The organism is Cognatishimia sp. (assembly GCF_049116455.1).
Classification (GTDB): domain Bacteria; phylum Pseudomonadota; class Alphaproteobacteria; order Rhodobacterales; family Rhodobacteraceae; genus Cognatishimia.
In genome coordinates this window covers 559796-672470 of record NZ_JAGDYW010000003.1, presented here as the reverse complement: position 1 = coordinate 672470, position 112675 = coordinate 559796, and the positions used below count along the sequence as shown (strand labels likewise).

At 53.0% G+C, this 112675-nt stretch carries 119 protein-coding genes, 1 tRNA gene and 1 riboswitch (1 of these 121 only partly in view); of the genes, 66 read left to right on the top strand and 54 right to left on the bottom strand.

Annotated features, from left to right (window positions below; all coding sequences use genetic code 11):
• A protein-coding gene (locus JXQ85_RS08300; RefSeq protein WP_421748429.1) for an ATP-dependent helicase crosses the window boundary here: on the top strand, positions 1-2410 show its 3' portion. It extends 32 nt beyond the left edge of the window; only the last 2410 of its 2442 coding nucleotides appear in the window; its start codon lies off the left edge, out of view; it ends in the stop codon at positions 2408-2410.
• A gap of 186 nt (positions 2411-2596) precedes the next feature.
• On the opposite strand, the gene JXQ85_RS08295 is transcribed toward JXQ85_RS08300, so the two are convergent.
• The 6 genes from JXQ85_RS08295 to fsa all read right to left on the bottom strand — a co-directional run bounded on the left by JXQ85_RS08295 (position 2597) and on the right by fsa (position 10493).
• Complete coding sequence (locus JXQ85_RS08295) at positions 2597-4120, bottom strand: SpoVR family protein (RefSeq protein WP_421748428.1); 1524 nt, start codon at positions 4118-4120, stop codon at positions 2597-2599.
• Positions 4117-5439: a YeaH/YhbH family protein gene (locus JXQ85_RS08290; RefSeq protein ID WP_421748427.1), complete on the bottom strand. Its 1323-nt coding sequence runs from the start codon at positions 5437-5439 to the stop codon at positions 4117-4119. The genes JXQ85_RS08295 and JXQ85_RS08290 overlap by 4 nt, the downstream gene beginning before the upstream one ends.
• Positions 5440-5449: 10 nt before the next feature.
• Complete coding sequence (locus JXQ85_RS08285) at positions 5450-7384, bottom strand: PrkA family serine protein kinase (RefSeq protein ID WP_421748426.1); 1935 nt, start codon at positions 7382-7384, stop codon at positions 5450-5452.
• A 659-nt stretch (positions 7385-8043) separates the two neighbouring features.
• Positions 8044-8958, bottom strand: coding sequence for a tyrosine recombinase XerC (locus tag JXQ85_RS08280; protein WP_421748425.1), 915 nt, complete (start codon positions 8956-8958; stop codon positions 8044-8046).
• Positions 8955-9662 (bottom strand): DUF484 family protein, encoded by a 708-nt coding sequence (locus tag JXQ85_RS08275; RefSeq protein WP_421748424.1) that lies wholly within the window; start codon positions 9660-9662, stop codon positions 8955-8957. The genes JXQ85_RS08280 and JXQ85_RS08275 overlap by 4 nt, the downstream gene beginning before the upstream one ends.
• A gap of 177 nt (positions 9663-9839) precedes the next feature.
• Complete coding sequence (gene fsa, locus JXQ85_RS08270; protein ID WP_421748423.1) at positions 9840-10493, bottom strand: fructose-6-phosphate aldolase; 654 nt, start codon at positions 10491-10493, stop codon at positions 9840-9842.
• Positions 10494-10607: 114 nt separating this feature from the next.
• Here fsa and JXQ85_RS08265 point away from each other — a divergent pair, with 114 nt between their 5' ends.
• The 4 genes from JXQ85_RS08265 to JXQ85_RS08250 all read left to right on the top strand — a co-directional run bounded on the left by JXQ85_RS08265 (position 10608) and on the right by JXQ85_RS08250 (position 15593).
• The gene (locus tag JXQ85_RS08265; RefSeq protein ID WP_421748422.1) at positions 10608-12803 is read left to right on the top strand and encodes a primosomal protein N'; all 2196 of its coding nucleotides are present in this window, start codon (positions 10608-10610) and stop codon (positions 12801-12803) included.
• 84 nt (positions 12804-12887) lie between these two features.
• A complete protein-coding gene (locus JXQ85_RS08260; RefSeq protein ID WP_421748421.1) occupies positions 12888-14120 on the top strand; it encodes an MFS transporter in 1233 nt (410 codons plus the stop codon).
• A 63-nt stretch (positions 14121-14183) separates the two neighbouring features.
• Positions 14184-15053, top strand: coding sequence for a 50S ribosomal protein L11 methyltransferase (locus JXQ85_RS08255; RefSeq protein ID WP_421748420.1), 870 nt, complete (start codon positions 14184-14186; stop codon positions 15051-15053).
• Between the two features lie 192 nt (positions 15054-15245).
• Positions 15246-15593, top strand: a complete 348-nt coding sequence (locus JXQ85_RS08250; RefSeq protein WP_421748419.1) for a hypothetical protein — start codon at positions 15246-15248, stop codon at positions 15591-15593.
• 109 nt (positions 15594-15702) lie between these two features.
• Here JXQ85_RS08250 and JXQ85_RS08245 read toward each other — a convergent pair whose 3' ends face one another.
• Positions 15703-15894, bottom strand: coding sequence for a DUF1127 domain-containing protein (locus JXQ85_RS08245; RefSeq protein ID WP_421748418.1), 192 nt, complete (start codon positions 15892-15894; stop codon positions 15703-15705).
• Positions 15895-16165: 271 nt separating this feature from the next.
• On the opposite strand from JXQ85_RS08245, the gene ruvC reads away from it, so the two are divergent.
• From ruvC to JXQ85_RS08155, 18 genes are all read left to right on the top strand, one after another.
• Positions 16166-16672, top strand: coding sequence for a crossover junction endodeoxyribonuclease RuvC (ruvC, locus tag JXQ85_RS08240; RefSeq protein ID WP_421748417.1), 507 nt, complete (start codon positions 16166-16168; stop codon positions 16670-16672).
• Positions 16669-17355, top strand: coding sequence for a Holliday junction branch migration protein RuvA (gene ruvA / locus JXQ85_RS08235; RefSeq protein WP_421748416.1), 687 nt, complete (start codon positions 16669-16671; stop codon positions 17353-17355). The genes ruvC and ruvA overlap by 4 nt, the downstream gene beginning before the upstream one ends.
• A gap of 3 nt (positions 17356-17358) precedes the next feature.
• Positions 17359-18387, top strand: a complete 1029-nt coding sequence (ruvB, locus tag JXQ85_RS08230; RefSeq protein ID WP_421748415.1) for a Holliday junction branch migration DNA helicase RuvB — start codon at positions 17359-17361, stop codon at positions 18385-18387.
• A 109-nt stretch (positions 18388-18496) separates the two neighbouring features.
• Positions 18497-19135 carry a hypothetical protein gene (locus JXQ85_RS08225; protein ID WP_421748414.1) on the top strand — a complete coding sequence of 213 codons (639 nt, stop codon included), beginning with the start codon at positions 18497-18499 and terminating at the stop codon, positions 19133-19135.
• A 62-nt stretch (positions 19136-19197) separates the two neighbouring features.
• The gene (ybgC, locus tag JXQ85_RS08220) at positions 19198-19587 is read left to right on the top strand and encodes a tol-pal system-associated acyl-CoA thioesterase (protein ID WP_421748413.1); all 390 of its coding nucleotides are present in this window, start codon (positions 19198-19200) and stop codon (positions 19585-19587) included.
• A 120-nt stretch (positions 19588-19707) separates the two neighbouring features.
• Positions 19708-20382, top strand: coding sequence for a protein TolQ (gene tolQ / locus JXQ85_RS08215; protein WP_421748412.1), 675 nt, complete (start codon positions 19708-19710; stop codon positions 20380-20382).
• A 3-nt stretch (positions 20383-20385) separates the two neighbouring features.
• Entirely contained in the window at positions 20386-20853 is a 468-nt protein-coding gene (gene tolR / locus JXQ85_RS08210) for a protein TolR (protein WP_421748411.1), read from the top strand.
• 22 nt (positions 20854-20875) lie between these two features.
• Positions 20876-21976 carry an energy transducer TonB gene (locus JXQ85_RS08205; protein ID WP_421748410.1) on the top strand — a complete coding sequence of 367 codons (1101 nt, stop codon included), beginning with the start codon at positions 20876-20878 and terminating at the stop codon, positions 21974-21976.
• Complete coding sequence (gene tolB / locus JXQ85_RS08200) at positions 21973-23304, top strand: Tol-Pal system beta propeller repeat protein TolB (protein ID WP_421748409.1); 1332 nt, start codon at positions 21973-21975, stop codon at positions 23302-23304. The genes JXQ85_RS08205 and tolB overlap by 4 nt, the downstream gene beginning before the upstream one ends.
• A gap of 89 nt (positions 23305-23393) precedes the next feature.
• The gene (gene pal, locus JXQ85_RS08195; protein ID WP_421748408.1) at positions 23394-23909 is read left to right on the top strand and encodes a peptidoglycan-associated lipoprotein Pal; all 516 of its coding nucleotides are present in this window, start codon (positions 23394-23396) and stop codon (positions 23907-23909) included.
• A 12-nt stretch (positions 23910-23921) separates the two neighbouring features.
• Complete coding sequence (gene ybgF / locus JXQ85_RS08190; RefSeq protein ID WP_421748407.1) at positions 23922-24740, top strand: tol-pal system protein YbgF; 819 nt, start codon at positions 23922-23924, stop codon at positions 24738-24740.
• The gene (tilS, locus tag JXQ85_RS08185) at positions 24731-25963 is read left to right on the top strand and encodes a tRNA lysidine(34) synthetase TilS (protein ID WP_421748406.1); all 1233 of its coding nucleotides are present in this window, start codon (positions 24731-24733) and stop codon (positions 25961-25963) included. Before ybgF ends, tilS begins: the two co-directional genes overlap by 10 nt.
• 101 nt (positions 25964-26064) lie before the next feature.
• Positions 26065-27987 carry an ATP-dependent zinc metalloprotease FtsH gene (gene ftsH, locus JXQ85_RS08180; RefSeq protein WP_421748405.1) on the top strand — a complete coding sequence of 641 codons (1923 nt, stop codon included), beginning with the start codon at positions 26065-26067 and terminating at the stop codon, positions 27985-27987.
• A gap of 39 nt (positions 27988-28026) precedes the next feature.
• On the top strand, positions 28027-28815 hold the full coding sequence (locus JXQ85_RS08175) for a hypothetical protein (protein ID WP_421748404.1): 789 nt from the start codon (positions 28027-28029) through the stop codon (positions 28813-28815).
• Between the two features lie 314 nt (positions 28816-29129).
• Positions 29130-30806 (top strand): formate--tetrahydrofolate ligase, encoded by a 1677-nt coding sequence (locus tag JXQ85_RS08170; protein WP_421748403.1) that lies wholly within the window; start codon positions 29130-29132, stop codon positions 30804-30806.
• 53 nt (positions 30807-30859) lie between these two features.
• On the top strand, positions 30860-31165 hold the full coding sequence (locus JXQ85_RS08165; RefSeq protein ID WP_421748402.1) for a chorismate mutase: 306 nt from the start codon (positions 30860-30862) through the stop codon (positions 31163-31165).
• 27 nt (positions 31166-31192) lie between these two features.
• Entirely contained in the window at positions 31193-32092 is a 900-nt protein-coding gene (gene folD, locus JXQ85_RS08160; protein ID WP_421748401.1) for a bifunctional methylenetetrahydrofolate dehydrogenase/methenyltetrahydrofolate cyclohydrolase FolD, read from the top strand.
• Between the two features lie 170 nt (positions 32093-32262).
• Positions 32263-33108, top strand: a complete 846-nt coding sequence (locus JXQ85_RS08155) for a LytTR family DNA-binding domain-containing protein (protein ID WP_421748400.1) — start codon at positions 32263-32265, stop codon at positions 33106-33108.
• Here the strand turns inward: JXQ85_RS08155 and pdeM are convergent.
• The 8 genes from pdeM to JXQ85_RS08115 form a co-directional block, all read right to left on the bottom strand.
• Positions 33056-33730 (bottom strand): ligase-associated DNA damage response endonuclease PdeM, encoded by a 675-nt coding sequence (gene pdeM / locus JXQ85_RS08150; protein ID WP_421748399.1) that lies wholly within the window; start codon positions 33728-33730, stop codon positions 33056-33058. The two genes, JXQ85_RS08155 and pdeM, sit on opposite strands and share 53 nt — an antisense overlap.
• Positions 33731-33770: 40 nt before the next feature.
• Positions 33771-36176, bottom strand: a complete 2406-nt coding sequence (locus JXQ85_RS08145) for a ligase-associated DNA damage response DEXH box helicase (protein ID WP_421748398.1) — start codon at positions 36174-36176, stop codon at positions 33771-33773.
• A 9-nt stretch (positions 36177-36185) separates the two neighbouring features.
• Positions 36186-36476: an ArsR/SmtB family transcription factor gene (locus JXQ85_RS08140; protein ID WP_421749042.1), complete on the bottom strand. Its 291-nt coding sequence runs from the start codon at positions 36474-36476 to the stop codon at positions 36186-36188.
• Between the two features lie 126 nt (positions 36477-36602).
• Positions 36603-37355 carry a hypothetical protein gene (locus JXQ85_RS08135; protein WP_421748397.1) on the bottom strand — a complete coding sequence of 251 codons (753 nt, stop codon included), beginning with the start codon at positions 37353-37355 and terminating at the stop codon, positions 36603-36605.
• A gap of 37 nt (positions 37356-37392) precedes the next feature.
• On the bottom strand, positions 37393-38178 hold the full coding sequence (locus JXQ85_RS08130; RefSeq protein WP_421748396.1) for an alpha/beta fold hydrolase: 786 nt from the start codon (positions 38176-38178) through the stop codon (positions 37393-37395).
• A 9-nt stretch (positions 38179-38187) separates the two neighbouring features.
• On the bottom strand, positions 38188-39387 hold the full coding sequence (locus JXQ85_RS08125) for an endonuclease/exonuclease/phosphatase family protein (protein WP_421748395.1): 1200 nt from the start codon (positions 39385-39387) through the stop codon (positions 38188-38190).
• A gap of 112 nt (positions 39388-39499) precedes the next feature.
• Positions 39500-40330: an alpha/beta fold hydrolase gene (locus tag JXQ85_RS08120; RefSeq protein WP_421748394.1), complete on the bottom strand. Its 831-nt coding sequence runs from the start codon at positions 40328-40330 to the stop codon at positions 39500-39502.
• Positions 40330-41013 carry a haloacid dehalogenase type II gene (locus JXQ85_RS08115; protein ID WP_421748393.1) on the bottom strand — a complete coding sequence of 228 codons (684 nt, stop codon included), beginning with the start codon at positions 41011-41013 and terminating at the stop codon, positions 40330-40332. The genes JXQ85_RS08120 and JXQ85_RS08115 overlap by 1 nt, the downstream gene beginning before the upstream one ends.
• Positions 41014-41159: 146 nt before the next feature.
• On the opposite strand from JXQ85_RS08115, the gene JXQ85_RS08110 reads away from it, so the two are divergent.
• A complete protein-coding gene (locus JXQ85_RS08110) occupies positions 41160-41588 on the top strand; it encodes an FKBP-type peptidyl-prolyl cis-trans isomerase (RefSeq protein WP_421748392.1) in 429 nt (142 codons plus the stop codon).
• Between the two features lie 3 nt (positions 41589-41591).
• Here the strand turns inward: JXQ85_RS08110 and JXQ85_RS08105 are convergent, their stop codons facing one another.
• The gene (locus JXQ85_RS08105) at positions 41592-42509 is read right to left on the bottom strand and encodes a LysR family transcriptional regulator (RefSeq protein WP_421748391.1); all 918 of its coding nucleotides are present in this window, start codon (positions 42507-42509) and stop codon (positions 41592-41594) included.
• Between the two features lie 48 nt (positions 42510-42557).
• On the opposite strand from JXQ85_RS08105, the gene JXQ85_RS08100 reads away from it, so the two are divergent.
• Positions 42558-42881: a YciI family protein gene (locus JXQ85_RS08100; protein ID WP_421748390.1), complete on the top strand. Its 324-nt coding sequence runs from the start codon at positions 42558-42560 to the stop codon at positions 42879-42881.
• Positions 42882-42986: 105 nt separating this feature from the next.
• On the opposite strand, the gene JXQ85_RS08095 is transcribed toward JXQ85_RS08100, so the two are convergent.
• From JXQ85_RS08095 to fabA, 3 genes are read right to left on the bottom strand one after another with little or no spacing between them, the layout of a single operon-like run.
• Positions 42987-43778 carry an enoyl-ACP reductase FabI gene (locus JXQ85_RS08095; protein WP_421748389.1) on the bottom strand — a complete coding sequence of 264 codons (792 nt, stop codon included), beginning with the start codon at positions 43776-43778 and terminating at the stop codon, positions 42987-42989.
• 15 nt (positions 43779-43793) lie between these two features.
• Positions 43794-45023, bottom strand: a complete 1230-nt coding sequence (gene fabB, locus JXQ85_RS08090) for a beta-ketoacyl-ACP synthase I (RefSeq protein ID WP_421748388.1) — start codon at positions 45021-45023, stop codon at positions 43794-43796.
• 30 nt (positions 45024-45053) lie between these two features.
• Complete coding sequence (fabA, locus tag JXQ85_RS08085; protein WP_421748387.1) at positions 45054-45563, bottom strand: bifunctional 3-hydroxydecanoyl-ACP dehydratase/trans-2-decenoyl-ACP isomerase; 510 nt, start codon at positions 45561-45563, stop codon at positions 45054-45056.
• Positions 45564-45748: 185 nt separating this feature from the next.
• Here fabA and irr point away from each other — a divergent pair, with 185 nt between their 5' ends.
• Positions 45749-46165 carry a Fur family transcriptional regulator Irr gene (irr, locus tag JXQ85_RS08080; RefSeq protein WP_421748386.1) on the top strand — a complete coding sequence of 139 codons (417 nt, stop codon included), beginning with the start codon at positions 45749-45751 and terminating at the stop codon, positions 46163-46165.
• A gap of 20 nt (positions 46166-46185) precedes the next feature.
• Here the strand turns inward: irr and JXQ85_RS08075 are convergent, their stop codons facing one another.
• Both JXQ85_RS08075 and JXQ85_RS08070 read right to left on the bottom strand, forming a co-directional pair.
• A complete protein-coding gene (locus JXQ85_RS08075; RefSeq protein ID WP_421748385.1) occupies positions 46186-47349 on the bottom strand; it encodes a serine/threonine protein kinase in 1164 nt (387 codons plus the stop codon).
• A 28-nt stretch (positions 47350-47377) separates the two neighbouring features.
• Positions 47378-48247 (bottom strand): hypothetical protein, encoded by an 870-nt coding sequence (locus JXQ85_RS08070; protein ID WP_421748384.1) that lies wholly within the window; start codon positions 48245-48247, stop codon positions 47378-47380.
• A 114-nt stretch (positions 48248-48361) separates the two neighbouring features.
• On the opposite strand from JXQ85_RS08070, the gene miaB reads away from it, so the two are divergent.
• A complete protein-coding gene (gene miaB / locus JXQ85_RS08065) occupies positions 48362-49684 on the top strand; it encodes a tRNA (N6-isopentenyl adenosine(37)-C2)-methylthiotransferase MiaB (protein ID WP_421748383.1) in 1323 nt (440 codons plus the stop codon).
• Positions 49685-49692: 8 nt separating this feature from the next.
• On the opposite strand, the gene JXQ85_RS08060 is transcribed toward miaB, so the two are convergent.
• A complete protein-coding gene (locus JXQ85_RS08060) occupies positions 49693-50421 on the bottom strand; it encodes a class I SAM-dependent methyltransferase (RefSeq protein ID WP_421748382.1) in 729 nt (242 codons plus the stop codon).
• The gene (locus tag JXQ85_RS08055; protein WP_421748381.1) at positions 50414-50842 is read right to left on the bottom strand and encodes a DUF6326 family protein; all 429 of its coding nucleotides are present in this window, start codon (positions 50840-50842) and stop codon (positions 50414-50416) included. Before JXQ85_RS08055 ends, JXQ85_RS08060 begins: the two co-directional genes overlap by 8 nt.
• A 90-nt stretch (positions 50843-50932) precedes the next feature.
• On the opposite strand from JXQ85_RS08055, the gene JXQ85_RS08050 reads away from it, so the two are divergent.
• The 4 genes from JXQ85_RS08050 to JXQ85_RS08035 all read left to right on the top strand — a co-directional run bounded on the left by JXQ85_RS08050 (position 50933) and on the right by JXQ85_RS08035 (position 54088).
• Positions 50933-51835: a LysR family transcriptional regulator gene (locus JXQ85_RS08050; protein WP_421748380.1), complete on the top strand. Its 903-nt coding sequence runs from the start codon at positions 50933-50935 to the stop codon at positions 51833-51835.
• Between the two features lie 135 nt (positions 51836-51970).
• Positions 51971-52546 (top strand): OmpA family protein, encoded by a 576-nt coding sequence (locus JXQ85_RS08045; protein ID WP_421748379.1) that lies wholly within the window; start codon positions 51971-51973, stop codon positions 52544-52546.
• 12 nt (positions 52547-52558) lie between these two features.
• The gene (locus JXQ85_RS08040) at positions 52559-52876 is read left to right on the top strand and encodes a hypothetical protein (RefSeq protein ID WP_421748378.1); all 318 of its coding nucleotides are present in this window, start codon (positions 52559-52561) and stop codon (positions 52874-52876) included.
• Positions 52877-53038: 162 nt separating this feature from the next.
• Positions 53039-54088: a PhoH family protein gene (locus tag JXQ85_RS08035; protein ID WP_421748377.1), complete on the top strand. Its 1050-nt coding sequence runs from the start codon at positions 53039-53041 to the stop codon at positions 54086-54088.
• On the opposite strand, the gene JXQ85_RS08030 is transcribed toward JXQ85_RS08035, so the two are convergent.
• Positions 54063-54371 (bottom strand): Dabb family protein, encoded by a 309-nt coding sequence (locus JXQ85_RS08030; protein ID WP_421748376.1) that lies wholly within the window; start codon positions 54369-54371, stop codon positions 54063-54065. The two genes, JXQ85_RS08035 and JXQ85_RS08030, sit on opposite strands and share 26 nt — an antisense overlap.
• A 71-nt stretch (positions 54372-54442) precedes the next feature.
• On the opposite strand from JXQ85_RS08030, the gene ybeY reads away from it, so the two are divergent.
• The 7 genes from ybeY to cmk all read left to right on the top strand — a co-directional run bounded on the left by ybeY (position 54443) and on the right by cmk (position 61534).
• The gene (gene ybeY, locus JXQ85_RS08025; protein WP_421749041.1) at positions 54443-54940 is read left to right on the top strand and encodes an rRNA maturation RNase YbeY; all 498 of its coding nucleotides are present in this window, start codon (positions 54443-54445) and stop codon (positions 54938-54940) included.
• Between the two features lie 21 nt (positions 54941-54961).
• Positions 54962-55870 carry a transporter associated domain-containing protein gene (locus tag JXQ85_RS08020; protein ID WP_421748375.1) on the top strand — a complete coding sequence of 303 codons (909 nt, stop codon included), beginning with the start codon at positions 54962-54964 and terminating at the stop codon, positions 55868-55870.
• Positions 55857-57353 (top strand): apolipoprotein N-acyltransferase, encoded by a 1497-nt coding sequence (gene lnt, locus JXQ85_RS08015; RefSeq protein ID WP_421748374.1) that lies wholly within the window; start codon positions 55857-55859, stop codon positions 57351-57353. Before JXQ85_RS08020 ends, lnt begins: the two co-directional genes overlap by 14 nt.
• Before the next feature lie 36 nt (positions 57354-57389).
• Positions 57390-57438, top strand: a riboswitch (SAM-SAH riboswitch).
• 4 nt (positions 57439-57442) lie between these two features.
• Positions 57443-58624, top strand: coding sequence for a methionine adenosyltransferase (gene metK, locus JXQ85_RS08010; RefSeq protein ID WP_421748373.1), 1182 nt, complete (start codon positions 57443-57445; stop codon positions 58622-58624).
• A gap of 111 nt (positions 58625-58735) precedes the next feature.
• On the top strand, positions 58736-59482 hold the full coding sequence (gene trmB / locus JXQ85_RS08005; RefSeq protein WP_421748372.1) for a tRNA (guanosine(46)-N7)-methyltransferase TrmB: 747 nt from the start codon (positions 58736-58738) through the stop codon (positions 59480-59482).
• Between the two features lie 86 nt (positions 59483-59568).
• Positions 59569-60921, top strand: a complete 1353-nt coding sequence (aroA, locus tag JXQ85_RS08000; protein ID WP_421748371.1) for a 3-phosphoshikimate 1-carboxyvinyltransferase — start codon at positions 59569-59571, stop codon at positions 60919-60921.
• The gene (gene cmk / locus JXQ85_RS07995; RefSeq protein WP_421748370.1) at positions 60914-61534 is read left to right on the top strand and encodes a (d)CMP kinase; all 621 of its coding nucleotides are present in this window, start codon (positions 60914-60916) and stop codon (positions 61532-61534) included. Before aroA ends, cmk begins: the two co-directional genes overlap by 8 nt.
• 4 nt (positions 61535-61538) lie before the next feature.
• Here the strand turns inward: cmk and JXQ85_RS07990 are convergent, their stop codons facing one another.
• Both JXQ85_RS07990 and JXQ85_RS07985 read right to left on the bottom strand, forming a co-directional pair.
• Positions 61539-62024: a GNAT family N-acetyltransferase gene (locus tag JXQ85_RS07990; protein WP_421748369.1), complete on the bottom strand. Its 486-nt coding sequence runs from the start codon at positions 62022-62024 to the stop codon at positions 61539-61541.
• Between the two features lie 139 nt (positions 62025-62163).
• Positions 62164-62553 carry a hypothetical protein gene (locus tag JXQ85_RS07985; RefSeq protein WP_421748368.1) on the bottom strand — a complete coding sequence of 130 codons (390 nt, stop codon included), beginning with the start codon at positions 62551-62553 and terminating at the stop codon, positions 62164-62166.
• A 50-nt stretch (positions 62554-62603) separates the two neighbouring features.
• On the opposite strand from JXQ85_RS07985, the gene JXQ85_RS07980 reads away from it, so the two are divergent.
• The 7 genes from JXQ85_RS07980 (at position 62604) to trpB (ending at position 70206) form a co-directional block, all read left to right on the top strand.
• Positions 62604-63104, top strand: coding sequence for a winged helix-turn-helix transcriptional regulator (locus tag JXQ85_RS07980; protein ID WP_421748367.1), 501 nt, complete (start codon positions 62604-62606; stop codon positions 63102-63104).
• A gap of 234 nt (positions 63105-63338) precedes the next feature.
• Positions 63339-65018, top strand: a complete 1680-nt coding sequence (gene rpsA / locus JXQ85_RS07975) for a 30S ribosomal protein S1 (protein ID WP_421748366.1) — start codon at positions 63339-63341, stop codon at positions 65016-65018.
• A gap of 139 nt (positions 65019-65157) precedes the next feature.
• Positions 65158-67131: a DEAD/DEAH box helicase gene (locus tag JXQ85_RS07970; RefSeq protein ID WP_421748365.1), complete on the top strand. Its 1974-nt coding sequence runs from the start codon at positions 65158-65160 to the stop codon at positions 67129-67131.
• A 253-nt stretch (positions 67132-67384) separates the two neighbouring features.
• Positions 67385-67669, top strand: a complete 285-nt coding sequence (gene ihfB / locus JXQ85_RS07965) for an integration host factor subunit beta (RefSeq protein WP_058315462.1) — start codon at positions 67385-67387, stop codon at positions 67667-67669.
• Positions 67670-68020 carry a lipopolysaccharide assembly protein LapA domain-containing protein gene (locus JXQ85_RS07960; RefSeq protein WP_421748364.1) on the top strand — a complete coding sequence of 117 codons (351 nt, stop codon included), beginning with the start codon at positions 67670-67672 and terminating at the stop codon, positions 68018-68020. It abuts the gene before it with no gap.
• Positions 68021-68224: 204 nt separating this feature from the next.
• On the top strand, positions 68225-68884 hold the full coding sequence (locus JXQ85_RS07955; RefSeq protein ID WP_421748362.1) for a phosphoribosylanthranilate isomerase: 660 nt from the start codon (positions 68225-68227) through the stop codon (positions 68882-68884).
• A gap of 68 nt (positions 68885-68952) precedes the next feature.
• On the top strand, positions 68953-70206 hold the full coding sequence (trpB, locus tag JXQ85_RS07950; protein ID WP_421748360.1) for a tryptophan synthase subunit beta: 1254 nt from the start codon (positions 68953-68955) through the stop codon (positions 70204-70206).
• Positions 70207-70235: 29 nt separating this feature from the next.
• On the opposite strand, the gene JXQ85_RS07945 is transcribed toward trpB, so the two are convergent.
• Positions 70236-70646: a hypothetical protein gene (locus JXQ85_RS07945; RefSeq protein ID WP_421748359.1), complete on the bottom strand. Its 411-nt coding sequence runs from the start codon at positions 70644-70646 to the stop codon at positions 70236-70238.
• 261 nt (positions 70647-70907) lie between these two features.
• Between JXQ85_RS07945 and JXQ85_RS07940 the strand changes: the two genes are divergently transcribed.
• The 3 genes from JXQ85_RS07940 (at position 70908) to JXQ85_RS07930 (ending at position 72153) form a co-directional block, all read left to right on the top strand.
• Positions 70908-71267, top strand: coding sequence for a hypothetical protein (locus JXQ85_RS07940; RefSeq protein WP_421748357.1), 360 nt, complete (start codon positions 70908-70910; stop codon positions 71265-71267).
• A gap of 122 nt (positions 71268-71389) precedes the next feature.
• Positions 71390-71677, top strand: a complete 288-nt coding sequence (locus tag JXQ85_RS07935; protein ID WP_421748356.1) for a hypothetical protein — start codon at positions 71390-71392, stop codon at positions 71675-71677.
• Positions 71674-72153: a helix-turn-helix transcriptional regulator gene (locus JXQ85_RS07930; protein ID WP_421748355.1), complete on the top strand. Its 480-nt coding sequence runs from the start codon at positions 71674-71676 to the stop codon at positions 72151-72153. Before JXQ85_RS07935 ends, JXQ85_RS07930 begins: the two co-directional genes overlap by 4 nt.
• Here the strand turns inward: JXQ85_RS07930 and JXQ85_RS07925 are convergent.
• Together JXQ85_RS07925 and pth are read right to left on the bottom strand one after the other, a co-directional pair.
• Positions 72150-72521, bottom strand: a complete 372-nt coding sequence (locus JXQ85_RS07925) for a DUF2237 family protein (RefSeq protein ID WP_421748354.1) — start codon at positions 72519-72521, stop codon at positions 72150-72152. The two genes, JXQ85_RS07930 and JXQ85_RS07925, sit on opposite strands and share 4 nt — an antisense overlap.
• A gap of 9 nt (positions 72522-72530) precedes the next feature.
• On the bottom strand, positions 72531-73211 hold the full coding sequence (gene pth / locus JXQ85_RS07920; protein ID WP_421748353.1) for an aminoacyl-tRNA hydrolase: 681 nt from the start codon (positions 73209-73211) through the stop codon (positions 72531-72533).
• Between the two features lie 139 nt (positions 73212-73350).
• Between pth and JXQ85_RS07915 the strand changes: the two genes are divergently transcribed.
• Positions 73351-74022 carry an FkbM family methyltransferase gene (locus JXQ85_RS07915; RefSeq protein WP_421748352.1) on the top strand — a complete coding sequence of 224 codons (672 nt, stop codon included), beginning with the start codon at positions 73351-73353 and terminating at the stop codon, positions 74020-74022.
• Between the two features lie 91 nt (positions 74023-74113).
• Positions 74114-75193 carry a CobW family GTP-binding protein gene (locus JXQ85_RS07910; RefSeq protein ID WP_421748351.1) on the top strand — a complete coding sequence of 360 codons (1080 nt, stop codon included), beginning with the start codon at positions 74114-74116 and terminating at the stop codon, positions 75191-75193.
• Between the two features lie 28 nt (positions 75194-75221).
• On the opposite strand, the gene JXQ85_RS07905 is transcribed toward JXQ85_RS07910, so the two are convergent.
• A complete protein-coding gene (locus JXQ85_RS07905) occupies positions 75222-75941 on the bottom strand; it encodes a helix-turn-helix transcriptional regulator (RefSeq protein ID WP_421748349.1) in 720 nt (239 codons plus the stop codon).
• Between the two features lie 87 nt (positions 75942-76028).
• Between JXQ85_RS07905 and JXQ85_RS07900 the strand changes: the two genes are divergently transcribed.
• The gene (locus JXQ85_RS07900; protein WP_421748348.1) at positions 76029-76424 is read left to right on the top strand and encodes a RidA family protein; all 396 of its coding nucleotides are present in this window, start codon (positions 76029-76031) and stop codon (positions 76422-76424) included.
• A 132-nt stretch (positions 76425-76556) separates the two neighbouring features.
• Here JXQ85_RS07900 and JXQ85_RS07895 read toward each other — a convergent pair whose 3' ends face one another.
• From JXQ85_RS07895 to JXQ85_RS07880, 4 genes are all read right to left on the bottom strand, one after another.
• The gene (locus JXQ85_RS07895) at positions 76557-77216 is read right to left on the bottom strand and encodes a 50S ribosomal protein L25/general stress protein Ctc (protein WP_421748347.1); all 660 of its coding nucleotides are present in this window, start codon (positions 77214-77216) and stop codon (positions 76557-76559) included.
• A 139-nt stretch (positions 77217-77355) separates the two neighbouring features.
• Positions 77356-77967 (bottom strand): hypothetical protein, encoded by a 612-nt coding sequence (locus JXQ85_RS07890; protein WP_421748346.1) that lies wholly within the window; start codon positions 77965-77967, stop codon positions 77356-77358.
• Positions 77968-78042: 75 nt separating this feature from the next.
• Positions 78043-79209, bottom strand: coding sequence for an alpha-hydroxy acid oxidase (locus tag JXQ85_RS07885; RefSeq protein ID WP_421748345.1), 1167 nt, complete (start codon positions 79207-79209; stop codon positions 78043-78045).
• 72 nt (positions 79210-79281) lie between these two features.
• Positions 79282-79740, bottom strand: coding sequence for an Lrp/AsnC family transcriptional regulator (locus JXQ85_RS07880; protein ID WP_421748344.1), 459 nt, complete (start codon positions 79738-79740; stop codon positions 79282-79284).
• A 120-nt stretch (positions 79741-79860) separates the two neighbouring features.
• Between JXQ85_RS07880 and phhA the strand changes: the two genes are divergently transcribed.
• Together phhA and JXQ85_RS07870 are read left to right on the top strand one after the other, a co-directional pair.
• Complete coding sequence (gene phhA, locus JXQ85_RS07875) at positions 79861-80661, top strand: phenylalanine 4-monooxygenase (protein ID WP_421748343.1); 801 nt, start codon at positions 79861-79863, stop codon at positions 80659-80661.
• 2 nt (positions 80662-80663) lie between these two features.
• On the top strand, positions 80664-80984 hold the full coding sequence (locus JXQ85_RS07870; protein ID WP_421748342.1) for a 4a-hydroxytetrahydrobiopterin dehydratase: 321 nt from the start codon (positions 80664-80666) through the stop codon (positions 80982-80984).
• On the opposite strand, the gene JXQ85_RS07865 is transcribed toward JXQ85_RS07870, so the two are convergent.
• The 3 genes from JXQ85_RS07865 to JXQ85_RS07855 all read right to left on the bottom strand — a co-directional run bounded on the left by JXQ85_RS07865 (position 80985) and on the right by JXQ85_RS07855 (position 83005).
• Positions 80985-81722, bottom strand: coding sequence for a hypothetical protein (locus JXQ85_RS07865; RefSeq protein ID WP_421748341.1), 738 nt, complete (start codon positions 81720-81722; stop codon positions 80985-80987). It lies immediately after the preceding gene.
• 10 nt (positions 81723-81732) lie between these two features.
• Complete coding sequence (gene trpA, locus JXQ85_RS07860) at positions 81733-82524, bottom strand: tryptophan synthase subunit alpha (RefSeq protein ID WP_421748340.1); 792 nt, start codon at positions 82522-82524, stop codon at positions 81733-81735.
• Between the two features lie 61 nt (positions 82525-82585).
• Entirely contained in the window at positions 82586-83005 is a 420-nt protein-coding gene (locus JXQ85_RS07855) for a VOC family protein (protein WP_421748338.1), read from the bottom strand.
• 108 nt (positions 83006-83113) lie between these two features.
• Here JXQ85_RS07855 and ychF point away from each other — a divergent pair, with 108 nt between their 5' ends.
• The 3 genes from ychF to JXQ85_RS07840 all read left to right on the top strand — a co-directional run bounded on the left by ychF (position 83114) and on the right by JXQ85_RS07840 (position 85467).
• Positions 83114-84211: a redox-regulated ATPase YchF gene (ychF, locus tag JXQ85_RS07850; protein ID WP_421748337.1), complete on the top strand. Its 1098-nt coding sequence runs from the start codon at positions 83114-83116 to the stop codon at positions 84209-84211.
• Positions 84212-84347: 136 nt separating this feature from the next.
• Positions 84348-85265, top strand: coding sequence for a nucleoside hydrolase (locus JXQ85_RS07845; RefSeq protein WP_421748336.1), 918 nt, complete (start codon positions 84348-84350; stop codon positions 85263-85265).
• Between the two features lie 112 nt (positions 85266-85377).
• A tRNA-Ser gene (locus JXQ85_RS07840) sits at positions 85378-85467 on the top strand.
• A gap of 107 nt (positions 85468-85574) precedes the next feature.
• On the opposite strand, the gene JXQ85_RS07835 is transcribed toward JXQ85_RS07840, so the two are convergent.
• The gene (locus JXQ85_RS07835; protein WP_421748335.1) at positions 85575-87512 is read right to left on the bottom strand and encodes a calcium-binding protein; all 1938 of its coding nucleotides are present in this window, start codon (positions 87510-87512) and stop codon (positions 85575-85577) included.
• Positions 87513-87954: 442 nt separating this feature from the next.
• Between JXQ85_RS07835 and JXQ85_RS07830 the strand changes: the two genes are divergently transcribed.
• Both JXQ85_RS07830 and JXQ85_RS07825 read left to right on the top strand, forming a co-directional pair.
• Complete coding sequence (locus JXQ85_RS07830) at positions 87955-88902, top strand: GSCFA domain-containing protein (RefSeq protein WP_421748333.1); 948 nt, start codon at positions 87955-87957, stop codon at positions 88900-88902.
• Positions 88899-89681 (top strand): hypothetical protein, encoded by a 783-nt coding sequence (locus JXQ85_RS07825; RefSeq protein ID WP_421748331.1) that lies wholly within the window; start codon positions 88899-88901, stop codon positions 89679-89681. The genes JXQ85_RS07830 and JXQ85_RS07825 overlap by 4 nt, the downstream gene beginning before the upstream one ends.
• Before the next feature lie 46 nt (positions 89682-89727).
• On the opposite strand, the gene urtE is transcribed toward JXQ85_RS07825, so the two are convergent.
• From urtE to urtA, 5 genes are all read right to left on the bottom strand, one after another.
• Positions 89728-90426, bottom strand: coding sequence for an urea ABC transporter ATP-binding subunit UrtE (gene urtE, locus JXQ85_RS07820; RefSeq protein WP_421748329.1), 699 nt, complete (start codon positions 90424-90426; stop codon positions 89728-89730).
• Positions 90427-90429: 3 nt separating this feature from the next.
• Positions 90430-91170, bottom strand: a complete 741-nt coding sequence (urtD, locus tag JXQ85_RS07815) for an urea ABC transporter ATP-binding protein UrtD (RefSeq protein WP_421748328.1) — start codon at positions 91168-91170, stop codon at positions 90430-90432.
• Entirely contained in the window at positions 91167-92333 is a 1167-nt protein-coding gene (urtC, locus tag JXQ85_RS07810; protein WP_421748327.1) for an urea ABC transporter permease subunit UrtC, read from the bottom strand. Before urtC ends, urtD begins: the two co-directional genes overlap by 4 nt.
• A gap of 4 nt (positions 92334-92337) precedes the next feature.
• Positions 92338-94275: an urea ABC transporter permease subunit UrtB gene (gene urtB / locus JXQ85_RS07805; RefSeq protein WP_421748326.1), complete on the bottom strand. Its 1938-nt coding sequence runs from the start codon at positions 94273-94275 to the stop codon at positions 92338-92340.
• A 68-nt stretch (positions 94276-94343) separates the two neighbouring features.
• On the bottom strand, positions 94344-95624 hold the full coding sequence (urtA, locus tag JXQ85_RS07800) for an urea ABC transporter substrate-binding protein (RefSeq protein ID WP_421748325.1): 1281 nt from the start codon (positions 95622-95624) through the stop codon (positions 94344-94346).
• A gap of 424 nt (positions 95625-96048) precedes the next feature.
• Here urtA and JXQ85_RS07795 point away from each other — a divergent pair, with 424 nt between their 5' ends.
• Genes JXQ85_RS07795 through ureG form a run of 8 tightly spaced genes read left to right on the top strand, consistent with a single transcriptional unit; the run spans position 96049 to position 101114 of the window.
• On the top strand, positions 96049-96834 hold the full coding sequence (locus JXQ85_RS07795) for an urease accessory protein UreD (protein ID WP_421748324.1): 786 nt from the start codon (positions 96049-96051) through the stop codon (positions 96832-96834).
• A 3-nt stretch (positions 96835-96837) separates the two neighbouring features.
• Positions 96838-97140, top strand: a complete 303-nt coding sequence (locus JXQ85_RS07790; protein WP_122075017.1) for an urease subunit gamma — start codon at positions 96838-96840, stop codon at positions 97138-97140.
• Between the two features lie 11 nt (positions 97141-97151).
• Positions 97152-97340: a hypothetical protein gene (locus tag JXQ85_RS07785; protein ID WP_421748323.1), complete on the top strand. Its 189-nt coding sequence runs from the start codon at positions 97152-97154 to the stop codon at positions 97338-97340.
• A complete protein-coding gene (locus JXQ85_RS07780) occupies positions 97337-97642 on the top strand; it encodes an urease subunit beta (RefSeq protein WP_421748322.1) in 306 nt (101 codons plus the stop codon). Before JXQ85_RS07785 ends, JXQ85_RS07780 begins: the two co-directional genes overlap by 4 nt.
• Entirely contained in the window at positions 97642-99354 is a 1713-nt protein-coding gene (gene ureC / locus JXQ85_RS07775; RefSeq protein ID WP_421748321.1) for an urease subunit alpha, read from the top strand. Before JXQ85_RS07780 ends, ureC begins: the two co-directional genes overlap by 1 nt.
• 5 nt (positions 99355-99359) lie before the next feature.
• Positions 99360-99842 (top strand): urease accessory protein UreE, encoded by a 483-nt coding sequence (locus tag JXQ85_RS07770; RefSeq protein ID WP_421748320.1) that lies wholly within the window; start codon positions 99360-99362, stop codon positions 99840-99842.
• Positions 99799-100479: an urease accessory protein UreF gene (locus JXQ85_RS07765; protein ID WP_421748319.1), complete on the top strand. Its 681-nt coding sequence runs from the start codon at positions 99799-99801 to the stop codon at positions 100477-100479. The genes JXQ85_RS07770 and JXQ85_RS07765 overlap by 44 nt, the downstream gene beginning before the upstream one ends.
• On the top strand, positions 100476-101114 hold the full coding sequence (gene ureG, locus JXQ85_RS07760) for an urease accessory protein UreG (protein ID WP_421748318.1): 639 nt from the start codon (positions 100476-100478) through the stop codon (positions 101112-101114). Before JXQ85_RS07765 ends, ureG begins: the two co-directional genes overlap by 4 nt.
• 70 nt (positions 101115-101184) lie before the next feature.
• Here the strand turns inward: ureG and JXQ85_RS07755 are convergent, their stop codons facing one another.
• From JXQ85_RS07755 to JXQ85_RS07705, 11 genes are all read right to left on the bottom strand, one after another.
• The gene (locus JXQ85_RS07755; protein WP_421748317.1) at positions 101185-102687 is read right to left on the bottom strand and encodes a mannitol dehydrogenase family protein; all 1503 of its coding nucleotides are present in this window, start codon (positions 102685-102687) and stop codon (positions 101185-101187) included.
• The gene (locus tag JXQ85_RS07750) at positions 102675-103448 is read right to left on the bottom strand and encodes an L-iditol 2-dehydrogenase (protein WP_421749040.1); all 774 of its coding nucleotides are present in this window, start codon (positions 103446-103448) and stop codon (positions 102675-102677) included. The genes JXQ85_RS07755 and JXQ85_RS07750 overlap by 13 nt, the downstream gene beginning before the upstream one ends.
• Complete coding sequence (locus JXQ85_RS07745) at positions 103445-104449, bottom strand: ABC transporter ATP-binding protein (RefSeq protein ID WP_421748316.1); 1005 nt, start codon at positions 104447-104449, stop codon at positions 103445-103447. Before JXQ85_RS07745 ends, JXQ85_RS07750 begins: the two co-directional genes overlap by 4 nt.
• Before the next feature lie 9 nt (positions 104450-104458).
• On the bottom strand, positions 104459-105292 hold the full coding sequence (locus JXQ85_RS07740) for a carbohydrate ABC transporter permease (protein WP_421748315.1): 834 nt from the start codon (positions 105290-105292) through the stop codon (positions 104459-104461).
• Between the two features lie 12 nt (positions 105293-105304).
• Complete coding sequence (locus tag JXQ85_RS07735) at positions 105305-106243, bottom strand: carbohydrate ABC transporter permease (RefSeq protein WP_421748314.1); 939 nt, start codon at positions 106241-106243, stop codon at positions 105305-105307.
• Between the two features lie 158 nt (positions 106244-106401).
• Positions 106402-107652, bottom strand: coding sequence for an ABC transporter substrate-binding protein (locus tag JXQ85_RS07730; RefSeq protein WP_421749039.1), 1251 nt, complete (start codon positions 107650-107652; stop codon positions 106402-106404).
• Between the two features lie 151 nt (positions 107653-107803).
• Positions 107804-108835, bottom strand: coding sequence for a LacI family DNA-binding transcriptional regulator (locus JXQ85_RS07725; protein WP_421748313.1), 1032 nt, complete (start codon positions 108833-108835; stop codon positions 107804-107806).
• A 625-nt stretch (positions 108836-109460) separates the two neighbouring features.
• Entirely contained in the window at positions 109461-110552 is a 1092-nt protein-coding gene (locus JXQ85_RS07720) for a helix-turn-helix transcriptional regulator (RefSeq protein ID WP_421748312.1), read from the bottom strand.
• Between the two features lie 66 nt (positions 110553-110618).
• Positions 110619-111632, bottom strand: a complete 1014-nt coding sequence (locus JXQ85_RS07715; protein WP_421748311.1) for a hypothetical protein — start codon at positions 111630-111632, stop codon at positions 110619-110621.
• Between the two features lie 144 nt (positions 111633-111776).
• Positions 111777-112244: a hypothetical protein gene (locus JXQ85_RS07710; protein ID WP_421748310.1), complete on the bottom strand. Its 468-nt coding sequence runs from the start codon at positions 112242-112244 to the stop codon at positions 111777-111779.
• Positions 112245-112271: 27 nt separating this feature from the next.
• Positions 112272-112664, bottom strand: a complete 393-nt coding sequence (locus JXQ85_RS07705) for a hypothetical protein (protein ID WP_421748309.1) — start codon at positions 112662-112664, stop codon at positions 112272-112274.
• Between the last annotated feature and the right edge of the window lie 11 nt (positions 112665-112675).

The following is a 112675-nucleotide window of genomic DNA, read 5'->3' as shown; positions in this document are numbered from 1 at the left end:
AGGCGCTTCCCAGGGATCACTGACCTCTCGTGCGATGGCTGCGCGCCCATCGCCATACCTTGATGAGCTGAACCCAGCCCAACGGGAAGCGGTTAAGAAACTGGATGGGCCAGTATTGATGTTGGCGGGGGCAGGGACAGGTAAAACCAAGGCTCTCACATCTCGTATTGTCCACCTATTAAATACAGGTCGCGCCCAGCCGAATGAAATTTTGGCGGTGACCTTTACCAATAAAGCGGCCCGTGAAATGAAAAACCGGGTGGGTCGCATGCTTGGCCAGACGGTTGAAGGCATGCCTTGGCTTGGCACTTTCCATTCTATTTGTGTGAAGCTTCTGCGGCGGCATGCAGAGCTGGTTGGCTTGAAATCCAATTTCACTATTTTGGACACAGATGATCAAATTCGGCTTCTGAAACAACTGATCCAGGCCGCCAATATTGATGAAAAACGCTGGCCACCTCGCCAGTTGGCGTCATTGATTGATGCGTGGAAAAACAAGGCACTCACGCCTGAACGACTGCCGTCTTCGGATGCCGCTGCCTTTAACAATCGCGGTGGCGAGCTTTACGCACAGTACCAAACCCGGCTTCGAGAGCTGAATGCCGTCGATTTCGGTGATCTGCTTTTGCATGTTGTTGTGATTTTTCAAAACCATCCCGACATTTTGCAGCAATATCAGCGCTGGTTCCGTTTTGTCTTGGTGGACGAGTACCAAGATACCAACGTGGCGCAGTATTTGTGGCTGCGCCTTCTTGCCAAAGAACATAAAAACATCTGCTGTGTTGGGGATGATGACCAATCGATCTATGGCTGGCGCGGGGCCGAAGTGGGTAACATTCTGAAGTTCGAAAAAGACTTCCCAGGTGCGCATGTGGTGCGACTGGAGCAGAACTATCGCTCGACGCCTCATATTCTGGCTGCTGCCTCTGCCGTGATTTCTGGCAATGAAAACCGGTTGGGCAAAACGCTTTGGACAGAACAGGAAGAGGGCGAGAAGGTTCGCTTGATCGGTCATTGGGATGGCGAGGTCGAAGCGCGTTGGATCGGCGAGGAAGTCGAAGCGCTGCAAACTGGCACCCGCGGTATGAGACCCTATGGGTTGGAGGATATGGCCATCCTTGTGCGCGCCTCCCATCAGATGCGCGCCTTTGAAGACAGATTCCTGACCATCGGCTTGCCGTATCGCGTCATTGGTGGCCCGCGTTTTTATGAGCGCATGGAAATCCGCGATGCCATGGCCTATTTCCGCGTGGTCACCAGCCCCGAGGATGATCTGGCCTTTGAGCGGATTGTGAACACGCCGAAACGGGGCCTCGGCAATGTGGCTGTGCAAAAAATCCAAACCGCCGCGCGCGAAAACGGTGTGTCCCTCGTGGAAGGCGCACGTCTTCTACTGGATGCAAAAGGGATCGGTGGCAAAGGTGCAAAAGAGCTGCGCATTTTGGTCGACAATATTGATCGCTGGAGTGGGCTGGGCATTCAGCGTGAGGTGGAAATTCCGCTGAATGACGATGAAGTCATTGATGATGGCGCAACTCAATCCGCTATGCGCTTTGCGCCTTCCGCAGATGACATGCCGCATACGGAATTGGCCGAGATCATACTGGATGAATCAGGCTATACGTCCATGTGGCAGAACGACAAAACGCCTGAAGCACCGGGCCGCCTCGAGAACCTCAAGGAACTTGTCGGCCAACTGGCGAACTTCGACAATCTGCAGGGGTTCCTCGAACACGTTAGCCTTGTCATGGACAATGAAAATGACGATGCGGATGCTAAGATTTCCATCATGACGCTGCACGCAGCCAAGGGGCTAGAGTTCCCCGTGGTGTTCCTACCGGGCTGGGAAGATGGGCTATTCCCGTCGCAACGGTCAATGGATGAAAGTGGCCTTAAGGGGCTCGAGGAAGAACGGCGGCTTGCCTATGTGGGCATTACACGTGCCGAAGAGGTCTGCACCATCAGCTTTGCCAGCAACCGGCGGGTGTTTGGTCAATGGCAATCTCAGATGCCAAGCCGGTTTATTGATGAACTCTCAGAAGAGGATGTCGAGGTTCTCACAGCGCCGGGCATCTATGGCGGTGGCCATGCCGGCGCGGCGGGCGATTTTGGCAGTGGTATTCAGGATCGCATGCAATCGGCCAACACCTATAACTCACCCGGTTGGAAACGCATGCAAGATCGCGCTGGGCAACGGGGGCTAAGCCAACCGAAGGAAAGCAAAAATACAATTATCGACCTTGAAGCTGTCTCAAGCCATTCTGTTGGGGACCGCGTCTTTCACCAAAAGTTTGGCTATGGTGAGATCATGGAGATCGAAGGCGATAAGCTCGTAATTGAATTTGACAAGGCCGGTGAAAAAAAGGTCGTGGCCAAATTCGTAACTGCTTCAACTGATATCCCGTTCTAGCCGCCATCGCGCCTCCTTTGGTTCAGGTTGGGCATTAAACTAGGCGCAGCACATATTTTGATGCGCCCCGCATTTACGTTCTTCTTTGTCAAAATAGTCTGGGGGAGAGCGAACCGTGTTCGCTCGGGGTCAAAGCGACCCACAACCTTGTAAGCGGCAAAGCTCCGATGCAAAGGGGTATGCAGATCAAGCCGCGGTTGATGCATGCGAAATCCTTGAACTGCTTGCGCTGTCGCGTGCCGTCAGGCTGACGTCATAGCCCCAAAGGCGCTTAAGGTGCCTTAACACTTCATCACGGTTTTCCGGATCAAGATTGATCCCATCACGCACCGAATGGGTCAGTTTCAATTCGCGATCTCCAGAAAGATCTGCGTCATCGACCTGAATGTCAGGCTCCAGATAGGCCAGATCATACGACCGGGCCAACGCTGCGCGAATATTGCGATAGCCCTGCCGGTTGTGGATATTGCTGACCACTAGGTTCGGCTGTTTGGCGTCATCTGACAACATGAAGAGCTTGAATTTGCGCATCAGATGGGGCGAGAGGAACTGCAGGATAAAACTTTCATCTCGGTAGTTCGCCCAGGCATCTCGCATGACGCTTTTCCAATCGGGATTGCCCGCGATATCCGGGAACCATTCGCGATCTTCTTCGGTTGGATCTTCGCAAATTCTGCGAATGTCCTGCATCATCGCGAACCCAAGCGCATAGGGGTTCAAGCCACCATAGCGAGGATCGTCATACTCCGGCTGCAAAACCACATTGGTGTGGCTGTGCATCATCTCCATATAAGAGCCTTCGCTGATCAGGCCTTTCTCAAGCAAACGGTTGATGATGTAGTAATGTGTGAAGGTTGCGCAGCCCTCGTTCATGACCTTGGTCTGTTTCTGCGGATACATGTATTGCGCGATGTAACGCACGATCCGCAGCAACTCGCGCTGCCAGCTTTTCAACACTGGGCTGTGTTTTTCAAGGAAATACAGCAGGTTTTCTTGTGGCAGATTCATCTTACCGCGACGCTGCGATAATTCTCCATCCTCAGCAGTGGCATCGTTATCGCGATGCCCCATGTTGTCAGCCCAAAGTTCCAGAACACTTTGCTGACTTTCATAGCCATCCCGCTGCCGCTGCATCGCCTGAAGCTCTTCCTTGCTGGGGCGGGGAGGGCGCCCATAGCGAAAGACCCCTTGGCTTTGCAGGGCATGGGCCGCGTCCAAAATCTCCTCTACGGCTTCAACGCCATAACGTTCCTCGCAATTGGCGACGAAGTTTTTGGCAAAAGCCAAATAGTCATGAATGCCTGCCGCATCTGTCCATTGCTGGAAAAGGTAGTTGTTCTTAAAGAAATGGTTATGCCCAAAGGCCGCATGGGCCATCACCAAGGTCTGCATCGCCATGGTATTTTCTTCCATATTGTAGCTGATGCAGGGGTTTGAATTGATCACGATCTCATACGCCAGCCCCTGACGGCCCGCCCGGTAAAGCGCTTCATCCCGCGCAAACCGTTTGCCATAAGACCAATGCTGATACATCAATGGCATGCCAACAGCGCTATAGGCGTCCAGCATCTGCTCGGAACTGATGATCTCGATCTGATTTGGATAGACATCCAAGCCCAATTCATTCAGCGCGATTTCCTCGATGGCGTCATGGGCCTGACCAAGCAATTCAAACGTCCATTCAGGACCCTCAAATAAGAGTTTGCTCATAGGGCGCGCTCCTTTTTATTTGCTGCAAAGAGATCGCGGAAGATCGGATAGATATGTCCAGGCTCTGCCACGCGGCACATTTCAAACTGCGGGAAAGCTTGATCAACCTCGCGCAGGTTCTGCCAAAGGTCTGGGCCTTCTTCGTAATTGCTCAGTAGGTTGGTGTCGTTTTCACCAATGATTTCGACATAGGCGTAATATTGGCAATTCGGGATCAGCGCATCAAACAGCAGGTCTTTGCACTTCACACTGTCATTCCCAAAGTTTTCCCCGTCTGACGCCTGCGCACCGTAGATATTCCATTCATCCGTCGGGTAACGCTCGTCGATAATTTCGCGCATTTTAGTCAGGGCGGTGCTGACAATGGTACCGCCGGTTTCCTTCGCATAGAAAAACGTCTCTTCGTCCACTTCCTGCGCTTGGTGTGTGTGACGAATGAACACGATCTCCGTGTGCTCATAAGCGCGTTCAAGAAAGAGATGCAGCAGCATAAAGAAGCGTTTGGCGAGGTCTTTTTCGCGCTCTTGCATAGATCCCGAAACGTCCATCAGACAGAATACAACCGCCTGAGAGTTTCTGATCTTTTCTGGCACCGTTGTGTCAAAGCGCAGATCAATCGGATCAATATAGCCCACGAGCTTTCGCCGCCGATCCATGATCGCCAGCTTCTCGCGCAGCTCGATGATGCGTCCGGAATGATCCTCAGATTCATCCTCGATGCTCTCAAGGTTTTTCAGCTCTTCCTCAAGCGCCTCAAAGGCCGCCGAAGATGGGCGTTGCAAGGCAATGCGCCGTCCCAGCGAGTTACGCATGGTACGCACGAGATTCAGATTATTCGGAGTGCCTGCCGTTGTTAGACCCGCACGGCGTGTGCCCACGGTTTTCGTCTCTACTGTGTTCTTCTTCACCAGATCAGGCAGCTCTAAGCCTTCGAAAAGGATCTCTAGGTATTCATCTCGCGTCAGCGTGAAGGAAAACCCATCTTCGCCTTCGCCATCCTCGGACCCTTTCTTGCCAGATCCACCAGCGCCGCCCTTCGGGCGTGGAATGGTATCGCCGACCACAAAATCCTTGTTTCCGGGCAAAACGTGCTGGCGAAACCCACCGCGCGGAGAGCTGGCAAAGAAGGGCTCTTTGATGCCTCTTGCCGGGATGGTCACCTGTTCCTCAGCGCCGGGATCAGCCCCGGTCACAGATTTATCACGCACAGATTTATCGACCATCTTCTTGATGTTCTCGCGTGCGCGTCTCAGAAACCGTTGCCGGTTTCCGAGGCTTTTTCCCTTAGGGTTGGCGCGTCTGTCGATGAAATGATGCATCTGGTACCGCTCACCCCGCCTTGTTTACACGCATGTACCATTCAACAAGGCGACGGACCTGTCGCTCTGTATAGCCATGGGTTTTCATTCGTTGAACGAATTCCATGTGTTTGCTTTCGGTATCGCCATCTTTTTTGCTGCCAAAGCTGATGACGGGCAGCAGCTCCTCAACTTGGCTGAACATGTGCTTTTCGATCACATCGCGCAGCTTTTCATACGAATTCCACGGCGGATTTTGTCCAGTATTGGCGCGGTGACGCAGGGCGAACTTTACGACCTCGTTGCGGAAGTCTTTCGGGTTGGCGATGCCCACCGGTTTTTCGATCTTGGAAAGCTCTGCATCCAGAATTTCACGATTATAAAGCTGGCCTGTGTCCGGATCCTTATAATCCTGCTCTTCAATCCAAGCATCCGCGTAAGAGATATAGCGATCAAAGACGTTCTGGCCGTATTCCGTATAGCTTTCTAGGTAAGCCTTCTGGATCTCATTGCCGATGAATTCCTCATAGCGCGGTGCAAGCTCGGTTTTGATGAACTCTAGATATTGCGTTTCCGTTTCGGGTGGGAATTGCTCGCGTTTGATCATTTGCTCAAGGATGTACATCAGATGCACGGGGTCTGCGGCGACCTCCTGTGTGTCGTAGTTGAAGACATTGGACAGCACCTTAAATGCAAAGCGCGTTGAAATCCCGTTCATACCTTCATCGACACCAGCGGTGTCCTGATATTCTTGAACAGTTTTGGCTTTTGGATCCGTGTCTTTCAGGCTTTCACCATCATAAACGCGCATCTTGCTGTACAGATTAGAGTTTGCATGCGGCTTAAGGCGGCTGAGAACTGCAAAGCGTGACAGTATTTTCAACGTTTCAGGCGCACAAGGGGCTGCGTTCAGCTCTGAATTTTCCAGCAATTTATGGTAAATCTGCGCTTCATCGCTGACACGCAGGCAATATGGCACTTTAACGATGCTGACGCGATCGATGAAGGCTTCGTTGTTTTTGTTGTTCTTAAACTGTTGCCATTCGCTTTCGTTCGAGTGGGCCAGTATCAAGCCGCTAAATGGGATCGCGCCAAAGCTTTCGGTGCCCATATAGTTGCCTTCCTGCGTTGCCGTTAGCAACGGGTGCAGCATTTTGATAGGGGCTTTGAACATTTCGACAAATTCGAGGATGCCCTGGCTCGCGCGGTTCAAACCGCCCGAGAAGCTATAGGCATCAGGATTGTCTTGGCTGAAATGTTCAAGCATCCGAATGTCGACTTTACCCACAAGCGTCGAAATATCTTGGTTGTTCTCATCACCCGGTTCGACCTTAGCCACGCAGATGCGACGCAACCGCGAAGGGTAGACCTTTTGGACAGAGAATTTAGAAATGTCGCCGCCAAATTCATCCAGTCGGCGCACGGCCCAAGGGGACATCAGACCGGGTAGGCGGTGTTTGGCAATGCCATATTCATCAACCAGCAGTTCACCCATCTTCAATGGGTCAAACAGACCAAGCGGGCTTTCAAAGATTGGCGATAACGTGTCGCCAGCTTTCAGCACATAGACAGGCTGTTCTTCGATCAGACGCTTGAGGCGTTCAGCAAGAGAAGATTTGCCGCCACCCACAGGTCCAAGAAGGTATAGGATCTGTTTGCGTTCTTCCAAACCCTGCGCGGCATAGCGGAAGTATCCGACGATGCGTTCGACGGTATCCTCCATGCCGTAGAAATCTTTGAAGGCGGCATATTGTTTGATGGTGCGGTTTTGAAAGATCGGCCCCAGTCGTGCGTCTTTGGAGGTATCAACAAGCTCTTCGTCGCCGATGGCGTTTAACATGCGCTCTGCCACATTGGCGTACATGCTCGGGTCATCTTTGCACCCCAGCAAATAGTCCTGCAGCGACATCTCTTCATCGCCTGCGCCGGAGTACTGCTCTGCAAAAAGCTCGACGATATCCTTCATGTGATTGTTCCCCTCTGATTACAAAAACTAGCCCGGAGTCCTCCTCGGGTTTTGGTGACATGGCAGCCTGCACACGTGTTTATTTGCCGAACATTTGTGGCAACCGCAGACTGCGAGAGTGTTCAGGATGTGCTCGAGGTTGCCACTTAGGCCAGACCGTTTAGAGCCCCCGGAAAGCCGGGAAGTCATTGAACCCAAAAGGGTTTTCGGTCGTTGTTTATACCTTCAGGGTACACGAATTTTCCTGAACTTTCTATATGAATCTGTGGCACATCTTGTGATTTGCCAGAGATCATCAATAAATCGTGTTCTTTTTAAGCATTAACCAAAATCACTGGGATTTGGTTAATCGGTCCAAACGGTGCCTTTAAGAAGTCTCAAGGTGACCTTAGGGCAGTAACTGCGAAAACGGCGCATTTCGCCTGTATTGCAGCGCTTTTTGTAAATTACCGCATCTGGTTTTGGGAAGGTAAAAACCACTCAACGTGTGGTTGGAACGGCAGTTGAAAATGGATGAATTATTGTGAATTTTCTGTTCACATTAATAGGCTGAAAAAACCACATCGCTTTTCAATATTGAAACACTCGCGAAAAAACGTGAGCAGGATTGGCGGTTTCGCCACGCAATTTTGGTGTCCATCAATAGGGGGGGATTCGTTTTAGGCCTTCGGATGGGCTTTGTTGTAAACATCCATCAGGCGCGCCGTGTCGACGGCGGTATAGGCCTGCGTGGTAGACAGAGATGCGTGACCCAGCAGTTCTTGAATGGATCGCAAATCCCCGCTGGCTTCCAACAGATGGGTGGCAAAGCTATGCCGCATTGCATGTGGGGTAGCCGTTGCAGGAAGACCCAGCTGCATGCGTACGTTCTGCATGACCGATTGGATTTGCCGTGCACTCAGTCGCCGACCTCGCACACCGATAAAGAGCGGTCCATTGTCTTCCAGTGGATAGGGGCATTGGCGCAGGTATTCATCGACTGCACCACGTGCTGCGGGCAGGACAGGCACAATCCGTTCCTTGCCCCCTTTACCGATGATCCTCATGACTTCTGGCAGCGGAGCGTCGCAGCGGTTCAGGCCAAGTGCCTCCGAGATACGTAACCCACAGCCATAAAGAAGCGTGATCACTGCCGTGTCGCGCGCGCCAACCCATGCGTCTTTGGATTGGATCTCGACTGTATTGATCACAGCCTGCGCGGCGTCAGGCGCCAGCGGGCGCGGGAGTTTCTTTTGAAACTTTGGCGCTCGCGTGGACAAGACGGCAGTGGGGTCAAACCCTTCGCGCTCAGCAAGCCAGCGAAAGAAGCTTTTCACAGCAGAAAGTTTACGCGCCAAGGATCGCGCGGAAAGATCGCCGCTGCGCATCTGGGCCATCCAGGCGCGCATATCGCGGACCGTCAGTTTTGACAAAGGGGCCAGACCCTGCTGGCCGCCTTTATATTCTGTCATGAAAGCCAGAAACTCGCTGACATCGCTGAAATAGGCGGTCAGCGTGTTTTCGGATGCGCCTTTAAGGGCTTTTTGGGCCTGCAACCAGCCATCGCGGGCCTCGCTTGCCGCTGGCGAAATCACGCCAGCCAGCGCCGCATCGCGCGTTCAAAGACCCCTCCAAAGAAGGCCAGAAGGTCTGCCCCCTGTTGCGGGGTGAAATGATGTGGATCTTCAGCGCCCATCAAGAGCATGCCTGGCAGGCGGCCATCACCAAGGTCAAGGCGCAGGCAGGCCTCGGAGCGGATATAGGCGGCTTTATCGCCGAAAACCTCATGTGCGCCGGCTTCAATCTGGCGCAGAGTAACCTGACGCGCCGGCACATTGCGGCCCATGGTCAGATAGGTTTCGATAAAGCCGGGTTCTGCAACGGATAAAACATCACCCAATTTGCGAATGCTGGGGTCGTTGTCTTTCTGTTCTGTTTCCAAAACCAGACGCACCGCATCGACGCGAAGAATTTCAGCAACCTCTCCATCCAGATCTTTCAGAAAAATCTCAAATTCTGTTGGGTCCATCATGCGTAGGATGGCGCGGTGCACCTGATTGGTGCCCGCGAGGTTTTCATAGGCAGCAGCAATGACACTGCGGTGGGTGTCTTCTAAGCGGTCCAGACGTGCCTCGAGCCGTTCCATAGCAATGCCGCGTAGATCGACAATATTACCGCCCATGGATTTTTCATTTGCGGCAATCAGCGCATTCATCAGGTCATTGTCATCCAGAATCATTTCCGGAGTTGAAATGATCTTGTCGCGCAGTTGCTCTTCGATTTGTGCTGTCTTGGTCATGCTCGTGCCAATATCTTTTGCGGCAACCTTATCAGAAGGTTTTGCCGATATCTGCATTTTTTTGGGAAATGTGCGGTTAATCGCGGAAAGAGTTTGGGGGAGGGGCTTTGCCCCTCAGAAGGAAGGCTGTGCCTTCCTTCCTCACCCCAGAGTATTTTGGGAAAGATGAAAGCCGGATTAGAGGATTTTGATGTCCGCTGCAGCGATGTCTTTCAGGAAGGCATCAAGGCCTTTGTCGGTCAGCGGGTGGTTGACCATGTTTTTGATGACCGCTGGTGGGGCTGTGATCACGTCCGCACCAATGCGCGCGCTTTCCAGCACGTGGTTTGCAGAGCGGATGGATGCCGCAAGGATCTGGGTTTCAAAACCATAGTTGTCATAGACATTGCGGATGTCCGCGATCAGGTCCATGCCATCGAGGTTGATGTCATCCAGTCGACCGATGAATGGCGAGATGAATGTCGCGCCGGCTTTTGCCGCCAGAATCGCTTGGTTGGCAGAGAAGCAAAGGGTCACGTTCACCATGTGGCCAGCTTCTGAAAGAGTTTTACAAGCTTTCAGACCGTCCCAAGTCAGAGGCACTTTCACAGCGATGTTGTCTGCGATCTCAACCAGTTTGCGGCCTTCAGCAATCATGGTTTCAGCATCTGTTGCAGTCACTTCTGCAGAAACAGGGCCATCGACCAGATCACAGATTTCTTTGGTGACTTCTATAATGTCACGGCCAGATTTCTTGATCAGGGAAGGGTTTGTGGTCACGCCGTCCACCATGCCCAGATCATTTAGCTCGGCAATGGCGTCGATTTCAGCGGTATCAACGAAGAATTTCATGGGCAGGTCCTTTGATGGGTTGGCCTAAGGTCGCGCCTCGTTTACCTCATAAGGAGAGGTGCTGGAACCCCCTTTGAGGGCAAATTGTGAGCGCTAACATATTTCGAGGTGATTTTGGCAGAACCGGATTTCTATGATGAAGGCACCCTTGTTGGGGTGATGACCACGCAGCCTTTGGACCGTGTGCTGGATTACAAAGCGCCAGAGGGCGGTTGTTGGGCTGGGGCTTTCGTTGAAGTGCCGCTGGGACCGCGTAAGGTTCTTGGTGTTGTCTGGGGCAAGGGGCATGGCAATTGGGATCCCGCCAAGGTGCGCTCGGTTATTCGAGTCTTAGATGTGGCTCCGATGCGTGGGGAGATGCGCAGTTTTTTGGAACGCGCAGGGCAATACACGCTGACTCCCATGTCTCAAATGCTGCGTCTGGCGACGCGTGCGCCCGGACTGTCTGACCCGCCATCGATGCGCAAAGTCTATCGTTTGGGCGACGCCGAGGCTGACCGAATGACAGATGCACGCACGCGCGTATTAGACGCTTTGCGTGAATATGGCGGCTTGTCGTTTACCTTAAAAGAACTCTCTGAGATCGCGGGGGTGACCTCTTCGGTTGTGAAGGGCTTGGTGAAACTGGGGGCCGTTGCCGAAGAAAACACGCCGCGCGATCTGCCATTTCAACGCATGGATCCCGATTATGGGGCTAAAGAGTTAACTGCAGAGCAGGCCGAAGCCGCTGCTCAGATGATGGCGCAGATCAGACGCGAGGAATATGGTACGACTTTGCTGCGTGGCGTAACGGGGTCGGGTAAAACCGAAGTCTATCTAGAAGCCATTGCAGAATGTCTGCGTGTCGGGCGGCAGGCCTTGGTCCTGCTGCCTGAGATTGCATTGACGGCAGAGTTTTTTAACCGTGTCGAGGCGCGCTTTGGAGCAAAACCCGCCGAATGGCATTCAGGCGTGACCATGACCGAACGGCGCCGGATCTGGAAAATGGTCGGGCAAGGCGGCGCACAGATTGTGATTGGCGCGCGGTCTGCTTTGTTCCTTCCATTTCAGAATCTCGGCTTGATTGTTGTCGATGAAGAACACGACACATCTTATAAACAGGATGACGGCGTCCTTTATAACGCGCGCGATATGGCCGTGCTACGTGCCAGCCTTGTAGGGGCGAGCGTTGTGTTGGCTTCTGCCACGCCAAGTCTGGAAAGCTGGGCCAATGCCGATGCGGGTAAGTATACGCGGATCGAGTTGAATTCTCGCTACGGGCCAGCCGTGATGCCAGATATGCGCGCAATTGATATGCGCACCGAGGATCTGCCCAGCGGGACTTGGATCTCCCCGAGCTTGCGTCAACAGGTGCATGAGCGGATCGCCAAAGGGGAACAGTCACTTTTATTCATCAATCGGCGTGGCTATGCGCCGGTCACTGTCTGTCGTGCTTGTGGCCATCAGATTGGGTGCGATCATTGTGATGCGCGCATGGTTGAACACCGTTTTCTAAAACGCCTGCTCTGCCATCAATGTGGAGAGAGCAAACCGATGCCCGATGTCTGCCCAAGCTGCGAGGTGGAAGGTAAACTTGCCGCCGTCGGGCCGGGGGTGGAGCGGTTGGCAGAAGAGGCCAAAGAGGCTTTTCCTGATGCGCGGTTGGCGGTTTTGTCGTCTGATCTGTTTGGATCAGCGCGGGCACTGAAAGAAGGGATCAAAACCATCGCTGACGGCGGGGCGGATGTTATCATCGGCACGCAGCTTGTCGCCAAGGGGCATAACTTTCCACTACTGACATTGGTGGGCGTCATTGATGCCGACCTTGGTTTGCAGGGATCAGACCTGCGCGCAGCAGAACGGACCTTCCAATTGATCCGGCAGGTCGCGGGGCGCGCTGGGCGATCCGAACGTAAAGGGGTGGCGCTGCTGCAATCCCATCAGCCAGAGCATCCCGTGATCCGGGCCATTCTGGCCGGTGACGAAGAAGCCTTTTGGCAGGCCGAAGCGGGGGAACGGCGTCACGCGGGCGTGCCTCCTTATGGGCGGATGGCCGGGATCATTCTGTCGTCGACGGATGTGGCAGAAGCCTTTGACCTGGGGAATGCGTTGGCGCGCAATGATGGGGCGCTTCGGCAGATCGGAGCACAGGTTTTTGGCCCAGCACCGGCCCCAATTGCACGCGTGCGGGGACGTCATCGCGTGCGGCTTTTGGTGAAGGCGGACAAAGCTGCTCCTATTCAAGCTGCCATCGCAAAATGGATTGGGCAGTTTCAAATCAAAGGTGACATGCGTCTGTCTGTCGATATCGACCCGCAGTCCTTTTACTAACCTGCAAATATGCGCGGCGCTTTGTGCGCTGGTGATTGTTTGAAACTGCTCGCGTCTTCGACCTTTCGGGCGTAAAGGATCATCATGTTTGAAAAGATTGCTCTTAATAAAACCGGACATTTGCCACGGTGGCGCCAGCCGATTGTGCTGCTGTTTCTTATGGCGGCAGCAATGCCAATTGCCTTTTCCACGTGGTCGGCCCTGCTGAACAACTTTGTGATCGAAGTCGCTAATTTTGACGGCTCCGACATTGGCTTGCTGCATACGGTGCGCGAAATCCCGGGGTTCTTGGCCTTTGCGGTGATTTTCTTGATTATTTTCATCCGCGAGCAAGTGCTGGGTATGATCTCGCTTGTGCTTTTGGGGGTAGCAACTGCGCTGACAGCCTATTTCCCAAGCCTCGGTGGCATCTTGATGATCACTTTGCTCAGCTCGATTGGCTTTCACTATTATGAAACCGTGAACCAGAGCTTGCAGCTGCAGTGGCTTGATAAAAAACGTGCCCCAGTGGTTCTGGGGTGGCTGTCGGCCATGGGATCAGCCGCGACACTTGTCGTTTATCTCTGCATCATCATGACCTGGGAAAGCTTAGGATTAAGCTATAACACCGTCTTTATGATGTCCGGTGGCGCGACAGTCGTGATTGCTTTGATTGCCCTTTTTGCGTTCCCGCAGTTTGAAAGCCCAACACCACAAGTCAAAAAGATGGTGCTGAAGAAACGGTACTGGCTATACTATGCGCTACAATTCATGGCCGGCGCGCGTCGTCAGGTTTTTGTTGTGTTCGCGGGCTTCATGATGGTCGAAAAGTTTGGCTTTGAAGTACACGAACTGACCGGCCTCTATTTGATCAATCTGGTGGCCAATATGATCATTGGCCCAATGATTGGCGGTGTTGTCAGCCGATACGGAGAACAAAAGACTCTGTTGGTAGAATACATTGGTCTTGTCATTGTCTTCCTGGCTTACGGCGGTATTTATTTCTTTGGCTGGGGTGTCATGTTGGCCATGGTGCTCTATGTGATTGACCATTTACTGTTCTCTATGAAGCTGGCCTTAAAAACCTACTTCCAGAAAATCGCGGATCCCGAAGACATCGCGCCGACGGCAGCTGTTGCCTTTACCATCAACCATATCGCAGCGGTCTTCCTGCCAGTCCTCCTAGGCCTGTTGTGGCTCTATTCACCCGGAGCGGTTTTTGCGATGGCTGCAGCCATGGCTGGTGTGTCTTTTGGTTTGGCTTTGATGATCCCACGTCATCCGCAAAAGGGATACGAAACACGTCTTCAAGGCGTTGGTCCGGTGCCTGCAGAATAAGCCACCCTTGACCTTCACCATTGCGGTGCTTAGGCCGCAGGCCAGCGTGATAAGGATTTTACGATGCCCACATTTACTGCTCTGACCACATTGCAAGGCAAAGACCAAGCGGATCGCCTGGGCAAAGCCATGGAAAACCTCGAGCCTGTTCCAACGGGTGTTGGTGTCTTCGAAATCGAAGATGGATCAGGTCTGTGGGAAGTTGGTGCCTATTTCACCGAAGAACCAGATGCCGCGTCCTTGGCTTTGCTGGAAGCCGCCTTTGGCATCAAACCCTTTGCGGTGTCTGAACTACCCGAAACCGATTGGGTCGCCCACGTAAAGCGCGAGCTGGTTCCCGTTCAAGCTGGTCGCTTCTTTGTCTATGGCAGCCATGATGCAGATCAGGTGCCTGAGGATTGCGAACCCTTGTTGATCGAGGCCGCCATGGCCTTTGGCACCGGGCACCACGGAACCACATTGGGCTGCCTTAAGGCAGTTGATCGTCTCGCAGGTGAGGGCTTTGTGGGTTTGAACGTTGCGGATATTGGCTGTGGCACAGCTGTGCTGGGCATGGCGGCTGCACGCATTTGGCCAAATCCGGTCATGGCAAGCGATATCGATCAAGTCGCGGTTGATGTCGCGATCGCCAATGTGAAAGCCAACGATCTTGTAGATCGTGTGATCTGCGTTGAAGCGGCGGGCTTTGGTCATGATGATCTGCAAGCCAAAGCGCCATATGACTTGGTCTTTGCAAATATTCTGAAAGCCCCACTTGTAGGGCTGGCACCAGATATGGGGGTGAATATTGCTGCGAAGGGCTATGCGATCTTGTCGGGCATTCTAAACGAGCAGGCAGATGAGGTTGTAGCAGCTTACACGGATCGTGGCTTTTCCGTGCACACGCGCGAAGAAATCGGCGAGTGGACGACACTGACATTGCAGCGCACTTAAACTCGATTCGCACAATTTTAACCAAAACAGCGGCTTTCGGGCCGCTTTTTTTACGCCCTTTGCGTGGAATTAGGCCTCGAAAACGTTTGAATTGGGGCGCTTTCATGAAAAATGGCGACTCATGCCCTATTTTCGCCACAATTTAGAGGGATTGTAGCCTTGTTTGGTGGGGGCCAAACGAAGTGTGCTGCTATGGCTAATTCAAGCGATGAGTTTTCTTTGCGCCTGCGTCGTCTGAACGCGAAGCGTAAAAAGTCCCTGCGACGTTCCCGTTCCGCATTCATAGACAATGATGGCTACGTCATCGTGCGCGGTTATCGCGAAAAGCGTGGTATTCCATATACCGGGCTGATGATTTTGCTGGTTGGTTTCTTTGGCCTAAAGGGCGCGATGATGGCGCAAATGGGCGAGGGCACTTACGATGCCAAAATGGACGAACTGCGCACAAGCGGTACGACCGCGGCAACGCTTGGTGTCTGGACCCTGCAACCTGATCCAATTTCGAATTTGGTGGCAACACACCTTCGGGGCTATCTCTGAGCCCACTTGTTTTTCGCTAGAAACAAGAAAGCCGCGCCAGTTTTCACTGACGCGGCTTTTTCATGTCCGATCCTCAGGGGAGAGATTGAGGATCGAATAAAGGGATATCTTATGTGATGGAGTGGATATCACGGCGCAGCAGGCCGATGTCTTCCAGTTCACGATCTGTCAGTTTGGACAGAACGATGCGTGTCTTGCGGGCTTCAAACCAGTGCTGAACGCGCGCGAAGGCAGCGTTGAGGAACAGACCAATCTGGCCATTAGAAACGGTTTGTACGCGTGCAGTATCAAGAGCGGCCATAGTGGTAATCCTTCTGTTTGAGTTATGGTCGTTTTGCTTAACCGCGATTTAGGATGCGCATCGCGGTTCCACAATCGACAAGATGTCATTGCCGATCTGCGCTTTTTGCATGCCTCAATTTTGAGCAATGTGTCTGGAATTTGATCATCGCGATTTGGACGCATGATCTGGTTTGTTCACACCAAGTGGCCCCTAAATGTGCGAAGGTGCTTGGCGCGCGTTCTCGTTTTGTGCTAGGGCTTATGAAAAGGCCGAAAAGGCAGGAGCAGATATGCGCGTATTGGGGATTGATCCAGGTTTGCGCAACATGGGATGGGGAATCATCGATGTTGCCGGTAGCCGGATGAGCCATGTGGCAAATGGGATTTGTCATTCTAAGGGGCAGGAACTGGCACCACGGTTGCTTTCTTTGCATGAGCAACTGACAGATGTGTTGCACCGCTATCAGCCCGATCATGGCTCAATTGAACAGACCTTTGTCAACAAAGACGGGGTAGCCACGCTGAAATTGGGTCAGGCGCGCGGCATTGCCTTGCTGGTTCTGGCGCAGGCTGGATTGCAGATTGGCGAATATGCTCCGAACAAAGTCAAAAAGACGATCGTTGGCGTCGGACATGCGGAAAAACATCAGGTCGAACATATGGTAAAACTGCAATTGCCCGGTGTGCAGATTGCAGGCGCAGATGCGGCGGATGCTTTGGCCATTGCAATGTGTCACGCCCATTACGCACGCGCCAGCGGCAGTTTGGAAGCCGCCTTGAAGAAAGCAAACGCATGATTGGGAAGATAACAGGCCGGATTGAATACCGCACAACCGATCACGTTTTGATCGACGTGCGGGGCGTGGGCTACATCGTGTATTGCTCAGATCGTACTTTGATGGAGCTACCGGGCAACGGAGAAGCGGCGGCGCTTTTCACCGAAATGTTGGTGCGCGAAGACAACCTACAGCTCTTTGGTTTCACCACGTTGCTGGAAAAAGAATGGCACCGGCTGCTCATTTCTGTGCAGGGCATCGGGGCAAAGGCCTCGCTGGCTATTCTGGGTACATTGGGACCTGAAGGCGTGGGCCGTGCCATTGCATTAGGTGATATCAGCGCCATTAAAGCCGCCAAAGGCATTGGCCCGAAAACCGCTCAGCGGGTTGTGCACGAGCTTAAAGACAAAGCCCCGGCAGTCATGGCACTTGGAGGTTCTTTGGCTGAGGCACAAGGCGAAGCGCCGGCATTGGCTGATGTAATCGAAGAACCGGCGGTTCAGCCGGCGCCGCGCAGCAAAGCTCCAGCCGCAAGCGGGCAGGGGGCAGCAGCGCAGGCCGAAGCCTTGTCGGCCCTTTCAAATCTGGGGTACGGACCTGGGGATGCTGCTGCAGCTGTGGCAGAAGCCTCTGGTGCGGATCCAGAATTGAATACCGCTGGCTTGATCCGCGCTGCTTTGCAGCTTTTGGCACCGAAAGGGTAGAGCATGGATGCTCCTGATCCGACATTGCGACCAGAGCCGCGCCCTGAAGATGCTGATCGCGCCTTGCGCCCGCAGGGGTTGGGCGAATTTATTGGTCAGGCCGAGGCGCGCGCCAATCTGAAAGTCTTTATTGAATCCGCAAAACAGCGCGGTGAAGCGATGGACCACACCTTGTTTCATGGTCCTCCCGGCCTGGGTAAAACTACTTTGGCGCAGATTATGTCGCGTGAGTTGGGCGTGAATTTCCGCATGACCTCTGGGCCTGTTTTGGCCAAAGCGGGCGATCTGGCGGCGATCTTAACCAACCTTGAAGCGCGGGATGTGTTGTTCATCGATGAAATTCACCGCCTCAATCCGGTCGTGGAAGAAGTGCTTTATCCAGCGATGGAGGACTTTGAGCTGGACTTGGTCATCGGTGAGGGGCCTGCCGCGCGGACCGTTCGGATCGAGCTGCAGCCGTTTACTTTGGTCGGAGCCACGACACGACTTGGTCTTTTGACGACGCCACTGCGGGATCGTTTCGGTATCCCAACGCGGCTTCAGTTTTATACAGAAGATGAACTGAATGAGATCGTAACGCGGAACGCGAGGAAGTTGGGCGTTCAGCAAGAAGAGGGCGGCGCACGTGAGATTGCGCGTCGGTCTCGAGGGACACCTCGAATTGCGGGGCGTTTGCTACGGCGCGTTGTGGATTTCGCGCTTGTCGAAGGCGATGGGGTTATCACCAAAAAGCTGGCGGATGGCGCGTTGACCCGGTTGGGTGTTGATGGACTGGGCCTGGATGGGGCGGATCGGCGCTATTTGACCTTTATCGCCGAAAATTATGGCGGTGGACCGGTCGGTGTTGAAACGATTTCGGCGGCACTGAGTGAAAGCAGAGATGCCATTGAAGAAGTCATCGAACCGTTTTTGCTGCAGCAAGGTCTGATCCAGCGCACGCCACGTGGGCGCATGCTGGCCCGCAAAGCTTGGAAGCACTTAGGTTTGGTCGCGCCTGAGGCGGGGAAACCGCAGACAGATCTATTTGAGTAACACGCTGGATGCGTCCGGCGGGAGTATTTTTGCAAAGAAGAAGGTGTGGGCTTGCCGTTTTTACTGTGAAGCGGCATTAAGGCGCGATCTTTTTTCAGGCTAGAAAATCATGAGCGTTACCACTCCAGAAGCCATTCAAGAGTTTTTCACCCGCACAGACGGAAGCTACGCTTTCGCACGCTGGGGGCGGCCGATCGCGCCGATCGTTTTTGGTGTTGAGGACGAAACTCTGAGCACCGTGAAGGGCGCGATTGAGGCGGTTGTCACGCTGGCAGGCCACACGGTCGCTGAAACCGATCCCGAGCTCGGCAGCAACCTAATGGTGTTTTTCTTCAGGGACTGGAGCGAACTGCTGGAGGTTCCGGATCTGGATCGGTTGATCCCCGGGCTTCAGGATCTGGTCAAAAAGCTGGATGAGGCAGGGGCCAATCAGTACCGGGCGTTCCGGTTTGATGACCAGGCGGCAATTCAGGCAGCCTTTGTTTTTTTGAAAATGGATGCGGATCTTGCAAAGATCCCAGCAGAAACTTTAGCCCTGGGGCAGGCAGCGCAGGTCATTTTGATGTGGGGAGATCGTGCCTTCGCAAAGACTTCACCATTGGCGGTCATGCCAGAAAACGGCGCAACGATTTTGCGTCCTGATGTGGCCGGGATTATTGCTGCGGCCTATGATCGGATGATGCCACCATCTGCCGACGACGCGAGCCATGCCTACCGGATATTTGCGCGGCTTCAGGGGGCGGATTGAGGTCTTTGTTGAATTTTGACCAAAGACCTCGTACCGATCTGTAAACGAGAAAGGCAGGTCCGATGCAGCATAATTTCCCAATCCGCGTCTACTATGAAGACACCGATATGGCCGGGATTGTGTTTTATGCAAATTACCTAAAATACATCGAGCGCGCGCGCAGTGATTGGGTGCGTGGCAAAGGTATCAATCAAGCGGACCTCAAAGAAGAGGAAGGTCTGGTTTTTGCAGTCCGTCGCGTAGAAGCTGATTATTTAGCACCTGCCCATTTTGACGAAGAGCTGATCGTAGAAACGCGCCCAATCACAGTGACTGGCGCGCGGCTGGTGATGGAGCAGATTGTGAAACGCAATTGCGATCTGTTGTTTCAGGCTGTTGTGACGTTGGTTTGTATCAACGAAACCGGCCAACCGGTCCGTCTTCCGGCAAATATTCGCTTAATGCTGCATTAATTCAGGCAAATTCTTGTGAATGAGCCTGTTTGACGGGCTTTCCCCGTAGAAAACTTCATAAAATCACGCTAGTTTTCTGGCAAAAGGGCCACCAAAGGCCGTCAGAAAACGGGCAGACAAATGGAAGCAGCAATCGATTTTTCGATGTGGGGGTTGTTCGCGCGCGCCACATTGACCGTGAAACTTGTGATGGTGATGCTGATTGTCGCCTCCTTCTGGTCATGGTCAGTGATCGTGCAGAAGATCATCTCTTATCGGTCCGCGGGCCGGGAAGCGGCTGAATTTGATCGCGCCTTCTGGTCTGGGGAACCATTGGATGGGTTGTTTGATGAGATCGGTCCTGAACCCGCTGGGCGCTCGGCGCGTATTTTCGCTGCCGGTATGATGGAGTGGCGCCGCAGCCATCGCCAAGACGGCGGCTTGATCGCCAATGCGACCAGCCGGATTGATCGCTCGATGGATGTGGCCGTCGCGAAAGAAGCTGAGGAATTGCAAAAGGGTCTACCGGTCCTGGCAACCATCGGTTCGACCGCGCCATTTGTTGGTCTGTTTGGTACCGTTTGGGGCATTATGAACGCCTTTATCGAAATCGCGGAACAGCAGAATACAAACCTTGCCGTTGTGGCCCCAGGGATTGCTGAGGCTCTGCTGGCAACGGGTTTGGGGCTTCTCGCCGCGATCCCAGCTGTGATTTTTTACAATAAGCTTAGTGCTGACAGCGACCGCATCCTTGCGGGCTACGAGGCCTTTGCGGATGAGTTTGCAACCATCCTTAGCCGCCAGTTGGACAGCTGAGCGATGGGCGCAGGTGTCATCAAGAAAAACGGCGGTGGACGGCGCAGTCGTCGCACACGCAGCCAGCCTATGGCCGAAATCAACGTCACGCCTTTTGTCGACGTTATGTTGGTTCTGTTGATCATCTTCATGGTGGCCGCCCCACTTTTGACTGTGGGTGTGCCGGTTGAGTTGCCCAAGACAGCAGCAAATCCGTTGCCTGGTGAACAAGAAGAACCGCTGACCGTAACCCTGACAAGTGACGGGATTGTCATGATCCAAACCACGCCCACAACGGTAGAGGAGCTGGTGCCGAAACTGCGTGCAATCGCGGTGGAGCGGTCTTCTGACCGCGTATTCCTGCGCGCGGATGGCAGTATCCCTTACGAGAATGTGGTGCAGATAATGGGCGCGCTGAATGCTGGCGGGTTTTCCAATATCGGACTTGTGACAGACATCGGAGGCCCAGCACTTGATGGGCAGGACGGCTGAGGCTGAGACTTAGGATCGTCGTGTGAATAGTCGCTTAAATATCGGTCACTATGTTTCGGGCGGCAGCCATGCGCTGTTGATCGGATATGTGTTGTTCGGGGGCGTTTTCAGCTCTGAACCTGAACCACCGGTTGTGACCGGTGTGGATATCATTTCGACTGAACAATTTGAACGTATCTTAAACGCCGATGTGCCGCCGCAGACGGCTGATCAAGTCGAAACCCCGGTCGCGCCAGAGCTTTCAGAAGAACCCCCTGCGGTGATTGCCGATCCGGATCCAATTACGCCGCCTGCACAGCCAGAAGCAGTCGAGGCGCCAGAGCCAGAACCGGTTCCTGAAGTTGCCCAGCCTGTGACGCCGCCCGTTGATCTGACGGAAAACGTACCGGATATTACGCCTCCAGCAGAACCAGATGTTGCGCCAGAGCGCTCACCGCGTCCTATCGCGCGACCGGTCACGCGGATTGCGCCAGAGGCGATCGAAACTCCTGAGCCGGACGTTCAGATCTCTGACGTGGATCAGGCCCCAACCGCCTCGGCTGAAAGCAATGCAGATACGGTTGAGGCGCAAAAAGAAACCGCACGCGAAGAAGCGGCGCCCGAAATTCCAACCGAGCCAAAATCAGGAGCGGTGACTTCATCCATTCGACCAAAGGCGCGGCCAAGCCGGCCCGCAACGCCGACACGTCCAGAACCGAGTTCCGAACCTCAATCCGAGGACACGCAGACCGCAGATCGTGATAGTGGTGTGAATGATGCTTTGGCTGAAGCGCTAGCAGATACGCCTGCCACTCCATCCGGACCACCGCTGACATCCGGGGAAAAGGATGCATTGCGAGTCTCTGTTCAGTCCTGTTGGGTTGTCGATGTCGGCAGTCAGGCCGCAAATGTTACAGTGACGGTCGGAATGTCATTTGATCGTGACGGTCGCGTGGTAGGCGGATCTTTGCGGCAGCTAAGTGCTTCGGGTGGCGATGAAAATGCGGCTAAAGCGGCGTTTGAAGCGGCGCGACGCGCCATTCTGCGCTGTCAGCGCGGTGGCTATAATTTGCCGATAGAAAAATATGAACATTGGCGTGATGTCGAAATCACGTTTAATCCAGAGAAAATGAGGCGCAGATGACGAAATTACTCTTGGCTCTGGCGTTGGTTTTAACCAGCGTACATTTCACCCCGACAAGTGCAACCGCGCAGAACGGCCCGCTTCGGATAGAAATCACCGATGGTGTGATCGAGCCCTTGCCATATGCGGTACCCGATTTTGTCGCCGAAAGCTCTGGCGCCAGTCAGTTGGCACAGGATATCGCCCGCGTTGTGGCGGCAGACCTGTCAGGCACAGGGCTTTTCCGAGAAATTCCAAAAGAAGCCTTTATCAGCTCGATCACCAATTTCGCCTCGCCGGTGCAATTTGCAGACTGGAAAGCGATCAACGCACAGGCGCTGATTTCAGGTGCGGTCAGCGTGGATGGCTCTGGCAATATAGCTGTGAAATTCCGCGTCTACGATGTTTTCGCAGGTCAAGAACTGGGTAATGGGCTGCGTTTCCGTGGCACTGAAGAAGGCTGGCGCCGCATGGCGCATAAGGTGGCAGACGCTGTATATTCGCGCATCACTGGCGAAAGTGGTTATTTTGACAGCCGCGTTGTGTATGTGTCGGAAACCGGTCCAAAGAACGATCGTAAGAAACGCCTCGCGATCATGGATTATGACGGAGCAAACCTGAAATTCCTGACCGATAGCAATAATATCGTGCTAGCGCCGCGTTTTTCTCCATCAGGAGACCGGGTGCTCTACACCTCCTATGAAACCGGCTTTCCGCGGGTTTTCGTGCTGGATATTGGTTCGGTGACACGTCGCGTGCTTGAAGCACAGTCCGGCGATATGTCTTTTGCGCCACGCTTCTCGCCTGATGGGCAGGACGTTGTGTTTTCGGTGACCGATGGCGGCAACAGTGACATCTACCGCATGAATATTGCGACTGGCCAACGCACGCGTCTGACCTCGGCCCCATCGATTGAAACCGCGCCGAGTTACAACCCTGACGGATCAAAGATCGTTTTTGAAAGCGACCGTTCTGGCAGCCAGCAGCTTTATATTATGAGCGCCAAGGGCGGCGACGCACAGCGGATCAGCTTTGGGCAGGGACGCTATGGTACGCCGGTCTGGAGCCCGCGTGGCGATCTGATTGCCTTTACCAAGCAAAACAAAGGACGGTTCCACATCGGTGTGATGCGTACCGATGGATCCGAAGAGCGTCTGTTGACGGCAAGCTTTTTGGATGAAGGTCCAACATGGGCACCAAATGGCCGTGTGATCATGTTCACGCGTGAAACACAGGGCGCAAATGGATCCGCGTCGCTCTATTCTGTGGATGTGTCGGGACGCAACCTAAAGCCGGTTCGCACACAGGGCGGTGGGTCTGATCCAAGTTGGTCTCCGCTACAGCAGTAAGGCCAAAGCATAGAATATGATTCCACCACAACCTGTGGTAATAGCAAAGATAAATAATATCTAAGAGGCGACAACGTCGGGAGCACATCATGAAGAGTACACTAGGTAAATCCGCCCTTCTTCTGGCCTTTGTGGCTGTCAGCGCATGTACCAACCCCAATGGGTTAGGTGGCGGCTTCGGCGGCGGCGCAGGTGGTAGTGGGTCCGGTTTTGAACCGGGCAGTGCAAGCGACCCTTCCAGCCCAGCTTATTTTCAGCAAACCGTGGGGGACCGCGTACTATTCGAAGTGGACCAATCCACATTGACAGACCAGGGCCGCGCAACATTGACCGGCCAAGCCAACTGGCTGATCACCAACAACGATTATTTTGCTGTGATCGAAGGCCACGCAGATGAACAAGGCACCCGCGAATATAACCTCGCCCTTGGCGCGCGCCGGGCGAATGCAGTCCGCGAATTTCTTGTCAGCCAAGGCATCGCGAGCAACCGTCTAAAAACCGTGACCTTCGGTAAGGAACGTCCTATTGGGATTTGTTCTGCCGAGGCCTGCTATGCTGAGAACCGTCGCGCCGTGACTGTGATCTCGGCTGGTCTGTCAAGCTAAGGGAACCAGATCATGCGCGCTTTGACTTTGGTAGTTGCCCTCATGGGATCCGTGGCACCGCTGTCTGTGGTGGCGCAATCCTCTGAAGAAACGCTGGCGGATATCCGTCAGCAACTTTCGGTGCTTTATGTGGATGTACAACGTCTTAAGCGCGAGCTTTCGACCACTGGCGCGCCACAGGGTGGTGGTTCTGGTGGGTCAGTCCTTGCGCGCATTGATGCCATCGAGATGGAAATGCAGCGTCTGACGGGCAAAACAGAGCAGCTTGAATTCCGCATTGATGAAATTGTACGTGATGGCACCAATCGGATTGGCGATCTGGAATTTCGTCTGGTTGAGCTTGAAGGCGGTGACCTGAGCCAACTTGGCGAAACCTCAACACTAGGTGGTGAGTTTGGCGAATTAAACTCCGGGACTACCACAACGTCAAACGAAGACACCGAATTGGCCATAGGTGAAGAATCTGACTTTAATCACGCCTTAGCTGCCTTAGAGGGGCAGGATTTTGGCTCTGCAGCCGATCAATTTGCAGCCTTTAGCCAAACCTATCCGGGCAGTCCTTTGGAAGCCGAGGCACATCTGCGCCGCGGTGAAGCCCTCGAAGGGGCAGGCAGCATGCCTGATGCAGCACGCGCCTATTTGGAAAGCTATTCCGGGTATCCCCAAAGTCGCATCGCCCCAGAGGCCCTGTTCCGTTTGGGGGCAGCTCTCGCTAAACTCGGTCAAACCGATGAGGCCTGCGTGACTTTGAACGAAGTTGATCTACGCCATCCGGGCCACGAATTCGCCGGCGAAGCACAGCGCGAAATGCAGAGCTTAGGATGCAGCTAGGTCGTTCTGACACCGATCTGCTGACACTTTTAACATCCGAAATCACTCAAGCTGGCGCCACTCGGATCGGCATTGCCGTGTCCGGTGGTGGAGATTCCATGGCGCTTTTGCATTTGGCGGATGCGTTAGAGGATCGCTACCGCATTGAGGCCGTCACAGTTGATCACGGGCTGCGATCTGGATCTGCGGAAGAGGCCGAGTTTGTCCAAAAAACTTGCGCCAAACTGAACATTCGCCACGCCACGGCGCGATGGACCGGATGGAAAGGCGACGGCAATCTGCAAAACCGTGCGCGAGATGCGCGCTACGGGTTGATAGCCGAATGGGCAAAACGCCAGAGGCTTCATGTGGTGTTGCTCGGACATACCCAAGATGACGTGGCCGAAAATTTTTTGATCCGTCTGGGCCGCGAGGCTGGCGTTGATGGGCTTGCACAGATGGATTCGCGGTTCGAGCGCAATGGTGTTTTGTTTCTGAGACCCATGCTGGATGTGTCGCGTGAAGAATTGCGCCAATTCCTAAATCGTCATCGCCGTGAGTGGCGCGAAGATCCGTCCAATGAAAACGAGATGTTTCAGCGGGTGAGGGCACGGCGTGCGATGGAGGTTTTTGAAGGCATTGGAATTTCAGCCCAAAGCCTCGCACGTGTGTCGCAAAATATGCGTGATGCGCGCGAGATATTAGAAGATGATACGAGCACGTTGGCGCAGTCGATTGTGCATCAGGTCTCCGGCGATCTTTTGATCTCGCGAGAAGGATATTTAGACAGTCCAAAAGAGCTGCGTAGACGTTTGGTGGTGAAAGCGCTGGGATGGATCAGCCAGTTAGATTATGCCCCCCGGCGCGCACCGATCGAAGAGCTTGATACCGCGATTTCTGAAGGGCGGAACTTTTCGCTCGCTGGGTGTTTGATCACGGTCAGTAAAACCCGCATTCGGCTATCACGAGAATATAATGCGGTGCGCGAGTTGGTAGAGTATTCGCAAGGATGGGATCGTTGGCTTTTAGAGGGCGCTTGGGAAATGGGCATGCAGGTGCGTGCATTAGGTGAGCCGGGCCTGTTGCAACTAGATGATTGGCGGGAATCAGCCTTACCGCGCAAATCTTTGATGGCCACACCAAGCCTTTGGCATCAGGATCAACTGCTTGCAGCCCCTCTGGCTGTGCCGTCTGAGCATTGGAAAGCGCGGTTAAAATCACCTGATTTTCTGGATTGCGTCTGATCCTCTGGTATTATCGCATTGAACATGCTGGTTTGATGTCTATTTATGACGTGTGACAGCTGTGCTAGGACCGGCTGCAATCGACTTTGAGGAGAATTGCCTTGGGCAACGCGCGCAATATTGCATTCTGGATCGTGCTCATCCTGCTGATTTTGGCCCTGTTCAACTTGTTCAGTGGTAATAGCGGCAGCTTGCAGAGCCGCGACATCGCTTATTCTGAATTTGTAGACGCTGTGGAAGACGGCGCAGTAAGCAGTGTCACTTTGGATGGTGAACAAATCATTTACCGTGGCTCAGACGGCAGCGACTATGTGACTATTGCTCCTGATGACGCGCGTGTGACGGATTTGCTATTGGCGAATGACGTGAGCGTTCAGGCGAAATCGCAAGAGCAATCTGGTCTGCAGTCCTTTATTCTAAGCCTATTGCCCTTCCTGCTGCTGATCGGTGTGTGGATCTACTTCATGAACCGCATGCAAGGTGGCGGCAAAGGCGGCGCAATGGGTTTTGGTAAATCCAAAGCCAAAATGCTGACCGAAAAGCATGGCCGCGTGACCTTTGATGACGTGGCGGGTATCGACGAAGCCAAAGAAGAGCTGGAAGAGATCGTAGAATTCCTGCGCAACCCGCAGAAGTTCTCTCGTCTGGGCGGCAAAATCCCGAAGGGTGCGCTTCTTGTAGGCCCTCCAGGTACTGGTAAAACACTGCTAGCACGCGCAATTGCGGGCGAAGCGGGTGTGCCGTTCTTCACCATCTCTGGTTCTGACTTTGTCGAAATGTTCGTTGGTGTGGGTGCTTCCCGTGTCCGCGATATGTTTGAACAGGCCAAAAAGAACGCGCCCTGTATTGTGTTTATCGATGAAATCGACGCTGTGGGCCGTCACCGTGGCGCAGGCTACGGCGGTGGGAACGACGAGCGTGAGCAAACGTTGAACCAATTGCTGGTTGAGATGGACGGCTTTGAAGCCAACGAGGGTGTGATCATCCTTGCGGCAACCAACCGTAAAGACGTGCTTGATCCAGCGTTGCTGCGTCCAGGTCGTTTTGACCGTAACGTGACCGTTGGCAATCCAGACATCAAAGGTCGTGAGAAGATCTTGGGCGTGCATGCACGCAAAACCCCTCTGGGTCCTGACGTTGATCTGCGCATCATTGCGCGGGGTACGCCGGGCTTCTCAGGTGCGGATCTTGCTAACCTCGTAAACGAAGCTGCGCTGACTGCAGCACGTGTTGGACGCCGTTTCGTGACGATGGAAGATTTCGAATTTGCTAAAGACAAAATCATGATGGGTGCAGAGCGACGCAGCATGGTGATGACGCAAGAGCAAAAAGAAATGACCGCTTATCACGAGGCTGGCCACGCGATCGTTGGTATCACCTTGCCAAAATGTGATCCGGTCTACAAAGCGACAATCATTCCACGTGGCGGCGCACTTGGCATGGTCATGAGCCTTCCTGAAATGGATCGCCTGAACATGTTCAAAGAAGAGTGCCACCAGCGTCTGGCGATGGCGATGGCGGGTAAAGCGGCTGAGATCATCAAATACGGTGAAAACGAAGTCTCTAACGGACCTGCGGGCGACATCCAGCAAGCTTCTGGCTTGGCACGCGCTATGGTCATGCAATGGGGCATGTCTGACAAAGTCGGCAACATTGACTACCAAGAAGCGGCAGCTGGCTATCAAGCCAATGGCGGCGCCGGCGGGTTCTCTGTGTCTGCAGCCACAAAAGAAATGATCGAAACTGAAGTGAAACGCCTGATCGACGAAGGTTACCAGCGCGCATATGATATCTTGACCGAGAAAAGCGAAGAATTCGAGCGCCTTGCGGAAGGCCTGCTGGAATATGAAACGCTGACCGGCGAAGAGATCAACCGCGTAATCCGTGGCGAGCCACCACATGTGGATGACGATGAAGGCGGTACGCCAGAAAAAGATGAGAAACCATCTTTGACGGCGATTCCAAAAACCAAGCCACGCGACAAATCTGGCGATGGTGGCATGGAGCCTGAACCCACTGCATAAACGCAAACGGCAAAAACTAAAACGTGAACCTCGGCCCACTTGGCCGGGGTTTTTTCATTCTTAGATGTCTTAAAGTTGTTACCAATTGAGCTTTGCGGCCAATTAAGCAGACGGGCGCTAAGAAAAACCATGCTTTCCTATTCTCCATCGTTCCTTGCCACTCTTGCCATTCAGCGGGGGAGCATTCGAACCCTGTTATTGATCTGCCTTTTGCTGATCGTTGGTAATGTGATGTCCGCAGGGTGGGAGGTTGCGTTAAAATCTGAGTTTGGGGCGTTGGAGTTAGCCTCGTTTGTTTGCCTTTCAATTGCAGCTTTTATGGCGGCCTCGCTTTACAAGCGCGGTTTACTGAGGCTTTGGGCTGTCCCGTATGTATTTGCCTTTTTGGCCCTTAGAGAAATGGACTTTCAAGACTGGTGGTTTGATCCGGGCCTGCTCAGAGCCGAGATTTTCACTGCGGCAGTTCCGTTGTGGCATAAACTCGTATCCGCTGGCGCGATGGGGATCATTGCAACCACGCTCATCAGTTTTTTTTCGATAGGTGCGCGTCCGTTTTTCTCTGGTTTGCTACGGCATGAATTGTGGGCAGTTACATTGATCATCGGTGGAGGCATGGTTGCATCTGCACTCTTGTTAGACGGGTTCGAGCGTAATCTTGCGCTTTTCGACATTACCTTGTCTCCAACTGTCATGGGCGTCGCTTCTTATCTAGAAGAGGTGATGGAGTTTGGATTTGCCTTTTCATCGGTTGCGGCACTTGTTTTGTTTGCGCGTGGTGTAGCAGAGCGTGATTTGGTAAACGCTGGATCTGTTTCGTTTCTGCACTAGGCGGAAACGAATCTAAACTGCAGCCGCTTTTGGTCACGAATGCATTGCGAGATCATTGATCAAAAAAAACATCCCAAAAGCGACAGGCTCGCATCGAAATGGCGCGGAAATCGGCGTTTCAGGATTGTTAAATTTTAGATCCTGGCCTCAAATCACATATAGTTTTCTGCTTCATCGACGAAGTTTCCAATGGGCAACACAAGATATCATTTGCGACGCAAGTTCTGCGTGAAATGTCGGATTTGCGACTTGGCCGGGTGGAAACGCAGGGTAATCCTTAGGTAATCACGGCACACCCTAGGAGTTATGCGGTTATGGCCTACAAATCTGATATCGAAATTGCACGCGAAGCAAACAAGCGTCCTATCCAAGAGATCGGCGCAAAGATTGGCATGTCGGGTGATGACCTGCTGCCTTACGGTCACGACAAGGCGAAAGTGAGCCAAGAGTTCATCAACTCTGTCCAAGGCAAAGAAGACGGCAAGTTGATCCTGGTGACAGCGATCAACCCTACACCGGCTGGCGAAGGTAAAACTACAACCACCGTTGGTCTGGGTGACGGTCTGAACCGCATCGGCAAAAACGCGATGATCTGTATTCGCGAAGCATCCCTCGGCCCGAACTTCGGCATGAAGGGTGGCGCTGCAGGTGGTGGTTTGGCACAGGTTGTGCCTATGGAAGAGATGAACCTGCACTTCACAGGTGACTTCCACGCGATCACATCTGCGCACTCACTGCTCTCTGCAATGATCGACAACCACATCTACTGGGGCAACGAGCAGGAAATCGACATCCGCCGTGTTGCATGGCGTCGTGTTGTTGACATGAACGACCGCGCGTTGCGTCAGATCACAGCGTCTCTGGGTGGCGTATCTAACGGTTTCCCACGCGAAACTGGTTTTGACATCACTGTGGCCTCTGAAGTTATGGCGATCCTCTGCCTGGCAAACGATCTGCAAGACCTTGAGAAGCGTCTGGGTGACATCATCGTTGCTTACCGTCGTGACAAGACACCTGTTTACTGCCGCGACATCAAAGCAGCGGGCGCAATGACCGTTCTGCTGAAAGACGCGATGCAGCCAAACCTGGTGCAAACTCTGGAAAACAACCCAGCGTTTGTTCACGGTGGCCCATTCGCGAACATCGCGCACGGCTGTAACTCCGTCATCGCAACCAAGACTGCTCTGAAAGTGGCAGACTACGTTGTGACCGAAGCGGGCTTTGGCGCTGACCTTGGTGCCGAGAAGTTCATGAACATCAAATGCCGTAAAGCAGGCATCGCGCCTTCTGCGGTTGTTCTGGTTGCGACTGTGCGCGCAATGAAAATGAACGGTGGCGTTGCCAAAGCCGATCTGGGGGCGGAAAACGTTGATGCCGTGAACAACGGTTGTGCCAACCTTGGCCGTCACATCGAAAACGTGAAGTCCTTCGGCGTGCCTGTTGTGGTTGCTATCAACCACTTCGTCACTGACACTGACGCAGAGGTACAAGCGGTCAAAGACTACTGTGCAACACACGGTGTCGAGGCCATTCTGTCCCGTCACTGGGAACTGGGCTCTGAAGGCTCTGCACCTCTGGCGGAAAAAGTTGTGGAACTGGCCGATTCTGGCGCGGCGTCCTTCGCGCCGATCTACCCAGACGATATGCCGCTCTTTGAGAAAATCGAGACCATCGCCAAGCGCATTTACCGCGCCGACGAAGTTCTGGCTGACAAAAAGATCCGCAATCAACTGAAAGAATGGGAAGAAGCGGGCTACGGCAACCTGCCGGTCTGCATGGCGAAAACCCAATACTCTTTCTCCACTGATCCAAACCTGCGCGGCGCGCCAGTTGGTCACTCTGTGCCAGTACGTGAAGTACGCCTCTCCGCAGGTGCGGGCTTCATCGTGGTTGTCTGCGGTGAGATCATGACAATGCCGGGTCTGCCACGCAAACCAGCATCAGAATCGATCCACCTGAACGAAGAAGGCCAGATCGAAGGCTTGTTCTAAGCTTCTAGAAAAGTTACTGCGGTCCGAGAGCTTTCGGGCCGCAGGAGACGAAGATGACCACACCCCAAAAACCGCAAGATTGTTCATCCATGGCCGAGGTCCGTTTGGGCATCGATGCTTTGGACAAGCAACTGGTTCAACTCTTGCAGCTACGGGCAAGGTTCATCGACCGGGCAACCGAACTCAAGCAGGGGAATGGCTGGCCTGCCCGCATTCCTGAGCGTGTTGAAGAAGTTGTCATGAACGCAAGACGCGAAGCCGAGGTGCAGGGTCTGGACCCTGATTTGATCGAACAGCTTTGGCGTCAATTGATCGACTGGTCCATCGACCGCGAAGAAACCGGGTTGGGCCGTAAGTAAGTCGGCATCGCCTGCGAGGAGAGACTGATGACAGCAAGTATTATCGACGGCAAAGCCTTTGCGGCCTCCGTACGTGAAAAAGTCGCGGGCCATGTGGCGCGCTTGAAAGAAGAGCAGAACATCACACCAGGTTTGGCGGTTGTGTTGGTTGGGGAAGACCCTGCATCAGAAGTTTACGTGGCGGCCAAGCACAAGCAGACCGTTGAAGTTGGCATGGCGTCTTTTGAGCACAAACTGCCTGCGGATGTGTCTGAGGAAGACCTCTTTGCACTGATCGACAAGCTGAATGCAGATCCAACTGTACACGGCATTCTTTGCCAGTTCCCGGTGCCTGATCATCTGGACGAGCGTCGTGTGGTGGCTCGTATCGATCCAAACAAAGACGTCGATGGGCTGAGCGTAGTGAACGCAGGCCTTCTGGCGAGCGGCGAGAAGGGACTTGTGTCCTGTACGCCGCTTGGCTGCTTGATGCTGCTGCGCGACCAGATTGACAATATGTCTGGTAAAAACGCTGTGGTCATCGGTCGCTCCAACCTGTTTGGCAAGCCTATGGGGCAGCTGCTACTGCAGCAGAATTGCACAGTCACGATCGCTCACTCCCGCACGCAAGACCTGGCAGAAGTCTGTAGCCGCGCTGACATTCTGGTTGCAGCTGTTGGCCGCGCGGAAATGGTCAAAGGTGATTGGGTGAAACCTGGCGCCACAGTGATCGACGTAGGCATCACGCGTATCCCGCACCCCGACAAACCTGGCAAGACAAAGCTGCTGGGCGACGTCGACTTCGCCGAGGCGTCTGAGGTTGCTGGCGCGATCACACCGGTTCCAGGTGGTGTAGGCCCAATGACCATCGCCTGCCTCTTGGCCAACACCGTGACCGCATGTTGCCGTGCGCATGGTTTGGCAGAGCCAGATGGTTTGACTGCCTAAATCGTTTCAAAGATTGCAAACAGAGCGTTGGTGAGAAATCACCGGCGCTTTTCTTTTTTGGGGAATGCAATGCTGAATTTCCCAATTTATTTGACCCGAAATTAAGCTCTGATAGACACAGCACTATAGTGCTGTAATGTTATTACAAAAATTGGGGCCGTGCTGGGTCTATGATCGAGATTCTAAACGACACATTTAAGTCATTGTTTTCCAAGCTGACGCTATCGATAATCGCGATCGCGTCGGTAGGTTCCGTATTGGCCGGTCCATTTGGCACATTTGAGACCATGAGTTTTTGGACCCGCTGCGCCTATTGGCCTTTGGTGACGACCAGTTCTGTTTTGTTGGGATATTTGGCTTTTGCTTTGACACGCATGGTGTTTGGATATCAGGAAACCCTCAACAGTCGCGTTTTAACTGGATCTTTGGGCACCATATTTGTCACTACAGATGTGTTTCTACTATCGCGATTTTTCAATCCAGAGCGGGTGAATACGGTGCCCTATATTCAATTGATGGGCTGGGTTGGATTTGTCTTTTTTGCCGTTATCGTTTCGCGATTTATCTTTACCAATGCGGTTCAGGAAAAGATGGATGCCAGCGCGTTACATGCGATTCAAATCGATCTTTCGGGCAGTGACACACCAGTTGTAAGTTCTAGCCCAAGGTTGATGGCGCGTTTGCCAGATCGTTTTGACGGCGACGTTCTGCGGTTAAGTGCGAATGATCATTTCGTGCATGTCCTGACGCCATCCGGCGAGCATTCAATCCGCATGCGCCTTCGAGATGCGATTTCTGAAATGGATGGCGTTGCGGGCACATTGGTACATCGCTCTCATTGGGTAGCGCAAAAGGCAATGCTTCGTGTGATTAAAGAACAGGGCAAAGTGTTTTTACTACTGACCAACGGTGATCGGGTTCCGGTCAGTCGGAATTATCGTGCCGAGGTTGAGCGTTTGAGCCTTAGCGTTTCAACGACCGAGGCAAAGGAACGATCCGAGGCGTCTGTCCAGTAACAATGGCTCTGGCCTCTTGGCGCATGAGGTCGTTGAGCACTGCCTCGGTGCTGCGCAATCCACCCGTATAAGTGCCATAGGCAGGCATAATCACCCGATCTGCATCAAATAGGAACGCCGGCCGAGAGATGCCCCTTAGGCGCGTTTGAACCCGTACCTTGGGATGGTAATGCCCGGAAATTTCGCCGCTTTGACTGGGGTCTGCGATGTGGCGGAACGTCAGGGGCGGCTGCGGCAGTTCGGCAAGATGGCTGCCAGGCAATTCGACGGGGCCGGGATCGTGGTTGCCCTCGATCCAAACCCAGCGCCGCCCGGCCTGCAGGCGGTTGATCCAGTTGCTTTCGCTTTCCGGCATGGCGTCCAGCACATCGAGATCGTCAAAACTATCGCCCAAACAGACCACGATTTCCGCATTGGTGAACCGCAGGTCTTGTTCTAGCCGGATCAGCGTATCGCGCGTGTCATAGGGGGGAAGGGCGCTGCCGCCTCGCCGCAGGATGCGCTCGGATTTTCCCAAATGCAGGTCTGAAATGCAGAGCAGGTTTTTGTCACGCCACCACAGCGCGCCTGAACCCAAAGCGGTCAACTGCACACCTGCCAAAGAAAAATCTACGGTTTTCATGCGTTCATTGGTGACCTGATTCCGAGGTTATGACAAGCGTTTACGCAAGGCCCGCCGTTTCCATCAAAGCCGCTTCTTCTTCGGCCAGAAGCCGTTCTTCTGCGCTACCAGAAACAGAGACCTTGCCCACTTCCAATAACAGCGGTGCTGCCAGCGGTGTTACGTGATCGATGGTCACATGATCAATCCGTCCGCCCACACGATCCAGCATTTCATCAATGCGTGAAAAATCGACCATACCGCGCATGGCTTCGTCACGTGTGATCCGCATCAGCAAATGATCGGGGTCGTATTTATGCAGCGTGTCATAAAGGATGTCGCTGGAAAACGTCGCCTGCCGTCCAGATTTGCGCTGCCCCTGCGTGTTGCGTTCAATCAGCCCTGCGATGGTGGCAACCCCGCGGAATGTGCGCTTCATCAGGGCATTGCCCGCGAGCCAGCCGTCCAAACCGTCATGCAACGCGTCGCGCTCCAAAAGCGGCGCCGGGTCCTCAACCGCATCAAGCCCCCAGATTAAGGTGGCGTAGTCGGTGGAAACAAATCCCATAGGGGCGAGCCCCAGCTCTTCCATGCGTTTGGTCAACAAAAGCCCGAGCGTTTGCTGCGCATTGCGCCCAGCAAAACCATAGACACAAAGATGATTGCGCCCATTGTGCGGAAAGCTTTCGATCAGCAATCGACCGGGTTGCGGAAGTTGAGATATGTCTCGCTGTAACTCAAGCCAGCTCGCCGTATGATCCGGGAGATCGGGCCATTTTTTTTGCTGGAACAGTCGCAGGATGCGTTGCGAAAGCTGCGTTGATGTCGAAAATTTAGTTCCCCCAAACACAGCCACCTTGGGCTTTTTGCGCGCGTCTTTACTGACTTCAACTGTCATCTCACGCAGGCCTTCGTATTTCACGATTTTTCCACCGATGAGAAAGGTATCGCCTGGCAACAGGGATGCTGCAAAATACTCTTCGACCTCGCCAAGCGGCTTACCGCCCCGGCTACGTTTCATGCGCACCTTCAACAGATCACTGTCTTGGATGGTGCCTGTGTTCATGCGGATTTTCGCGGCTGTGCGTGGATCGCGTAACTGCCAAGACCCATCGGGCCGTTGTTGCAGGCGTTGCCATTGATCATAGGCCCGCAGGGCGTAGCCGCCGGTGGCGCAGAAATCGAGACAGGCGTCAAAATCTTCGCGCGCCATACCGGCGAAAGCCCCAACTGAAGACATCTCTGTATAAAGCGCATCTGCATGAAAAGGACCTGAAACAGCACGTAGCAGGATGTGCTGGCAAAGTACATCCAAGGGACCAGCACCACGGGTTTCCCCATCCAGATCGCGCGCCAACACGGCTTGCAACGCTGCGGTACACTCGACAACTTCAAAGCGGTTGGCAGGCACCAGTAGGGCCTTGGAGGGCGCGTTATATCGATGGTTGGCGCGTCCTATCCGCTGAACGAGGCGTTTCACGTTCTTGGGCGCACCGATCTGGATCACAAGGTCTACATCCCCCCAATCGATGCCCAAATCCAGACTGCCAGTACAGACAATAGCCCGCAGATCACCGCGTACCATGGCGGCTTCGACTTTCATCCGCTGTTCGCGATCAAGGCTGCCATGGTGGATGCCAATCGGTAGACCATCATCGTTCGCGAGCCAAAGCTTGTGAAAGAAAACCTCGGCCTGCGCACGGGTGTTGTGAAAGATCAGCGTGGTTTTGTGTTTTTTGATCTGCTCCAGCACGGCTGGGATCGCATAGGCCGCGCCACCACCCGACCAAGGCGGGGCTTCGTCGGTGGTGAGCATGGAAATATCAGGATCAGGGCCGGGGTCTGCATGCAGGATATCGCAAGGGTCGGGGTGGCGCGCCAAAAGCGCTGCTATGTCTTTTGGTTTATCGACGGTCGCCGACAGACCGACACGCCGCAGATCAGGACAAATCGCCTGCAGGCGGGCAAGGGCCAGCATCAGCTGATCGCCGCGTTTGCTTTCTGCCAGTGCGTGGATCTCATCCACCACCACCCGTTTGAGGCCCTTAAAGGTGCGCGCAGCATCTTCGTAGCTGGTCAAAAGCGCCAGACTTTCTGGCGTCGTCAGTAAAATATGCGGAGGATCTGCCCGTTGGCGTTTCTTTCTAAATTGCGAGGTATCGCCGGTCCGGTCTTCGATCCGAATATCAAGCCCGAGCTCTTCGACTGGACGCCGTAAGTTACGTTTGATATCAGCAGCAAGGGCTTTGAGAGGCGAAACATAAAGCGTGTGCATGCCTTCATGCGGGGCCTCGGCCAGATCAACCAAGGTTGGTAGGAAGCCCGCCAGTGTTTTACCGCCACCGGTAGGGGCAATCAGCATCAAAGCAGGGTCATCTGCGCGCTCCAGCATGGCTTCTTGATGCGGGTGAATGGACCAACCGTTGTTGGCAAACCACGCTTCGAAGGCCTCTGGAAGCTGCGTCATGTTTGGATGCTATGCCTCTGATGGCGCACAGAAAAGGTGGTACATCATGCCAATCACTTCGGCGGTGCGCGCATCGGTGAGGGAATAGTAGATGGTCTTGCCATCGCGCCGGGTGGAAACAAAGCCCTCGTCGCGCAAGCGGGCCAGCATCTGGCTGACGGCGGCTTGGCGCAGCTCTAGCAACCCTTCCAACTCGCTTACTGATTTTTCGCCGCCGCTGAGGTGGCACAGGATCATTAAGCGGCCACCATGGGCCAAGGTTTTCAAATAACTTGCGGCGGCTTCGGCATTCTGCGCCATTTCACTCGCGGGAATCTGAGGCTTCTGCGTCACTGATGTCTTCCTCACGTCTTCTTTTGAGGGATTAATTCAACCGGTTCTAACATGTTGCTTCAAGCGAGGCGACATCGGGCTTTGTAAAGCGCGTTACGATTGCGTTTTGATGGCAAGTTCCAGAGCGGATGCCGTTGCCAAACAGATTTGTGGCAAACAAAGCGGCGTCATATCTTCCGGTTGATCCTTCAGCGCAGCCACAAGGGCATGCAGCTGGATCAGACGCGCGTTTTCGGGCTGAATGCGCGCGAGCGATTGGCAAACTTGTTCGGCAGTTTCGCCAATTGACCCGATCTCAATGGCCTCGGTACGAAGCGGCAAGCGCAGGGCTTCCGCAAGTGCGGTTGCCACGCCAGCCTCGGTGGTAAGAAACAGGCCAACACTTGCTTCCTTGGCTGCATTCAGATGCTCTTTTAAAGCAGTATGATCTTGGTGTGGATGCTGGACCACTGCCAGACGTTTCTCACACAGGGTGAGGAACTGCCGCAGTCGTAGCGACAGGGCTGCGGCCTCGATTTGCGCGCCATCTGCAGCGTGTTGAATGAACTTGGAGTGTTCCGGCGCTTCCATCGCTTTGGCAAATGCTGCCGAAACCGACGGCACAAAACCCTCAGTCAGCAATCCATTGGCCAATCCAGCAGGATCGATCTGCACTTCCATCGAACTGCGGTGAATGAAAAATGCGCTGTCTTCAGGCAAGAGCCCAAGCTCGCCTTGGACCTTGGCAAGCGTGCCCTCCACCAACAAAACAGCGCGCACGGCAGCGCTGTCGCTGAAGAGGCGCGCGGCTTCTCCGGTTGGATAGGCTTTGGCAAAGAGGGGGCTATCAAAAACTGTTGCGGCCATTGGTGTGGGTCTCTCGCTAGGTCGATGCGGCGGCGGCTTAGACGTGGCCGATGCGTTTCAGATATTCGGTTAGCTTTTCAGCGACGGCTGTAGGTTGGTCAAGGGGTGACAGGTGGCCGGATTTGCGGATCAATGCAAAATCAGAACCGGGGATTAAACTGGCCGTTTCGTGTGTCATATCGTTGGGGACAAAGCGATCTTCGGCTCCGGCGATCCCAAGACACGGCAGGCGCAACCCACTGGTGGGCGTGTAAAAATCACTGCCCATCAGCGCTTCAAACGCCCCGGCCAATCCATCCGCTTGGGTGCTTTGGAAGATGCGTTGCGCTTCAAGATGTTGGCCAGAATTGAGCGCTGCACGGTGAAACCAGATTTGCATCATGCGTTCAGCCAGTTGATCAGCGTCTTTGGCACTAACCTCATCAATCATCGCCTGCCAATGCGGAGGATGCCCAATCTTGGCCGCCGTATTACACAGCACAAGACCGCGCACTTGATCCAGCCGCTTCACAGCCAATCCCTGCGCAATCATGCCACCAAGGCCAACGCCCATAACAACGCTGTCGCGGATGTTCATCTCGCTTAGAACGCTCTCCATATCCTTGATCATGCCACCCATAGAATAGGGCCGGGCAGGGCAATCTGAGGCCCCGTGCCCGCGCAGATCAATGCGGATCACATGCAGCGTTTCAGGCATCAGCGGCAGCAGTGCATCCCATAGATGCAGGTTGCCGCCAAATTCGTGCAGCAATACCAGCGGCGCGCCGATATTTGGCCCGCTGGTTTCAACGTTGAGGGCGATATCGCCCAACTGAAGTTTCATAGGTCAGTCTTAGCTCGTTTTATCAATCCGCATATGGGCAATGATCTGCCCGTGGTCGGATGCGAGCTTATTATACGGCGCTTCTGGGTGACTTCCATCGGTCAAATGGTCGTTGAAGACGCTGAAATATTCCATTTCACCAATTTTGGCCGCGTTGTCCGGGTGGAACTGCTGGCTCAGGTAAATCTGGTCGATGCTCTCATGCACGCCGCCAAAGGCCGTTGTGTAGACCATGTCGCGCAAGCTTTTGCGCACAAACAGTTTTTCGGCAGGCGTGAGTTGCAGCTTCAACATGTCAGCGCGGATTTGTGCATCCTCTTCGGGGCTATAACGATCCCGCGGCGTTTCGGCGTCATGGCGCAGCATCCAGGAATAATTCTTAAACGGCGCCTCGCCCGAGATGATTTCAGAGCTGACCGCATGTTCTCCATCGTTAAAATCGCCCGTCACCATGACGGGACGGCCCATTTCAAGCTCTGCCACAATGGCGCGACGCAGCACCCAGGCCTCTGCCATGCGGCGCACAGCGGCTCGCATCGCACCCAATGCGCGACCAACGGCATCGTAACTTGTCAGGTCAGCTTCAGGTGCATGATCGGCACCCTCGGGTGTGATCAGCTCGCCCAGTTTGGATTTGAGGTGGCAGTTAAAGACCGTGATGACTTGCCCGCCAACCGGGATGCGCACCTTTAGAATCGGGCGACTGATTTTTGTTATGGTGAAACTGCCAGCATCGCCGCCGCCCAATTCTTGGAAAGGGATGGACACTGGCTCTTCGAGCTCTTGGATGATTTCTGGCGCTTCAGCAAAACCAAACCGGCTGAGGATCGCAACGCCCGGACGGCGCTTGCCGGGCTCGCCGGTGTCATTGACGTTAGGCGCAAAAGCAAGTGCTGCGTCTTTATAGCCGTCAAACCCAAGCTTTTTGAAAATAGCTTTACGATGGTAACGTTTGTCGCGGCCGGGGATCACAGCGTCATTTAGCTCTGCTCCGCGACTGTCGGTTTCCGTGATGACATCCCTTAAAGCGTCTTCTTCGAAAATCTCCTGAAAGCCAACAATGTCGGCATCCATGGACAAGAGCTGATCGGCCATCCAATCGACCTTCCACGCATATTCCTCGGGCGTATAGCTTTGAAAACGGTAGTATTCTTTGTCAGCGCCAATAAGGTTTTTGACGTTAAAGGAGGCAATCGTGAAACGGGTCATTCGGCACCACTCAGCAAATAAAGTTACCCTAAGCTAGCGCAGTGCCGCGCGTTAACAAACCGGCTTTCTGCGCCTCATGCCGGTTTTTGTCTGGGGGGGATTTCCAGGCGCATTAAGTGTTCTGAAGTTTAGATACCCATGTGTTCAACGCTACACGCGATTCTGGTTCATCTAAGAACGGAATATGCCCTCGATCTTTTACCTCAGCCATAGTGGCGCTCGGCATGGCCTCGGCCATTTTTGCAAAGGTCTCTGCGCTTAGAATATTGGAGTGTTCGCCGCGGATCACGGTCACCGGTATATCTGAGAGCGCGGTGAAATAAGGCCAGAGGTCTGGGAATTCCTCAATGCGAGCTCCCAGAACCGCATCGCGCAATTTTGGATCGTAGGTCAGCGCCAATCCGTCTGAGGTCTGGCGATACAGTTTCTCAGCCTCTTCGCGCCACCGCGCCTCTGGAACGTCGTCAAACCCAACCATGGCTTTTGCGCGTTTCTCGGCGGCCTCACCGATGGTTTTCCAAGAGGGTGGACGGCCAAGATAGTCGTTGATGACTTCAAGACCACGTGGGTCGATCTCAGGCCCGATGTCATTAAAGGCGACACCCAGCAGGCGCTCTTTTGCAAAGGCTCCGATGGTCATAGCGCAGAGGCCCCCACGTGAGCTGCCGAGTACCGCGAATTGTTGGATGTCCAAATGATCCATCAGCTCCAAGGCGTCCATGCTTTCACGTGGAATATTGTAGGTAGTATGGTCTTCAGCCCAATCCGAACGCCCACGGCCCCGGTAATCCATTTTGATCAGGCGAATGCCGTCTAGATGCCCATCGATGTAGCTGAAATCATTGGAGTTTCGGCTAAGGCCTGACAGGCACAGAACGGGAATACCTGCGCCTTGATCTGTGTAATAAAGCGTCAATCCATCGGTGGTTTTGAAATTGGGCATCAGGGGTCCGTCAGCGTTGGAATATCTGTTAAATCGGACAATACGTGCTGCGGGCGGTGAAGCAAGCGATCAACCGGTTCCTGCGCGCGATTGACCCAGACGGTTTGAAACCCGAAACCAGTGGCTCCGGCGGCGTCCCATCCATTAGACGAAACAAATAACACTTGATCTGGCTGGCAGGAAAATCGTTTGAGGACCAGTTCATAGACACGCGCATCGGGTTTGAAGATCCCGACATCTTCGACGCTCAAACAGTCGTCCAACACATTGCCAATGCCTGCGCTGTCGATCGCCGCTTGTAGCATTTTGGGTTCACCGTTTGAAAGGATGGCCGTGTTCAACCCCTTTTCCTTCAGCGCTTGTAGCATCGCAGGCACTTCGGGATAGGCGGCCAGTTCCCAATATAGCTGCAACAATCGCGTGCGGATTTTTGGCTCCGTAAGCTTTGAGGCTTCCAATGCCCAATCCAGCCCATCCTGCGTAACTTGCCAGAAATCGGTATGCTCTTTGGTGATGGCCCTGAGCCAAGTGTATTGCAGCTGCTTGAGGCGCCAATCTGACGCCACTTTTTGCCAGGTGGTCTGCAGCGCTTCGTAGCCCGGTTCATCAGCCGCGCTTCGCGCGGCCGCGGCCACATCAAACAGCGTTCCATAGGCATCAAAAATACAGGTTGTGATGGTCATGAGCTCCCCTCCAAATCCCAGCTTGAGCCTTGGGCGGGCAAAGTCAATCATCCGGTTGGCAATGACGGAACGTCAGAGTAGGGTGCGAGCGCTTAGGCCCAGACAGACAGAACAAAACTGGGCGATATCCAAGGTTAGGACACCATATGACAGCTGCAAAATCGGGCGATACCGTTAGCATCCACTACACAGGCACTCTGGACGACGGGACCGTTTTTGACAGTTCAGAAGGCCGCGATCCGCTGGAATTCAAACTGGGCTCTGGCATGGTGATCAAGGGCTTTGATGACGGCGTATCTGGTATGGAAGTTGGTGAGAAGAAAACCGTGAATATCCCATGTGCTGACGCTTATGGTGAATCCCGCCCTGAAATGGTTCAGGATGTTCCACGCGAGCAAATCCCAGCTGAAATCCCACTTGAAGTCGGCCTGACGCTTCAGATGCAGTCGCCAGATGGCCATGTGTTGCCTGTTAAAGTAACAGCCTTTGACGACGCCACAGTAACGCTGGATGCAAACCACGATCTGGCTGGCAAAGATCTAACCTTTGCGCTGGAACTTGTGTCCATCAGCTAAGGGTTAACTCCAGGGAATGTCGGCAAGCCAGTCTTTGACGGCATTTACCGCCACAGAGCCAACTTGGCTACTGTGAGACATCAGCCAAACATCACGTTTTGGCAGTGGGGGCGTCCCGGTGGGGCGCACCAACTCTCGCAATCTTTGATCCATGGCGGCCACCCGGCGCGGCAAGATTGATTTCCCAACCCCTGTGGCAATGGCCTCAATTGCTGTTTCAGCATCTGCCACGCGCAAAGGGGAGGGTTCGTCTTTGCCCTGCGACAAGGCAGCATTCAGCCAAATCGCTTGCGGAAAACTTGCCTGACTTTCATCATAGATGATCCAGTTGGAGCGATCCGATTTATCACTATCGGCGCTGCCGTAACCAAAAACCGCGTAATGCAATTGCCCAATGCGACGAGTGGAGGTTTTCAGACCACCTGATTGCGGGCGCGCCAATCTGATTGCCAAATCTGCCTCGCGTTTGGTCAGGTCGATATTGCGGGTCTCGGGGATAAGCTCCAGAACCAATTCCGGGTGTCTGCGATGCAGCTTGTGCAATTCGGGAACCAGAATGCGATTGATGACCAATGGCACGGCACTTAGGCGAACAGTGCCAACCGTTGAAGCCTTGTTCCCTGCGAGTTCCAGAATGGTTGCGGCCTGTTGTTCCACCACTTCTGCATGATCCAGAACCAAAAGGCCGATGTCGGAAACCTCATATCCGGCGCTGCCGCCCTTCTGAACAAGTTTCACGCCCAGCTTTTCTTCCAAAGCTGCCACGCGCCTTGAGACAGTGGTTTCGCTGACGCCCACGCGACGACCGGCCTCTGCAAAAGAGCCTGTACGGTGCATCGCCAAAACATAACGAAGGTCGTTCCAATCAAAATCCTGCATTTTTGCAGTATTAAACGGCACAATTGCCGATGCAAGGTTCAAATTTGCTGTGCTATCAAGTCTCAGGGCGAGGCTTTGGGAGGACTTGTTATGAAATATGTGGTGCTATTTGAGGATAATCCAGAAACGGATGTCACAGTTCGCATGAGCTATCTGCCCCTGCATCTGAAATTCTTGGAACGGAACGCGCAAAAGATCGCTGCAGCGGGTGATCTCTCTGACGCTGATGACAATGGCGCCGGTGGTATGTGGGTTATGAATGCTGAGGATGAAGATGAAGTACAGCGTTACGTTCGCGAAGATCCGTTTTGGCCGACAGGTCTGCGTAAATCTTTCCGTATTATGAAATGGAGCCAGGTTGATATCGTGAACCTGAACCGCCCCGTGGCCGAAGCGTCGCCAGTCATGGCGTGAACGTCCTTTCTTAAAACGAAATTCGTGTTCATACTCCCTGTGAAACACATAAGGCCCAGCAAATGCTGGGCCTCTTTTTTGTTTTTTCTGTAAGGGCTTAAAGGCTTACAGGTTTTCTTGCTGAGGCATACCTAAGACATGGAAGCCACCATCCACGCGAATAATTTCACCGGTGGTGCATGCGCCTGCGTCTGAAGCCAAATAAACGGCAGTACCGCCAACTGCTTCCAGCGTAGCGTTCGAACGCATCGGCGCGTTTTCATCGGTGTGCTTATAGGTTTTGCGCGCACCACCAATGGCCGCACCAGCAAGCGTTTTCATCGGGCCAGGTGAAATTGCGTTCACGCGAATACCATCTGGGCCAAGATCATTTGCTAAGTACCGTGTCGTGCTTTCCAATGCGGCTTTCGCAACACCCATGACGTTGTAATTTGGCGTCACGCGGTTTGAGCCACCATAGGTCAATGTCAGCAGGGTGCCGCCATTATCCTTCATCATTGGGTACGCACGGCGTGCGACTTCGATGTAGGAATAGCAGGAAATATCCATCGAGTTTTTGAAGTTCGCGCGGCTTGTTTCAAGGAAACGGCCTGTCAGCTCGTTCTTGTCTGAAAAGGCAATCGCATGAACCACAAAATCGATGCTGTCCCAACGCTCGCCCAATTGCGCAAACGCCGTGTCCAGAGAAGCGTCATCTGTGACATCTACATCAACCATGAAATCGCTGCCAACCGAGGCGGCCAGCGGTGCGAGCCGTTTGCCAAAACCCTCGCCTTGATAGGTGAAGGCCAGTTCAGCACCGGCCTCGGCCATAGCTTTGGCAATGCCCCATGCGATGGAACGTTCGTTTGCGACACCCATGATGAGGCCTCGTTTTCCTTGTAGCTGACCAGACATTACAGTCTTCCTTGCTTAACCGTTATATTTCGACATGATCATGGACCCGTTGGTGCCGCCAAAGCCAAAGCTGTTGGTCATAACACTATCAAGGCCCGCGTTCTCCACCAGATCCGTAGCGATCTCACCTGGCAAAATGCCATCGGCTAAGGTTTCCACGTTGATCGATGGCGTGATGAAGTCATTGTCCAGCATCAGAAGGCAAAAGATCGCTTCCATAGCACCCGCAGCACCCTGACCGTGACCGGTCATAGATTTGGTGGAGCTGATCGGAGGCACAGAGCCTTCGCCAAAGACGCGGCGGACTGCTTCGACTTCGCCCACGTCACCCACTGGTGTGGATGTGCCATGCGCGTTGATATAGCTGACCTTGCGACCCTCTGGCAGGGTCTGCAGCGCAAGACGCATCGCGCGTTCGCCACCTTCACCGGATGGCGCCACCATATCGTGACCATCAGAGGTCGCGGCAAAGCCGGTAACTTCCGCATAGATCTTGGCGCCACGTGCGAGTGCATGATCCAGATCTTCCAACACAACAATACCACCACCGCCGGTGATCACAAAACCATCGCGGTCTTGATCAAAGGCGCGTGAGGCCTTGGTTGGGTCGTCGTTTTTCTTAGAAGACATCGCTCCCATAGCGTCAAAGAGACAAGACAGCGTCCAGTCCAGCTCTTCGCCGCCGCCGGCAAACATCACGTCCTGTTTGCCCATCATGATTTGCTCTGCGGCGTTGCCGATACAGTGCAGGGATGTCGAGCAAGCCGAGGTGATCGAATAGTTGATGCCTTTGATCTTAAACGCAGTCGCAAGGTTCGCTGAAATGGTCGAGCTCATGCACTTAGGAACAGCGAAAGGCCCAATGCGCTTGGTTGCGCCGGTTTTGGCGACGGTTTGGTGTGCGGTCAGCATCGCAGAGGTGGACGGGCCGCCGGAACCAGCCACCAGGCCGGTGCGTTCGTTCACAACTTGATCGTCATTCAGCCCAGCGTCGGCAATTGCTTGGCTCATGGCGATATGGGCGTATGCCGCGCCGTCGCCCATGAAACGCAGGGTGCGTTTGTCGATGTGATCAGCGGTGTTGATTTTCAACGTGCCTGCGATTTGGCTGCGAAACCCGTGTTCCACCATTTCAGGGCTGGTTTCGATGCCAGATTTGCCGGCCTTCAAGCTGGCAATGACTTCTTCTGCGTTATTGCCGATTGAGCTGACAATGCCCAAACCGGTGATGACGACTCGACGCATGAGCGTACTCCTTAGTGATAGCCGGGGGGCTTAAGCTTCGGACAGGGCGACCTTCATGTCTTTAACTTCATAGGCGATTTCGCCGTCGATCTTCACGATGCCATCCGCAACCCCCATGGTCAGGCGACGGGTTTGGATCGCTTTGGTAAAGTCGATTTCATAGGTCAGCAGTTTGCTTTCGGGGCGCACCATACCTTTGAGTTTCACTTCGCCTACGCCAAGCGCATAGCCGCGACCCTGCCAGCCGCGCCAGCCAAGGTTGAAACCTGTCAGTTGCCACAGGCCATCCAGACCAAGGCAGCCTGGCATGATTGGGTTGCCTGGGAAATGGCATTCAAAGAACCAAAGGTCAGGCGTGATGTCGAATTCCGCCAACACATGACCTTTGCCATGCGCGCCGCCATCACCGGAAATGTCTGTGATACGGTCCATCATCAACATCGGAGGCGCAGGCAATTGCGCATTTCCGGGGCCGAAAAGCTCGCCGCGTGCGCATTTCAGAAGACCCTCTTTGTCGAAGCTGGTTGGAAAATCGGCCATGCAGGCATGCCCCCTTGTTTTTTTCTGTCGTTATCTTCCTGTACCATTGGGATTACTGGGGGTGCAAGGGCGAGGCGACGTCACGGAAGCTTCAAGTCGAGCATTTATACTGCAAATGATTTTCAATTGAATTCAGCTAAGTGAATCCCTAGACTTAAAGGATCAAAATGACAGGCATAGGCACCATGACCACAGATCAGGTCCGCATTGGCACTGAATGGCTCGTAAAGGGCGGCGTCCGCCCAACACGTCAGCGCGTTGCACTGGCGTCGATGCTGGTTGGCGATGGTCAGGATCGGCACGTGACGGCGGAAAGCCTTTATGCCGATGTGCAAGACCACGGCGACAGCGTGTCATTGGCGACGGTCTATAACACCCTGCGGGCCTTCTGTGATGCGGGTATTATGCAAGAGATCACGGTGGATGGCTCCAAAAGCTATTTTGACACCAATATCTCAGATCACCCGCATTTCTTCTGGGAAGATGAGCGCGCATTGACGGATGCGCCTGCGGATCAGCTGAAAATCCTGTCCCTGCCAGATGCGCCTGAGGGTGCAGAGATTTCCAAGGTAGATGTGGTCATTCGGTTAAGACGGAAGTGATCTGCACTGAGATTTGGCCTTTAGAACGGAATTTCATCATCCAAATCTGTGCTTGAAATTGAGTACTTGTCGATCGCCTCTAAACGTCCATAAAGATTGTCTAAAATGATTTTCCGCTTTTCCAGAGTGGATTGTTTGAGCAGATCAATGAATTTCTTGGTCTCTTCAACGTAAATGTTCTTGTTTTTCCAATATTGATAGGCCCCATGAACAAATGCTGAGGCAACTTTTCCGGGATCCGAATAATACTCTTCCAGCATTGATTTCCGATAAGTGCTATCTAGAAATGCAATTAGTTGCTCGGAGTCACGGTTGAATTCGGCATCTCGTTCGATTGACGCAAAATATGTCGACAAGGTGTTTGCAAATTCTCTGTAAATCTCGATCTCATCTACTGAGAAGTTGAGTTCCGCTAGCTTACTTTTTGAAAGTGTATCATCAAGCGCGCGAAATGATTTAGCTCTTTTACTCCGAGAACGCTCACACATAGATTTCAATAACTTGGTGTATCCAAAACTTGATTGTTTGACACCTTTCAGGGCGAACTCAAAAAGCTTGCCGATGAAGTAAACTTCTGTTTGGTGATCGTAAACACCTCTTTCAAATTCTGGCGGCGTTTCACACCACCAGTTTAAGGAAATGCTTTTACTGTCATCAAAGCCTTTCTGCGATGTGTGTTTTCCAAAACCAAAGTCTATAATTTTCGGTATGGCGCCAATCGTTACCAATACATTTGCCGGTCGTATATCCCGGTGTAAAATGCTCTCGGCTTCTAAATGAACAAAAGCATCAATTACTCTTTCAAAAAGTAATTCAGCGTGTTCTGGATGTTCCTTTAAGTACTCGTTGATGTCGTATCCATCAACATACTCCATTAGGATGTAGGCAGTATCTTTCTCAGAATAGTCATAAAAATTGAATACTCTAACAATATAAGGATGGTTCAGTTGAAAAAGAATTTTTGCTTCTGTTTTGAACCGCTCGAATAACTCGTTGAAAAAGACAGGGTCAGAAGCTTTTTCTATTACTGGTTTGTATTTTTTTGCAACGACTTTAAGGTCCATTTCTTCGTCCTGAAGAAGGACCGTTTCACCACATGCCCCTGGAGAAAGGACTTTTTCACATCGAAAACGTTTTGGACGATTAAACTCAGCATGTTCTGGAAGTACAATGGGTTTTGTCAATTTTCAAAGCTCGATAACAAATTACAACTTAAAACCACTGCCCCGGTTCCATCAGCCCTAGATCCAGTAACTGCCGAGAATGCCACTCAAACGGCACAGAATTGTGCCACTTAAAGCTTGGGATATCAAAGGTACTCCCCGGATTGGTTTTTAACGCCTTCGCAGTGCGGAAGGAGCAAACCGAAGCCGTTAGATTGTTGTGCCACTGACAGCTAAAGGTGTTCATCTCTTCATCCGTCAGGGTGAAATCAGGGCGCATTTCAACCTCTTCGGTGGCTTTAAAGATCGAAATGCGGTCGATCTTGCGGCGCACCTGCGGGATGTGTTCTTCGAACCGCCAGCGCAGACCGCCGTAGAAATTCAATTGCCGGTCTTTGGGGTGGTCGTGATTATCCGGGTCTTGGCGGCCTAAGGCGTAGTATCCGGTTTTATCCAGCAGTGCGTTTTCTATTGAGACCGCGTTTTGGTGTTCCCGAAGATCATCCGCATAAAGATCGACCACATAGGTCAACATGGAGCTGCGGCGCTCTTCCGTGTGGAAGGCCAGCATTTCACCAATCGTGCGGGTTTCGCAAAATGGGAACAGTAGATATTCAGCGTTAAAACAGTAATAAAGCCAGACGCCGGGTGCGTGTTTGGCGACCTTATTGACCATATCGATCATCGGTTGCCCACTGGTGTGTTCACAATCCACACGGATCACATCCTCAGAAACGTCATAGGCCATTTTAAAGCTCTTGGGCATAAAGGCGATCACCTGATCAAACCCCAGATCCACGTGGTGGCGCAGGGTGGTGTTGATCTCGACCTCGTCCTCGACAAAGATCAGGGCCAAAGGACCTTTAGATATCAGGGCCTTACCCTTGGCCAATAGATCATCAAACGACGTGAAACGCATAGTGCTCTTTGTTTTTCTGCTCTTCGTTGTGGCTAAATTCGGTTAATTTGACGTGCATTGCAAGCCACAGTGAACCTGATATACGGAAGCGCCTTAAATCCGCGAGTATCTAACATGTCCGACCCTAAGAAATTATTCATCAAGACCTATGGCTGTCAGATGAATGTCTATGACAGTGAGCGCATGGCAGAAGCCATGGGCGGGGCAGGCTATGAGACCACGGATAATGCAGATGAAGCGGATATGATCCTGCTGAACACCTGCCACATTCGCGAAAAGGCCGCCGAAAAGGTTTATTCCGAACTGGGCCGCATGAAGGCGTTGAAGGCTGATAAACCTAATCTGAAGATCGGCGTGGCGGGCTGCGTCGCGCAGGCGGAAGGCGCGGAAATTATGCGCCGCCAGCCAGCTGTTGATTTGGTGGTTGGTCCGCAGGCCTATCACCGTCTTCCAGAGATGGAAGAACAAACCCGTTCAGGTAAAAAAGCGCTGGATACAGATTTTCCTGAAGAGGATAAGTTTGAAAAGCTGAAAGGGCGCACCAAAGCCAAACGCGCGCCGGCTGCTTTTTTGACAGTTCAAGAAGGTTGCGACAAGTTTTGCGCCTTTTGCGTTGTGCCTTACACGCGTGGGGCAGAAGTCTCGCGGCCAGCTTCTCGTGTGATTACGGAAGCGCAGGAACTGGTAGAACGCGGCGTTCGCGAAATCACGCTGTTGGGTCAGAATGTGAATGCTTATCATGGCGATGGTCTAAAGGGCGGGACCTGGTCCTTGGCCGATCTGATCTGGGAGCTCGACAAAATTGACGGGCTGGAGCGCATTCGCTTTACCACCAGCCACCCGAATGACATGCAGGATGATCTTATTGCCGCCCATGGCGAATGCAAAAAGCTGATGCCGTATCTACACCTGCCAGTACAATCTGGCAGCGATAAGATCCTTAAACGCATGAACCGTAGCCATACGGCCGAAAGCTATCTGCGCGTGATTGAACGCATTCGCGCTGCACGCCCTGATATCTTGCTGTCTGGTGACTTCATCGTCGGCTTCCCTGAAGAAACTGAAGAGGATTTCCAAGCCACTTTGGATTTGATCAAAGAAGTCAAATACGGGCAGGCATATTCCTTTAAATACTCCACGCGCCCAGGAACCCCAGCCGCAGAGCGTCCCTTGGTGGATGACGCTGAAGCCAACGAACGCCTGCAACGATTGCAGGCTTTGCTGTCCACACAGCAAAAAGAGCTGCAGGACGCTATGGTCGGGCGTGAGGTTTCGGTCTTGTTTGAAAAAGAAGGCCGACTCGAGGATCAGATGGTTGGTAAATCCGATTATCTGCACGCTGTGCATGTGGCTGGATCGGGCGCCGCGATCGGTGACATCCGAAAGGTTAAGATCATCGAAAGCAAGACCAATTCATTGATGGGTGTGGCTGTTTAAACCAATATTCATTGTGGCTTAAACGCTGAGTAGCCGCAGCTTAACTTCGACATGGCCGTGTGTTGTGGCAGGTTGATAGCTTCTACTCTCTCAAAGCCTGAGGTCATTAACCAGTTCATCGCCGTTTTCGGTGAGGCGCGATGGGTGCGCCACATCAATTGGATCAATGCGCCTGCAACGCTATTGCGGGTGATGCAGATAAGCAATTGCCCTCCTGGGCGCAGCACACGCAACATTTCCCTCAAGGCGTTAGTTGGTTCGCACAGGTGTTCAACAACATGCCCACAGACAATCAGGTCACGACTATTGTCTGCAAAAGGCAGTCTGCAGGCATCAGCTTGTTGTAAGCGCAGCGATGAACATTCATTGCGCAAACGCTCCTCAGCGATTTCAAGCATTGAGCGTGAAATATCGACACCGGTTAGTTCAACATCCCGCCCCAAGTGACGCAAGAGAGCCGAGGACATCTCACCTGTACCGATACCGATATCCAGTATTTTCAAAGGTTTTGCGGTTCCCAGATACTGAGCAGCTTTGGTGAGGTGTTCATAAGCCTCGGCCAGCCCCAATCGTTGGGTTTTTCGTGTCCATGATGGGGCCTCACGATCATAAAGTTCTGTAAGCCGGTGATCATCCCACGAATGACGTCTGAGGCTGATTTCCCAACTGCCAAAGCGCAGCGCACCAATGTCGAACCACGTCCTTGGCGTGCTGAAGTGTGGAACGGGATCATACATGACGTATCGCCTTCTTGGACGCGGTTTCAGAAATTTTCCAGCGTGAAGCGATCCAAAAAATCAGACCAAATGTGAAGATTTCAACCGTTGCGAAAACAAAATCATCTGGGTCGTTGGGCTGTCCCAAGAACACGCCTATGGTGGCCAGGACCGGGAAAATCATGTTTAGGATACGCGCAGTGCGCTCTGACAAGGCGAAGGAAGCCGGAATTGCCAACAGATAAAGTACGACACCGAATGAGCCTGCAAATAGGACCTCTTCGGTAATCGGATTTCCATTCAGATACCCTGACGAAATTTCGGCGATGGCGCTTGCGGTTGTCAGTTCGTGGATATCTCGGAACAGAATGTTGAATGTTGCGAAAATCCAAAGTGTCGCAAGCAGCGATCCTTTGGAGTGTTGGGCATGGGGCGACAGCATCGGGGCTCCTAAATGAGTTTCGCCTCACTTTGATTTCATCTATATCGGAATGGAATTCTGTATTTTTAAATAAATGGTATACAAAAATAGATGAATTGGGGTGATATTTCATACGACTGGAACCATGTGCGTGCGTTTTTGGCTGTGGTCGAAGAGGGATCTTTGTCTGGCGCTGCTCGTAAGCTGAAACTGACCCAGCCTACGCTCAGCCGTCAAATTGGGGGATTTGAAGAAGAATTGGGTTTGACGTTGTTCCTGCGCGGAACCCGCCGCATGGAATTGACCGAAGCGGGTACTGCTCTGTTGGAAGATGTCCGTCAAATGACTGAGGCAGCAACCCGAATTGCTTTGGTTGCAAACGGGCAGTCAGACTCCATTTCGGGCACCGTTCGAATATCCTGCAGCGATGCAATGGCCGCCTATATCATGCCTGGCATCATCGCGGTCATTCGCGACCGATACCCTGATATCCACGTTGATCTCAGGGCCAGCAATGATGTCAGTGATCTATTGCGACGTGAGGCAGATATTGCTGTCCGCCATATCAGACCTGAACAACCAGAATTGATCGCCAAAAAACTCGGCAACCTGTCGCCGTTTCTGTACGGCACCAAAACCTATTTGAACACGATTGGCCCGGTCGAGTCCCCGGCCGATCTCTCAAAGGCTAATTTCGTGGGATATGAAAGTGCAGAAAGGTTTATTCCACAGTTCAAAGCGCTGGGTATGTCCGTTGATGCGACAAACTTTAAAATCACCACGATGGATGGCGTGTCGTATTTCGAACTGGCACGACGAGGATTGGGCATCGCTATTCTGCCGAAGGAATATGCCGAAAGGTTTGCTGAATTCCAGTGCGTTTTGCCTCAGGTTCCTCTTGGCGAGATGCCGGTTTGGCTGACCACTCATAGGGATTTGCACACAAATATGCGTATACGACTTGTTTATGATGTGTTGAGTGAAGAGTTGTTGCAACAAAGCTCACAATCCTAGTTGTGACCACCATATCTAGTATTATTCCTTCACATGAGCCAAAAATTTGCTAGACTACCCGCATTACAAGGCATCAAAGAGCCCGTGCCGCGTCGTCGTACGTGGGGGGAAGCGGGGCAGATAGAGGGTATGATCGTGGCAGTTACACTGAAAGCATCCGCGCGCAAGTTGATGGGAGGGGCCCTAATTGCGGCCATGTCCATTACAGCCACCGCCGGAACCGCCATTTCTCAAGGCACCAAACAAGTGCGCGCGCAGGAATACATTCCTGGTATTTGGGTTGACCCGGATGGGTGTCAGCACTGGGTCATGGACGATGGTGCAGAGGGCTATATGAGCCCGGTTCTCACCCGTCAGGGCCTGCCGGTGTGTAGTGAAGGCAACCTGTGCGGCGAGTTGAGCTCAGACCAATTCTTTAAATCCGGCAGCGCAGGGCTTAGCGCCTCTGGTCGGGCAAAGATCAAGCAGTTCTTCGCAAGCGCAAATGCACAGTATTACATCGTCATGGGCCACACAGATAACCGTGGCAGTGACGAAGCAAATATGTCGCTAAGTCTGCGTCGCGCAGCAGCGGTGGCCAAAGTTGGCCAATCTGCAGGCGCGCAGATTGCGGACGTGCGGGCCTATGGTGAACGCATGCCACGCGCCAGCAACCGTTCTTCAGCCGGCCGGGCAGAAAACCGCCGCGTTGAAATCATGTGTATCGAATAAGGGGGACAGGGCATGAAACTTGTTAAACTCTGTGTTGCTCTGACCACAATGTCCGCATTGGCGGGCTGCTTCGGCGAAGAGCGCAGTGGTCCTGAAATCACTGACAAAACTGTTGATGGCGGCTATGATGCTAAGCCTCTGACGGATCTGGTTGCAGGTATTTGGGTCGATCCAAATGGATGCCACCACTGGATCATCGATGATGGCAACGAAGGTTACATGGATGCGCGCCTAGATCGCTACGGCAAGCCGGTTTGTGCACCAATTGCACCGCCAAGCCATGCGACTGGCAACTACAAAAAGGGCACGATCTTTAACGATCCAGCCTAATTTAAGTCTTTGAACTTAAATAATTATCGATTTGGCCGCACGTGTAATTCGTGCGGCCAATTTTTATGACGCTTACGTGAAATTTACCAGTGAATCACTTGCGTTACCGTCCACAACTTGTCACGCTGAGACTCAGGAACACCGAGTCTTAAGGAGACCTACTTGGCCACCAGCGCCCTGACCCCACCGCCAAAGAATGAAACCGTGAAAGAAGTCTTGATCGAGTTTCCCGACAATCGTTTGCTCATTGATCTCTGCGGAGAATACGATCGGAACTTGGCGGATATAGAGCAGAAACTTAGTGTTCAAATCATCCGACGCGGCAATCAACTTGCGATTCATGGCGATACTGGTGCCCAGCTGGAAGCCTATGAAGTTCTTCAGGCGCTGTATCAGCGACTGGAAAGCGGCAAAGAGGTTGAAAGCGGCGATATTGATCGCGAGATTCGGATGGGTAACGCTGAACGTGGCGTCGGTGCGCGCGACGGCGACCAGCTTGAGATGTTCAAGGGCGGCGCGGTTGAGATCAAGACCAAGAAAAAACACGTAGAGCCGCGCACGGATGCGCAGAAAGCCTATGTGCAAAGCCTATTCCAAAATGAACTCGCCTTTGGCATCGGGCCTGCGGGGACCGGTAAAACCTACCTGGCTGTGGCCGCGGGTGTCAGCATGTTCATTTCAGGTGAAGTGGACCGAATTATCCTCTCACGTCCTGCGGTGGAAGCGGGTGAAAAACTCGGCTATTTGCCGGGCGATATGAAGGATAAAGTAGATCCTTATATGCAGCCGCTTTATGACGCTTTGAATGACTTTTTGCCCGGCAAAATGCTCGCCAAGTTGATCGAAGAGAAAAAGATCGAAATTGCACCGCTGGCCTTTATGCGAGGCCGTACTCTGGCGAATGCCTTTGTTGTCTTGGATGAGGCGCAGAACGCAAGCACCATGCAGATGAAGATGTTCCTGACTCGCTTAGGTGAGGGCAGCCGCATGGCCATCACGGGTGACCGATCCCAGATCGATTTGCCGCGTGGTGTGCAATCCGGTTTAAAAGATGCGGAACGTCTGCTGAGAGGCACAAAAGGCATCAGTTTCAACTACTTCACAGCCGACGATGTTGTGCGTCACCCGTTGGTGGCTGCAATCATCAAGGCCTATGACGCGGATTCAGAACGCGCATTGGCAGAACCTAGACGTCCAAGTCATAAACAATAATACCATCTCCGCCGCCTTCACAGAGGCGGCTGAGTTGCGCGCCTAACTCTTGATGTGTTGGATGGATGGCATAGGCAGTCAAAGACTCAGCATCTTTGAAGCGAATGACAAAACCTGCGTCATAGGAATGGGATTTTTGTTCAAAATCAAGGTTCGGCCCGTGATCAAATGCCAGCACGCCATCTAGGTTCAGACTGAACTCTCGTAAGGCCTCGATGGCAGCGACTTGCACCGCTTTTGGTGTGTGGTCCTGAAAGTTGCAAAAAACACAGTGCAGTATCATCTTCCAATTCCTTAACAATTGGCCGGTCAATTTTGCTGTTCACCCTAGGGCTTTCAGGCTATGGCGAAAAGATGGAGATAGATCTGATCATCGAAGATGCCCGGTGGGCGGCTGAAAGCCTTCAAGGCTTGGCTGAAAAAGCCGGGGCGGGCGTGCGGTTGGAATTGGAGCTCGCGGCAGATTTGGAAGTCTGCGTTATGGCCTGCAATGATGTCTGGATCGCTGAACTGAACGCGGAATTTCGTGAAAAGCCAACGCCGACAAATGTCTTAAGTTGGCCATCAGAGGAGCGCGGTGCCGAAGACGAAGGTGCTCATCCGGTTAAGCCAGAAGGCCCAGATTCAGAACTTGGCGACATTGCGATTTCTTATGAAACCTGTGCACGTGAAGCCATAGAGGCAGGCAAAACATTTGACGATCACGTGACCCATCTGTTGGTGCATGGCATTTTGCACCTGTTGGGCTATGATCACATCCGTGACCAAGATGCCACTTTGATGGAAGCATTAGAGTCAAAGATACTTGGCAAAATGGGTATATCAGACCCATATAGTGAGACACCGGGGTAAAACCCCACTTGGAAAGGTACAATGGGCGACAGCACCGACGGGTCCTCTAGCGCAGCGCAAAGCGCGCAGGCTGAGAGCCAGATACAAAGTAACTCCGGCGGATTTCTCCGTCGATTAATGGAAGCGATCAGCCCTGCGGATGCAGGGGGTGATGTCCAAAACCTTCAGCTTGAATATGAGCCGACCCAATCGCTGGGTCCAACTCCGGGCATGATCAACCTGCGGCGTATGCGGGTTGAAGATGTGGCCGTGCCAAAGGTTGATATTAAGGCGCTTGCGGCAACAATGAGCCATGGCGAAGTGGTGGATGCGTTCCGTGAAAGCGGTTTTTCGCGATTGCCAGTCTATGACGGCACTCTGGATACGCCAGTTGGATTTTTGCACCTCAAAGATATGGCCCTAAAATATGGGTTTAATGGCGCAAGCGGTGATTTTGATCTGCAGGCCATGTTACGGCCTCTGTTGTTTGTGCCGCCGTCGATGCCGATCGGGGTTTTGTTGGCCAAAATGCAAACCGAGCGTCGGCACATGGCATTGGTGATTGACGAATACGGCGGCGTGGATGGGCTTGTGACCATCGAAGATCTGATCGAACAGGTGGTTGGTGAGATCGAAGACGAACACGATCAAGCCGAAGTCGCGCTTTGGACCGAAGAGGCTCCGGGCTGTTTCATCGCCTTTGCCAAAACGCCATTGGATGAATTCGAAAGCGAAATTGGCCGCTCGCTGACTGCTGATGAAGACATCGATGAAGAAGACATCGATACGTTAGGTGGCTTGGTCTTTATGCTGGCTGGCCGCGTCCCAACACGCGGGGAGTTGGTGGTGCATCCAGATGGTACGGAATTCGAAGTCATCGATGCAGATGCCCGTCGGATCAAACGACTGCGGGTCATTCTGACCGAAGCGCAGCAGCATGTGGCTGAATAATATCGAAACACATTGGCAAAGCTGGCCGCGTTTAGCGCGGGTGGCTTTGGCTGTTCTATTGGGTCTTGTGGCGAGCTTGGGGCAGGCGCCTTTTGGCCTACCACTGGCGTCATTGGTAGGCTTTGTTGCAGGGTTCGCCTTGCTGACATTTTCGCAATCGCCATCAAAGGCCTTTCGTGTGGGATGGCAATTTGGGCTCGGGTATTTCGCCCTCACCATGCAGTGGCTGGTCTCTCCCTTCTTAGTTGAGGCGGAAAGCCATGCTTGGATGGCCCCTTTTGCGGTCTTTTTCATGGCTGCAGGATTGGCGCTGTTTTGGGGTGCGGCCTTTGCAGCGGCGCGCCGGATCAATCCCTTTGCTTTGGTTGTAACGATGCCTTTGATGGAACTGCTGCGCGCCTATTTGTTTAGCGGTTTTCCATGGGGTATGCCTGCCTATGGCACCGTTGATCGTGTGCTTGGGCAAGGGGCGGCCCATGTTGGATCACACGGCCTAAACTTTGTCTTTCTTTTGATCGCCGCATGTACCTTCATTGCATTGCTTGGCGGGCCACGCCGCGCTCTGGCTAGCATTGGGGCTGTTTTGGGAGTGGCGTTGCTTTGGCCATTGCCTGACGCGTCAACGGTAACCGAGCCAAGCATTGGCACCATCCGTTTGATCCAGCCAAATGCGCCTCAGCGCCAAAAGTGGGATCCAGATTTCATGCCGATCATATTTGATCGCGCACTGGCGCTTACGGCGTCTGAAGGGTCCCCTGATCTAATTGTCTGGCCTGAAACCAGCCTGCCGTCGATCCTTTCACGGGGCGAGCCGTCCATTCAGGAAATCTCGAAGGCCGCAGGGGATGCGCCGGTTTTCTTTGGGGCAAACAGATTAGAAAATCTGATGTTTTTTAATGCGGCTGTGCTGATGGACGGGCAGGGCGTTTTAGGACAAACCTATGACAAGCACCACCTGGTGCCATTTGGTGAATACATTCCATTCGGCGAGCTGCTGTCGCGATTTGGCATTCATGGAATGGCGGCATCACAAGGGCAGGGGTTCACCGCCGGAGTGGGTCCAAAGCTTATCGATCTAGGTCCCTTGGGACGCGCATTACCATTGATTTGTTATGAGGCTGTGTTTCCACAAGATGTGTTCGCCGCACCCGAGCGGCCAGATTTTTTGCTACAGATCACCAATGACGCGTGGTTTGGCACGTTTTCGGGCCCACACCAGCATCTGGTGCAATCACGTATGCGTTCAATCGAACATGGGCTGCCCATGGTGCGCGCGGCCAATACTGGTATCTCTGCGCTGATTGATGAAAAGGGTCGTGTTTTGAACGCCTTGCCTTTGAATGAAGCAGGGTTTCTGGATGTGGAGCTGCCGAGGCCAGCGCCGGCGACGCTCTATAGCAACACTGGCGATATACCAATTGGATTGATCTTGACCTGCGCTCTGCTTGGCCTTTGGATAAGAAGACATCGCAATAGCAATTGACCTCATGGGGTAGGCACCCTAAGTGGGTCACATTGCTGTCTGTCACAACGGCTTCCTGGCGTGGCGGATGAAATCGAATGGAGCACTTCATGGCCAGACAGAATTACGTTTTCACTTCCGAGTCCGTCTCGGAGGGCCATCCTGATAAAGTTTGTGACCGCATTTCCGATGCCGTTTTGGATGCATTCCTCGCTGAGGAACCTGAGGCGCGCGTGGCGGCTGAAACCTTTGCCACCACCGATCGTGTCGTGATCGGCGGAGAGGTCGGACTGTCTGATCAGGACAAGCTGAAAGACTACATGGGTAAGATCGATGAGATCGCCCGCGCTTGTATCAAGGACATCGGATACGAGCAGGACAAGTTCCACCACGAAACCGTGGAAATTACGAACCTGTTGCACGAACAATCCGCGCATATTGCGCAGGGTGTAGATGCATCCGCAGATAAAGAAGAAGGTGCTGGCGATCAGGGCATCATGTTTGGTTACGCAACCAATGAAACGCCTGATCTGATGCCTGCCCCAATCCAATATGCACATGCGATCCTGCGGCGATTGGCTGAGGTGCGTAAATCTGGTGAACAGGCCGTGCTTGGGCCGGATGCCAAATCCCAGCTGTCTGTGCGCTATGAAAATGGCAAACCCGTTGGCGTTTCTTCTTTGGTGCTGTCGACACAGCACCTTGATGAGAACCTCACAAGCGAAGACATTCGCGCCATCGTGGCACCTTACATTGAACAGTCCTTGCCGGAAGGCTGGCTGACCGATGAAACCGAATGGCACGTGAACCCAACCGGAAAATTCGTGATCGGTGGTCCTGATGGGGATGCGGGTCTGACAGGCCGTAAGATTATCGTCGACACCTATGGTGGGGCGGCGCCTCATGGTGGTGGTGCGTTTTCAGGCAAAGACCCAACCAAGGTTGACCGCTCTGCAGCTTATGCGGCGCGCTATTTGGCGAAAAACGTTGTGGCCTCTGGCATGGCAGAAAAATGCACCATCCAGCTGTCTTACGCGATTGGTGTCTCTAAACCGCTATCGATCTACGCTGACAGCTATGGCACAGGCCAAGTTGCGGATCGCGAGATCGAAGCCGCTGTTGCGCAGGTCATGGACCTCACTCCACGTGGTATTCGAGAGCATCTTGAGATGAACAAACCGATCTATCAGCGCACAGCTGCTTATGGCCACTTTGGACGCAAACCAGATGCAGATGGTGGTTTCAGCTGGGAGCGCACCAATCTCGTGGATGCGCTTAAATCAGCGGTTTAATCCAACAAATTTTCTAGCAAAGCGCGGTCCATCGGGCCGCGCTTTCGCTTTGCTGGACTTGACCCGCCAGTCCCCATGCGGCACATGGGCGCGACTTGAACGAGGCCCATCATGTCTGACGACCCAAAACACAGCGATAATTCCCAATCCGGCGCGCATCCATCTGGCGCGCCTTGGCGCAATTTCTACGGCCGTTTCAAAGGCAAGGGTCTGCGAAAGTCCCAAGAAGCCTATCTGGATGAGGACCTGGCCAAACTGTCACCGGGTGCTGTGGATTGGGATGTGAACCCGGACCGGAAAAATCTCGATCTGGAAGGTTTGTTTGGGGACAAAGATGTCTGGCTCGAAGTTGGCTTTGGCGGCGGCGAGCATATGGTGCATCAGGCCGTGAACAATCCGGATGTGGGTTTCATTGGTTGTGAGCCCTACATCAACGGGGTGGCCATGCTGTTGGGTAAGATCCGCGATGCGGAAGCAGAAAACATCAAGGTCCATCCAGGGGATGCTCGCGACATGTTTGACGTGTTGCCGGACCAGTCGATTTCTAAGGCCTTTTTGCTATATCCTGATCCGTGGCCAAAAAAACGCCACCACCGTCGTCGCTTTGTAACGCAAGAGCATCTGGAGCCTCTGGCGAAAGTCCTGAAGCCCGGCGCGATTTTTCGTGTTGCGACCGATATCGAAGACTATGTGCGTCAGACTTTAGAAGAAGTTCCAAAGGCAGGTTTCGAGTGGCTTGCAGAACGCCCAGATGACTGGCGACAGTCCTGGGATGATTGGATTTCGACCCGCTACGAACAGAAAGCTCTGCGCGAAGGTCGCACGCCGCATTATCTGACTTTCCGTCGATTGGGATAAACCAATTGGGCAGGGTGCGTTGCCCCATGGACCTTGCCGACCTTCTGCGCTAACAGCCTTGTGACGATACTTTGAGGATTGCGCATATGTCTGGCCACGGCACCCCCATTCCAATGACTTCACGCCCTTGTGGCCCGCTAAAAGGTGAGGCCAATGTACCGGGCGATAAGTCGATTTCGCACCGTTCTTTGATCCTTGGCGCGCTATCGGTTGGCGAGACCCACATCACTGGTCTGTTGGAAGGCGAGGATGTGCTGGACACCGCGAAAGCTATGCGTGCCTTTGGGGCAGAGGTTATAGAACACGGCGGCGGTGAATGGACCGTGCACGGCGTGGGCGTCGGCGGCTTTGCAGAGCCTGAGAATGTGATTGATTGCGGTAACTCCGGCACTGGCGTGCGCCTAATCATGGGTTGCATGGCGACTACCGGAATTTCTGCGACTTTCACGGGTGATGCTTCTTTGAACAAACGCCCCATGGCGCGGGTTACAGATCCAATTGCGCTGTTTGGCGCGCAATCCGTGGGTCGCTCTGGGGGCCGTCTGCCGATGACCATCGTGGGAGCGGCTGAGCCGGTGCCTGTGCGCTACGAAGTGCCAATGCCGTCTGCCCAAGTGAAATCTGCGGTCTTGTTTGCAGGGCTGAATGTGCCGGGCAAAACCGTGGTGATTGAAAAAGAAGCCACGCGCGATCACACCGAACGCATGTTGCAAGGCTTTGGCGCGGAGCTCACGGTTGAGGAAACCGATGAAGGTCGTGTGATTACTCTGACGGGTCAGCCTGAACTCAAAGCGCAGAACATCGTTGTGCCGCGGGATCCGTCTTCTGCTGCATTCCCAGTTTGTGCGGCCGTCATCACGCCAGGCTCTGATGTGCTGGTGCCAAACATTGGCCTCAACCCAACCCGTGCGGGTCTTTTCACAACGCTGAAAGAAATGGGTGCGGATCTGACATTTGAAAACGAACGCGAAGAGGGCGGCGAACCAGTCGCTGACCTGCGCGCGAAGTTCTCTCCTGACTTAAAAGGTATCGAAGTTGATCCGGCGCGTGCCGCCAGCATGATTGATGAATACCCAGTCTTGTCAGTCGTTGCCTCCTTTGCTGCTGGTTATACCGTGATGAAGGGTGTCAAAGAACTGCGCGTGAAGGAATCTGACCGGATTGACGCCATGGCCAAAGGCCTGCGTTTGAATGGCGTTGAGGTGGACGAGGGCGAAGACTGGTGGGTTGTCAAAGGTTTGGGTCACGGCAACGTGCCGGGCGGCGCGACTTGTGAGAGCGTCTTGGATCACCGTATTGCCATGAGTTTTATGGTCATGGGCATGGCCGCACAAAAGCCCGTCAGCGTGGATGATGGCGGCCCAATCGCGACCTCTTTCCCGATCTTTGAAAGCCTGATGGGCAATCTGGGTGCACAACTGGTGCGAAACAATGGCTGAGACACGCGTTACCATCGCGATAGACGGCCCGGCGGCGGCAGGTAAGGGCACAATCTCTAAGGCAGTGGCCAAGGAGTTGGGGTTCGCCCATCTGGATACTGGGCTGCTCTATCGCGCGGTTGGGGCGAAAGTTCTTGCTGGGGCTGAGGCGGTAGAGGCGGCGAGGTCTTTGACAGCCGATGATCTACAAGCGGGCACTCTGCGTACGCCGGAAGTTGCACAGGCTGCGTCTAAAGTTGCTGTGATCGCAGAGGTCCGCGCCGCATTGGTAGACTTCCAGCGCGCCTTCGCGCGGCGTCTGGGCGGAGCCGTTTTGGATGGCCGCGATATTGGCACCGTGATTTGCCCCAATGCAGAAGTGAAGCTGTTTGTGACCGCCTCTGCCAAGGTGCGCGCAGAGCGGCGCTATCTAGAACTGTCCACAGGCGGTCATGAGGTTTCCCGCGATGAGGTTCTCGCGGATGTCAAAGCGCGGGACGAGCGTGACATGAACCGCGCCGAAGCGCCGTTGAAGCCCGCGGAGGATGCGGTTTTGATTGACACGTCGGAACTGGACATCGACGCGGCTGTGGCGATGGCGTTGCGGGCGATCTTGGATAAAACAGGTCTCTAACCGGTTAACCCAGCGCTCGCGTGATACGGCGATAGGGGACGTCTCCTTTGAAAAAGCGTTCTCCTTCAGGCGTATAGCCGTTGCCTTCATAAAACGGCAGCGCACTTTCGCGGGCGTCAAACCAGAAGGTTTTCGCACCGGTGGCTGTGGCTTCTGTCAGAAGATGATCGAGCATTTGGGTGCCAAAGCCTTTTCCCTGAAAGGTGGGGTCCGTGGCGAATTTGCGAAGACGAATGCCGGGGGCTTCTTTGAATAGAGAAGCCACGCAGACGAGGTCTCCGTCGATGAAGCCTCCGAAGTGGGAGGCTTGTTCGTCGCCTTCGACTATGGATTGCTCAATGGGATGGTCCGGCCACAGCACCTTTTGGCGCAATGGCAAAGTTGCTCTGGGAGCGATGGATTGGATTGAAAAAGTCATCGCTTTTGTTTCCAAAACTATTGTGATCAGGCCAGCCACTTTAGTGCCAATGGATGGAGGGTCAATTGGCACAACAGAATTCTTATGTCTGCAGGCGAGCTCTACTTTTTGTCAAACAAAACAGGTCGGAATCTTGTAACTAGAATGGCAATCCAAATAGAGCACCAAATGCCTCGCATTTTTGGGAAATTTAACTGTGTAGTGCCCGACACTACTTAAAGATCGGGGAGACCGCCAAGTCGGGAAAGACCGCAGAAGCGATAAGTGCAACCGCGATGCCGCCAATGATATAAAATGGACCCGGTCGTTTCTTTCGAGCGCCCGTCAAATGTAGAAGAATTGCTCCCCCAAGATTTGAGGCGATGCCCATCACGACTACACCGACAGGGAAGGTCGCACTCATGCTCGGGATGATCCCAAAACTATACCCCACCAAAATCGCAATCACGCTCCAGCCGTATAGCCGGATATAGTTGATGCCAATTGCGTTCACCCCGGTGAGCTTTTCAAGTTTTTCAGATGGAAGGAAAACAAATGGCAGACCGATCATCAGCCCAGTGTAAGCGATTTTAAAAATTAGGATGAGAGTGAGAATCGACATTTCCGTGTTCCTTTGGTGATATGTAGCGATATTAGATAGGCTAAGTTCATATGTCAGACTCAGATAGTCCAAATATACCGTCAGCGCAAGTTGCCGATGTGAAATCACGCGCACCGGTCGGGGCCGATGACTGTGGAATGGTGCAAGCCGCAAAGGTGTTGGGCGATAAATGGACGCTTTGCATCCTTCGTGAGGCTTTTTATGGCGTGAAACGCTTTGATGATATGTTGGCGGATCTGGAACTGCCAAAAGCTGCACTCTCAGGCCGACTTGCGACTTTGGTGGAAGAGGGACTTTTGGAAAAAAGCATGTATCAAGAACCGGGGCACAGAAAACGTGCGGCTTATGTTTTGACGCAGAAGGGGCGGGACGCTGCTCCGATCTTGGTTGCTTTGATGAATTGGGGGCAGGCACACGTGCTAAAGGCTCCTGGTGCAACGCATTTGGTTACGAAGTCCGCTGGTAAGCCCGTTAAGCAAGCCTTTGTTTTGGAGGGACAAGAAACCGTGGCGCGTGATGATCTGAGCTTGAAAGTGGATTTGGAGGGCTAAATGCCCTCAAAGCCTTGCAAACAAGCCCATTCCCGCCTATACGCGCCCTTGTCTGACGACCGTTAAGAGTCGCAAATCTGGTGAGCAGGGCCTAAGGGAAACCTTCGGCCCTTGTTGTTTGTTTGTTTTCACCAATGTTTGCAACGCTTTACCTGCGGTACCAGAGCAACGAAATCAAGACCGGCGGAGACAACCGTTCGGCCAGAAAACATTGTTAAAGGAAACTGAGACCACATGGCTCAAGCTACATCTATGGAAGAATTCGAAGCCCTATTGCAGGAAAGCTTCGAAATGGACACCCCTGAAGAGGGTTCCGTTGTTAAAGGCAAGATCATCGCAATCGAAGCGGGTCAGGCCATTATCGACGTAGGCTACAAAATGGAAGGCCGCGTTGATCTTAAAGAATTCGCAAACCCTGGCGAAGCTCCTGAAGTTTCTGTTGGCGACGAGGTAGAAGTCTACCTGCGTGCCGCTGAAAACGCGCGTGGCGAAGCGGTTATCTCTCGTGAGATGGCTCGTCGCGAAGAAGCATGGGATCGCCTGGAAAAAGCATACGCAGACGATGCACGCGTTGAAGGCGCGATCTTCGGCCGCGTTAAAGGTGGCTTCACTGTTGATCTGGGCGGCGCGGTTGCGTTCTTGCCTGGTTCCCAAGTTGACGTACGTCCAGTACGCGACGCGGGCCCTCTGATGGGTCTGAAGCAGCCATTCCAAATCCTGAAAATGGACCGTCGTCGTGGCAACATCGTTGTTTCCCGTCGTGCGATCCTGGAAGAGTCCCGCGCAGAACAGCGTGCTGAGGTTATCGGCAAGCTGGCTGAAGGCGATGCGGTTGACGGTGTTGTTAAGAACATCACTGAATACGGTGCATTCGTTGACCTCGGCGGCGTTGACGGCCTGCTGCACGTCACCGACATGGCATGGCGTCGTGTGAACCACCCATCTGAGATCCTGACAATCGGTGAAACCGTTAAGGTTCAGGTCATCAAGATCAACAAAGAAACACACCGTATCTCCTTGGGTATGAAACAGCTGATGGAAGATCCATGGGATCTGGTTGCTGCGAAATACGCTCTGGAATCTGTACACACTGGTCGCGTTACCAACATCACCGACTACGGTGCATTTGTTGAGCTGGAAGCCGGCGTTGAAGGTCTGGTGCACGTTTCTGAAATGTCTTGGACCAAGAAGAACGTACACCCAGGCAAGATCGTTTCAACTTCTCAGGAAGTCGAAGTCATGGTTCTGGAAATCGATGGTGCCAAGCGCCGCGTTTCCCTTGGTCTCAAGCAGACCATGCGCAACCCATGGGAAGTATTCGCTGAATCTCACCCAGAGAACACCGAAGTCGAAGGCGAAGTTAAGAACATCACCGAATTCGGTCTGTTCATCGGCCTGCCAGGCGACATCGACGGCATGGTTCACCTGTCCGACATCTCTTGGGACGAGCGCGGCGAAGACGCGATCCAGAACTACCGCAAAGGCGACATCGTCAAAGCGGTTGTGTCCGAAGTTGACGTTGAAAAAGAGCGTATCTCTCTCTCCATCAAAGCGCTGGGCGGCGACAAGTTCGCTGAAGCGGTTGGCGGCGTGAAGCGTGGCTCTATCGTGACTGTTGAAGTGACTGCGATCGAAGATGGCGGCATCGAAGTGGAATACGAAGGCATGAAGTCCTTCATCCGCCGCTCCGATCTGGCACGTGATCGTGCGGACCAACGTCCAGAGCGCTTCAATGTTGGCGACAAAGTTGACGTACGCGTCACCAATGTTGACAGCAAGACACGCCGTCTGGGTCTGTCCGTTAAGGCACGCGAAATCGCGGAAGAAAAAGAAGCAGTACAACAGTACGGTTCTTCTGACTCCGGCGCGTCCCTGGGCGACATCCTGGGCGCAGCTCTGAAGGGCGACGAATAATCGCTAAGCCTTAGGGCTAAAGCAAACATTGGCCTCGCCCACTGGGCGGGGCCTTTCTTATTGAGGATCTAGTGTCGGTGGTCGGCGAATGATCTTCCTACGTATCGCGTAGACACCCTACACAAAGAGAAGACTTATTGTGAAACAAACCCTGCAAGACGCGCTCGATGATCGCGGCTATGAAACCCTGACGCCTGTTCAACAGGCGGCGATCAGCGATGAATATGCGGGTAAAGACCTGTTGGTTTCTGCACAAACCGGGTCCGGTAAAACCATTGGCTTTGGTCTGGCGATCGCGCCGACACTGCTAGAGGATGCTGAGAAATTTGAACGCGCTGGCGCGCCGCTTGCTTTGGTCATTGCACCAACGCGCGAGTTGGCATTGCAAGTAAAACGCGAGCTAGCGTGGCTTTATGCCAAAGCTGGCGCAATTCTGGCCTCCACCGTGGGTGGCATGGACATCCGTACAGAGCGCCGCAATCTGGACCGTGGCACCCATATCGTTGTGGCAACGCCGGGTCGTCTGCGCGATCACATCGAAAAGGGCGTGATTGATCTGTCCGAGATTAAAGCTGTCGTGCTTGATGAAGCGGACGAAATGCTCGACCTCGGGTTCCGCGAAGATCTGGAATACATCTTGGGTGAATGCCCAGAAGAGCGCCAAACTCTGCTGTTCTCAGCCACCGTGCCAAAAATGATCACAGCGTTGGCGAAGAACTACCAAAAAGACGCGATCCGCGTTGTTGTGAAATCCGAAAATAAGCAGCACGCCGATATTGAATACCGTGCGATGAATGTTGTGGATCGTGACGTCGAAAATGCCGTCATCAACTCGCTGCTGTATTATGATGCGCCAAACGCGATTGTCTTTGGCAACACCCGCGCGACTGTGAACCGTCTAACAACACGTCTGTCCAACCGTGGTTTCCGCGTGGTTTGCCTGTCAGGTGAGCTGACCCAAGCGGAACGCACAAACGCATTGCAGGCGATGCGCGATGGTCGTGCCAATGTCTGTGTGGCGACCGATGTTGCGGCGCGCGGCATCGACCTTCCAAACCTTGATCTGGTTGTGCATGCTGAATTGCCGGGCAGCCATGAAACGCTGCTGCACCGTTCGGGTCGAACCGGTAGGGCAGGGCGCAAAGGCACCAGCACGTTGATCGTGACCAAACGCACAGCCAGCAAAGCAAACCGCATTCTGAAGATGGCAAAGCTTGAGGCCACTTGGGGCGGTGCTCCGACAGCTGAAGAAGTCTCTGCACGCGAAGAAGAGCGCATGTTGGCGGATGAAGCTTGGTCCACACCTGTGAATGAAAGCGAACGCGAAAGCGTTGATGCGCTGTCAAATGCGTTTTCCGCCGAACAGCTTGCGGCTGCGTACCTGCGACTGCGCCGCACTGCACGCTCTGCACCAGAAGAGCTGAACGCCTTTACCGAAACCAAACCACGCCGCAAAGAAGATTTCGGTAAGTCTGTTTGGTTCTCAGTCTCTGGCGGTCGTGCTGCTGGCGCCGAAGTGCGCCGCTTGCTGCCGATGCTGTGCAAAGCCGGTAATCTGACCAAAGACGATCTGGGCGCGATCCGGATTCAGGAAAAAGAGTCCTATGTGCAGATCCTAGAATCCAGCGCAGACAGTTTCCTTGCAGCGATTGGCCCTGACCATAAAGTCGAAGACGCCAAGATCACTAAGGTGGAAGGCGAGCCTAACCTCGAACGTGCCGAACGTTCAGAGCGCCCGCAGCGCAGCTTTAACAAAGACCGTGGTCCACGCGGTGATCGCAATTTCAAAGACCGCGACTTTAAAGATCGTGGCCCGCGTCGTGACGGCCCACCTAAGTTCAAAAAGCCTGGTCGCGATCGTGATTTTGAAAAATCAGACAGCAAACCGTCTGGCAAGCCACACCGCAAAGGTGGTGACAAGCCTTATAAGCCACGCGACGAAGAGGCATGGTCAGATCGCTCGTCTAAGTCAGGCAAGCCGTCTGGTCACAAGCCAAAAGGCCCACCTCCACCAAAAGGCAAATCCAACAGCAAAAAGAATAAGGCACGCGCTGCAGAGCGCGCTGTAAACAAGGGTAAAGGCGGCGACGCCCGTCCAAAGCGTCGCGGTTAACACCCATTAGGGGACGCGAATCAACAATAACTTTCTGCGCCGCAGCAATGTTTGCGCGCGCAGAAGGTTAGGTCTGTAATCGGCGTAGCTTTGCTCAAATACGTCTAACCTTAGGTGTTTTTGCAGGAAATCAGAGGGAAATCAGAGGTTTGCCGGGTTTGAAATCCAGTTAATGTTTCCGTTCTGTGGCAATTTGCCTATAGTCATCCCCGATGCACGCATAAAAAAACAAATCCCTGGGGAGTGGACATCGATGATCCGATCGGAACTTATTCAAAAAATCGCCGACGAAAATCCGCATCTTTATCAGCGCGACGTTGAGCGTATTGTAAATACCATTTTTGATGAAATTACCGAGGCGATGTCTCGGGGTGACCGCGTCGAGTTGCGCGGCTTTGGGGCCTTTTCGGTCAAACAACGTGACGCACGTGTGGGCCGTAATCCGCGCACCGGTGAATCTGTCGCAGTTGAAGAAAAACATGTTCCGTTCTTTAAGACAGGAAAGCTCCTTCGGGATCGTCTAAACGGGAAAGCCTAAATGCGCTACATTCGCTATGCATTCTTAGCCACGCTGGGCGTGGTGCTGATTTCTGTTGCTTTGGCCAATCGTGGCTCGGTGACATTAAACCTGCTGCCAGAGCCTTTGGCGCAGCTGCTTGGTTTGCATTATTCGATTTCTCTGCCGCTCTTTGTTGTCATTCTGGGCAGCATTATAGCGGGCCTGCTGATCGGCTTTATCTGGGAGTGGATGCGCGAGTATAAAATCCGCGCAGCTGCCGGTCGTGCTGAGCGTGAGCTGGCCCAGACCAAACGCGAAGTGCGCCGTTTGAAAGGCAAGAGTGAAGAAGACAAAGACGAGGTTCTAGCGCTTTTGGATGAAGCGAGTTGAGCTTGAATTCAGTTTGATGAAGCGCCTCGGTTTTTCCGGGGCGTTTTTGTTTTAAGGGCTGGCTCTGACCGCGGATGGGGGAGAATCCCTCGCCCATTGGGGGCGGTCAGAGGCTGCCCGGGCTATCGTCTGGGCGGAACTTTAGCTTTTACGATCTTTGCTCTCTCGATATGAGTATGAAAAGTCTGCTTGTTGGGGATTACTATGAAAACACGCGTCAAAATCTGCGGCCTCAAAGAACCGGCCCATATCCAGATCGCCGCCGATGCAGGCGCGAGCTACGTCGGCTTTGTTTTCTTTGAAAAGTCCCCGCGCCATGTCAACATTACTCAAGCGCGCGATCTTGCTCTTGAGACTCCAGATGGGCTTGCCAAAGTCGCATTGACGGTGAATGCAGACAACGCCTTTCTTGATCAGCTTTTAGAGCAGGTGCCGATCGATATTCTGCAGCTTCATGGTAAAGAAACGCCAGAACGTGTGGCCGAAGTCAAAGCCCGCACGGGTCTGCCTGTGATGAAAGCCATCGGGATTGCGACTGAGGAAGACGCCAAGCAGATCGACCTTTACGGCGAAGTTGCCGATCAATTGCTGGTCGATGCCAAAGCACCGAAAGACGCCGAACTGCCGGGTGGCAATGGTCTGGCCTTTGATTGGAAACTGGTGAAACGCAAGTTTTGGCCAAAGCCGTGGATGTTGGCTGGTGGGTTGACGCCTGAAAACGTCGCTTTGGCCGTTCAAATCACAGGCGCAAAACAGGTCGATATTTCTTCCGGTGTAGAAAGTGCGCCGGGTCTAAAAGACCCGGACCTGATCCGCGCCTTCATCAAAGCGGCCCAAGAAGAGCCTGCGCCTAAACTTTCATAGGTTTTCCCATGGAAGTTTCCGATCAATCGCCCTAAGACATTTGGGAACGATGAGTAAATGAGGCATCCATGGCCAACGATCTTTTCAACAGCTTCATGAATGGTCCCGACGACAAGGGCCGTTTCGGTGATTTCGGCGGGCGTTTTGTGTCAGAAACCCTGATGCCGCTGATCTTGGACCTTGAGGCGGAATACGAAAAGGCCAAAGACGACCCGACCTTCTGGGCCGAGATGGATGACCTGTGGAAGCATTATGTGGGTCGTCCGAGCCCGCTCTACTTTGCGCCTCGCATGACTGAAGAACTTGGCGGCGCCAAGATTTACCTCAAGCGTGACGAGCTGAACCACACAGGCGCGCATAAGATCAATAACGTTTTGGGTCAGATCATTCTGGCAAAACGCATGGGCAAGACCCGCATTATTGCGGAAACCGGCGCAGGTCAGCATGGCGTTGCAACGGCAACGGTTTGTGCGAAATTCGGTCTGAAATGCGTGGTCTACATGGGCGCACATGACGTGGAACGCCAAGCGCCAAACGTTTTCCGTATGCGCTTGCTGGGCGCAGAGGTTGTGCCTGTAACCTCTGGCCGTGGTACGTTGAAAGACGCGATGAACGACGCCCTACGCGACTGGGTAACCAATGTTGCGGACACATTCTACTGCATCGGCACTGTCGCGGGTCCGCACCCATATCCGGCCATGGTGCGTGATTTCCAAGCGATCATCGGTAAAGAAGTGCGTTGGCAGCTGGCTGAGCAAGAAGGCGAAGGCCGCCTACCTGATACTGTGATTGCAGCGATTGGTGGCGGTTCCAATGCCATGGGACTCTTCTTCCCATTCTTGGATGATGAAAGCGTCAATATCGTCGGGGTTGAAGCCGGCGGTAAAGGCGTGAACCAGAAAATGGAACACTGTGCGTCGCTAACTGGTGGTCGTCCGGGTGTTCTGCACGGCAATCGCACCTATCTGTTGCAGGATGACGATGGCCAGATCCTCGAAGGTTTCTCGATCTCAGCTGGGCTGGATTACCCAGGTATTGGCCCAGAGCACGCATGGCTGCATGAAATCGGCCGCGCACAATATGTGTCGATTACCGACAAAGAAGCGCTGGAAGCCTTCCAATTCGCATGTCGCACCGAAGGCATCATTCCCGCGTTGGAACCAAGCCACGCGCTTGCGCATGTGATGAAACTGGCACCAACTCTACCAAAGGATCATATCCTAGTCATGAACATGTGTGGGCGCGGCGACAAAGACATCTTTACTGTCGCACGGCATCTTGGGTTTGACATGTCTGGCCCTGAGGGCCGCGTTTTCGAATAAGAATTGAGGCGGGCAGAGGCCCGCCTTTTTCATAAGAGCTTGTTCTTAATGGCTGAGCGACTGCCGATCTCGCGCGCCATGGTTTGAAACTCTAGAAAATTTGGGCAAGCCTTCGGGGACACATGTGCATGGTCATCCTTTTTACCCTTGGCATTAGTGAAGCATCGCCCCGCCATTTTGCAGGTTCCGCAATTTCCTAGCAGTTTGTGCGCGCGCATTTCAGGTGTTTGTAGGCGCTGCGGGCTGAGCCCAAAAAGCTTTGCCATCGACGTCATTTGATAAACCGCACGTGTGCGTACACCCAGTTTACTTGCCAAGATGTTCAGCCGATCCATCATTTCGTCGGGAGGGCTGTTTTCAAGTGCGGCTTTAAAAAGCGCGCCGCAATTCGCCCAAAAAGAGCTGGGCTGTGAATAAGATTTTTTCGCTACTACTCGCATAATGTGCCTCGATATAATTCCGATTCTCAAATGCGCGTTTCCTATCTTTAAGTATCACATTGATTGTTGGCAAAATTAGGGCCAACGCCGCAAAAACCTGATTTCAATGCAAAGAGGCCATAAACCTATGTTTATGCGCCTGTAACCGAGGTTGATCCGCGTCGAAATAAACCTCGGCTCAATAGATAACTTGCAGCCGCCGCGTCATCTCAATTCCACCGCAGACACATGGATCTGCTCTACACAAAACGGAGATGCACAATGAAACGTCTACTGACCACCACCACTGCAATCACACTAGGCCTTACATCATGGGCCTATGCGCAAAGCTTTACTGACGCGATTGTCGCTGACCTTGAAGGGCAGGGCTACACAGATATCGAAGTCGAAACAGACGGCGGTGAAACCACCATCGAAGCTGTGCTGGGCGATACGGAATATGAATTCACCTATGACACCGCCACCCAAGAGCTGCTGAGCACTGAAGAAGAGGCGGCTGACAGCGATGATGACGGCGAAGAAGATGAGGACGATGACCTCGAAGAAGACGACGACGATGCAGAAGACGAGGATGACGATGAGGACGAAGATGATGAGGACGATGATCAAGACGACAACTGATCGATTTTAACGAAGGATTGCAGGGCGAACCTTGAATTCCCCAGTCTAGTCCTGTTTATCCTCAGGCTGGTCCGCGCTGCATCCCCGACAGGCGCAGGCCAGCCGCTGTGATTGGAGACGCCATGCGACATCGACACATATTGGTTGCCGCGCTTTGTATAGGGCTCGCAACACCTGTCTTTGCGGCGCCGCAAGACAATCCGCATGTGGCCAAAATCATTTCGCTGCTGAAAGCTGAAGGCTATGAAAAGTTCGAAATCGAACGCACGTGGCTTGGCCGCATTCAAATCGAGGCCTACAAAGGCCAACACGAACGTGAAATCGTGATTAATCGGGGCACAGGTGAGGTCCTGCGCGACTACATCGAAGAAAGTGATGAATACTTCTTTCTGAATGGAGTGGACGATTGACCGGACGCCCCTTGTTGATTGCGCTGACCGCATTGCAGGTCATCTGCGCGCTGTTCTTTATTTCAGAAATCATCTTGACGATTCTTGGCACGCGCTCGGCTCCGATCAGCTGGGCCATGCGCGAGATGATGGAAATCGGGGCCGCAGTGGGCCTGCTGCTTGGGACAAGTTTTGCCATACTGGCATTGCGTTCTGCAGAACAAAAACAAGCCAAGGCCGAGGAAAGCCTGCGCCAGGTGCAATCGGCCTTTCGTGATCACTTGACCGAAAAATTTGATGCTTGGGGTCTGACCAACGCCGAACGCGATGTGGCGCTCTTTTCTATGAAAGGTCTGTCAGTAGCGGAAATTGCTTCTGTGCGTGAGACATCAGAAGGCACCGTGAAAGCGCAAAGCAATGCGATCTATCGCAAAGCAGGGGTCAGTGGCCGAACCCAGCTGCTAAGCCTTTTCATTGAAGATTTGATGCAGGATTAATCCGAAGCGTGTTCTTCTAAAATACGCAAAGGAATGATCTCAAGCGCGCGACCATGTGTGGCCGCAAGATGCACCTTTGGGGCGCAGCCCTCGTCATGAGCCTGCAAAAAGCGCGACGCACACAGGCACCAGCTGTCACCCGGTTTTAGCCCCACAAATCCAAAGTCAGGCCGAGGCGTCGAAAGGTCATTTCCAACGTATTTCGAATAGGCAAGGAATTCGGCGGTCATCACTGCGCATACAGTATGGCTGCCGGTATCTGCATCACATGTGTTGCAATGCCCATCGCGAAAGAAACCCGTCACCGGATCGGTGGAGCAGGGCTGAATTGGGTCCCCAAGAACGTTGATTTCAGGGTCTTTCTGCATGGCGTTTCCTTAGCGAAATTTATCCATCAGTTTTTGCATCTGCGTCCGGTCGTCCTGCAGCTCTGGCTTGGCTGCTTCTGCAGGCTTACTGGCGGGCTTGGGTTTGCTGGTTGACGAACGAGGCGGGGCAACACGCAGCGCCACCGCATTCATAAATTTCCCAGCATCGCCAGCCGCCAAATGAGGCGCGCCATCAGAAATACCACGGATCAGGTCATCCAGCCAATCTTGATCCGCTTTGGAAAAATCACGTAGCACATAACCTGCAACAGCATCCTTGTGGCCAGGATGACCAATACCAAGCCGTACACGGTCATAATGCGGCCCCAGATGCTGGTGAATGGAGCGCAGGCCATTGTGTCCCGCATGGCCTCCACCGGATTTCACGCGGCACTTGCCCGGGGCCAGATCCAGCTCATCATGAAAAACCGTCACATCGGTGTTCTCTAGCTTGTAGAACCGCATGGTTTCTCCAACGGATTGGCCTGACAGGTTCATGAAGGTTTCAGGCTTAAGCAAAACAACCTTTTCGCTGCCGAATTTGCCTTCGCTGACCTGGCCCTGAAACTTCTTGCGCCACGGCGCAAACCCGTGATCCTCCGCCAGGCGATCCAGCGCCATAAAGCCGATATTGTGGCGGTTGCCTTCATACTTTGATCCCGGATTCCCGAGGCCGACAAATAGTTTCATCTTTTCAGTCCTTTGCCGGTGGTCGTACCGGCCTATGCGTTGCGAAGAACCTAAGCTGAACCATGCGGTTTTTCAATCTTCATTGAAGGTTGCATGCGCTGGCAAGAGGATTCACAATGCCGTTAAATTTGAGGCGCTTATGAGTATTTACACGTTAAACGATATTGAACTGGAGCTCCCTGACTGGCTTGAGGACACTCCGATTGCACGCAAGATTGCAAAAGGGGAATACGAGGGGGCAGAAAGCCATGCGGCCCGCATGCGCATCAAACCCGGTATGCCCGTTTTAGAAATTGGGGCGGGGTTGGGTTATGTCAGTTCGATTTGCGGAAAAATCGCTGGGCCTGAAAATGTGGTTAGCGTTGAGGCCAACCCGCGGATGCTTGACCCGCTGATGGCAAACCTGCGCCGCAATAGCTGTGATGGTTTGCGCGTGATGCATGGCGCGGTCGTGGGCAACGGCCATCACGATGACGAAGTCAATTTTCGCGCAGGCAATCTGTTTTGGGGAGGTGCGACCTTGCCCAAGGGGGCCTCTCGCGAGGATATGATTTCCGTGCCAGCGTTGCGCATTCGGCCTTTGTTGCGCGCAATTCGACCGCGGTTTGTGATGCTTGACGTTGAAGGTGCTGAGGCAGATTTGTTTAAAAAGCCTTGGCCGCCATTTGTGAAATTTGTGGTGATGGAGCTGCATCCGAAAAAATACGATAAGGCTGTGATCAAAGAAATCGTGGATTGCATGTCGGCCTCTGGGTTGACGTATGACCCACTGACCTCTCATGCGCGCACCTTGGGCTTTATGCGGGTCTGATTTTTGCCAGTGGTTCACATAGCTGGATTGAGTGACGTTATTTTATAACGTAAACGCTAGTCATAAGATCCATCCCATATCGGAGGCTCCATTGGACGCACGCATTCCAGTCACTTTGCTCACCGGTTTTCTTGGTGCCGGAAAGACAACGCTCTTAAATCAGCTGCTCACCGATGAAGCCGGGGAGCGGATTGCGGTTATCGTGAATGAATTCGGTGAGGTCGGGCTGGATCACGATCTGATGGAAACATCAACGGATGACGTGGTGCTTTTGTCGTCTGGTTGCTTGTGTTGCACGGTTCGAGGTGAGCTGTCAGAGACTATAACCAATCTGTTGTCACGTCGTACATCGGGCGAGTTTGACTTCAGCCGTATCGTCATTGAAACCACGGGGCTCGCTGATCCTGGGCCGATCTTGCAAACCATGTTGGTTGAACGTGCGGTGTCAGATGCCACCCGCGTGGATGGCGTGGTGACCGTTGTGGATGCAGCCAATGGTCCAGCGACACTGGATGCACAGTTTGAAGCAGTATCACAGGTTGCTATGGCTGATCTGGTGATCATGAGCAAAACTGACCTTGTGGATTACGATCAGGTGATGGTTTTGGAAACACGGCTGCGCGGTTTGAACGCAACCGCGCGTATTCATCCTGCGGTGCGCGGCAAAGATATGGCGGAACAGATTTGGGGGCTCAGCGGGTTAAAACGCAATGTTCCTGCGACAACCGCATTGTCATGGGTTGGTACCGTTCCAGCAGTGCCTGTCGCGACTCAAGCTGAGCCGCAATCCTTGGGGAATCTGTCGGGGTTTGGTGCAATGCTGAAAGGCACTGCGCCATTGTCATCCCATGATGCACGGATTGAAACGGCGTCGATTGTGATTGATCGACCGGTGAGCGACGAAGGCTTTGATGATTGGCTAAATGATCTTGTGCGCCGTCGGGGGCCAAACCTTTTACGCGTCAAAGGCATTGTGTTTCTGGACGGCATTCCAAACCCATTTGTTTTTCATGGCGTCCAGAATGTCTTTGATCCGCCTGTCATCGTAAAGGACTGGCCCGAAGGCGATCAGACCTCTCGTGTGGTGATCATCGCGCGTGATATTCCCAAATCAGAACTACAGGCGGGGCTTGATGAATTGGCCGCGCATGTTGTGACGCTGCCAACCTAGGTTTGTGGGCATAACTTCAAACGAAGTTTCACAGCTGCAGCTCACTATAGGGGCAGACATCGTCTTCAAACGGAACATGTCTGCGTCGAAATCGACTGTCAGGGATCACTTGCGGTGAGCTGATGCGATCCATGCGGAAATGGCGGAAACCTTCGCGCATCGGATCCCAACCAACGAGATACCACAAGGGCGGCAGGATCAACATGGCTTGGGGCTCTACTTCGCGCGTGGTTTGGCGATCTTTAGCATCGCGATAGCCAAATCGCAGATGCTGCCGTCCAAGAAACGCGGCTTCAAACTCGGACAAGAGCTCTGGGTCCATGGTTCCCATATCAGACAGATCTTGCAGCGGGGACAATTGCCCGATGTGCAAACAGTCTAGGAATGCGCGCAAATCGCGGACCTTATCTGCGGGTAGGGATTTTTCGATTTTAGCAAGCCCGGCATCCGCCAATTCTGAAAAGGGCAGGTTCCCGGCTGCGCGCATCGCAGCGACGCTGATAAGCAGCGCGAAAACCTCTGGCACGGATAGTTTTGCAGTGGTCTGCATCGATTGCGGGTCAAGCTGCAGCCCGCCGCCGCGCCCAACATCAGAATGAATGACATAGCCCTCATCCCTTAAAGCGCTGATGTCGCGCAAAACGGTCCTGCGGGATGCGCCGACCTCATCGGCTAGCGCATCAATGGTCGAGGTTCCGTTGCGGCGCAACGTGCGCACGATGGTGTCATGTCTGAGTCGAATGTTCATTAAGGCACTGTATCACAAATGGTGACAATATTTGGCACTGTTTTGGTCTACACCGATTCCAGCAATGTTTAACAAGGAGATAACGATATGGAACGGACAGCAGTGAACCCTTGGGATTGGTCACTCAAGCTGGGTTACAATCAGGCAGAGACCATCGATGGTGCCACCCGTCAGGTTATTTGTGCGGGTCAGACGTCGGTGGATGAAAATGGAGCGCCACAGCATCCCGGCGATATGCGGGCACAGATTGGCTTGGCTTTGGACAATCTGGAAAAGGTAATCAAAGAGGCAGGCATGGATCTGAGCAATGTGATCAAGCTGGGGATCTATGCGACAGATGTGGATGAAGCTTTAAAGAATTTCGATCTGATGGGCATGCGCTTTGGACCACATCAGGTGGCCCCACCTATGACATTGCTGGGTGTGACGCGTCTTGCGATTCCCGGCTTGATGTTCGAAATCGAGGCGACAGCCGCAGCCTAGTCTGCGGCCTATCTGGCTTTCAATTGACATGCTGGGCGATTAGCCGAGCCAGCAAGTCCTAATTTCAAATAAAAAACGCGGTTCCCGAAAGAACCGCGTTTCAAACTTTGCACAGAATGCGCGAGCCTAGGATTACTCCTCAGCTGCTGCCTCTTCTGCTGGTGCTTCCGCCGCTTCTGCTTCGGTTGCTTCACCGTCTGCATCGTCGTCTTCAGAACGCAGTGCGGATGGTGCAGACAGGTTGCCGATTACGAAGTCACGGTCGATGGTTGGCTTCGCGCCTTCTGGCAGCTCAACACCGGAGATTGTGAATGTGTCGCCAACGTTGGCGCCAGCCATGTCCACAATGATTTTCTCTGGGATGTTGCCTGCAGTTACGTTCAGCTCAACTTCGTTACGTACAACAGTCAGAACGCCACCTTTTTTGATGCCTGGCGCTTCTTCTTCGTTGATGAACTCAACCGGGATAAACAGGCTGATTTTGGAAGTACGCTTCAGACGCAGCAGGTCGAGGTGCGTTGGCAGGTCTTTAACAACGTGACGCTGCACGTTACGGCAGATAACACGAACGTCTTCTTGGCCTTCGATCTTCAGGTTGAAGAGAGTGCTCAGGAATTGACCGTCTTTCAGTTTCTTCAGCAGAACGTTGAAAGGAATTTGAATTGCCTGTGGTTCAGCGTCGCCGCCATATACAACACCAGGTACCATGCCATCGCGACGTGCTTGACGAGCGGCGCCCTTGCCTGTCCCCGTACGGATTTCGACGTTAAGATCAGGGATCTGTCCAGCCATAATAATTCTCCAAAAGTTAGGGCGGGGTTCCTCCAAGGCTGTAACCCCGCGTGAAGCCCGGCCCATAACGCAGATTCGCTATGCTGGAAAGGTAAAATCGCACTTTTAGGGTGGATTCTGCTGGTCTTTTGTCAGCCCCTTAGTCAGGCACCGGATTTAAGTGCCCATCAGCCTGCAAAATTCTGTCATATAACTCGAATTCTGATGCGCGCACTTCGCGCAGTTTTGCCTCAACTTCTGGCGATAAAGGCGTCGGCGCTTGTGGAGAGACATTCTTGATTGGGAAGGTCAGCGATTTCTGAAACCGTTCTTCGAGCCAGTTGCGCACAACTTTTTGACTTTCATAGGCGAACAAATGTTCGATCGGCTGTTTGCCGTCGACCATTGTAAGGAACCCATATTGGCTTCCAATGGCGGCAAAAGAGGGTTCAGGGTCTTGCATGGTCGCCAATACAAATTGGTCAAAGCTCACATCTTGGATGTGATTTTTCCGTTTGGGGTCAGTGCGGTAACGATACCAGCTGCGGATTTGTTCGATGGGATCCCGCATGATCGCCATACGTTGTGGCTGCAGGTTATAGAACTCGTTCAGAAAGGGCATCATGCGACGCTGAAACTGGCCCGCCGTCATATGTTTGCGGCGCTTGGCAAAGACAATGTCAGCCTCACCGCGTAGGGCGATTTCATAGGCCGTGGTCCCCGTCTTAGGGACGGCTAGAAATGCGAGGTTTTGTTTAAAGTAAATCTGCAAAAGGGCTGCCCGGCGCTACGTGTTTTCAGGGAATATCACCTGCAGCGACAAACATGTCAAAGCTGAAAGCGGGCACTAGGCCGCCCAGTTTCCTTCAAAATCCTTTGGGATCATCAGGATATCGCGATCCACATTCGCCACCGAGGTGCGACCGGACAGTGCCATAGAAATATCAAACTCCTTTTGCATGACCTCAAGACACTGGGTGACACCAGCCTCACCCATGGCGCCAAGGCCATAGATGTAGGCGCGCCCGATGTAGGTGCCTTTGGCGCCCATGGCGATAGCCTTGAGCATGTCCTGACCCGAGCGAATACCGCTGTCCAGGTGCACTTCGATCTTATCGCCGACTGCATCCATGATGGCAGGCAAGGCGCGAATAGATGATAGGGCACCATCCAGCTGGCGGCCTCCGTGGTTGGAAACAATGATGGCGTCAGCCCCAACGTTCAGGGCTTCCAAAGCGTCGCGTGGATCAATGATACCTTTGATGATCAAAGGCCCATCCCACATCTCACGAAACTCCCGAATGCGGTCCCAATTCAGCGCCTGATCAAATTGCGACGAGGTCCATGTCGACAATGACGAGGGGTCGCTGACCCCTTTGGCGTGCCCCACGATATTACCGAAAAAACGCCGTTTGGTGCCTAGCATTTGAAGGCCCCATGGCACTTTGGTCGCGAGGTTCACCATATTGGCAAGGGTCGGCTTTGGTGGCGCAGAGAGGCCGTTTTTTACATCCTTGTGTCGTTGCCCAAGCATTTGCAGATCAACAGTAATCACCGCTGCTGAACATTTTGCAGCCTTGGCGCGGTCAAAGAGGCGTCGCATGAAGTCATCATCTTTCAAGGTGTAGACCTGCATCCAGAATGGCTTCTGCGTGTTTTCGGCCACATCCTCGATCGAACAGATCGACATCGTGGAAAGCGTATAGGGCACACCAAACTTTTCTGCTGCCCGTGCGGCCTTGATTTCACCATCTGCAGATTGCATGCCCGTCAATCCAACAGGTGCCAGTGCGACAGGTAAAGAAACATCTTGCCCGATCATCTGCGACGCTGTGGAGCGCCCTGTCATGTCAACCGCAACACGTTGGCGCAGCCGCAGCAAATCAAAATCTGATGTGTTCTCGCGAAAAGTCTGTTCTGTGTAGCTTCCTGACTCCGCATAGTCATAGAACATCTTTGGCACGCGCCGTTTGTAGATGCGTTTCAGATCATTGACATTGGTGATGACAGGCATGAAATACCCCATATTGGTAATTTGACTTTACCAATATCGTCAAAATTTGATGTGTCAAGCACTGATTCCGCGTCAAACTGGCAGCGCGCTGCTGGATTTAGTCCGTCTGAGCACAAAATTCGTATGAGACGACCGTACGATCCCCAAACGCAGAACTCGTTTCATGATGAAGGCTTCCAACTCTTCTGGACCTTCTGCTACCACCTTCAGCATGTAATCGTTTGATCCTGTAATCGAGCAGCATTCCGTGATGTGATCTTCGGTTTGTACAAACCGATCAAAGGCGTCGATAGTGGCCTCTGTATGGTCCAACAAAGACACGTGCATATAGGCCTGGGCATGCAGGCCAAGCAGGCGTGGGTTTAGGATCGCCGCATAGCGATCTATCAACCCGCTCTCTTCTAGACGTTTTACTCGGCGCCAGCAGGGGGAGGTTGATAGGCTCACTTGTTCAGCGAGGGCTTGAAGGCTGATTTTGCCATCTTTCTGCAAGACGCGAAGGATTTCCTTGTCTTTCTCTTCCAAAATCACCGAAAAATTCCTAAATTTGGTTAATTTTTGGTAATGTTTACCGATAAAAATCAGAATCCCAAGTGATTTGGCAAGAATTTTCCCGTCCAAAGGCAAAATATGAGGGGGAGGAGCGACAAGATGCCAAAATCTACCAAATATATTGCTAAAATTCCCAACGCAGACGGGTATATTTCCTACAGTGCCGAGGAAGACGCCGTATGGCGTGATCTTTACAGAGCGCAGGAAAACGCAGTGCAGGCCCACATGGCGCAGCCTTATCTGCAGGGGTTGGAAAAGCTTGCGATGCCAAAGGACAAGGTCCCGCAATGCCCGGAGATTTCCGCCGTTCTGCTGCGTGAAACCGGATGGAAAGTCGAACCCGTTCCTGCGTTGATCGGATTTGATAAGTTTTACAGCATGCTGGCGGATCGCACATTTCCAGCCGCCAGCTTTATCCGCTCGCGTGAGGATTTCGACTACATCGAAGAGCCTGACATTTTTCATGAAATCTTTGGCCATACGCCACTTTTGACAGATGCGCGATTTGCCGAGTTTTCTCATGCGATTGGACGGGCAGGGCAGAAGGCCGAGAAAACAGACTTCAGTTGGCTCATTCGTCTGTATTGGTTCACGATCGAGTTTGGCCTGACGCGCGAAAACGGTAAGCTCAAGGCGCTTGGGTCTGGTCTGGCATCCTCAAAAACGGAGTTGCCCCATGCGGTCCTGTCCGGGGACCCGGTGATCCGGCCCTTTAATATCCTAGACATCCTGCGCACGCCGTATCGCATCGACATTCATCAACCGGTTTATTTTGTGATCGATGATATGGACGAGTTGTTTGCCGCCGCCGACCGTGATCTGATGGTCGATATCAAGGCCGCGCAAGGGAAGGGCCTGTTTGCCCCAACCTATCCACCTGTTGAAAAGAAAGCATCATAACTATGACGACTGCAACTGAATGTGTGCCTTGCTCGGAAGGCACGGGCGTTTTGGATCAAGCCCAGATCAATGACGGGCTGACAAATCTTTTAGGTTGGGCTCAACGGGATCAGACGATCTTTAAACGCTATGAGTTCAAGGGCTTTGCTAAGGCCACTCAGATGGCGAACCTTGTAGCCTGGCATTCCGACAAGATGGGGCATCACGCCGATATCAGCTTTGGCTGGGGCTATTGCGAAGTGGTTTACACGAGCCATGAGGCCGGCGGTCTGACAGAGAACGATTTCCTCTGCGCGATCCGTTTGGAGGCGCTGATCTCCTAATCAGATTTCAGCCAGATCTTTGGATTGATTTTCAACACTACGAAAGGCAAGCGCTAGTGCGGACATTGTTAGCAAGGTCGTAAGGAACCCAGTCAACTTTCCGAAAAAGCCAACAACGACAATGAATATAGAACTGTCCAATGTCGTTCCGACAGCGTGGGCTAGGTTCGGCGTCGCAAATATCAAACTTGCAAAGTGGACGGATCCAAAAAGGATTGGCCCGTAGGTCATTCTCCAAAACGTTAGAAAAAAAGTGCTTTTGCCTCGAGACAGCGCGCATTTCCAACTGTGATCTTTGTTCGCAATGATTGCGGGTAGTGCTGTGCCAACAATCGACGCAAAACAGGCAAATACGAAAAATGATGCCAACATTAGGCAAGATACATAAATGAAGCGCGCCCCTTCAGTTGCGCTTTGGAAAATGCTGCTGCTGCCAACAACGTTGTTTAGCAACAGAATGAAGAAAATAGCGGATGGGAGAAATAACAATCCATATTTCAAGAAGAACACAGGCTTCCATTGCATCGCTGCTGTGCTTGTTTGCTTGTAAAATGAATTTAGCCCCCAAGTTTGACCGGTCACACAAGCGTAGGTGAAGTAGTGAGCTAATAACGCAGTAACAACGAATTTGGGGCCAGTGCCTACGTCTACAAACGCTTCAACGCCAGCCAAGGTCGCTGCGACGAACGCGAGAAATGGAAGTGAACGAAGGAAGATTTGGAGAGATTGTTTGTACATGGTAAAGCTATCAGGCCCGATGCGCGCCGTCCGCTAGGGACTTTACGAAGTCCAATACTTCCGCCACTGGCTTACCCGCAGCGATCTGACTGACAATGGCAGAACCAACAACCGTGCCATCGGCGATGGAAGCGATTTCTTCGGCTTTTTCAGGGGTGCGCACCCCAAAGCCAACAATCACTGGCAGGTCGGTGCTTGCTTTGATACGTGCCACTTCAGGTCCAACATTGGTTGCCTCAGCAGCCGCCGCACCAGTGATGCCTGTGATCGACACATAGTAGACAAACCCAGATGTATTCTGCAGCACCTTCGGCAGGCGTTTGTCATCCGTGGTTGGCGTCGCAAGGCGGATGAAGTTCAGACCCGCAGCTTGCGCTGGAATACATAGCTCTTCGTCTTCTTCTGGCGGTAGGTCCACGACAATCAAACCGTCAATGCCAGCTTCTTTGGCATCGACTAAAAACTTATCAACGCCACGGTTATAGATCGGGTTGTAATACCCCATCAGAACGATTGGCGTTGTGTCATCCTCTTTGCGGAACTCGCGTGCCAGCTCGAGGGTCTTTTCCAGTGTCATGCCCACTTCAAGCGCGCGCTGACCGGCCAGCTGAATTGTCGCGCCATCCGCCATTGGGTCGGTGAAGGGCAGACCCAGCTCGATCACATCAACGCCTGCACCTGGCAGACCTTTGACGATCTCTAGCGAGGTTTCATAGTTTGGATCACCGGCCATCACATAAGACACAAAGGCCTTTTTTCCTGCGGCTTTTAGTTCAGCAAATTTGGCGTCGATACGAGTCATGATAGCCCCTTAGAAGTCTTGATAGGGGTTTGCCGGTTTTGTTTGGGAAAAGCAATGCCAACTAGCTGTTAGGGGTCTCTCCGCCGACCATGATCATCCATGGAGTGCCGAACTTGTCGTTACACATGCCAAAACCTTCGGTGAAAAAGGTTGCCTCAAAAGGCATAACGACCAGACCGCCTTCAGACAGTTTGGCGAATGTCGATTGGGCCTCGGCGAGGGTTTTGGTAACGTGGGACACTGCAAAACCAGCCTGCGGGATTTTTGGAGAGCCTTCGGGGTTGTCACTGCACATTAAGACCGTGTCACCGACGTTTATTTGTGCATGCATCATGCGGTCATCGGTTGCGGGCAGACCAACATCCGGCGGCGCTTCGGAATAGGGCATCTTCATCACGCTATCCGCGCCAAAAACTTTGGCGTAAAAATCGACCGCATCAGAGCACGTACCGTCAAAGAAAATATATGGGGTAAAAGACATGGGACCTCCTATTTTACTTGGGTAAAATGACCATGCTGAAGGTAACACAGCTTGCGCCACGTCCAAACCTTGCATATGAGCAGGTCGAATTTGTAACAGGAGACCAGAATGGGCTTTAAAGTTGGGATCGTTGGGCTGCCGAACGTCGGTAAATCCACCACGTTTAACGCACTGACCAAAACTGCGGCCGCACAGGCTGCGAACTTCCCGTTCTGTACCATCGAGCCAAACGTTGGTGACGTGGCGGTTCCTGATGATCGTCTGGACAAACTGGCAGCGATTGCCAGTTCCAAGCAGATCATCCCAACCCGTATGACCTTTGTGGACATCGCTGGTCTGGTCAAAGGGGCATCCAAAGGCGAAGGCCTTGGCAACCAGTTCCTTGCCAACATCCGCGAAACAGACGCGATTGCCCACGTGCTGCGCTGCTTTGACGATGATGACGTGACTCACGTGGATGATCGTGTTGATCCGGTGGCAGACGCGGAAACCATCGAAACCGAGCTGATGCTGGCCGATCTGGAAAGCATCGAGAAACGCCGTCAGGGCCTGGTGCGCAAGATCAAAGGCAACGACAAAGAAGCCAAAGAACAGGACCGTCTGCTGGCTTTGGCGCAGGAAGCGATCGAAAACGATCGTCCAGCGCGCACGGTTGAAATCGATGCCGAAGACGAAAAAACCTGGAAAAGCCTGCAGCTCTTGTCCACCAAGCCTGTGCTTTACGTCTGTAACGTCGGTGAATCTGAAGCTGCAGAAGGCAATACACACTCTGCTGCTGTGGCCGAAATGGCTGCCAAACAAGGCAACACCCATGTGATCATCTCAGCCCAGATTGAGGAAGAGATCAGCCAGCTCGATGCGGAAGAAGCAGAAATGTTCCTCAGCGAAATGGGTCTGGAAGAGGCGGGTCTGGACCGCCTGATCCGTGCAGGTCATGACCTGCTGCAACTTGAAACCTATTTCACTGTTGGCCCCAAAGAAGCGCGCGCTTGGACTATCAAAAAGGGCACTGCCGCACCTCAAGCGGCGGGCGTGATCCATGGTGATTTCGAACGCGGCTTCATCCGCGCCGAAACCATTGCTTACAATGACTACCTCGAATTCAAGGGTGAGCAGGGTGCCAAAGAAGCGGGCAAGATGCGCGCTGAAGGCAAGGGCTATATTGTGCAGGACGGCGACGTGATGCACTTCTTGTTCAATACCTGATCCCGTTTTCGGGAAAATTTGAAACTGCTCCTCGCAAGTGCGATTCACCTCGCGCTTGCGTTGTCATTTCTGTTTCGCAATAACGGGCGATCCTTCTTAGTTTATGAAGGGGCAGAGATTCAGAGGAATAATATAAATGACAAAACTGATTATTGATACCGATCCGGGCGTTGATGACGCGATGGCAATTTTCTATGCCGCTGCCGCCTCTGAAATCGAGCTGCTGGGTCTGACAACCATCTTTGGCAACGTGACCGTCGAAATGGCAACACGGAATGCTTTGCGCCTGGTCGAAGCTGCCGGTCTGGATATTCCAGTGGCTGCTGGTGCCAACACGCCGCTCGCTTTGCCGCCATTTAAACCGTCCTTCCATGTGCATGGCGATGAAGGCTTTGGCGACATCCCGGCTGTCTCGCCGAATGGGGCGGCGATTGACGAATCTGCGGCTGATTTCCTCTGCCGTATGGCGCGTGAGCACAAAGGCGAGCTAGTTGTGTGCCCCATTGGCCCACTGACCAACATTGCCCTGGCCATCCAGCAGGATCCTGATTTTATCGCCAATGTGAAACGCATTGTTTTGATGGGTGGTAGTTATCGTGAAGGCGGCAATATCACGCCCCATGCCGAAGCCAATATCTACCACGATCCGCACGCTGCCGAAGTTGTCTTTGCCAGTGGGGCAGCTGTGGAAATGGTTGGTCTAGATGTGACCCACCGTATTCTCTGCACGGCTGAGGACTTTACCGAAATGGCGGCAACAGCGCCAACACTTGGCGGCATGTTACAGGACATGAGCCATTTCTATCTGGAGTTCTACAAATCCGTCGGCAAACTCGATGGCTGCTCACTACACGATCCGGCTGCGGTCATCGCCTGCACACACCCAGAATGGTTTACCGCTGAGAAAGTCGGCATCGAAGTCTCCTGCGACGGGGACACCTCGGGTGCGACGATTGCCTCCAAAGACGGACGCGTGCCGACGGCGGTTTATACAGCGGTTGAGGCTCAAAAGGTCAAATCGCTCTTCATGGAACGCATCGCACAGCTTTCCTGATCCGACAGATACAAGAGGGTGCCAGAGGGCGCCCTTTTTCTTTGTGAAGACCTTCAAAAAAGTGACAAAAACTGCTTGTCCTCCACCGGGCTAATCATTACTACCAGTTCTCGGAGACGTGGCCGAGTGGTCGAAGGCGCTCCCCTGCTAAGGGAGTATACGTTAACGCGTATCGAGGGTTCGAATCCCTTCGTCTCCGCCATCATTTCATTTTCCTTTTTTATCTCAGGGGCTTGATTTGAGTTTCCGCGAACGAAGCAAATGTGTTCGCCGAGTTTCGAACCACCGTGGCGGTTCAATTGATTCAACTCAGATGAATAGGAAGTCATCTTGGCTCAAAGCCGACAGTTGGGTGTTTTGCAAGCTAAGGCTATCTCCATCACCAAAATCAAACAGGGTATCGTTTCCAGATTGCATGGCCAGATCAAGAACATCATTGAAATTCTCAACTCCTTCAACGCTCAATTGGATCGTGTCACTTTGTGACTGCCCCCACCAATAGTCATAGCCGTCTTCAAAGTCGCTTATTGTGTCAGCGCCATCGCCGGTTCTGAAGATAAAGGTATCTTGATCGTACCCACCAGTGAGGATGTCATCTTCAGCTCCGCCCGCAAGCGTATCGCGGCCTAAGCCACCATTCAGCGTATCCGCGCCGTTGCCTCCGATAAGCACATTGCCGGAGTTATCACCCGTAAGAACATCACCATACGCAGTGCCCGTGAGGTTTTCGATGGACCACAAAGTATCGCCGTCTGCATCGCCTCCAGCTGCGCTCGCTCGTGACCACCAACCATCCGTACTCTGATTACCTAAAGTGATCGAAACAGCTGCAGGAGACGTGGCGTAGTCAGCCGTGTCTTGTCCCAATCCTCCGACCAATTGATCCGCGCCTGAACCTCCTGACAAGACATTGTCACCTGCACCTCCACTAAGATAATCATCTCCAGCTTCGCCGTGCAGATGGTCATTCCCCGTGCCCCCCCAAAGCATGTCCAATCCATCGCTGCCACCAAGACTGTCGTTTCCAGCACGGCCAATCAAACGATCGTCGCCAGCGTTCGCTGTTAGAACATCGGATCGCTCGCTGCCATAAATCTGATCGTCAAAAGCAGACCCCACAAAGCTCTCAATACTCACGAAAAAATCGCCTTCAGCCTCACCTGTGTTTAGCAATGGGTTTAGCAGATCAATGTGTAGCTCTGTATTTGCATCAGCGAAGCTAGCTTCATCAAACCCGGCACCGCCATAGAGGGTATCAGCGCCAACGCCACCGATGAGGATGTCGTCTCCGTCTCTGCCATAGAGAGTATCGTCCCCCCAAGCCCCTCTGATTATGTTGTTACCGCTGTTTCCTGTAATCTTGTTGTCTGCAGCATTTCCAGTCGCTGCCAGGTCGCTATTCCCGGTAAGAGTTAAACTCTCTAAAAATTGGCTGTGCGTACGAAGCGAAAAATCGATTGAGGCATAGACATGATCCAGCCCGTGACCTTCGAATTCAAAGACCTGATCATCGACATCGTTCACAAAAAATATGTCATCTTCTGAAGTTCCGACCATTTGATCAACAGCATCTGTGCCATGAACGTATGAACCTGAAGGTATGGATCGCCAAAAAAGCTCTTCCACTAAGGCCTCCGCCCAAGTGGTACTGAAGCTATCAGAATAATGTAGGCCATCAGAAAATTGCTCATTTGGAGCAACCAGAAATTCTGAAGCCACGTCGTCAGGATCAAGAGTAGCCACCCAATCGTGCTCGTTTGATAATTGACGCAAGACGTCTTGCATTGGCTGCCAATTGAGCCGTGTGGATGCGGTTGGGGCGTTGTCAGACAGATTGGATATAATAACCGGAGCATTTTCGGCACCAATCGCATTCGGTCCAAATTCGTCGATCAAGGCCTGCTTTAGTCCCTGGTGAAGATCAAAGAAATCTTGCGCATAGTCCTCAACTCGGGAAAATTCGTAGGTGTCTGCCTCTCCTTGCAACCAAATGACACCTCCGAAGCGGCTGTTCGGATTTTCGTGTAGGGCATCAATTGTGCGCTGGGTCATCAATGCTGGCAATTCGGTTGGCGTATCCCAGTCCAAATTGTCGTTTCTGGACCGTGTCAAAGGCGCACCGCCAGCATACGCGCGGACTAGTTCATAGTTCCCCGCGCCGTATCGTTCATTAAGTGCCGTTTCGATTTCACTCGAAAGTCGAGATGCGTTGCTTTGCCCTGCTAGGACAATAATTGTTTTTCCCATATCTGGCCTCCGAAGCACGTTCGCAGAAAGCCAAATATTTCTTAAGTTTCATTTAGGTTTGCCAAGCAAAACCTTGGAAAGTTTGTAAAATAAATTGAGAATTTTTTTGGTTAAACGAACTAAGTGCTAAATGGCATGTCGACTCTGCATCATTTGTCAAACCTGAGTTTTCGTAGTTGAGCGATCTTCGCTTCACTCAGTTTTTGAACGCAAACACAGCCCTAAAAGTACCAGAAACCTTCATGTTTGTGCCAAATTAAGAACAAGTTCGCCGCGTTTAACTTGCTGGACCCTAATGTCTTTCATTCGAACCATTCTAGCAAAGCGATAGTAAGCCGTGTATTCAGACCTTCCTGCCCAGTCATTTTGGCGTAACTGTCGGGAAAGTAGTGATTTTCTTGCAGATTGTATCTATCAGCCAAAGTTCTCACTGAAACCTGGAATGAAGGTTGCGACCGCCGGAAGCTGCTTCGCTCAAAACATTGGCCGTTACATCCGGAGGTCTGAATTAGACCTGATAGAAACTGAGCCCACTCCCAAGCTCATGCCTGCCAATGTCGCTAAAAAATATGGCTATGGTCTTTATTCCGCACGCTACGGCAACATCTATACCCCGCGTCAATTACTACAATTATTGCAAGACGCAGAAGTGGGACATCTTCGTAAGGCCGCTTTTTGGGAAACGGATCAACGGTGGTTTGACGGTCTGCGACCGAACACAGAGCCTGAAGGTTTTGAAAGTATCGCAGAGTTAAAGAAAATGCGTTTGGATCATCTATTGCGCGTCAGAAACATCTTTCGCGACGCAGATGTTTTTGTCTTTACTCTTGGGCTTACGGAAGCCTGGAGAGCAATACAGTGCGGCACGATATTCCCGACAGCTCCTGGGGTTGTTGCTGGAACATTTGATGAGGACCTGCATGAATTTGTTAATTTTGGTATTGCGGACTGCCTAGAAGACATGGTCGCGGCGATTTCAACAATGAGATCCTTCGCGCCCAACCTTAAAATTCTGCTGACTGTTTCGCCTGTTCCGCTGACAGCAACGGCTAGTGACAATCATGTCTTAAGCGCAACGAGCTATTCAAAATCAGTGCTTCGTGTCGTTGCTGAAGAGCTTGTTAACTCGGACCCAAATATTGATTATTTCCCGTCATATGAGCTGATTTCTGGCATTCCATTCGCGTCACAGTTTTATGAGAAAAACCTTAGAAATGTTGAAGCTCAAGGCGTTGATTTTGCGATGCAAACCTTCTTTTCAGCGCACAAAGACCTGTCACTCAAAGAGGCCTCTGAAACGGGGCTAAATTATCGACCTCAGCAGAGCAATGAAGCGGAGACATCTGAAGTCTGCGAGGAAGCATTACTGGAGGCGTTTGCGATTAAATGACCTCAAATCTTAGAATTTGTTTAATCGGCAATTCTCATGTCGGGATGTTGAAAGCAGCAAGTGCAAATCAGCCGGTTGATCTTTCGGTCGTTGCAAAGCCCGGTCTTCAACGTGAAGAGCTGGAGATCAAGGATGGGTTGCTGACGGCGCAACATCCTGATCTGGTTAAGTTCATGAAGCGCTCGGGTTTGCCGAACACAGTCAGCGTCAACGAATTTGATGTTATTGTCTTCGTTGCGATGAACGCCTCTGCGTTCTCTGCTGTTAGGATGCTGCAGGCCCATAATCTTTGTGTGACGAACGACAACGTCGTTAAGTCTGATAGGTACAAACGCAGGGCCTATATTTCATCAAGCGCATACCATGATGCTTTGACAGAAGTTAATCGATTGGGACTGTCTTGGCAGATCGCACAAGACTTACGGCAAGCTTCCAACGTTCCAATTATATTTGTTCCGCAACCTCAGCCTTCAGTTTCGCTTCTTGACGATAAATCTCGGTTTCGCGGCTTTCACAGAATGCGCGAGCTGGGGCTGGGTGAAACGATATTTGATTTCCAAAACCGTAGCTTCGCTGCAGCGTTTTCAGAGTTTTCGAATTCACGGGCACTGATGCAGCCAAGGTGGACGCTTGATGACGGTTTTTTAACTGCAGTGAAGTTTTCACGCGATGCGACTAGGCTTGATGGGAAATCAAAACAGCCAGAACAGGATATTCTGCACGCCAATGCCCTTCTTGGTGAGGTGTATTGGAGGCGTATCTTTAAATTGATCAACTAGATCGCCTTCCAACATGCAACGGAATGAGCACCTCACCGATAAGGCACTACAAAGAAACGCTGTCCAATAGTGTCTGGCGATCCAGCTCCGTGTCAGGTCGGTTCAAAGTGACTTCGCCGCGTTTTAAAACAACGAAATTATCCCCAAGATCATAGGCAAAATCAAAGAATTGCTCGACCAGGATGATGGCCATATCCCCTTGATCTCTAAGGTATCTGATTACGTCGCCGATCTGCTTAATGATATTGGGTTGAATACCTTCCGTGGGTTCATCCAACAAAAGAAGTTTCGGCTTCGTTACCAAAGCGCGTGCGATCGCCAATTGCTGTTGTTGGCCTCCTGATAGATCTCCACCGCGTCTGTTGCGCATGTCTTGCAACACAGGGAAAAGCTCGAAAATTTCGTCTGAAACCAAGCGATCGCTTTGATCCAGACATGCGAAACCCGTTTCCAAATTTTCACGCACGGTCATCAAAGGAAAGACATCGCGGCCTTGAGGCACATAGCCGACACCCATTCTGGCAAGCGTGTAAGGTTTGGCATTCAAAGGCACGTTTTTTTGATCCAGCGTCACCGACCCGCTAGATCGGGGATGTGTGCCAGATATTGCTTTCAGAAGGCTGGTTTTACCAACCCCATTTGACCCCATCAGGCAGGTGACCTTGCCGACCTCCGAGGTCAGGGAAACGTCGTAAAGAATTTGGGAGTGCCCATAGTGCAAGGACAGATTTTCAACATTCAGCATAGTTTAGCGTCCCAAATAAACGTCAATGACTTCAGGGTTTTGTGTGACGTGATCGATAGAGCCTTCCGCCAGAACAGAGCCTTCGTGCAGCACCGTCACTTTGCAGTTTAATCGGCGCACGAACTCCATATCGTGTTCCACCACAACCACGGCGCGGGTTTTCGCTGCCTCCACCAGAATTTCGGTGGTTTTTTCGCGCTCTGATACGGTCATGCCGGCGGCAGGCTCATCCACCAGAAGCAGGCGAGGATCTTGGGCCAACAACATGCCGATTTCGAGCCATTGCTTTTGGCCATGGCTCAGTTCACCTGCGTTGCGTGTCAGTTGCTCAGTCAGGTTGATTTCCGCAGCCAGCGCCTCGATCCGCGCTGCACCTTCGGTGGATTTGCGATAAAACAGCACTTCAAAAGGGCCACGTGGGTTTTTTAAAGCCATGGCTAGGTTTTCGCGCACGGTTTGATTTTCAAACACCGTGGGTTTCTGGAATTTCCGCCCGATGCCTTCACGGGCGATCATGCTTTCGGATTTACCGATCAGGTTGATGGATTTTTCGCCCCATAAAACGTGTCCTTCATCCGGTTTGGTTTTACCTGTGATGATGTCCATGAAGGTCGTTTTGCCTGCGCCGTTGGGGCCAATGATGGCGCGCATTTCTGGCTCGGCAATCTGGAAGGCGAGGTTGTTGATGGCTTTAAACCCGTCAAAGGACACCGAGACGCCTGATAGTTCTAAAAGCGTGCTCATGAGGCGTTCCTTTTCAGTTTGTCAAAGATCATGCCAATTCCACCGGGGAAGAAGAGAGTGACGGCCAAAAAGGAGACGCCAAGCAAGACAAGCCACCATTCGGTCCATTGGATGGTGTAGAAGCCAAGGTTGATGTTTGGGGCACCACCGCCGGTGAACCAGCTGGATAAAAGCGACACAAAAGCGGTGCCGATGACCGCGCCATAAAGGCGACCGCGACCGCCGATCGCGACCCAGACCGCCAGATAGATCGAGGCGATTGGGGCAACTTCGGCTGGGTTGATGATACCGGCTTGCGGATAATAAAGCGCACCCGCGATACCCGCTACAACAGCGGTCAGCGTAAAGATAAAGAGCTTATAGCTTTCAACGTGGTAGCCGAGGAAACGCACACGCGCTTCATCATCGCGAATGGCGCGGATCACGCTGCCCATTTTACCGCTCAGAACGCGCGCGAAGAGCACATATCCCAGCCCTAACGCGATTGCAGAGGCCCAGAAGAATGCCATGGAAATGACCGACTGCGGGACGGCCTCAAAGCCCGGGATGTTTTGTAGGCCAGACAACCCGTTGTTGCCGCGCAGACCACTGTCGTTTTGAAAGAGATAAAGCGCCAGGGCGAGTGTCATGGCTTGGGTCAGGATCGACAGGTACACGCCTGTGACGCGGGACCGGAAGGCCAGCCAGCCAAAGACCAGCGCCAGAAGGCCGGGCACCAGCACCACGAGTAGAAGCTGTAACGCCAAGCTGTGTGAGAAAGCCCAGATCAGAGGAAACTCGGTGGATCCCACCACGCCAAAGATCTGCGTGGCGATGGCGTCGTTTATTTCGGTTGGTGTTGGTGGAATGGTCCGTTCCGCCAAGTTCTGCGTCACGATGGTTTCCGTACGCGCATACATTAGCCACATGCCAACTGCGTAGCCACCGATGCCGAAGAATGCAAAGTGGCCGAGAGACAAGATCCCGCAATAGCCCCAGACGACGTCCATGGCGATGGCCACCAAACACAGGCAAAGCACCTTGCCGAGTGTCTTCACAAAAGAAGTCGAGATCACTCCGGCGCCCGTTGCTTCTGCCAGAACAGTGACACCAAAGGTGAATAGACCAAGACAGGCGAGGAACCAAAGAACGGATGGGTTTTCTGCAAAAAAGCTCTTACGCATCGGATCAATCTCCTGCCGCGCGGCCTTTGAGGGCGATGATGCCCTTTGGCCGGAATTGAATGAACAGGATGATGAAGAGGATCATATAGGTCTGTGCCGCCAAGGTGTTGGATGGATTGAGCCATTCCACACCCTTCTGGAAAGTACCGATCATTGCAGCACCTGCGAGCGTACCCCAGACATTACCTACGCCGCCTACAACAACAGTCATGAAGGACTGCACGATATAGTCAGAGCCCATTTCAGAGGTCACTTTAGCAAAGAGACCAATAGCCACGCCTGCGATTCCCGCGATGCCTGAGCCTAGACCAAATGTCATCATTTTGATCTTATCGGGGTTAATGCCCATAGAGGCCGCCATGCGCGGATTCTGTGTCACGGCGCGCACCTCAAGACCCAAGCGGGTTTTCTTGAGGATGAACAGCAGTAATCCAAGAAACAGCAAGGCCAGTACAAAGATCGCGATACGGATATAGCTGATTTGCACGACGTCATTGATGATCCAAGCGCCATCCAGCCAGCCCGGAGAAGTCAGCGGACGTGCCTGCGTTCCAAAGATGTTCTTCGCCAGCTGTTGCAATGCGATGGAAATACCAAACGTCGCCAACAGGGTTTCCAGCGGTCGGTTGTAGAGCCAGCGAATAACCAATCGTTCCATGGCGACACCTGCCGCAAAGGTCACGATAAAGGCCAAGGGTAGGGCGACGATGAGCGATGCGGTGTAATTGGGCACAAACTGCTGCACAACATAGCCCGTGTACGCGCCCATCATTATGAATTCACCATGGGCCATGTTGATCACGCCCATCACGCCAAAGGTGATGGCGAGACCTACGGCTGCAAGGAAGTAGATCGATGCCAAAGAAATCGCATCTAGGCTCAGATCAAAGAATTGGTTCACGCCAACGCGGGTTTGCACTGAGGATTGGGCTATCGTGGCAGCGTCTGTAACAGCGCGATCTTGCTCTAAGAAAACACTGTGAATTTGGAACCTGTTTAACGCGGCGTCGATTGATGCTTCTGTAGCGCGTTCAGGCACCAGACCTTCTGTGACCAATGCATCGTAAGCAGTGTTGCGTTTTGTCAGGTCATTGAGTTGCGCAATAGGAACCCCGGCGATTTTACCGCCATCGACATGGTCTTCTAATGCAAGTCGCAGCTCGTTGTCAGACAGAACAGGCGGCAAGCCTTTCTCGGAGACCAACAGGTCATAAGCTTCTTCTCGAGAGATGTCTTTTCCAACAACAAGCGTCGCAGCCAGATTGGCCTTTGTTTCGCCTTCTGAGACTTCAAATTTCGTTTCAAGAATTTGCGAGAGGATCGCCCGCCCATCAACGCTCAAATCATTAGCGATAATTTCAATAGCTGCGACACGGTCTTCGCTATTCTCGCCAAATCGGGCACCGAGATAATTGGCCAGTTTTTCTTTGCGGGCCTTCAGTGCGGCGTTTGTTTCGTTGTCAATCGATCCCATCAACGGTGCAAGCATACTGCCCGCCATATTGCGCGCGATGGCGTCCACCGCACCGGTGCGCCGTGTCAAATCAGGATCACTTAATTGGAATTGCACCAAGGCAGAGGCGATTTCTTTGCGCACGCCACCGTTGGGTTTGATTTGTTTCGCAGCCTTTGGATCGACTGTGGAGACGATTTCTTTGGTATCGATGTCCGTCAACACCAGACCATCAGCCGACTTTGCACCGTAAAAGAACAGCCCATCGTCTTTACGGCTATACACTTCTTTCCCCTGCCAGTTTTCAAGAAACTCCGGAACGTTCGAAAGCCCCGATGCAACTAATGTGTCAAGCGCAGGGCCAACGGTTTTGCGCGATGGTTTTGCAATGGTTTTCTGATGGTCCTGCAGCAGGCTTTGTAGCTCTTGCGCGTGCGCCGTCAGTGGCAAGCACATCAGTGCCAGCACCATGGTGAATATGCGGATCATAGGGAAAGTCGCCGTTTAATTTGGGGCCAAGGCGAAACGTCGCCTTGGCCGATCGTTACAGGATCAGATTAGTAGTTGGATTTGATCTGAACACAGGAGCTTGTTTCGGTGTTGTACATACCGCAACCCAGCTCTTTCCAGTCAGACTTCAGAACAGCGGATGCTGGCAGGAAGTCTGTCCATGCATCGCCCGGAACCTCAGTGGTCTTAGAGATGATGTCGAACTGACCGTCTGCTTGGATTTCGCCAATCAGAACTGGTTTCGCCAGGTGGTGGTTTGGCAGCATAACCGCTGTACCGCCTGTCAGGTTCGGGAACTCTTGACCATACATCGCTGTGCGCACTGCATCGACGTCTGTAGTGCCAGCTTCTTCAACCGCGTTTACCCACATGTTGAAGCCGATAAAGTGAGCTTCCATTGGGTCGTTGGTCACACGCTCTTCACCTGCGAAGGCTTTCCAAGCATCGATGAATTCTGCGTTCACATCAGATTCTGCAGACTGGAAGTAGTTCCAAGCCGCGAGGTGACCCTCAAGGTTGGTTGTGTCCAGACCGGACAGCTCTTCTTCACCTACAGAGAAGGCAACCACTGGGATGTCATCCGCAGAAATACCGGCTGCAGCCAGTTCTTTGTAGAAGCCGATGTTTGCGTCGCCATTGATGGTCGAGATTACGCCAACGGATTTACCGTCTTCACCAAGGGCCACAACGTCAGCAACGATGGTTGCCCAGTCAGAGTGACCAAACGGCGTGTAGTTCACAAAGATATCGTCTTTCGCGATGCCGTTGTCTTGCAGGTACTGTTCCAGAATGTTGTTGGTCGTCCGTGGGTACACATAGTCTGTGCCCAGCAGAGCGAACTTTTCAACACCCAGCTCTTCTAGGAAGTAATCCACCGCAGGGATCGCCTGTTGGTTCGGCGCGGCACCTGTGTAGAAGACGTTTTTGGAGGACTCTTCGCCTTCGTATTGAACAGGGTAGAACATCAAGCCGTTTAGTTCTTCAAGAACCGGCAGAGCAGATTTACGCGACACGGATGTCCAAGACCCAAAGATGACGTCTACTTCGGATACAGTCAGCAGCTCGCGTGCTTTTTCAGCAAACAGCGGCCAGTCAGACGCTGGGTCCACAACCACAGCTTCAAGGTCACAGCCCAGAACGCCACCCTTGGCGTTTTGTTGATCCACCAGCATCAGCATGGTGTCTTTCAATGTGGTTTCAGAGATTGCCATGGTGCCAGACAGCGAGTGCAGAACACCGACCTTAACAGTACAGTCAGCAGCCATAGCCGCAGAACCAGCAATCGTCAGAGCGGCAGCGCTGGTTAAGGTTTTTGCGAATTTCATCATATTAACTCCTCGCGGAGCTCCCGTCGCATTGCACGAAAGCGCGCAAACGCGTAGCAAGGTCTCCGCAACGTTTGTTGCATTTCGTGTGGCGGTCTTTCCGAGGTCCAATCGATTGGCCGTCACACTCCCAGTATCCCCAAACGAGCATGAAGCCCGAGATCAGGTGGCCTTATGAAGGTCGCTGAATTGGCTTGGTTCAACTTTTCAGGCCGAAACGTTGTTCCTTTTGAGGGCGGTGTTTAATTTTTAATCAAAATTACCCATGCTCGCCTAATTTTCTGGCATTCACCCATGCTGCAATGCCGAATTTTCACGCGAAGTGGTCACTTCCTGACGTGTTTGACCAAGGATGCAGCAGAACTGTTTTGGGAATCATACCATAATAAATGCTGCCACATATAAAGCCGAGAATGCGATCGGACCCGTGCCGCGTACAAAGGGCGCGTTAACGCTTTCTTCAAAGTTCGTTGAAGGTCGCAGCCGTATTGACCGTTTTCGAACCTCGGGCGCGATGAAGGCCTTGTTCCCACGCGCCGAGGATCTGCAGGCCATTCTTATTAATACGTCAGGCGGTCTGACCGGTGGCGATCAGATCGACATCGTGGCCAGCGCTGGTGCAGGCAGTTCGCTGACGTTAACCACCCAAGCGGCAGAGCGTGCATACCGTGCTCAAGGTGGCCGCGCGCGTATGACAAGTGACCTGCAGATTGAAACAGATGCGCAGTTAAATTGGCTCCCACAAGAAATGATCTTGTTTGAAGGATCAGCTTTGGATCGTGGGCTGACCGTGGACCTTGCAAAAGGTGCGCGCTTTTTGATGGTTGAACCCATCATCTTTGGACGCACGGCCATGGGGGAAATCCTGACTGAGGTCTCGTTCAGAGATCGCGTTAAGCTAAACCGCGGTGGTCATGCGCTGTACTGGGATGGACTCGATCTAAACGGCGATACAATGAAACACCTTGCACGGCGGGCAATCGCTTGCGGGGCAGGGGCCATGGTGAGCCTTGTCTATGTCGCCCCGGATGCAGAGGCCCACTTGGATGCCATCCGGCGCAATCTGCCTGACACAGGCGGGGCGAGCCTTCTGGCACCGGATCTTTTGACCCTTCGTATGGTCGCGGCTGACAGCTTTGAGCTGCGCCGCACCCTCATTCCTATTCTAGAGCGGTTGACCAAAGACCAGCTCCCAACCTCTTGGAGACTTTGACCCATGAACCTGACCCCGAGGGAAAAAGACAAGCTGATGGTGGCCATGGCCGCTGAAGTTGCACGCAAACGTCTGGCGCGCGGCGTGAAGCTTAATCACCCCGAAGCGATTGCCCTCATCACCGACGCCGTTGTTGAAGGCGCGCGCGACGGGCGATCCGTTTCAGACATGATGCAAGCAGGGGCCGAAGTCGTCAGCCGCGACCAATGCATGGCTGGCATCGCCGACATGATCCACGAGGTGCAAGTCGAAGCAACCTTCCCGGATGGCACCAAGCTTGTCACCGTTCACAACCCAATTCGCTAAGGAGATACCCCATGAAATCCGCTGTAAAATTTGCATCCGTTCTGCTTCTGACCGCAACACCAGCCTTGGCGCATGAAGGCCTTCATATGCACCCTCATGGTTCCGAAAACTGGATCGCTGGAGCCGCGTTGATCGGCACGTGTTTAATTGTCGCTGCCGCTAAGCATTTGATCCGCAAACCTGCGGAGCAGCGGTCATGATCCCGGGAGAGGTCTTTGCTGCCCAAGGCGAATTGGTTCTGAACGAAGGTGCCGAGGCGATCACGTTGATGGTTGCCAACACCGGCGACCGCCCTGTGCAGGTCGGCAGCCATTACCATTTTGCAGAAACCAATCCGGGTTTGGAGTTTGACCGTGACGCTGCATACGGCCTGCGTCTGGACATCGCCGCTGGGACCGCTGTGCGCTTTGAACCTGGCCAACGCCGCGAAGTACATCTGATCCCAATTTCCGGTGCTCGCAAAGTCTATGGGTTTAATCAAAAAGTTATGGGGGCGCTCTGATGCCAGCAACCATCAAACGATCCGACTATGCCGCGATGTTTGGCCCGACAGTGGGCGACAAGGTCCGATTGGCAGACACTGATTTGATCATCGAAGTCGAACGCGACTTGACCGGTCCTTACGGCGAAGAAGTGAAATTTGGCGGCGGGAAAGTCATCCGCGATGGTATGGGCCAAGCTCAGACCACACGCGCAGAAGGGGCCGTTGATACCGTCATCACCAACGCGCTGATTGTGGACCATACCGGTGTCTATAAGGCGGACGTCGGCCTACGCGATGGACGTATCCGTAAAATCGGCAAAGCGGGTAACCCAGATACCCAGCCGGGTGTGAACATCATCGTGGGACCGGGCACAGAAGCCATCGCAGGTGAAGGTCGTATCCTCACAGCGGGTGGTTTTGACAGCCACATCCACTTCATTTGTCCACAGCAGATCGAAGACGCTTTGCATTCGGGTCTTACCACCATGCTCGGCGGAGGCACCGGGCCAGCGCATGGGACATTGGCAACCACCTGTACGCCCGGTGCCTGGCACATTGGTCGCATGATGCAGGCGGCAGATGCTTTCCCGATGAACCTGGCCTTTGCCGGCAAAGGCAACGCTTCTCTGCCAGCGGCTTTGGAAGAACAGATCAAAGCCGGTGCTTGTGCGATGAAGTTGCATGAGGACTGGGGAACGACGCCAGCGGCCATTGACTGCTGCCTGTCGGTTGCGGATGCGATGGACGTGCAGGTCATGATCCACACCGATACGCTGAACGAAAGCGGTTTCGTGGAAAACACCGTTGCAGCCATGAAAGGCCGCACCATCCATGCCTTCCACACCGAAGGCGCCGGTGGAGGCCACGCGCCGGACATCATTAAAATCTGTGGCGAAGAGCATGTTCTGCCGTCGTCCACCAACCCGACGCGCCCGTTCACCGTAAATACCATCGAAGAGCACCTCGATATGCTGATGGTCTGTCACCACTTGGACAAATCAATCCCCGAAGACGTGGCTTTTGCCGAAAGCCGTATCCGGCGCGAGACGATTGCTGCCGAGGACATTCTTCATGACATGGGGGCGTTTTCGATCATCGCCTCAGACAGCCAGGCCATGGGCCGTGTCGGCGAGGTGCTGATCCGCACCTGGCAAACCGCTGATAAGATGAAGAAACAACGTGGGCGTTTGGCAGAAGAGACCGGAGACAATGATAACTTCCGAGTGCGCCGCTATGTTGCGAAGTACACGATCAACCCGGCCATTGCGCATGGGTTGAGCCAAGAAATTGGTTCTGTCGAAGAAGGCAAACGCGCCGATCTGGTATTGTGGGATCCTGCCTTCTTTGGTGTGAAACCAGAGATGGTCTTACTGGGTGGTACCATTGCCATGGCGCAGATGGGTGATCCGAACGCGTCCATTCCAACGCCGCAGCCAGTTTACTCTCGTCCGATGTTTGGCGCATATGGTCGTTCTGTGGAAAATTCTGCTGTGACCTTTGTGTCCGAAGCAGCGCAGGCCGAGGGCATCGGTGACACGCTGGGCCTTGCGAAATCAACGCTGGCCGTGCGCAACACCCGCAATATCGGAAAGTCCGATCTAAAGCTGAACACCGCCACGCCGAAGGTCGAAGTGAACCCTGAAACCTACGAAGTTCGCGCAGACGGCGAATTGCTGACCTGTCAGCCGGCAACTGAGCTGCCGATGGCGCAGCGTTACTTTTTATACTGAGGTTTATGATCATGTTGCCACTGGCTCAATCCCTGCACCGTCATTCTCATGCAGATCACTTTGATACAGTCACCCTGTCTTATGACGGGCGGTTTTTGCGACGCAAACGTCTGGAAACAGACGGCGGGACATCCTTTGTCATTGATCTCGAAAAAACCGAGTCATTGGATCAAGGCGATGCCTTAGAGTTATCGGATGGTCGATTGATTGAAGTACGCGCCGCGTCAGAAGAGATTCTGGTTGTTACTGGAGACAACCTGCAGCGTTTGGCCTGGCACATCGGCAATCGTCACACGCCGTGTCAGATCGAGGCCAATCGCCTATTGATTCAAAATGATCCGGTGATCAAGCACATGCTCGCGCATCTTGGGGCGCAGGTCGCCGAGGCGGTGGAACCCTTTACGCCAGAAGGCGGGGCATACGGGCATGGTCGGACCCATTCCCATGAACATGGCCATTCCGCACATGATCATTCCCATGCTGAGTGACGCAAAACTTCTAACATTAACGCAATGGCTGTCGCCGGCGTTTCCTCTCGGGTCATTTGCATATTCGCATGGGGTAGAGCAGGCGATCCGGAGTGGGTGGATTGCCGAGCCTTCTGATCTGCAAGACTGGCTTGAGGATATTCTGCGACACGGATCTGCACATTCTGACGCTACTTGGATACGCTTGGCACATGACGCTGAAACGACAGCAGAGATCGAACAGTTGAATGCGCAATGTCGCGCCTATGCGGCTTCGATTGAACGTCTGCGGGAAGGGGAACGGCAAGGGCAGGCCTTTGCGCGCGTGGTGTCCGAAGTCTGGTCTCTCTCGTTGCCCACGTTGCAGTTCCCGGTCGCGCTGGGCCGGGCGGCCCGCTTATCTGGGCTGCCGATAGACATGGTTGTCACCCTCTACTTGCAGGCCTTTCTGGGCAATCTTGTCTCCGCAGCGCAACGACTGATGCCTTTGGGGCAGACCGATGCGCAGGCCATTCTGTCGCGTCTGAATATGGATTGCATCAAAGTCTCGGCGCAGACTGCGCAGCAAGGCTTGGACGATATATCTTCCAGCGCCTTTCTCTCTGACATCGCGGCCATGCGCCACGAAACGCTTCAACCAAGGATATTTCAATCATGACCCAAATGAATGGCCCACTGCGCGTGGGGATTGGCGGCCCGGTTGGTGCAGGCAAGACCACTTTGACCGCGCGTCTGTCTGAAGCTTTGAAAGATCAATTCTCAATCGGTGTGATCACCAATGACATCTACACGCAGGAAGATGCAGAGGCGTTGATGCGCATGCAAATCCTGCCGCAAGATCGTATTATCGGTGTGGAAACTGGGGGTTGTCCCCATACGGCCATCCGCGAGGACGCATCAATCAACCTTGCTGCGGTGGCTGAAATGCAGGACCGTCATTCAGATTTGGACGTGGTTCTGATCGAAAGCGGCGGCGACAACCTATCTGCCACTTTTAGTCCAGAACTCGCCGATTTGACGATCTATGTGATCGACGTAGCCGCAGGTGAAGAGATCCCGCGCAAAGGCGGACCAGCCCTGACACGCTCAGACATTTTGGTGATCAATAAAACCGATTTGGCACCGCATGTGGGGGCATCTCTAGATGTCATGCGCCGCGATGCCAAACGCACGCGCGAAGGTCGGCCGTTCATTTTTACCAACCTAAAGCAGGGAGAAGGGGTAGCCGAGATTCTTGAGACGCTTCTGGGCCAGTCGGGATTGCCGCAACTTGAAGCAAAGGGTGCAGCTTGAGCCTTGCTGCGTTAGTGAATGTGCCGCGTCTATCGCGGCACATTGTTTCGTATAATTCGCGATTATTCCGTTAGGCCAAATAGGTCGCGACAGCTTTGGCGGGCCCATCCTTCCAAATCAGGCTCAGCCAACGGCAGAATGCCTCTTTAAAGACGGCGTTTTTGGCCAGATCATCATAGATCGTGCAAAGTGTTAGCCAAGCCTCGGGCTGCTGTTCACTTTGCAGTGCCGCATCATGCAGCATCGTCCAATTTGGATCATTGTCTTGAATGACTGAGCCGTCAGCCCGCGTACCCGCGCATTGACGCGCCCAAAGGGCTTCTACCAAAGCCAGGCCTTGGATTGATCCGCCGGCTGCCAAAGCATCGCGCAGGATCGGAAGAATGAACTCTTTGTGGCGTGAAGATCCATCAAAGGCCACGCGCCGTGTCGTGTCGCGGATTTCCGAGTTGGAAAACCGCGTGGTGATCAATGACAGGTATTCGGTGGCTGTCATGCCCGGTACATCGGCGACATAGGGGGTGATTTCAGACTGTTCGACCTTTTGAAAGAACTCTGAAATCAGGGGGTTCACCATACATTCAGCGATGGTTTCAACTGACAGAAGCTCCCCAAGATTGGCAAGTACCTGATGCCCCGCGTTTAACACACGAATTTTCATCGCCTCATAGGCATGGACATCGGGTGTGATGATTACATCCACAGCTTCAAGCGGCGGGCGGCCAGCGCAGAAATTGTCTTCGATCACCCATTGACGAAAGTTTTCATGGGTAACTGGGACCGTATCTTTAATGCCAAATTCCTCGGCCAAGGCGCGTTCGTTGGGGCCGGTGGCGGGCACAATGCAATCCACCATGGAGTTGGGGAAACTGCATTGCGTATCGATCCATTGCGCTAAATCTGGGTCGGTTTGATCGGCCAGAGTCACGACGGCTTGCCGGGTGATGCCGCCATTCCCTCGTAGGTTATCGCAGCTTAGAATTGTCATCGGACCTGTTCCTGCGGTCCACCGGGTCGCCAAAGCCGCGACGATCGCACCAAAGACCGTGCGAGGCTGATCTGGCGTGCGAATATCTTTGAGAATGTCGTCGTGGCTTAGATCAAGCCCCCCATCTGTTGGCGAAATGAAATACCCACCCTCGGTGATCGTCAACGAGACGATTTTGGTTGCTGCGTCTGACATCTGTCGGATGAGAGCGCTGTGATCTTCAGAAATCGGCAAATAGTCGATCATTGATCCAATGACTTCGGCTGATTTGTGGTTCGGGGACAACTCGATCAGCGTCGTTAGACAGTCTTGATCGACCAATCTCTGACGCATCTCTTGATCTTGATGACGCACGCTAGCGCCGATGATCGCCCAATCCTGCGCCAGTCCTTTTTGCAATAAGCGGTGGATGTACCAAGCTTGATGCGCACGATGGAAATTCCCAAGTCCAATATGCACAATTCCCGCTGTAAGAGCAGCGCGATCGTAACTGGGCGTACCAACCGACTGTGGCAGGCGTTCCAGACTGTCATTGCTTAAGACCAATGCACTGTCTTTTTGCGATGGGTTTTTTAGCTCATCCATTGGCCACCATCCACGTTGAAACATTGAGACACGATGTAATCGGCTTCTGTCGTTGCCAGAAAAATAGCCATACCCGTCAGATCATCCGCAATGCCCATGCGCCCATAGGGAACGGCCGCGCCGACTTCTTTTTTCTTTTGGCCAAGGGGCTTGTTTTCGTGTTTGGCGAAAAAGGCATCCACGCCATCCCAGTGATCGCCATCCACCACGCCGGGGGCGATGGCGTTTACGTTGATGCCGTGCTCGATGAGGTTCAGGCCTGCGGATTGCGTCAAGCTGATCACCGCAGCTTTGGTTGCACAATAGACCGCGACCAATGGCTCGCCACGACGACCCGCTTGGCTGGCCATATTGATGATTTTGCCGCCTTTGCCACGTGCCATCATATGACGCGCCACAGCCTGCATGGTGAACAGCGTACCCGCGACATTGATGTCAAAGGTGCGCGTGAAGTCCTGGCGCGTGATCTCAGTCAACGGAGCTGCAGTGAAAATTGCCGCGTTATTGATCAAGATATCAATACCACCCAGGCTTTCGGCGGTTGTGTTCACGGCCTGATCAATGCTGTCCTGTTGAGTGACATCCATTTTGACTGAGCTGGCCATATCGCCAAGGGCATTGGCGGTGTCTTCTGCTTGATCAATGTCGATATCAGCGATGGCGACACGCGCGCCTTCGCGAATATAGGCCTCGGCGAACGCGCGTCCAATGCCGCGCGCCGCTCCGGTGATCAAAGCTGTCTTTCCTTCTAGACGCATCAGTCGATCCGAAGCCCTTCAGAGTTGAATTTGTGGATTTGGTCAGCCTGCGGCGTCAGGTAGATCGTATCCCCGTGTTTTACGGTGATGTCGCCAGCAACGCGTACGGTCAGCATGTCGGCGAGCCCCGTGTCATGCACGTGGATAAACGTGTCAGACCCCAGATGTTCCGCAACGCCCACGCGGCCCTTCCAAGCACCATCCGTCATGCTGACATCGGTGTGTTCGGGGCGGATGCCAATGGTGGCAGCGCCGTGTTTTTCAGCCTCCGAACCTTTCACAAAGTTCATTTTCGGAGAGCCAATGAAGCCTGCAACAAATTCATTCTGAGGGCGGTGATACAGATCAAGAGGAGAGCCCACTTGTTCAATCACTCCAGCGCGCAAAACAACAATCTTATTGGCCATGGTCATGGCTTCAACCTGATCGTGGGTCACGTAGATCATTGTGGTTTTCAACCGCTCATGCAGCTCACCAATTTCAAGTCGCATGCCTACACGTAAAGCGGCGTCCAAGTTTGACAGAGGTTCGTCAAAAAGGAAGGCCGCTGGTTCGCGCACAATGGCACGTCCAATGGCAACACGCTGACGTTGACCCCCAGATAGATCGGCAGGTTTGCGATCCAGATAATCATTCAGGTTCAATGAAGTCGCTGCAGTTTCAACGCGTTGGTCGATCTCAGATTGTTCCATCTTGGCCATGCGCAGCGGAAAGCCGATGTTTTTGCGCACGGTCATGTGCGGGTAAAGCGCGTAGGATTGGAACACCATGGCCAGACCGCGTTGGGATGGCGGAACTTCGGTGGCGACATCCCCGTCGATTTCGATCTCGCCAGAAGTAAGGTCTTCAAGACCCGCGATCATCCGCAGAAGGGTGGATTTCCCGCAGCCCGATGGGCCGACAAATACTGCGAACTCTCCGTCTTCGATGGTCAGGTCCAACGGTGGGATGACCTGCACGTCACCAAAGCTTTTGGTCACATTTTTGAGTTGAATACGTCCCATTGTCTTTCCTTATTTCACGGCGCCGAAGGTCAAGCCTTGGACAAGTTGTTTCTGGCAGAACCATCCGAGGACAACGATCGGTCCAACGGCGGCGGCTGATACGGCAGAGAGGCGGCCAAAGAAGAGACCTTCAGGGGCGCGGTTGCCTTCGATCAGCTTTGAAAGTGTTGCAGCGTCTGTGGTGGTCAGGCGGACGGTCCAGTAGGCTTCGTTCCAGCAGAAAATGAAGACCAGAAGGGCCGTCGCTGCGATACCACCCCAAGCGAGAGGGATCAGGATCTCTTTGATCTCGCCTACGGTGCTGACGCCATCCATTTGACCGGCTTCAATGATGTCCTTGGGGATCTCTTTGAAGTAAGTGAACAGCATCCAGATCGCGATCGGCAGGTTGATCAGGCTGAGCACCAGGATGATCAAGAAGTGCGTATCAAACAGGCCTGCTGATTTGGTCAAAAACGTCATCGGATATAGCACGGCTGCCGCAGGAAGCATCTTGGTTGAGAGCATCCACATCAACACGTCCTTGGTGGCCTTGCTCGGATTGAAAGCCATCGCATAGGCGCATGGAATGCCAACAAACAGGGTGAACACCGTGGCGAAGACCGCCGTAATGACCGAGTTCTTGGCAAAGCGCCAATAGTCGTAGTTTTCGGTCATATTGATGTAGTTTTCCAGCGTCGGAGTGAACCAGATCAGGTGTTCTGGCTTCACCGCATCCGCGTCGGTCTTAAAGCTTGTCAGCACCATCCAGAAAATTGGGAAGAAGAACAGAAGTCCCACGATCCACGCGATGGTCGGTCGGCCATAAGTGCCGAACTTTGAGGGTTTTGCAACAATTGCCATGGGTCTTTTCCCTTATTCCATCAATGTCTTGCCAATCATGCGCAGCAAGAAGAAAGCGACGATGTTGGCGAGGATGACTGCGAAGATGCCTGTAGCGCTGGCGGCCCCGATGTTGTTATTGGCGAATTCACCGATCAGATAAGGCAGGTTTTTATTGCCGTTCCCGCGGCTGACGATCTCGATTTCTGCATAAAGCGACAGATGAAAGATCGCCTGGATCATGACCACAATCGCGATAGGGCGAGAGAGGTGCGGTATGGTGAGGAACCGAAATTGCGACCAGGTGCTGGCCCCGTCCAAAACGGCAGCCTCTTTCTGCTGTTGGTCCTCAGATTGCAGCGAGGTCATAAAGATAAGAACTGCGAAGGGTGTCCACTGCCAGGTGACCATGATGATCACCGCATAGGCTGAGGTCTGTGTCGCACGGAACGAAATCGGTTTTAAGTCAGGCCAGAGCGAGAAGAACCAGCCAACGCCCGGTGCCGCTCTTAGGCTGTCAATCAGATCATTGATGCTGCCAATCGCGATGCCTTGCAGGCCAAGGACCGGGTCGAGGATCATGTTGATCCAAAGGACGGCGTTTACGGCTGGCATCACAAAGAATGGTGAGATCAGAAGCACGCGGACGATGCCTTGGCCGGGAAAAGCCTTGTTGATCAGTACTGCAATCAACACGCCGAGGATCACAGTGAGGATCAGAATGCTGCAAACGATGAATAGGCTATTCTGAATGGCGAATAAGAAATCTTTGGATTTTAGAACAAATTCGTAGTTCCCAAATCCGCGCCAGTTGCTAAGGCTTGGGCTGGTCCACTCAGGACGGCGCAGGCTGTTCAGCACGTAGCGGATGAATGAAAAATACAGCGTCATCCCCAGTGGGATCAGCATCCATACAAGCAGCAGCAGAACTGCGGGGCTTTGTAGAAGGCGAGGGAGCTTTCTGTCGGACATGGTCCTATCCTCTCGGCAAAGCGGGAACTCCGGTTTGCGTCTTTAGTCGGGTTGCGATTGCTTGGATGTTAGGCGGTACCAAGGCGATCTAGCAAACCCTGTGGTACGTCTTGGTAAGGGCCCGGCGCTGCGGGATGCCCGCCGGGCCCTTGGTGAGCTTAGTCGTAGTAGCCCGCTTCTTTCATGATCGAGTCAGCGGCGCCTTGAGCAGCGGCAAGCGCATCTTCGACTGATTTTGCACCGGATAGGGCTGCAGCCATTTCCTGTGCTACCGCAGAGCCAACCTCTGGGAACTCAGGGATCGCGGCAAACTGAACACCTACATATGGTTTCAGATCTGTCGCTTCTGGTGCAGCGCTTTCGATCGCAGCCAATTCAGCGGATGCAAACCCTGCAGCGGCCTGGAATTCAGGGATCGCATAGGTGGATGCTCGTTGACCGGTTGGTACAGAGCCCCAGCCAAATTCAGGGTGATTGCCGACGGCCTTCACATAGTCCTTGGATGTCGCCCATTCGATGAAATCACCAGCAGCTTCAGCATTCGGAGAACCCGCTGGGATCGCCATCGCCCAAGCCCACAGCCAATTTGCGCCAACTGGGTTACCGGCATTTGGTGACTGAGCGTAAGCTACGCCGTCCACTTCAAGGAAGGAGGCCGCGATTGTGGCGTCAATCCACATGCCGCATTTGCCCTCGTTATAAAGCGCTAGGATTTCGTTGAAGGAGTTACCTTCAGAGCCTGGAGGGCCATAAGAACCTAGCAGATCGACATAGAAGTTGATCGCCGCATTCCATTCTGCGCTATCCAATTGTGGACGGCCTTCGGCATCAAACCATGCGCCACCGAAAGAGTTCACCACAGTTGTGATAAACGCCATGTTGTCACCCCAACCTGGCTTACCGCGCAGGCAGGCACCGTATACGCCGTTATCCGGATCGTGGATCGCAGCGGCTGCGGCTTTTACATTGTCCCAGCTGTCGTTGTCACCGATTGCAACACCGGCTGCATCAGTCAGGTCTTTGCGATACATGACCATGGAGCTTTCCCCATAGAAAGGTGCCGCATAAAGCGTGCCTTCATGAGACAGACCATTGCGCATCGCTGGCAAAATGTCGTCCACGTCGTAATCTGCAGAGAAGCTCAGTGGTTCAATCCAACCCGCTGCACCCCAAATCGGCGCTTCTTGCATGCCGATGTTGATGATGTCGTATTGGCCGCCACCTGTGGCGGTGTCTGAAGTGACCTGCTCACGCAGAACGCCTTCTTCCAGAGAAACCCAGTTCAGCTCGACACCGGTTTCGGCGGTGTAAGCTTCTGCGACTTTCTGCATGTTGATCATGTGACCGTTGTTCACGATCGCAATTGTCAAAGATTCGGCAGATACACCACCTGCTGCAAGCAGCGTCATGGCAGTGGCTGCGCGAAGTGCGCCTTTAATTAACATCCTCGTCCTCCCTAAAGTAGATGCTTGAGACAAGGCTAACGTCCAATAGGCGCTCGCGTCAATTTAAAAATTTACGCGCGTAAAGTATTTAGAATTTGCGATAAATCAGAAAGACTTAGGCTGAGGTGCGCATAATCAATTGACCATCAAACAGCACTTCATGACGCGAATCGCTGGGCTGTTCGGCTTCGATGCGCTGCACCAAAAGCGCAGCACTTTCCTTGGCGATGGCAGCATAATCCTGTGACACAGTTGTGAGGGACGGGCAGGTGTAACGCGAAAATGGGTGATCATCGTGCCCTGCGACGCGCAGATTACAGTTTTCGCCCAAACCAACCCGCAGACCAGATTCATAGGCCGCAGACAGCAAGCCAATCGCCAAGCGGTCGTTACTGCATAAGATCGTATCAGTTGGCAAATTGCGGTCCCGGACCACGCGCATACCTTCGCGAAAGCCGATCTCTTCAAATTCCCAGCCTTCGCCTTCGGCTTGGATCAAATGCGGTTCATGGCCAAGTTGCTCCATCGCGTCGATATAAGCGCTGCGACGCTTAAAGGCGTTCGGGTTGGAGGGCGATTTCATCTCAAAAAAGCTCGGCGGTTGGCCAGTGCGACATAGGTAATCAACTATTAGATCAATACTTTGCTCATTGTTTGATCCGACAAAGGCCTCTCCGATGCCATCGATATTTGCGTCAAACAACACGGTGGGAATGTCTGCGCAGAAGGCTTCTATCTTTTGATGATCAGAGGCTCGACCTAAGGGCGCAAGTAAAACACCAGCGGGCTTTAGGCTGCGTAGGTTGTCTAGGTTTGCAACTTCAATCTCTGGGTCGCCCATCGAGCCAAGCAAAACCGGGCGAAAGCCTGTCTCGATGATCTGCATCTCAATGGTACGCACGATTTTGGCAAAGAATGGATCGGCTAAATAGGGCACAACGATCCCGATATTCTTCGTCAGGCGCCGGTTTTGATTTATCGCATATAGGTTGGGTTGATAATCGTATTGCTCAAGCGCTTGTTCCACGCGCTTTCGCGTTGAGGCGCGCACACTGTCAGGGTCATTAAAGAACTTGGAAAGGGTCGGACGTGAGATGCCACTGACCCGTGCAAATTCTTCCATGTTTTTGATCTTCGTGCCTGACATTTGCGCGCCTGTATTCGTCCAATTTCTTGACCCCACCGAGGGTGTCATTCGAATTGAACCATAATTCTTTTACGCGCGGAAACAAACCCCTGCCTCAACCTCAGTCTTATTTGCCAAGGTTTTTGCGTCAAATGGACTGGCACGCGGGATTTGCAAAAAGGCGGCTGAAAATGTCGCGCTTGCGGCGGCGTTGATAGACTTAGACGCGGCAAGTTAATCGCCAGTAAGGGATTGGAGACAAAAGCAATTTAGACTTGAGGAAGTCAGCGATATTTTGTGAAGGAAAGGTGAAGCCGGGACAGACTATGCTTGGAGAACACATCGAAGAAGGTCGAGGATATCCTAGAAAATTCTTAGGTCATAAAAATAACATCACATCTGACCAGTAAGATCAGCTATGCCTCTGCTTTGACACAGCGACACCTTCCATTGCGATGCTCGATAGTTAAATGCGCCCATCCCGGCCCACAAAAGGTTAACACCAGGGGGCAAGCTCCATAACCTATACTTGTCTATAGGTCTGGCAAAATAATGAATAATTTTGCAATGGGCTGCGTTTCATAAGAACGACAGCGATGACATCAACACAATCATGAAGCCAAATTGGCCATTGAACTGAGTGGCCTCAGGCCTTCTTTAGCTTATGTGCCAGTCGCAGTTCATTGACATCATTGATGCCCAATTTATCCCGCGACGATTTCCAGATCTGCATGATCCGCGGGTAGGACAGCCCCATTTCCTCTTGGGCTTCACTGAATTTAAGTCCCTCGGCGGCCAGTTTAACCAAGGTCCTTTCACGCGGCGTGAGCGCTTCGAAATCCCAAACCTCGGCACCCGAAAGCTGATGCAAAGAGGCTGGCTGTTCAATTGTTAGCAAATAGGAATCCCGATTTTCGCCATCACTGAATTGCACTGTCTTATAGGCTTTGATGTGTACTTCGCCTTTGCTGCCTGACGCTTTAGACCGGCGCAAATGCAGCTTTTCGGATTGCTTGGTTTTGCGGATTGTCAAATCAGAGGGCAGGGCAAATTCAGATTTGTTCTGAGGTGCTAACCCAGCCTTCGCCATAAATGCATCCATCTGAACGTTTTGCGCAATCAAGTTTCCGTCATGAGAAACCATGGCAGCGGGTTCATGGATTGCAGACAGGATGATTTCCATGGAATCCGCCGCAGACTTAGCAATCTGCAGTTCGCGCCCTGTGCTCCAAACCGACTTTAAAACCGGCAAAACTTGCTTCACGCGATCCAAGACAGCTGTGACTTGATCTTCGTTTTCGGGCTCAAAATATAGGTTCAATGCTGCCCAATAGGTTTCGGTCTGACCGATCTCGCAGACCAGAGAATCGGAAATGCCCATAGGCTGCAGCCAGTGCCAAAATTCCGTCTGTTTCAACTGGTCAGTGGGCAGGTATCGAGACATGCAATAGGGAAAATACGGGTAGTTTTCTTTCTCGATGGCCGTCCAAGGATCGACCTCACCAAAGTCGCTTAGGAATGCCTCGACTTCGGCTTCGCTGAACCCAAATATCAAAGGGCTAGCAAATTCCTCAGAAACATCATCTGGGATTACGATGGATGCGTCTTTTTTATCCCGTAGACTGATGAGTGCGCGATCAGTTTTGGTGAATACGCAAAGATCCCCAAGTGCTTCATGCCACAATAAGGGATCTTGGATCGCTTTGATCAGTTTCGACGAAAGAGTATTTAGATCCATAATTCACTTGCCTCAATAGACATAACATATGCGATTGAGGTGTGAATATTGTCAACCAATTCTCTTTTAGGTTGTCAGTGTGTTTTCCCAATCCTGATGACAAGAACAATCAGGTAAACTGTTGAGATCGAACTGATTTGTTTTTCGGAATTGGTCAAATACTTCATGGATTTCCCCGTCACATGCCCCACAGTTATGTGGGATGGCGACCGGAGGGGGGAAGTCATCAAACCCGCCTAGGCTTAGAGGAATAGACCTGCGTTGTGCGTGGTCGACCAATTGCGCGATGCTCCAAAGGTATGGGGGACGGAATTCGCCTTGTGTGTACATGTCTTCCAGCGGCCCACCCGGCGGTACAAAGGCGCAGGATAGAGCAATTTGATCGACGCCCAATTCAGCAAGCTCATCGATCGATTTTTGGGCATCTGCCAGTGCGTCTGATGCCGATAATCCGGGGGCGCCTAAAAACACATAGACAAAAGTTTTGTGACCGCGGTCTTGCAAACGTTTCACAGCGGATAGAAAGCTTTTACGGCCAATAAACTTTGCCAATGGGCCATTGCGCACCTGATCTGTGGTGCTTTCCAAGCCAATCGCCACGGTCAGAGCCTTACCGCCAAGCTGCGCTTCTGCTTCCGCGAGCATGTCGTCTTGGATGAACTCTGGCCGACTTTCAATCAACAGTCCTTTTGCCGTCGGGTGGCGCGCCACTTGGTTATAGAGGTAGCTCCGCGCGGTTTTGGGGATCTCTCGATCCGTCAGAAACGATCCGCCGTTAAAACATGCCACAGTTTCCACATCCCTTGCCGCAGCAAAGGATTGATCGATCATTTCAACGTAGTCCGCATCTGAAATTTCCCAGGGATCAAAATGCGCCTCATGGCCTTCCCCCAAGACTGCCAGTCGCGTACCCGCTGGCAGGCGGCAGAATGGGCAACACGCAGCTTTTGTTCTAAGCCACGGCACACAGCCCATTCCCGGGAAAAGCTGTAACAATCGTTTCACTCTGGCTTTTAGGATTGGATCATATTTGACCTCGATATCGTAGCCATAAGTGATCCCATTTTGCGTTTGAAACATTGGGGGTTCCTCATTGTTGCAATGAGAAACACGTCGCATGACCCCTTGCAGATCACTGCAGTGCGGTCCCCGTCCCAATGAGGGCTGGTAAGATTTAAGATATTGTAAAGTAACCTTTATTTTATGTGGTCGCTCGTGGGGTTTCTACTGGGTCTGAGGCAAAAGGTGTTCGATCCCCCGCAGCAGACGTTCGTGGTCGCATAGCGCTTGCAGGCTTTGCAGGATCGCCGTTGGAACTTTGTAGAGTACGAAATACTCAAAATATGTTGTCTGATGCTCGGCCATTTCGGTGAAATAGGCGCGCCGATAGCCAAGCCTGATCTGAGCCTCGCAGATCTCGGTTGCTTCGCAAATATGGTGACAGATAATTTGATCTTCTGGTGTCAGTAGGCCCTGCGCCGTAAGAGATCGCGCCTGCGTTAGTAGGCTGTCCCAATGTTCAAAATTTATATGAATCTTCCATGCATCATGCGGTTGGTCCCTCAGAAATCGTAGACCTGCGTTAAACAAAAGTGTGCTTGCAAGGTTCTCAGCTCCTGCGGTGACTGGATGAAAGTTTGGAAGAGGGGACGGTTCACTATACAGGGGCGCAGCTAGATTTTGATTGGACATCTAAATTCCTTTTAATTCTGAAGGGGGTCATGGGTTCAATGCGACAAGCGGTAATTCGTTGGGCACCAAGCGCGCGGCCAAGATTTTCTGGCGACGGACGGCGTCAAAAAAGGCCCGTTTCCATTCCTGCGTGCCAAATGCGCGACGTTCGTAGGAAAAGAAGACATGGAAAAAGAAATGCCATGCCTTTCTGCGATCATCTGGCAGTGGGCCTTTCGGGGAAAACCATCCGTCAACCGTTGTGCGTTCTGGGATTTGATCTGATCGTTTGAGGGCGCGAAACTGACGGATCACATCCGGGCGCATACAGGCTTCTAGAAATTCGTTTGTCGTCCAGCTGCGGGCGTGGAACGGCGGCGGGTAGTTTTCTTTGCCAACCCCAAGGCCGCGCATCAAAAGGATAATTTCTTTGGGGGTCATAAGGCGGGCCT

Excerpts from the sequence above, each read along its gene's own strand:
- pth (WP_421748353.1), bottom strand. The coding sequence starts at position 73,211 with ATGAAACTATTTGTCGGCCTCGGGAATCCGGGATCAAAGTATGAAGGC.
- miaB (WP_421748383.1), top strand. The coding sequence starts at position 48,362 with ATGTCCGACCCTAAGAAATTATTCATCAAGACCTATGGCTGTCAGATG.
- JXQ85_RS07980 (WP_421748367.1), top strand. The coding sequence starts at position 62,604 with ATGTCAGACTCAGATAGTCCAAATATACCGTCAGCGCAAGTTGCCGAT.
- JXQ85_RS07960 (WP_421748364.1), top strand. The coding sequence starts at position 67,670 with ATGCGCTACATTCGCTATGCATTCTTAGCCACGCTGGGCGTGGTGCTG.
- urtC (WP_421748327.1), bottom strand. The coding sequence starts at position 92,333 with ATGCGTAAGAGCTTTTTTGCAGAAAACCCATCCGTTCTTTGGTTCCTC.
- trpB (WP_421748360.1), top strand. The coding sequence starts at position 68,953 with ATGGCCAACGATCTTTTCAACAGCTTCATGAATGGTCCCGACGACAAG.
- tolQ (WP_421748412.1), top strand. The coding sequence starts at position 19,708 with ATGGAAGCAGCAATCGATTTTTCGATGTGGGGGTTGTTCGCGCGCGCC.
- JXQ85_RS07705 (WP_421748309.1), bottom strand. The coding sequence starts at position 112,664 with ATGACCCCCAAAGAAATTATCCTTTTGATGCGCGGCCTTGGGGTTGGC.
- JXQ85_RS08095 (WP_421748389.1), bottom strand. The coding sequence starts at position 43,778 with ATGTCTGGTCAGCTACAAGGAAAACGAGGCCTCATCATGGGTGTCGCA.
- JXQ85_RS07895 (WP_421748347.1), bottom strand. The coding sequence starts at position 77,216 with ATGGCTGGACAGATCCCTGATCTTAACGTCGAAATCCGTACGGGGACA.
- JXQ85_RS07905 (WP_421748349.1), bottom strand. The coding sequence starts at position 75,941 with ATGAACATTCGACTCAGACATGACACCATCGTGCGCACGTTGCGCCGC.
- fabB (WP_421748388.1), bottom strand. The coding sequence starts at position 45,023 with ATGCGTCGAGTCGTCATCACCGGTTTGGGCATTGTCAGCTCAATCGGC.
- ruvB (WP_421748415.1), top strand. The coding sequence starts at position 17,359 with ATGGATGCTCCTGATCCGACATTGCGACCAGAGCCGCGCCCTGAAGAT.
- JXQ85_RS07720 (WP_421748312.1), bottom strand. The coding sequence starts at position 110,552 with ATGGATCTAAATACTCTTTCGTCGAAACTGATCAAAGCGATCCAAGAT.
- metK (WP_421748373.1), top strand. The coding sequence starts at position 57,443 with ATGGCCAGACAGAATTACGTTTTCACTTCCGAGTCCGTCTCGGAGGGC.
- JXQ85_RS07830 (WP_421748333.1), top strand. The coding sequence starts at position 87,955 with ATGAAGGTTGCGACCGCCGGAAGCTGCTTCGCTCAAAACATTGGCCGT.
- urtD (WP_421748328.1), bottom strand. The coding sequence starts at position 91,170 with ATGAGCACGCTTTTAGAACTATCAGGCGTCTCGGTGTCCTTTGACGGG.
- JXQ85_RS07730 (WP_421749039.1), bottom strand. The coding sequence starts at position 107,652 with ATGACGCTGCTTGCAGCAGGTGGTGTATCTGCCGAATCTTTGACAATT.
- JXQ85_RS07715 (WP_421748311.1), bottom strand. The coding sequence starts at position 111,632 with ATGTTTCAAACGCAAAATGGGATCACTTATGGCTACGATATCGAGGTC.
- lnt (WP_421748374.1), top strand. The coding sequence starts at position 55,857 with ATGTGGCTGAATAATATCGAAACACATTGGCAAAGCTGGCCGCGTTTA.
- aroA (WP_421748371.1), top strand. The coding sequence starts at position 59,569 with ATGTCTGGCCACGGCACCCCCATTCCAATGACTTCACGCCCTTGTGGC.
- ruvA (WP_421748416.1), top strand. The coding sequence starts at position 16,669 with ATGATTGGGAAGATAACAGGCCGGATTGAATACCGCACAACCGATCAC.
- trmB (WP_421748372.1), top strand. The coding sequence starts at position 58,736 with ATGTCTGACGACCCAAAACACAGCGATAATTCCCAATCCGGCGCGCAT.
- fsa (WP_421748423.1), bottom strand. The coding sequence starts at position 10,493 with ATGAAATTCTTCGTTGATACCGCTGAAATCGACGCCATTGCCGAGCTA.
- JXQ85_RS07710 (WP_421748310.1), bottom strand. The coding sequence starts at position 112,244 with ATGTCCAATCAAAATCTAGCTGCGCCCCTGTATAGTGAACCGTCCCCT.
- trpA (WP_421748340.1), bottom strand. The coding sequence starts at position 82,524 with ATGACTCGTATCGACGCCAAATTTGCTGAACTAAAAGCCGCAGGAAAA.
- JXQ85_RS07955 (WP_421748362.1), top strand. The coding sequence starts at position 68,225 with ATGAAAACACGCGTCAAAATCTGCGGCCTCAAAGAACCGGCCCATATC.
- JXQ85_RS08145 (WP_421748398.1), bottom strand. The coding sequence starts at position 36,176 with ATGACGCAGCTTCCAGAGGCCTTCGAAGCGTGGTTTGCCAACAACGGT.
- JXQ85_RS08030 (WP_421748376.1), bottom strand. The coding sequence starts at position 54,371 with ATGATACTGCACTGTGTTTTTTGCAACTTTCAGGACCACACACCAAAA.
- JXQ85_RS07725 (WP_421748313.1), bottom strand. The coding sequence starts at position 108,835 with ATGTCAGGCACGAAGATCAAAAACATGGAAGAATTTGCACGGGTCAGT.
- phhA (WP_421748343.1), top strand. The coding sequence starts at position 79,861 with ATGCCAAAATCTACCAAATATATTGCTAAAATTCCCAACGCAGACGGG.
- JXQ85_RS07925 (WP_421748354.1), bottom strand. The coding sequence starts at position 72,521 with ATGCAGAAAGACCCTGAAATCAACGTTCTTGGGGACCCAATTCAGCCC.
- JXQ85_RS07915 (WP_421748352.1), top strand. The coding sequence starts at position 73,351 with ATGAGTATTTACACGTTAAACGATATTGAACTGGAGCTCCCTGACTGG.
- JXQ85_RS07790 (WP_122075017.1), top strand. The coding sequence starts at position 96,838 with ATGAACCTGACCCCGAGGGAAAAAGACAAGCTGATGGTGGCCATGGCC.
- JXQ85_RS08170 (WP_421748403.1), top strand. The coding sequence starts at position 29,130 with ATGGCCTACAAATCTGATATCGAAATTGCACGCGAAGCAAACAAGCGT.
- JXQ85_RS07735 (WP_421748314.1), bottom strand. The coding sequence starts at position 106,243 with ATGTCCGACAGAAAGCTCCCTCGCCTTCTACAAAGCCCCGCAGTTCTG.
- JXQ85_RS08050 (WP_421748380.1), top strand. The coding sequence starts at position 50,933 with ATGAATTGGGGTGATATTTCATACGACTGGAACCATGTGCGTGCGTTT.
- JXQ85_RS08100 (WP_421748390.1), top strand. The coding sequence starts at position 42,558 with ATGAAATATGTGGTGCTATTTGAGGATAATCCAGAAACGGATGTCACA.
- urtB (WP_421748326.1), bottom strand. The coding sequence starts at position 94,275 with ATGATCCGCATATTCACCATGGTGCTGGCACTGATGTGCTTGCCACTG.
- JXQ85_RS07870 (WP_421748342.1), top strand. The coding sequence starts at position 80,664 with ATGACGACTGCAACTGAATGTGTGCCTTGCTCGGAAGGCACGGGCGTT.
- JXQ85_RS08110 (WP_421748392.1), top strand. The coding sequence starts at position 41,160 with ATGACAGCTGCAAAATCGGGCGATACCGTTAGCATCCACTACACAGGC.
- JXQ85_RS08115 (WP_421748393.1), bottom strand. The coding sequence starts at position 41,013 with ATGACCATCACAACCTGTATTTTTGATGCCTATGGAACGCTGTTTGAT.
- JXQ85_RS07740 (WP_421748315.1), bottom strand. The coding sequence starts at position 105,292 with ATGGCAATTGTTGCAAAACCCTCAAAGTTCGGCACTTATGGCCGACCG.
- JXQ85_RS07770 (WP_421748320.1), top strand. The coding sequence starts at position 99,360 with ATGATCATGTTGCCACTGGCTCAATCCCTGCACCGTCATTCTCATGCA.
- JXQ85_RS07885 (WP_421748345.1), bottom strand. The coding sequence starts at position 79,209 with ATGCCTGTCATCACCAATGTCAATGATCTGAAACGCATCTACAAACGG.
- JXQ85_RS08140 (WP_421749042.1), bottom strand. The coding sequence starts at position 36,476 with ATGGCGCAGAATGCCGAAGCCGCCGCAAGTTATTTGAAAACCTTGGCC.
- ruvC (WP_421748417.1), top strand. The coding sequence starts at position 16,166 with ATGCGCGTATTGGGGATTGATCCAGGTTTGCGCAACATGGGATGGGGA.
- JXQ85_RS07940 (WP_421748357.1), top strand. The coding sequence starts at position 70,908 with ATGAAACGTCTACTGACCACCACCACTGCAATCACACTAGGCCTTACA.
- ybeY (WP_421749041.1), top strand. The coding sequence starts at position 54,443 with ATGGAGATAGATCTGATCATCGAAGATGCCCGGTGGGCGGCTGAAAGC.
- JXQ85_RS08130 (WP_421748396.1), bottom strand. The coding sequence starts at position 38,178 with ATGAAACTTCAGTTGGGCGATATCGCCCTCAACGTTGAAACCAGCGGG.
- JXQ85_RS08125 (WP_421748395.1), bottom strand. The coding sequence starts at position 39,387 with ATGACCCGTTTCACGATTGCCTCCTTTAACGTCAAAAACCTTATTGGC.
- irr (WP_421748386.1), top strand. The coding sequence starts at position 45,749 with ATGACCACAGATCAGGTCCGCATTGGCACTGAATGGCTCGTAAAGGGC.
- JXQ85_RS08290 (WP_421748427.1), bottom strand. The coding sequence starts at position 5,439 with ATGCATCATTTCATCGACAGACGCGCCAACCCTAAGGGAAAAAGCCTC.
- JXQ85_RS08155 (WP_421748400.1), top strand. The coding sequence starts at position 32,263 with ATGATCGAGATTCTAAACGACACATTTAAGTCATTGTTTTCCAAGCTG.
- ybgF (WP_421748407.1), top strand. The coding sequence starts at position 23,922 with ATGCGCGCTTTGACTTTGGTAGTTGCCCTCATGGGATCCGTGGCACCG.
- JXQ85_RS08250 (WP_421748419.1), top strand. The coding sequence starts at position 15,246 with ATGGCTAATTCAAGCGATGAGTTTTCTTTGCGCCTGCGTCGTCTGAAC.
- rpsA (WP_421748366.1), top strand. The coding sequence starts at position 63,339 with ATGGCTCAAGCTACATCTATGGAAGAATTCGAAGCCCTATTGCAGGAA.
- JXQ85_RS08225 (WP_421748414.1), top strand. The coding sequence starts at position 18,497 with ATGAGCGTTACCACTCCAGAAGCCATTCAAGAGTTTTTCACCCGCACA.
- JXQ85_RS07855 (WP_421748338.1), bottom strand. The coding sequence starts at position 83,005 with ATGTCTTTTACCCCATATATTTTCTTTGACGGTACGTGCTCTGATGCG.
- JXQ85_RS07900 (WP_421748348.1), top strand. The coding sequence starts at position 76,029 with ATGGAACGGACAGCAGTGAACCCTTGGGATTGGTCACTCAAGCTGGGT.
- JXQ85_RS08245 (WP_421748418.1), bottom strand. The coding sequence starts at position 15,894 with ATGGCCGCTCTTGATACTGCACGCGTACAAACCGTTTCTAATGGCCAG.
- JXQ85_RS07945 (WP_421748359.1), bottom strand. The coding sequence starts at position 70,646 with ATGCGAGTAGTAGCGAAAAAATCTTATTCACAGCCCAGCTCTTTTTGG.
- JXQ85_RS08275 (WP_421748424.1), bottom strand. The coding sequence starts at position 9,662 with ATGACCAAGACAGCACAAATCGAAGAGCAACTGCGCGACAAGATCATT.
- fabA (WP_421748387.1), bottom strand. The coding sequence starts at position 45,563 with ATGGCCGATTTTCCAACCAGCTTCGACAAAGAGGGTCTTCTGAAATGC.
- JXQ85_RS07780 (WP_421748322.1), top strand. The coding sequence starts at position 97,337 with ATGATCCCGGGAGAGGTCTTTGCTGCCCAAGGCGAATTGGTTCTGAAC.
- JXQ85_RS08295 (WP_421748428.1), bottom strand. The coding sequence starts at position 4,120 with ATGAGCAAACTCTTATTTGAGGGTCCTGAATGGACGTTTGAATTGCTT.
- urtA (WP_421748325.1), bottom strand. The coding sequence starts at position 95,624 with ATGATGAAATTCGCAAAAACCTTAACCAGCGCTGCCGCTCTGACGATT.
- pal (WP_421748408.1), top strand. The coding sequence starts at position 23,394 with ATGAAGAGTACACTAGGTAAATCCGCCCTTCTTCTGGCCTTTGTGGCT.
- ureC (WP_421748321.1), top strand. The coding sequence starts at position 97,642 with ATGCCAGCAACCATCAAACGATCCGACTATGCCGCGATGTTTGGCCCG.
- JXQ85_RS07765 (WP_421748319.1), top strand. The coding sequence starts at position 99,799 with ATGAACATGGCCATTCCGCACATGATCATTCCCATGCTGAGTGACGCA.
- JXQ85_RS07755 (WP_421748317.1), bottom strand. The coding sequence starts at position 102,687 with ATGGATGAGCTAAAAAACCCATCGCAAAAAGACAGTGCATTGGTCTTA.
- JXQ85_RS07785 (WP_421748323.1), top strand. The coding sequence starts at position 97,152 with ATGAAATCCGCTGTAAAATTTGCATCCGTTCTGCTTCTGACCGCAACA.
- JXQ85_RS08055 (WP_421748381.1), bottom strand. The coding sequence starts at position 50,842 with ATGCTGTCGCCCCATGCCCAACACTCCAAAGGATCGCTGCTTGCGACA.
- folD (WP_421748401.1), top strand. The coding sequence starts at position 31,193 with ATGACAGCAAGTATTATCGACGGCAAAGCCTTTGCGGCCTCCGTACGT.
- pdeM (WP_421748399.1), bottom strand. The coding sequence starts at position 33,730 with ATGAAAACCGTAGATTTTTCTTTGGCAGGTGTGCAGTTGACCGCTTTG.
- JXQ85_RS07985 (WP_421748368.1), bottom strand. The coding sequence starts at position 62,553 with ATGTCGATTCTCACTCTCATCCTAATTTTTAAAATCGCTTACACTGGG.
- JXQ85_RS08165 (WP_421748402.1), top strand. The coding sequence starts at position 30,860 with ATGACCACACCCCAAAAACCGCAAGATTGTTCATCCATGGCCGAGGTC.
- ihfB (WP_058315462.1), top strand. The coding sequence starts at position 67,385 with ATGATCCGATCGGAACTTATTCAAAAAATCGCCGACGAAAATCCGCAT.
- cmk (WP_421748370.1), top strand. The coding sequence starts at position 60,914 with ATGGCTGAGACACGCGTTACCATCGCGATAGACGGCCCGGCGGCGGCA.
- ychF (WP_421748337.1), top strand. The coding sequence starts at position 83,114 with ATGGGCTTTAAAGTTGGGATCGTTGGGCTGCCGAACGTCGGTAAATCC.
- JXQ85_RS08260 (WP_421748421.1), top strand. The coding sequence starts at position 12,888 with ATGTTTGAAAAGATTGCTCTTAATAAAACCGGACATTTGCCACGGTGG.
- JXQ85_RS08135 (WP_421748397.1), bottom strand. The coding sequence starts at position 37,355 with ATGGCCGCAACAGTTTTTGATAGCCCCCTCTTTGCCAAAGCCTATCCA.
- JXQ85_RS07845 (WP_421748336.1), top strand. The coding sequence starts at position 84,348 with ATGACAAAACTGATTATTGATACCGATCCGGGCGTTGATGACGCGATG.
- urtE (WP_421748329.1), bottom strand. The coding sequence starts at position 90,426 with ATGCTGAATGTTGAAAATCTGTCCTTGCACTATGGGCACTCCCAAATT.
- JXQ85_RS08120 (WP_421748394.1), bottom strand. The coding sequence starts at position 40,330 with ATGCCCAATTTCAAAACCACCGATGGATTGACGCTTTATTACACAGAT.
- JXQ85_RS07865 (WP_421748341.1), bottom strand. The coding sequence starts at position 81,722 with ATGTACAAACAATCTCTCCAAATCTTCCTTCGTTCACTTCCATTTCTC.
- JXQ85_RS08040 (WP_421748378.1), top strand. The coding sequence starts at position 52,559 with ATGAAACTTGTTAAACTCTGTGTTGCTCTGACCACAATGTCCGCATTG.
- JXQ85_RS07935 (WP_421748356.1), top strand. The coding sequence starts at position 71,390 with ATGCGACATCGACACATATTGGTTGCCGCGCTTTGTATAGGGCTCGCA.
- JXQ85_RS07825 (WP_421748331.1), top strand. The coding sequence starts at position 88,899 with ATGACCTCAAATCTTAGAATTTGTTTAATCGGCAATTCTCATGTCGGG.
- JXQ85_RS08255 (WP_421748420.1), top strand. The coding sequence starts at position 14,184 with ATGCCCACATTTACTGCTCTGACCACATTGCAAGGCAAAGACCAAGCG.
- JXQ85_RS08060 (WP_421748382.1), bottom strand. The coding sequence starts at position 50,421 with ATGTATGATCCCGTTCCACACTTCAGCACGCCAAGGACGTGGTTCGAC.
- JXQ85_RS07835 (WP_421748335.1), bottom strand. The coding sequence starts at position 87,512 with ATGGGAAAAACAATTATTGTCCTAGCAGGGCAAAGCAACGCATCTCGA.
- JXQ85_RS08020 (WP_421748375.1), top strand. The coding sequence starts at position 54,962 with ATGGGCGACAGCACCGACGGGTCCTCTAGCGCAGCGCAAAGCGCGCAG.
- JXQ85_RS08070 (WP_421748384.1), bottom strand. The coding sequence starts at position 48,247 with ATGCGTTTCACGTCGTTTGATGATCTATTGGCCAAGGGTAAGGCCCTG.
- tolB (WP_421748409.1), top strand. The coding sequence starts at position 21,973 with ATGACGAAATTACTCTTGGCTCTGGCGTTGGTTTTAACCAGCGTACAT.
- JXQ85_RS08285 (WP_421748426.1), bottom strand. The coding sequence starts at position 7,384 with ATGAAGGATATCGTCGAGCTTTTTGCAGAGCAGTACTCCGGCGCAGGC.
- tolR (WP_421748411.1), top strand. The coding sequence starts at position 20,386 with ATGGGCGCAGGTGTCATCAAGAAAAACGGCGGTGGACGGCGCAGTCGT.
- JXQ85_RS07745 (WP_421748316.1), bottom strand. The coding sequence starts at position 104,449 with ATGGGACGTATTCAACTCAAAAATGTGACCAAAAGCTTTGGTGACGTG.
- ureG (WP_421748318.1), top strand. The coding sequence starts at position 100,476 with ATGACCCAAATGAATGGCCCACTGCGCGTGGGGATTGGCGGCCCGGTT.
- ybgC (WP_421748413.1), top strand. The coding sequence starts at position 19,198 with ATGCAGCATAATTTCCCAATCCGCGTCTACTATGAAGACACCGATATG.
- tilS (WP_421748406.1), top strand. The coding sequence starts at position 24,731 with ATGCAGCTAGGTCGTTCTGACACCGATCTGCTGACACTTTTAACATCC.